Annotated in this window: 66 protein-coding genes and 3 pseudogenes (2 of these 69 cut by a window edge); 13 read left to right on the top strand and 56 right to left on the bottom strand. The window is 49.1% G+C overall.

Annotated features, from left to right (window positions below):
* Nucleotides 1–1,342 carry the 5' portion of a beta-galactosidase gene (locus RB620_RS00725; protein WP_308091582.1) on the bottom strand. Its footprint begins 1,769 nt before the window's first position, so the window shows 1,342 of its 3,111 coding nt (coding positions 1–1,342); its start codon is at nt 1,340–1,342; its stop codon lies off the left edge, out of view.
* 150 nt (nt 1,343–1,492) lie between these two features.
* Between RB620_RS00725 and RB620_RS00720 the strand changes: the two genes are divergently transcribed.
* Nucleotides 1,493–2,533, top strand: coding sequence for a LacI family DNA-binding transcriptional regulator (locus RB620_RS00720; protein ID WP_308091581.1), 1,041 nt, complete (start codon nt 1,493–1,495; stop codon nt 2,531–2,533).
* Between the two features lie 78 nt (nt 2,534–2,611).
* On the opposite strand, the gene RB620_RS00715 is transcribed toward RB620_RS00720, so the two are convergent.
* The 8 genes from RB620_RS00715 to RB620_RS00680 form a co-directional block, all read right to left on the bottom strand.
* Nucleotides 2,612–5,500 carry a family 78 glycoside hydrolase catalytic domain gene (locus RB620_RS00715; RefSeq protein WP_308091580.1) on the bottom strand — a complete coding sequence of 963 codons (2,889 nt, stop codon included), beginning with the start codon at nt 5,498–5,500 and terminating at the stop codon, nt 2,612–2,614.
* A gap of 43 nt (nt 5,501–5,543) precedes the next feature.
* Nucleotides 5,544–6,371: a carbohydrate ABC transporter permease gene (locus RB620_RS00710; protein WP_308091579.1), complete on the bottom strand. Its 828-nt coding sequence runs from the start codon at nt 6,369–6,371 to the stop codon at nt 5,544–5,546.
* The gene (locus RB620_RS00705) at nt 6,368–7,234 is read right to left on the bottom strand and encodes a carbohydrate ABC transporter permease (RefSeq protein ID WP_308091578.1); all 867 of its coding nucleotides are present in this window, start codon (nt 7,232–7,234) and stop codon (nt 6,368–6,370) included. Before RB620_RS00705 ends, RB620_RS00710 begins: the two co-directional genes overlap by 4 nt.
* Before the next feature lie 91 nt (nt 7,235–7,325).
* Entirely contained in the window at nt 7,326–8,666 is a 1,341-nt protein-coding gene (locus RB620_RS00700) for an ABC transporter substrate-binding protein (protein WP_308091577.1), read from the bottom strand.
* 93 nt (nt 8,667–8,759) lie between these two features.
* Nucleotides 8,760–10,514: a sensor histidine kinase gene (locus RB620_RS00695; protein WP_308091576.1), complete on the bottom strand. Its 1,755-nt coding sequence runs from the start codon at nt 10,512–10,514 to the stop codon at nt 8,760–8,762.
* Nucleotides 10,515–10,530: 16 nt separating this feature from the next.
* Nucleotides 10,531–12,015 carry a response regulator gene (locus RB620_RS00690; protein ID WP_308091575.1) on the bottom strand — a complete coding sequence of 495 codons (1,485 nt, stop codon included), beginning with the start codon at nt 12,013–12,015 and terminating at the stop codon, nt 10,531–10,533.
* A gap of 244 nt (nt 12,016–12,259) precedes the next feature.
* The gene (locus RB620_RS00685; RefSeq protein WP_308091574.1) at nt 12,260–12,949 is read right to left on the bottom strand and encodes an LrgB family protein; all 690 of its coding nucleotides are present in this window, start codon (nt 12,947–12,949) and stop codon (nt 12,260–12,262) included.
* Nucleotides 12,942–13,295 carry a CidA/LrgA family protein gene (locus tag RB620_RS00680; protein WP_308091573.1) on the bottom strand — a complete coding sequence of 118 codons (354 nt, stop codon included), beginning with the start codon at nt 13,293–13,295 and terminating at the stop codon, nt 12,942–12,944. The genes RB620_RS00685 and RB620_RS00680 overlap by 8 nt, the downstream gene beginning before the upstream one ends.
* Nucleotides 13,296–13,465: 170 nt before the next feature.
* Between RB620_RS00680 and RB620_RS00675 the strand changes: the two genes are divergently transcribed.
* Together RB620_RS00675 and RB620_RS00670 are read left to right on the top strand one after the other, a co-directional pair.
* A complete protein-coding gene (locus RB620_RS00675; RefSeq protein WP_308091572.1) occupies nt 13,466–14,350 on the top strand; it encodes an AraC family transcriptional regulator in 885 nt (294 codons plus the stop codon).
* 108 nt (nt 14,351–14,458) lie between these two features.
* Nucleotides 14,459–15,745: a glycoside hydrolase family 27 protein gene (locus tag RB620_RS00670; protein WP_308091571.1), complete on the top strand. Its 1,287-nt coding sequence runs from the start codon at nt 14,459–14,461 to the stop codon at nt 15,743–15,745.
* Nucleotides 15,746–15,892: 147 nt separating this feature from the next.
* Here the strand turns inward: RB620_RS00670 and RB620_RS00665 are convergent, their stop codons facing one another.
* The 10 genes and pseudogenes from RB620_RS00665 to RB620_RS00625 form a co-directional block, all read right to left on the bottom strand.
* Nucleotides 15,893–17,347, bottom strand: a complete 1,455-nt coding sequence (locus RB620_RS00665) for a family 43 glycosylhydrolase (RefSeq protein ID WP_308091570.1) — start codon at nt 17,345–17,347, stop codon at nt 15,893–15,895.
* A 118-nt stretch (nt 17,348–17,465) separates the two neighbouring features.
* Nucleotides 17,466–19,235: an extracellular solute-binding protein gene (locus tag RB620_RS00660; protein WP_308091569.1), complete on the bottom strand. Its 1,770-nt coding sequence runs from the start codon at nt 19,233–19,235 to the stop codon at nt 17,466–17,468.
* 127 nt (nt 19,236–19,362) lie between these two features.
* Nucleotides 19,363–20,247, bottom strand: a complete 885-nt coding sequence (locus RB620_RS00655; RefSeq protein ID WP_308091568.1) for a carbohydrate ABC transporter permease — start codon at nt 20,245–20,247, stop codon at nt 19,363–19,365.
* Nucleotides 20,248–20,294: 47 nt separating this feature from the next.
* The gene (locus tag RB620_RS00650) at nt 20,295–21,200 is read right to left on the bottom strand and encodes an ABC transporter permease (RefSeq protein ID WP_308091567.1); all 906 of its coding nucleotides are present in this window, start codon (nt 21,198–21,200) and stop codon (nt 20,295–20,297) included.
* A gap of 75 nt (nt 21,201–21,275) precedes the next feature.
* Nucleotides 21,276–22,952: an extracellular solute-binding protein gene (locus RB620_RS00645; protein ID WP_308091566.1), complete on the bottom strand. Its 1,677-nt coding sequence runs from the start codon at nt 22,950–22,952 to the stop codon at nt 21,276–21,278.
* Nucleotides 22,953–23,092: 140 nt separating this feature from the next.
* Complete coding sequence (locus tag RB620_RS00640) at nt 23,093–23,806, bottom strand: helix-turn-helix transcriptional regulator (RefSeq protein WP_483874745.1); 714 nt, start codon at nt 23,804–23,806, stop codon at nt 23,093–23,095.
* Nucleotides 23,780–24,157, bottom strand: a pseudogene (locus tag RB620_RS30510) (response regulator); the annotation flags it as partial. The pseudogene RB620_RS30510 and the gene RB620_RS00640, both read right to left, overlap by 27 nt.
* The gene (locus RB620_RS00635) at nt 24,132–25,898 is read right to left on the bottom strand and encodes a sensor histidine kinase (protein ID WP_308091564.1); all 1,767 of its coding nucleotides are present in this window, start codon (nt 25,896–25,898) and stop codon (nt 24,132–24,134) included. The gene RB620_RS00635 and the pseudogene RB620_RS30510, both read right to left, overlap by 26 nt.
* A gap of 73 nt (nt 25,899–25,971) precedes the next feature.
* On the bottom strand, nt 25,972–27,519 hold the full coding sequence (locus RB620_RS00630; protein ID WP_308091563.1) for a response regulator: 1,548 nt from the start codon (nt 27,517–27,519) through the stop codon (nt 25,972–25,974).
* Between the two features lie 31 nt (nt 27,520–27,550).
* The gene (locus RB620_RS00625) at nt 27,551–28,879 is read right to left on the bottom strand and encodes an ABC transporter substrate-binding protein (protein WP_308091562.1); all 1,329 of its coding nucleotides are present in this window, start codon (nt 28,877–28,879) and stop codon (nt 27,551–27,553) included.
* Nucleotides 28,880–29,110: 231 nt separating this feature from the next.
* Here RB620_RS00625 and RB620_RS00620 point away from each other — a divergent pair, with 231 nt between their 5' ends.
* Nucleotides 29,111–30,919: a cache domain-containing sensor histidine kinase gene (locus RB620_RS00620; protein ID WP_308091561.1), complete on the top strand. Its 1,809-nt coding sequence runs from the start codon at nt 29,111–29,113 to the stop codon at nt 30,917–30,919.
* 9 nt (nt 30,920–30,928) lie between these two features.
* Nucleotides 30,929–31,723: a response regulator transcription factor gene (locus RB620_RS00615; RefSeq protein WP_308091560.1), complete on the top strand. Its 795-nt coding sequence runs from the start codon at nt 30,929–30,931 to the stop codon at nt 31,721–31,723.
* A 48-nt stretch (nt 31,724–31,771) separates the two neighbouring features.
* Here RB620_RS00615 and RB620_RS00610 read toward each other — a convergent pair whose 3' ends face one another.
* Nucleotides 31,772–33,427 carry a carboxylesterase/lipase family protein gene (locus RB620_RS00610; RefSeq protein WP_308091559.1) on the bottom strand — a complete coding sequence of 552 codons (1,656 nt, stop codon included), beginning with the start codon at nt 33,425–33,427 and terminating at the stop codon, nt 31,772–31,774.
* A gap of 152 nt (nt 33,428–33,579) precedes the next feature.
* Nucleotides 33,580–35,010, bottom strand: a complete 1,431-nt coding sequence (locus RB620_RS00605) for a hypothetical protein (protein WP_308091558.1) — start codon at nt 35,008–35,010, stop codon at nt 33,580–33,582.
* A 381-nt stretch (nt 35,011–35,391) separates the two neighbouring features.
* Here RB620_RS00605 and RB620_RS00600 point away from each other — a divergent pair, with 381 nt between their 5' ends.
* Nucleotides 35,392–37,161, top strand: coding sequence for a stalk domain-containing protein (locus RB620_RS00600; protein WP_308091557.1), 1,770 nt, complete (start codon nt 35,392–35,394; stop codon nt 37,159–37,161).
* A 54-nt stretch (nt 37,162–37,215) separates the two neighbouring features.
* On the opposite strand, the pseudogene RB620_RS00595 reads toward RB620_RS00600, so the two are convergent.
* Together RB620_RS00595 and RB620_RS00590 are read right to left on the bottom strand one after the other, a co-directional pair.
* Nucleotides 37,216–37,476: pseudogene (locus RB620_RS00595) on the bottom strand (sigma factor-like helix-turn-helix DNA-binding protein); the annotation flags it as partial.
* The gene (locus tag RB620_RS00590) at nt 37,424–38,164 is read right to left on the bottom strand and encodes an S-layer homology domain-containing protein (RefSeq protein WP_308091556.1); all 741 of its coding nucleotides are present in this window, start codon (nt 38,162–38,164) and stop codon (nt 37,424–37,426) included. The gene RB620_RS00590 and the pseudogene RB620_RS00595, both read right to left, overlap by 53 nt.
* Before the next feature lie 280 nt (nt 38,165–38,444).
* On the opposite strand from RB620_RS00590, the gene glgP reads away from it, so the two are divergent.
* Entirely contained in the window at nt 38,445–40,637 is a 2,193-nt protein-coding gene (gene glgP / locus RB620_RS00585) for an alpha-glucan family phosphorylase (protein ID WP_308091555.1), read from the top strand.
* 208 nt (nt 40,638–40,845) lie between these two features.
* On the opposite strand, the gene RB620_RS00580 is transcribed toward glgP, so the two are convergent.
* The 5 genes from RB620_RS00580 to RB620_RS00560 all read right to left on the bottom strand — a co-directional run bounded on the left by RB620_RS00580 (nt 40,846) and on the right by RB620_RS00560 (nt 51,697).
* Nucleotides 40,846–41,451 (bottom strand): ATPase, encoded by a 606-nt coding sequence (locus tag RB620_RS00580; RefSeq protein ID WP_308091554.1) that lies wholly within the window; start codon nt 41,449–41,451, stop codon nt 40,846–40,848.
* A 434-nt stretch (nt 41,452–41,885) separates the two neighbouring features.
* Nucleotides 41,886–48,404: an S-layer homology domain-containing protein gene (locus RB620_RS00575; RefSeq protein WP_308091553.1), complete on the bottom strand. Its 6,519-nt coding sequence runs from the start codon at nt 48,402–48,404 to the stop codon at nt 41,886–41,888.
* A gap of 36 nt (nt 48,405–48,440) precedes the next feature.
* Nucleotides 48,441–49,310, bottom strand: coding sequence for a carbohydrate ABC transporter permease (locus RB620_RS00570; RefSeq protein WP_308091552.1), 870 nt, complete (start codon nt 49,308–49,310; stop codon nt 48,441–48,443).
* Entirely contained in the window at nt 49,307–50,230 is a 924-nt protein-coding gene (locus RB620_RS00565) for a carbohydrate ABC transporter permease (protein ID WP_308091551.1), read from the bottom strand. The genes RB620_RS00570 and RB620_RS00565 overlap by 4 nt, the downstream gene beginning before the upstream one ends.
* A 72-nt stretch (nt 50,231–50,302) precedes the next feature.
* Nucleotides 50,303–51,697, bottom strand: a complete 1,395-nt coding sequence (locus RB620_RS00560; protein ID WP_308091550.1) for an ABC transporter substrate-binding protein — start codon at nt 51,695–51,697, stop codon at nt 50,303–50,305.
* A gap of 534 nt (nt 51,698–52,231) precedes the next feature.
* Here RB620_RS00560 and RB620_RS00555 point away from each other — a divergent pair.
* Nucleotides 52,232–53,110: an AraC family transcriptional regulator gene (locus RB620_RS00555; protein WP_308091549.1), complete on the top strand. Its 879-nt coding sequence runs from the start codon at nt 52,232–52,234 to the stop codon at nt 53,108–53,110.
* A 4-nt stretch (nt 53,111–53,114) separates the two neighbouring features.
* On the opposite strand, the gene arfA is transcribed toward RB620_RS00555, so the two are convergent.
* The 15 genes from arfA to RB620_RS00480 all read right to left on the bottom strand — a co-directional run bounded on the left by arfA (nt 53,115) and on the right by RB620_RS00480 (nt 81,259).
* Nucleotides 53,115–54,626 (bottom strand): arabinosylfuranosidase ArfA, encoded by a 1,512-nt coding sequence (gene arfA / locus RB620_RS00550; protein ID WP_308091645.1) that lies wholly within the window; start codon nt 54,624–54,626, stop codon nt 53,115–53,117.
* Nucleotides 54,627–54,799: 173 nt separating this feature from the next.
* Entirely contained in the window at nt 54,800–56,881 is a 2,082-nt protein-coding gene (locus RB620_RS00545) for an RICIN domain-containing protein (RefSeq protein ID WP_308091548.1), read from the bottom strand.
* Nucleotides 56,882–57,005: 124 nt separating this feature from the next.
* Nucleotides 57,006–64,382: a LamG-like jellyroll fold domain-containing protein gene (locus tag RB620_RS00540; RefSeq protein WP_308091547.1), complete on the bottom strand. Its 7,377-nt coding sequence runs from the start codon at nt 64,380–64,382 to the stop codon at nt 57,006–57,008.
* A gap of 18 nt (nt 64,383–64,400) precedes the next feature.
* Nucleotides 64,401–65,399, bottom strand: coding sequence for an S-layer homology domain-containing protein (locus RB620_RS00535; protein WP_308091546.1), 999 nt, complete (start codon nt 65,397–65,399; stop codon nt 64,401–64,403).
* A gap of 380 nt (nt 65,400–65,779) precedes the next feature.
* Nucleotides 65,780–68,170 (bottom strand): alpha-L-arabinofuranosidase C-terminal domain-containing protein, encoded by a 2,391-nt coding sequence (locus tag RB620_RS00530; protein ID WP_308091545.1) that lies wholly within the window; start codon nt 68,168–68,170, stop codon nt 65,780–65,782.
* A 25-nt stretch (nt 68,171–68,195) separates the two neighbouring features.
* Nucleotides 68,196–69,629 (bottom strand): glycosyl hydrolase family 28 protein, encoded by a 1,434-nt coding sequence (locus RB620_RS00525; RefSeq protein ID WP_308091544.1) that lies wholly within the window; start codon nt 69,627–69,629, stop codon nt 68,196–68,198.
* A gap of 239 nt (nt 69,630–69,868) precedes the next feature.
* Nucleotides 69,869–71,293 (bottom strand): response regulator transcription factor, encoded by a 1,425-nt coding sequence (locus tag RB620_RS00520; RefSeq protein ID WP_308091543.1) that lies wholly within the window; start codon nt 71,291–71,293, stop codon nt 69,869–69,871.
* Nucleotides 71,271–73,061, bottom strand: a complete 1,791-nt coding sequence (locus RB620_RS00515; protein ID WP_308091542.1) for a sensor histidine kinase — start codon at nt 73,059–73,061, stop codon at nt 71,271–71,273. The genes RB620_RS00520 and RB620_RS00515 overlap by 23 nt, the downstream gene beginning before the upstream one ends.
* A 167-nt stretch (nt 73,062–73,228) precedes the next feature.
* Complete coding sequence (locus tag RB620_RS00510) at nt 73,229–74,179, bottom strand: glycoside hydrolase family 43 protein (RefSeq protein WP_308091541.1); 951 nt, start codon at nt 74,177–74,179, stop codon at nt 73,229–73,231.
* Between the two features lie 17 nt (nt 74,180–74,196).
* Nucleotides 74,197–75,117: a glycoside hydrolase family protein gene (locus tag RB620_RS00505; protein WP_308091540.1), complete on the bottom strand. Its 921-nt coding sequence runs from the start codon at nt 75,115–75,117 to the stop codon at nt 74,197–74,199.
* Nucleotides 75,117–76,553, bottom strand: a complete 1,437-nt coding sequence (locus RB620_RS00500) for a family 43 glycosylhydrolase (protein ID WP_308091539.1) — start codon at nt 76,551–76,553, stop codon at nt 75,117–75,119. The genes RB620_RS00505 and RB620_RS00500 overlap by 1 nt, the downstream gene beginning before the upstream one ends.
* A gap of 114 nt (nt 76,554–76,667) precedes the next feature.
* Nucleotides 76,668–78,242: an extracellular solute-binding protein gene (locus tag RB620_RS00495; protein WP_308091538.1), complete on the bottom strand. Its 1,575-nt coding sequence runs from the start codon at nt 78,240–78,242 to the stop codon at nt 76,668–76,670.
* A gap of 80 nt (nt 78,243–78,322) precedes the next feature.
* Nucleotides 78,323–79,192, bottom strand: a complete 870-nt coding sequence (locus RB620_RS00490; RefSeq protein ID WP_308091537.1) for a carbohydrate ABC transporter permease — start codon at nt 79,190–79,192, stop codon at nt 78,323–78,325.
* A gap of 30 nt (nt 79,193–79,222) precedes the next feature.
* Entirely contained in the window at nt 79,223–80,206 is a 984-nt protein-coding gene (locus RB620_RS00485; RefSeq protein WP_308091536.1) for an ABC transporter permease, read from the bottom strand.
* A 147-nt stretch (nt 80,207–80,353) separates the two neighbouring features.
* Nucleotides 80,354–81,259 (bottom strand): AraC family transcriptional regulator, encoded by a 906-nt coding sequence (locus RB620_RS00480; protein ID WP_308091535.1) that lies wholly within the window; start codon nt 81,257–81,259, stop codon nt 80,354–80,356.
* A 369-nt stretch (nt 81,260–81,628) separates the two neighbouring features.
* Here RB620_RS00480 and RB620_RS00475 point away from each other — a divergent pair, with 369 nt between their 5' ends.
* Together RB620_RS00475 and RB620_RS00470 are read left to right on the top strand one after the other, a co-directional pair.
* The gene (locus RB620_RS00475; RefSeq protein WP_308091534.1) at nt 81,629–81,847 is read left to right on the top strand and encodes a hypothetical protein; all 219 of its coding nucleotides are present in this window, start codon (nt 81,629–81,631) and stop codon (nt 81,845–81,847) included.
* Nucleotides 81,829–82,482, top strand: a complete 654-nt coding sequence (locus RB620_RS00470; RefSeq protein WP_308091533.1) for a hypothetical protein — start codon at nt 81,829–81,831, stop codon at nt 82,480–82,482. Before RB620_RS00475 ends, RB620_RS00470 begins: the two co-directional genes overlap by 19 nt.
* Before the next feature lie 37 nt (nt 82,483–82,519).
* On the opposite strand, the pseudogene sigK reads toward RB620_RS00470, so the two are convergent.
* From sigK to RB620_RS00440, 6 genes and pseudogenes are all read right to left on the bottom strand, one after another.
* Nucleotides 82,520–83,087 (bottom strand): annotated as a pseudogene (sigK, locus tag RB620_RS00465) (RNA polymerase sporulation sigma factor SigK).
* Between the two features lie 257 nt (nt 83,088–83,344).
* The gene (locus tag RB620_RS00460; protein ID WP_308091532.1) at nt 83,345–89,251 is read right to left on the bottom strand and encodes a family 43 glycosylhydrolase; all 5,907 of its coding nucleotides are present in this window, start codon (nt 89,249–89,251) and stop codon (nt 83,345–83,347) included.
* Between the two features lie 203 nt (nt 89,252–89,454).
* On the bottom strand, nt 89,455–90,969 hold the full coding sequence (locus tag RB620_RS00455; protein ID WP_308091531.1) for a glycoside hydrolase family 43 protein: 1,515 nt from the start codon (nt 90,967–90,969) through the stop codon (nt 89,455–89,457).
* Nucleotides 90,970–91,003: 34 nt separating this feature from the next.
* Nucleotides 91,004–92,020: an endo-1,4-beta-xylanase gene (locus tag RB620_RS00450; RefSeq protein WP_308091530.1), complete on the bottom strand. Its 1,017-nt coding sequence runs from the start codon at nt 92,018–92,020 to the stop codon at nt 91,004–91,006.
* Nucleotides 92,021–92,211: 191 nt separating this feature from the next.
* Nucleotides 92,212–93,240, bottom strand: coding sequence for a Gfo/Idh/MocA family protein (locus tag RB620_RS00445; RefSeq protein ID WP_308091529.1), 1,029 nt, complete (start codon nt 93,238–93,240; stop codon nt 92,212–92,214).
* A 27-nt stretch (nt 93,241–93,267) separates the two neighbouring features.
* Complete coding sequence (locus RB620_RS00440) at nt 93,268–94,164, bottom strand: sugar phosphate isomerase/epimerase family protein (protein ID WP_308091528.1); 897 nt, start codon at nt 94,162–94,164, stop codon at nt 93,268–93,270.
* 152 nt (nt 94,165–94,316) lie between these two features.
* Between RB620_RS00440 and RB620_RS00435 the strand changes: the two genes are divergently transcribed.
* On the top strand, nt 94,317–95,201 hold the full coding sequence (locus tag RB620_RS00435; protein WP_308091527.1) for a helix-turn-helix transcriptional regulator: 885 nt from the start codon (nt 94,317–94,319) through the stop codon (nt 95,199–95,201).
* Between the two features lie 95 nt (nt 95,202–95,296).
* Here the strand turns inward: RB620_RS00435 and RB620_RS00430 are convergent, their stop codons facing one another.
* The 5 genes from RB620_RS00430 to RB620_RS00410 form a co-directional block, all read right to left on the bottom strand.
* The gene (locus RB620_RS00430) at nt 95,297–102,502 is read right to left on the bottom strand and encodes a LamG-like jellyroll fold domain-containing protein (RefSeq protein WP_308091526.1); all 7,206 of its coding nucleotides are present in this window, start codon (nt 102,500–102,502) and stop codon (nt 95,297–95,299) included.
* 287 nt (nt 102,503–102,789) lie between these two features.
* Nucleotides 102,790–104,544, bottom strand: a complete 1,755-nt coding sequence (locus RB620_RS00425; RefSeq protein ID WP_308091525.1) for a family 43 glycosylhydrolase — start codon at nt 104,542–104,544, stop codon at nt 102,790–102,792.
* A gap of 116 nt (nt 104,545–104,660) precedes the next feature.
* A complete protein-coding gene (locus RB620_RS00420; protein WP_308091524.1) occupies nt 104,661–108,137 on the bottom strand; it encodes a LamG-like jellyroll fold domain-containing protein in 3,477 nt (1,158 codons plus the stop codon).
* A 231-nt stretch (nt 108,138–108,368) separates the two neighbouring features.
* Complete coding sequence (locus RB620_RS00415) at nt 108,369–111,584, bottom strand: family 43 glycosylhydrolase (RefSeq protein WP_308091523.1); 3,216 nt, start codon at nt 111,582–111,584, stop codon at nt 108,369–108,371.
* Between the two features lie 241 nt (nt 111,585–111,825).
* On the bottom strand, nt 111,826–112,182 hold the full coding sequence (locus RB620_RS00410; RefSeq protein ID WP_308091522.1) for a hypothetical protein: 357 nt from the start codon (nt 112,180–112,182) through the stop codon (nt 111,826–111,828).
* Between the two features lie 84 nt (nt 112,183–112,266).
* On the opposite strand from RB620_RS00410, the gene RB620_RS00405 reads away from it, so the two are divergent.
* Both RB620_RS00405 and RB620_RS00400 read left to right on the top strand, forming a co-directional pair.
* Nucleotides 112,267–112,710 (top strand): gluconate 2-dehydrogenase subunit 3 family protein, encoded by a 444-nt coding sequence (locus RB620_RS00405; protein WP_308091521.1) that lies wholly within the window; start codon nt 112,267–112,269, stop codon nt 112,708–112,710.
* Nucleotides 112,694–114,373 (top strand): GMC family oxidoreductase, encoded by a 1,680-nt coding sequence (locus RB620_RS00400; RefSeq protein ID WP_308091520.1) that lies wholly within the window; start codon nt 112,694–112,696, stop codon nt 114,371–114,373. The genes RB620_RS00405 and RB620_RS00400 overlap by 17 nt, the downstream gene beginning before the upstream one ends.
* Before the next feature lie 7 nt (nt 114,374–114,380).
* On the opposite strand, the gene RB620_RS00395 is transcribed toward RB620_RS00400, so the two are convergent.
* Entirely contained in the window at nt 114,381–114,680 is a 300-nt protein-coding gene (locus RB620_RS00395; protein ID WP_308091519.1) for a family 43 glycosylhydrolase, read from the bottom strand.
* Nucleotides 114,681–114,778: 98 nt separating this feature from the next.
* On the bottom strand, nt 114,779–115,343 hold the end of the coding sequence (locus RB620_RS00390) for an RICIN domain-containing protein (protein ID WP_308091518.1). The gene runs 1,145 nt beyond the window's last position; the window shows 565 of its 1,710 coding nt (coding positions 1,146–1,710); its start codon lies off the right edge, out of view — the gene reads right to left on this strand; its stop codon occupies nt 114,779–114,781.

Below are 115,343 nucleotides of genomic sequence, written 5' to 3'. Positions count from 1 at the left end.
TCACTTCGAGCTCATGACGCTTCGCGGTCAGAATGAAGGCATCGATTGCACGCATCACATCTTCGACGACATGTCCATCCGTGAACATGATCGTCCGGTATCCCGTCCAGATGCCGGTACGGATCAGATTGATGCCGGCGCGCTTCATCTCCGCCATATCCCGCTCCCAGCGTTCTACGTTCGGCAGATGGAGAAATTTGCGCGATACGTCGGAAGTCATATACGTCATGCCTACGATTGGGACAGGACGGCCGCCGCGAACGAAATAATCGCGTCCGCATTCCAGCACTTCCCCGCTTTGCAGCAGCTCCCGGTCCATTCCCCAGAACGCCTGCGTCATCAGCCGGACGTCTCCGGCATCCGAACGAACCTCGCAGCGGACGCGGTACAGCCCTTTGTCCACGGCAATCGGAACCGCAATGCGGATTGGTTGCAGCTCTCTCTTATCCGGTCCCGTCTTAGCCTGAACGACGCCACTCCATACCGGCTCTTGGCCGTCTTGTCCGACTGTCAGCGCGAATGTCCACTGCTGCTCGGGAACGGCAATCCGCGACAACGACTGCAGCTGCACCGTCAGCCCAGGCTGCTCGCCCGGCTCGAACACCGCATAATTCGGCTTCACCCACAGCTCAGTTACGCCGCGTCCCGCATATTGCGCCAGCTCTTGCAGCAGCTCAATACCCGCGCCGTTCCAGAACGACGACTGCAGCGACTGATTGATGAGCACCCATCTGCCGCCGGCGTAATCCCCGTTCGTATTTTCGATGAGCACAACCGGAGCCGATCTCTCCCTGCCATCACGATCAACGCCCATAAGCAGCGGATAAATACGCGCGTCCATCGGGCCGCAAGAGCCCATCTCGCTAGGGAAATCGCTGGATTTGGTCGGATGAAGCGTCAAACCGCAGGTCGGTTCGATTGCAAATAGATTTTCACTCCCTTGCAGCAGCGGAAACTCGGAGGCTGCGGCCAGTCGCTCAACTTTGCTAACATCTATAGGCAGGGCATCGTGAATATTCATCAGCTGATGGTAAGCAATTTGCTCCCGTTCTACTCTCCATCCATCACCATCTTGAACGACCGGTTTGCGGAACGGAACGCCGCCCGCGAATACGAGCCCGCCTCCGCTTGCAAGGAATGCTCGGATTTCATTCCATGCGGATTTCGGGAAATACGCGCCATGCAAATATACGATCGTTGCAAAGCCGCCTTCCGAGAGCCGATCTGCCAACGTATCCGCGTTCGCGATCTCCGCCCATGCCGATGCCCCGTTGATGGCTTCTTCGGAAGGACGCTGGCCTTCATAAGGGAACGATGTATCATAAAAAAGCAATGTTTTCATAATAACCTCCAAAATGTTTGTTTGTTATTTTTGTTATGTTATTTTATAATGGTGTTATGTACTTTCAGTCTAATTTGTTTGATAATATACGTCAATAACAACATTTTGTTAAGTTAGGTTCGTTATCTACCTGAAGCAAGGAGAATGGTTATGCCTCAGAAAGTATCTATCCAGACGATAGCCGATCAGCTCGGCTTATCCAAATACGCCGTCTCCCGCGCGCTCAGCGGCAAATCAGGCGTCAGTGAAGCGACGCGCGAACGCGTGCTGGAGCTTGCCAAGACGCTGGGATACGGCTTGCCGAAGCAAAAAACCGCCGCGCCCGTATCCAGCGCCGCGTCATCATTTGTATTGATCTGCATCAACCCATCGATCCGGGGAGATTCCGCTTATTGGCAGCGAGTCTTGGAGGGTCTTATTGTGAGCAGCGGCGAGAAGGGATGGCATCATGTCATTGTTTCCCAGCCATTATCATTCCCGTCCAGATCCAATCTTACGCCGCAGCAAGCCATCGCGCCGCATTTGAACTGGGACAGCTGTCTGGGGCTCATCGTGATGGGCACGCCCCCTTACTCTTCGCTTCAGTTGATGGCTCGGACCGGGAAACCGCTGGTGCTGCTGGACCATAGCGAGCCGCTCCTTGATTGCGATGAAGTCAATCATGCCAACATCGACGCTGGCATTAAGATCGCGCATCATCTTCTTGTATCCAGACAATGCCGGAATATCGTATTCCTCAGCGATATCGCCTTTTCGACCAGCTTTGCCGAACGTCGAATAGGCGCCCGCCTCGCCGTAGAGCGTTACGGTGGAAGCGACGCGAAGCTGCGGGAGTGGGAGCTCACTTATGGGGATGGCAATTGGATCGATACCGCCGCCAGTCGCTTCCTGCGGCTGGCGCCGGAAGATAGGCCGGACGGTTGGATCGGCGCGAATGACGACATCGCGCTCAAGTGGATGCAGAGATTGCAGCAGCTTGGCGTCTCCATTCCGAACGACGCATACGTAGCGGGGATCGACAACGTTGAAGAAGCCGCTTTATCTTCGCCGCGATTGACGACAGTTAACCTAAGCAAAGAGGAACTGGGTAATCGAGCGATCGAAATGCTCGAGCGCCGGATCGCGCGCCCGGGAACCTCCATCGAAAAAATCCAGCTTAACGCTGCGCTCATTCCGAGAGATTCCGCTTAGATCGGTTTGACCTCTGACAGACAGTTTCCATCCATGAAGTCACGGATTTGATTCACTGTCTGACAAGAGGGATGCCTATTAGAGTACGGCTAGTTCTTCTACAATTCGCTCTAGCTTCTGACTTGAGACTCTCATCATCGTATTATTGCTTATTTGCTCAAGAGACAACGGCTTGGCTAAATTAACCAACGTACCTTCAAGAAGATTGGGAGCATGTTCCCGAATGACGGCAGTCGCCTTCTCGTCCATCAGAATTTCAACTAATTTCGTGTTCACGTCATAAACTTCCCGGAAGAGTTCTGCCGCCGAATACTGAAAGCGGTACTCACCTGAACCGACCATAATCAATACATGATCATCATTTTCAGTAATGGATAGAATACCTTTTGTTTGATCTAGTGTGATTCCATTCTCGACAATATCGCCAGCCTTGGCTCCCATTAGAACAATTTCGGCGCTTGTATTTGCAGGTATGATCGCTTCCAGTTCAATGCGATCACCGATAATACGCCAACTGGATTCGACTTGCCCATACATCGAAAGATAGCTTGCTTTAGCGAAGGTTAACTTAGTCGAACCAAAAAGTGGAGCGATACGAGTTCTTTTGAATCCTGGAACAGTCGTTGAAAAATCAAGACCTGCCACTTTCTTATACATCCAATCACCAACTGCACCATAGGAATAGTGATTAAACGAATTCATATCGTCACTCCAGAACGAACCGTCGGGCTTAATGCTATCCCAATGTTCCCATATTGTCGTAGCGCCTTTTGATACCGAATAAAGCCAACCAGGATAACTTTCTTGCATTAACAGGCGCACGGCAGTTGTATGATATCCATGATTAGACAATGCGAAGCAGAGATACGGCGTCCCGACGAAGCCGGTCGAGAGGTGATAGTCGTTTTCCACGATCATATCGTTAAGATCGGCTGCTACCCGCTTTTTCACATGCTCGTCCACCAAATCAAATACAAGTGCTAACACATGTGCGGTTTGGGTCGGTGATGCCACTCTACCCGTCTTCGTTACGAATTCATCCTGGAATGATTGTCGAACATTCTGGTAGAGTCCTTCGTACCGATCCGCCTCTTCGCTTCGTCCTAATACCAGTGCTGCATCTCGGACAATGCGCGTGGAATACGCAAAATAAGCGGTAGCTATGAGAGATGTCGGCGTCGATCCGATATAACTGTTCTCTTTGGCGTCTAACGCCAGCCAGTCTCCAAAGTGAAATCCCGTATTCCACATATACTCGTTTTTGCCTTGTGCCCGGATGTATTCCACCCATTTTTTCATGCTCTCGAATTGTTCCTCGAGCAACCGCAAGTCCCCATAGTACTGATAAACGGTCCAAGGGCAAATAACTGCCGCATCCCCCCAAGCTGCGGAGCTTGCGCCTCCGACGATATCCGGGATCACGTAGGGTACGCCTCCGTCCTCATGCTGTTCAGCCTTCAGGTCGCGCAACCATTTCATAAAGAAAGGGGCCCCTTGGTAATTGAAGAGCGCAGTACTAATGAACACCTGAGCATCGCCTGTCCAACCCAACCGTTCATCTCGTTGCGGGCAATCTGTAGGCAAATCCAAAAAATTGCCGCGTTGCCCCCATTTGATGTTCCGTTGCAGTTGGTTCAATCGTTCATCCGAACACTCGAAATAGCCTGTCTCCATCATATCTGAATGAATGACTTCACCATCGAAGGCTTCGATTGGCAATTGGTTATCCTGAAGCGGATAGCCAGTTACCTTGACATAACGAAAGCCCATGAACGTAAAATGAGGTGCGTACTCTTCCATTCCGCCATGAGTAACATAAGTTACGGCCTGCTTAGCGGAACGCAAATTTCCAAAGTAAATGTTCCCGTCACAATCCAATACTTCAGAATGTTGTAAGGTTATAACGGTTCCCGCAGGGGCATTTACACGAAACCTCACCCTGCCAACCATATTTTGTCCGAAGTCCAAGACATGATCGCCAGCCGGCGTAACAATGGTTTCAACAGGGGAAATGACCTCCGTTACCACGTTCGACCAATTCTCTTGAGCGACCAATTGATTAAAGCCCAAATCGACGGTTTGTACGGCTGCCCACGACGAATCATCGAAGAGGGGATCAGACCAACCTGTACGTTCTAAGCGGGCGTCGTAAACTTCTCCATGATAAATATTCGAATATAACACAGGCCCAGTAGCAGCCTTCCAGGTCGTATCTGAAGTAATGACATTTTCCGTTCCATCCGAATACCGGACATGAAGCTGCACCAGTGCCGCACGCCGATCCCCATAATGATAATTCCGGCCACTGAATCCCAATCCGCCGCGGTACCAGCCATCGGCAAGCATAACTCCAATTCCATTGTCCCCGTTACGAAGATACGAAGTGACATCGTAGGTTTGGAACTGCATGCGATGATGGTAGCTGGTCCAACCTGGTTCGAATAAGTCTTCCGAAACCTTATTCCCGTTCAAATAAAGCTCATAGATGCCTGCCGCCGTTACGTATACCCGACCTGAAACGATATCCGATCGAAGATTGAACCCTTTACGGAGCAGGAAGGCAGCTTCAGCATCCGCTGGTATAGCTGCATCATTTGGGGTAATCCATTCGGATTTCCAATCCGAAAGTTGTAACCCCAGCTCAAATTCGCCTTCTTCGCTCCAAGGGGTTTCGTTGCCTTCATTGTCCCAAGCCTTTACCCGGAATCGATACATTTGACGAGGTACGAGAACAGGTCCTCCATACTCGCAATGGATCGATTGGTCGGATTCGACACGGCCAGTATCCCATATTGGAGCTGAATAATTGCCTTCTTGAGTGGTCAATTGCATTCGATAGGCAACTTGCGTTACAGCTCGGCGGTTACCGGTTTCGAGTATCCAACTAAATCTAGGAGCCGCGACATCGCTGCCTATTAACCGGGTATGATACTCGCAAGTCAAAGATTGTATTTTTAAAATAGACATCTTCTCAACGTCTCCTTTAGGACCTTAATTGCCGTATACGAAGCTAGCCTTTGACCGAACCTGCTGTCATGCCGGCAACGATTCGTTTATTAAAGATTAAGAACAAAATAAGCGGAGGAATCGTAATCAGCAGAATATTCATGAACAGTAAATTATATTGCGTAGTGAATTGGCTTTGGAAGTTGTATAGCGTGAGCTGAACGGTTACGTTCTCTGACCCCGGCAAGAAATACAACGGGTTGGTAAAGTCATTAAAAATGTTTACGGCGGAAACAACGACAACGGTAGCCGTTACAGGCTGCAATAGAGGGAGAATAATCGAGAAAAACAATCGCGCGCCGCTGCTTCCGTCTATGACTGCCGCCTCGTCCACCTCACGCGGAATCGTGGCCATAAACCCTTTATAGAGAAGAACTGCAAACGGAAAGCCCAAGGCGACCTCGATTAGAATGAGCCCAGTCATCGTTTTAAATAGACCGATACCATCCATTACCCAAATTGTTGGCACAATCGCAGGAGGAATGATTAAACCTGCCAAAATAAAAAAGTTCAAAATAGGAGTAGCACGATCCTTACGTCGTTGCATTACATAAGCAGCCATGGCGGCTAACACAATGAGCAGCACGATTGAGACTAGCGTTAACACGGCACTATTGAAAAAGGCACGAATCAACATATAGTCCCGCGCTTCTATAACGGCCTTCATGTTCTCCCAATAGTAAGTTGCGGATGGCCAAGACAGATTCAATAGCGAAGCTTCACTCGCATCCTTACCGCTGTTCACGATAATGAAGTAGAACGGAACCCAGAAAGCAACAACCGTAAATAATACACCGAGGAATTCGAAGCCAATCTTGCGAACCTTTTTCACAGGTCTACCTCCTTTCGGTTCAGGTAGGTGTAGAGTGGAAAGACAAGAGCAGTTACCACAAGGAATAGGATAACGTTGCCCGCTGTTGCAAGACCGTAAAATCCTCCTTGATATTGCTTATAGATAATGGACGCAATCAAGTCCGTCGTGAAGCCCGGACCTCCCTTTGTCATGGCCCAAACAAGATCGAAAGAACGCAGACCGCCAATAAAAGCAAGGATGATAACGGAATTTGTTGCAGGTCGGCTAAGAGGGACGATAATATTCCAAAACTTATGCCACGCGCTCCCGCCGTCGATCTGGAGCGCTTCATAATACTCATTAGGAATGGAGAGGATGCCCGCTATATAGATAACTGTCGCGAAACCAACGCCTTTCCATACATCGACCATAGCAACGGAGAGCAAAGCGATGCTTGTGTCGCCAAGCCAATCAGGACCTTGAATTCCGAAGAAGGCTAATGCCGCATTAATGACTCCTTGACTTGGATGCATCATGACGCTGAATACAATGCCGACTGCTATCGTACTGACCAAAGTGGGAAAGAAGATAACTGATCTTAAATAATGTTTGATCGATAATTTGGATGTTAAAAGAACGCCAAGCAATAAACCTAGAACGACCTTGAGACTGCAAGTGACGATCGCATAAATTAAGGTGTTTTTGAAGCCTATGCTAAGAGACTGCTCATTGAAAAAAGTGATGAAATTTTCAAACCCAATAAATTCCCAATCCGTTAGGTTCCATCTGGTAAAACTAAAGAAAAAGGACATGATCGTCGGTAAAATGAAAATGATGAAATATATAATAGCGGCCGGCAATAAAAAATAATAGGAGTACGTCCGCCTGAATATTTTGTTCACGAGTATCTCTCCCTTGCACTTGAAGTGAATCGGCCCTGCGTTATTCACAGGGCCGAACTTCGTATCCTAGATTCATGTCGCTATGACCGGATTACCAGCCTTCCAAGCCCAGTTGTTTGGCCTGTTTCTCTACATCTTTGTCATAAGCGGCAGCGCCTTCTTGTGCGCTCTTAATGCCAGAGCCTACTTCAACCGTAAGCTGCTCGAGGCTTGGTCCTTTAATCGGAGATACAAACTCGAGAGCAGGCGCCGTTTTACCCGAATCAAAGTAAGGAAGCATTTCTTTCACTAAAGTTGCTACATCATCAGGAATTACCGCATCTTTAATTAGATAAGGTCCAACTGGTTTAGAGACTTCTGAAATCGCTTGGCTTCCTTCTACAGAAGCGACATAAGCTAGAAATTGTTTAGCTTCCTCAGCGTGCTCGGTCTCCTTGTAAATGTATGCAGATGTTGGCATCCATACGGTGAGACCGTTCAGCGAGGCATCATCGTTTGGCTGTGCAAAGTAACCAAGGTTTTCAATGAGATCAGGGAAGTTTTGCGCGATCGTCGGCGTAGCGAGCGAAAGCATAGGATAATGGGCTCCCTTTCCTTCCGCCAACATCTTCATGCCGGCATCGTAGGTTGTTGCCAGTTTGTCTTTGTTCAAATACCCCTTATCGTTCAGCTCCTGCAATTTCTCGAAACTGCGCAACGCGGCTGGCGTGCTCACATTAGTTGCCTTATGAGCCGTATAGTCATCCGCAAAAGTCGGCGCTTGCGCTTGTACATTATAGAAGTCGGCAAGCACTACAATTTGAGAAGTCCATGTATCCTTAAAGGAACCAATTACTGGAGTGATTCCTGCTGCCAGAATCTTCTCGTTGTTTTCCATCAGTTCCGCCCAGGTCGTTGGTACTTCAAGCCCCAAATCCGCATAAACCTTTTTATTGTAGAACCAGCCGCCTGCTACCGTGGATCCGGCAGGAACTCCAAAGACTATGTCATTGACCGAAACGGTTGGTTTGTACGAGTCGATTACATTAGCCATAAATGGCTCGTTCGTCAAATCAAGCATATTCTCTTCCGGATTCAGCGCTTTCATCAACGATCCGGAGTTATAGAAGAATATATCTGCCATATCCCCTGTAGCCAGACGGGTTTTTACGAGATTGTCTAACTCCGTGCCTCCAGGGCCAGTCTCCAATTCAATCGTAATGTGAGGGTTTAGCTTTTTAAAACCGTCAACCAAAGCATTCGCCGTATTGACCGTATCCGGTGCATTTCCGGTCATTAAAGTAATTGTTACTTCCTTTTCAGCGTTCTCGTTCTGTCCTGCATCGGAACCAGCATTCTCGTTCGAATTTCCGTTTCCGCATGCGGATACGGTTGCTACAACCAGAACTGCACTTAGCAAACTAGCCCATCTTTTGTTACCGCGAATATGCATCTCTATTCCCCCTAGTCGTTTGCTGGAAAGCCTGTAGCCTTCTGCTGTTCTTATTGTAATTCGCTTCAAGAAATGCTGTAAGCGCTTCATTGTTCAGGTATTCGTTCCGGTTTCTTTAGGTGGCAGGGGATTAAATTTTAATGTGACTTTGGTTCCCACGCCTTTGGCACTCCACATATTCATCGAGCTATCTGGCCCATAATAGAGCTGAAGACGCTCCCTCACATTTTTTAAGCCATATCCATGTTCCGTTTGGTTCACGTCTTCCATACCGACGCCATCATCTTCAACCGTAAACACAAGGTAGTGACCCACTTTACGTCCTGTCAGTCGAATCGTGCCTTTACCGATTTTCCTCTCCAGCCCATGATAGATCGAATTTTCTACAAGCGGCTGCAATAATAACTTCAACATTTCCATTCCCAAGATGGCATCATCAACGTCTTCCATGTAGCTGAATCGATCATTAAATCGAATGTTCTGTATTTTCATGTAATGTTGAATGTGCTTCAATTCGTTGTAGACAGGCATGGTTTCTTTTCCTTTGTTAAGACTAAGCTTAAAGCTTTCCGAAAGGGAGACAGCCATTTCCGCTACCCTATAGTTTTTTTCGAGATAGGCCATCCAGTACATCGAATCTAACGTATTGTACAAGAAATGGGGCTTAATCTGCGATTGCAATGCTCGAAGCTCCGCTTCCTTTTCTTTCAGTTCGGAATGAACTAATTTTTCGTTCAATTCGTCATACTCAACCGCTATGCGTCTAAATGTATTTCCGATTACGCCCACTTCATCTTGCGCAAAAACCTCCGGAAACTCTTTGACGCCCTTCGTCCAATCCAACATCATCTTTTTCACTTGCAAAAGCGATCGCGTAATCGTTCCCGAAATGATATAAGATACGGCTATAGCAAACAATGCGAATGCAGCTGCAATCAACGTTGTTACCCATCTTAAATTTTTCGCCTCTCCAAGCAATTCTTTCTTCTGCACTAAGTGGACTAGCGTCCATTTGGAGGTCTGATTATAAAAAGAATTAATGAAGTAGCCCTGCTTCTCGAGCTGTCCTAACACTTCGTTCATTCCTCCTTTCCCAAGCGGAACATCGAATGAACTATTATAGACGGCCGTTGGAGATCCATCCAAATGGTCAAGCGCCATATAGGCCCCATATTCAGAGCCGCTGGAGTTAAATACTTTGTTAAAAATGGACTTTGATACATTGATAACCATAATACCTATGGGTACCCCGTTATGATCTGCATCACGAAACAGCTTTACGGTTGAGAATGCCTCGTCTGATTCACCAAACAAGTCTGCGGGCAAATACTCAATTTTCCCTTTATTCTTATAAGCATTCATGTACCACTGAGATTCTTTGATACGCGTGATTTTGTCCTCTCCTTCGAAGACGCCTGCATCATCGGATCGCCCTGAACAATAGGTTCTAAACTGTAAATCAAAAATACAGATAGACTTTACGTATCGTGTATCGGCGTGACTGCTGCTTACCATCCGTTGTAATCGCGTTGAGGTTCTAAGCGTTTGAATATCGGGGCGTATATCTGGATTCTGGCCATTGCTCCTTAATTCATCACGTATTTCATTATTATTTACAAGCGACCAATGCAGATTATTGATATTGCCAAAAAGCAAATCAGCCACTTCGCTGGATGTCTTTAGTTGATCCTTGTTAGATTTTTCGTTGACATCAATTAAGGCGTCGTTCGTAATATTGATCGAAATGAGACCCAGTAAAACAATAAGCGGTAACGATAAAAGGATCATGGCTGCAAGGAATCTGCTGCGAACTCGCTTGAATCTCATTCGGTTCAACACGTTCATCATTTCATCATCAACATCCTTAGCGCGAGGAGTGGTTTTCCTTGTATTGTCCCGGTGTCATGCCGACCTGTTTCTTGAAAATCTCGTTGAAATGTCTGTGATTTAAATAGCCGACTTTTCCGCTTACTTCATTGACACGCAGGCCTTCCTTTAACATCATTTTGGCATGCTCAATGCGTAAATTCGTGAGGTATTTGATATACGTGATTCCCATTTGCTCGCGAAAAAGGAGACTAAAATAAGTCGGATTTAAACCAACATGCTCTGCTAATTCCTGCAAATAAACATCATTGCCGTAATTTGCTTCTAAATACGCAAGCGCCTTTTCAACTGCGATATTTTTGTTGGAGGTCCGATTCGCCTTTAGCCAATCCATTAACAGAACTAGTCTGGTATTCAGCCACACCATCATTTCTTCTCTCGTTTGCATGCTGCTTAGTTCTTGATGCGGGATGATCCCGGGCAATTGAATATCACGATCCACATCCTTCACGACTTCAAGTCCGCGATACACCAACTTCAATATTTCGTGCTCAGCCTTTTCTGGGTCCAACTTTTGTGTTTCCATCCAGACTTGAAAAGACTCTAACGCCTTGTCCAATGATTCTTTATCCAAAGTCCTGAGAGACAGTATGACTCCCTCTTCATGTTTACTTAGATCGATTGGAAAATCAGAGCTTCCTTCGATATCCTGTATACGAATCCAGCCGGTTTCTTTCATAAACCTGCCATAACGTAGTGCGCGTAACGCCTCTCTATAACTCTTTGGTGCATCAGCCATGGAAGAATACGTCCGTCCAGAACCAAATAATACAGCGGTCTCATTAGACCACTCCATCGATGTTTCCAATAACGGCTCCTGCGGGAGTTCGTGATGAACCATAACGGCGAGACGTTCAGGACCGTTACCTACATGAATAAAATCGCTCATCAAGTTATTCGGCAGCTCAACCTTCTCCTCATTGAAAGCAAGGACTGTTACGCCATTGATCCAATCCGATTCGCCATATAAGCGAGTCCACTTATCGAGCGCTTGTTCTCCGGTCAACAACAATTCGAGCGTTGCTTTTTCAAGCAAATCCAATTGATTTTTTTCCAACTTGGTTTTCATTGCGCTAATCTCATACTGATGGACGATTCGTTTAATTGTTTTTTCAATCGCATTTTTGATTTTGTCCACGGTTATCGGTTTCTCCAAGTAATCGACAACACCAAGACCAATTGCTCGACGAACATATTCGAATTCGTTAAAGCCGCTAAACACAACAAACATCGTGTCCTGCGCTTCCATAGAAATCGTTTCGATTAAATCAAGACCATCCATGCCAGGCATTCGAATATCGGTAAGCACGATATCCGGACGCAGATCTCTAAACATCTGAAGAGCCTCGATTCCATTATCAGCCGTTCCCACCAACTCAATGCCGTAGCTTCCCCAGTCAATTACCGCTCGTAAACCCATCAACACAATATTCTCATCATCAAAAACAACAGCCTTTAACATGCCATTATTTCCTCCTGATTGTTTTAATTTCGGATTGCCACACCTTGTATCAATCATCGTAACTTACTTATTTGGTTTCTCATACGGCTCATTATTCTGGTTTTTATTCTGATTTTTTTAGGTTCAGCAACTAATTGGAAAGTATGCATAAGCACAACATTGAAAACAAAGGGTGGCTATGTCTTCAACCCTGACATAGCCACCCGATGGGATAACTCACTATATATTGTTTAAATTCATGATTTTATTGCAGCCACCAAATAAACGGCATACAAAACAATGGCGTTAGCATACTCGACAGGCCCATCGCAAAAGCGCTGATACTGCCTTTCGTCTCGGAATCGCGTAAAATGCGTGCCGTTCCAATTCCATGCGCCGCCGTTCCCATCGCCGCTCCGATTGCCACATCGCTCTGGATTCTGCACAGCTTTAGAAATGATGGCCCGATAATACTGCCGATTAATCCTGTCAAGACGGCAAACACGCCAGCCAATTCAGGGATACCGCCTATTGATTTGGCAATTTCGATTGCTACTGGAGTGGTGACCGATTTAGGCAACAGGGTAAGCATGATTTGTTCAGAAGCTCCCAGAAGAATGGATATTCCTAATACTGCAGCCATTCCGCAGACCAACCCCGCACTTACTCCGGCAGCAATCGGAAGCAGCTGTCCTTTCAGCTTGCTCGCATATTTATAAAATGGAACTGCGAGCGCTACAGTCGCTGGACCGAGAAAGAATGTAATGATATCTCCCCCTGCGCTATAGTCCTCATAAGGAATATCAAACACCAGCAGAAGTACGATTATCCCTCCAGAAGCAACTAACAGAGGATTAAGCCAACGGAAACGCTGATTAAGCCTTTGTGCGGCTACATAGAATGCCACGGTCACCGTAATGCCAAACAACGGCTGCTGAGTCCATACCTCATTCATTCGAACGTTCCTTCTTTCTAGTCGCCAGTCGTGCAGTGATCCCGCTTGTGACGATCAGTACGATTAGAGTTGCTCCTGCCAGAGCTACTGTTACTAGCAGCCACTCTGCTCCTATCGTTCCGAAAAACACTATTGTCCCAACGATCACTGGAGCAAAAAAAATCATCATATGCTTCAATAAAAATTGGGCAGTGTCCTCGATCCACGCCAGCTTGACCCAGCCTGCAAACAAACTAACAACAAGCAGCATCAACCCGATTACGTTTCCGGAGAGCGGTAATGACAACAACTTTTGAATGGCATTTCCTAGTATTGTAAATCCGAGCAAGATGGCTAAACCTCTCATGATCAATTCCTCATGTTCCTATTAATAATGAATGAACTTCGATTCATTATAACGGGATACGGCATTCATTTCCATGATGACCTGTTAGTCGGCAGGAATTCCAATTATAATGTTAGGATCAGTTCAACCATTCTGATGACAATTTTCGTTATGTAAGGAAGGGTTACCGCATGTTCAAATCTATACAGCACGGCGTATACGGCTATCGATTTTCCGAGGCGGATATGGACTCCGTCTTCCAGCTTTATTGCGCGGGGTACTACAGGGTCACCAACCGGGATTACAGCTGGCATGGTCAGCAGCGGCAGGACGGTCCCCTCTACTTGTTCCAATATACGATCTCCGGGTTCGGCGCTATTGTCATTGACGGGGTGTCGCATGCCGTCTCGCCAAACCAAGCATTTATGGTGGAGATCCCGGGCGACCATCATTACTACTTGCCTCCGCAGAGCGATCATTGGGAATTTATTTTTATCCTGATCCGCCCCTACCATCTGACGGCAATCTGGGAAGATATCGTCCATCGGATCGGTCATGTACCCATCATTCCGCTGGACAGCTCTCCGATTCATTCCATCTATAATCTATATCGCGAAGCTAGTACGGATCGAATTGATGATATCACCCGTGCATCCGCGCTAGTGTATCATTTTATCATGGAGCTGTACCGATTCAGCAGGCTCCCCTCTTCGTCTCAAGAAGAGTGGCCGCAGTCTCTTCGCGACTCGATCCGGTATATGAACAGTCACTACCATCTCCCCATTGGCCTGGAGCAGATCGCAGACCATGCCGGGCTATCCAAATATCATTTCAACCGCCTCTTTACTCGAACGACGGGTCAGACGCCGATCCAGCATCTAACCCAGATTCGGCTCGAGAAGGCCGTGGAATTAATAAAGAGCACGTCATGGTCCTTGGAGGAGATCGCCAAACAAGTCGGATATACGAGCGGCAGTTACTTTACGAAAGTGTTCAAGCAGCATGTCGGCTGCAGTCCCAGCGATTATCGCCATGGCAATGCCATCCTCCCCGTAAGCAGAATGAACCTTAGGTAGTCGAGCAATATAGTACAAGAATGAGCAAGAACTTGGCGTAGATGCCCCTATTTATTTGCACTATACTTTAAACATGTAGAGCAAAATAATAGCAGGGAGTGAACATCCATGAAACATCATCAATGGTCTTCAACGCCTCCATTGGGCTGGAATAGCTGGGATTGTTATGGAGCTGCGGTGCGCGAGGAAGAAATAAGAGGAAATGCTGAATACATGGCGGAGCATCTGCTGAAGTTCGGCTGGGATTATGTGGTCGTCGATATTCAATGGTCCGAACCGGGAGCGGTATCTTCGCATTACAGACCGTTCGTGCCGCTGGAGATGGATGAATATTCAAGATTGATTCCCGCCGCGAATCGCTTCCCTTCCTCGTCCGGCGTTCAAGGATTCCGTCCCTTATCCGATTATGTCCATAGTCTAGGACTCAAGTTCGGCATCCATATCATGCGCGGCATTCCGCGTCAAGCGGTCCATGCGGGCACGGCGATCAAAGGAACGAAAGCAACGGCGAGGGACATTGCGCATACGAATTCGATCTGCCCATGGAACACCGATATGTATGGCATCGATCCCCGCAAGGAAGGCGCGCAAGCGTATTACGACTCCTTATTCGAGCTTTACGCGGAATGGGGCGTCGATTTCGTCAAGGTAGACGACATCGCGGCATCGCGGCTTTACGGCATCCATGCGGAAGAAATTCAAATGATCCGGCGCGCGATCGATAAATGCGGACGCGAAATGGTGCTTAGTCTATCCCCCGGCCCCGCTCCGCTCGAACATGCCGATCTTCTGCGGGATAACGCCAATATGTGGCGGATGACGGACGACTTCTGGGATATTTGGAAGCTGCTCTACGAGATGTTCGAGCGGGCGGAGAAATGGGCTCCGCATGTGGGTCCCGGCCACTGGCCGGATTGCGATATGCTTCCGCTCGGCCATCTGGGCATCCGGTCCGTCGACGGCGGCGGAGCGGATCGCTGGACCCGCTTCACGAAGGACGAGCAGGTGACCATGATGACGCTGTGGAGCATCTTCCGTTCGCCGCTCATGTTCGGCGGAGAGCTTCGGGACAATGACGAGTGGACGCTGTCCCTTCTAACCAATGAAGAGATTCTGGACGCTCACCGGCTTGGCCGCAATCCGCGAATGCTGTATCGCGAGGATGATCGTACGGCATGGACCTCCGAAACCGAGGACGGACAAATCTATGTCGCGCTGTTTAACCTGCGTGAAGAGGAGACCGAAGTAAACGTCACGTTAAGCCAGTTGGGTCTGACAGGCACATTCGCTATTCGCGATCTATGGGCGCGGCGGGAGATGGGATCTGCCGCTGATCAAGTAGCGGCTGTGCTGCCGCCTCATGCTTCGGCATTCTATGCATTGACGAGAACTTAACCCTTATTAAAGAAAAGGCTGTCCCAGAAGTAAACACTTCAAGGGGCAGCTTTTCTTCGTCTAAATGGGGCGCAACGGGTCGATTTTATACGAAAAACCGTACTCACAACGCACATCCGAGGCGCAACGGCCTGAATGTATTTGGTTTTAGCTATTCAATGCACGATATTCAAAGTTTTTGAACGTAACCTTACCTTGCCCTTGAGCCCATAGCGCCAGCCGCAGCGCTAGAAAGCCGCCGAGCGCGTTGTGATGCCAGCCCGAAGTCTCGAAGGAATGCTCGAATTTGGTCCATTCCGTTCCGTCGAGGCTGAAATCGAAAATCACTTCATGCCAGCTATATCGAAGACGCACGACGAGATGCCGTGAAGGCCATGGCTTCGCAGGCGTCCGCCAGCCGCGAATCACCCCATGAAGACCTTCGCCGGAAAGCTCGAGCCCGCTGTATGTCTTGTCACTATAAAATAAGACAAATCGTCCCGAGGTTTCCTCCCCCGAAAGGTCGATCTCAACCTGCGCTTCGTAATGATGGTCTCCCGGCATGAAGACAAGCGGGGCGCTTGATGAACCGGAGCTGATCGTAATCGCTCTACGGTCGATCTCATACTCGATTGGACTTATCGATTTATACCAGCTCCAAGCGTATCCCAAATCGCCGGATTCGGTCTGAAACTCCGGGAAGCACTCGGAACGATTCAAGCCTCGTCCACTAGGCTTCCGAATCGGTTGATCGGCGCTAACGCCTTCCAGTATGCGGAACCAGCCGTCTTCCGTCCATTCCAACGGCTCCAGAAGCGTCTGCCTCCCTAGCGTATAATAGCCATTCTCAAAGGCATGGTATACCATCCACCAATCTCCGTCCGGCGTATCGACGATCGAACCATGACCCTTCGAAAGCCATCTTTCGCTCCGGCTTTGCGTTCGAACGATCGGATTGTAAGGAGAGTCCTCGTAAGGTCCTAAGGGATGCTTGGATCTGGCGGAAGCCACCATGTGGCTTGTCGCGGGTCCGGAAGATCCTCCTTGGGCCACGGTCAAATAGAAATACCCGCCCAGGTAAGTCAATTTCGGCGACTCCAGGAACCGGCCCTCCACCACCCATTCTTCCGGGAAACGCCAGCCGTCGTAAACCTTGCGCGGAGCGCCTTTCACCGAGAGCCCGTCCGGCGTTAGTTCCGCCACGTAACCCGATCCATAAAACAAATACCGGTTGCCATCATCATCGGCGACATGACCGGGATCGATTCCGCGTATACCCACTTTGACCGGCGGACCCCACGGTCCCGTCGGCTGTGCAGCTGTCAACACCATAATCTCTTCATCAATCGGAGCGTAAATATAAAATTGCCCCTTATAATAAACCAAATCCGGCGCCCATACGTTTCCGGCATATTCCGTCAACGCTTTCGCAATAGGCTCCCAGTTGACCAGATCGGTGGAATGCCAAATCAGAAAGCCGGGCGCAAACTCGAAGCAAGAATGCGTCATATAATAATCGTTGCCGACCCTTACAACCGTAGGATCGGCATAGTCTCCCGCAAGAATCGGATTGATATAAGTCCCGTTTCCTTGATCGCCTTTGGCTGGAACGGCTGTTTGCATGTCTCCAACTTCCTTTCGCTCGATACGTGTCTATCACATTCTATATCTCCCAATCGCCACGTACAAATTCCCGTATCAGCCTCGGCTGACACGGGAATCGATTCATGAGAGGATGATCTTATCGATGAGGGAATACGGTTTTCTCCGCAAGCTCCACTTCATATTTGACAACTTCGTCATAGCCAAGGCCTTTCGATTTCGAGATCATCTCTTCCTTCAGTTGATTGTACTCGGCCTCGTTTTTCGCATAAATCATTTTCCATGAATACTCTTTGATCATTTTGCCGATTCCGGTTGTCATTTGCTGCATTTGGGCAGACGGGGTTGCCGGGGTTTCGGTCGTGAAGAAGGGCTTAGACACTTCGATCATCTCGTTTTTCACGAAATATTCCTTCGCCGTCATCACTCCCGTTGCTTCCCGCCAGCTCTTCGTTACAGGATCCGGATTGTGATTCAGCGTAGACGCCCAAATATTATAATCGTACGGTTCGCCTGTTTCCGGGTGAATATTCGTCAGCTTTAATGTCGTATTATTGATCTGATTCGTCCCGTCTTTGAACGTGCCGCCGCCGTATTCCGCAGGCACCGGCTCCGCATTGGCAGGCAATGCCTTCCAGCCGAACTCCGTTACGTATGGCTTTCCGTTCTCGTCGATATCCCATGCCAACCCTTTTGGACCGTAATTCGACTCCATAACGCCTTCCGGAGAATACAACCAGCTCAGGAACTCCATAATTCGGGCAGGATCCTTTGCTTTCGCGCCGATCGCCCATACCCGATTTCCACCGTAAGGACTCTGGCCGTAGGACGTGATCTTCTCTTCGGAGAAAGGCACCAATGCAAGACCTTTGCCCTGTGCCGTGCGTTCAGGTGTATTGTACACGTTGTCTACCCACGGGAAGTGGGAGAACAAGATTTGTCCATCCTGAAACTTGCTCGATACGTCGGAAAACTTCTGTGTCAGAGAGTCCGGGTCGAGCAGTCCCATCTGGTTGGCATCGTAATAAAATTTCAAGCCTTCCAAATAATGCCCGCCTTCGTCAAGCACGCCTTGCCATTCATCTTTATTCTGATGCGTCAGGATCAAGCCGGCCGGATTAAGGCCGTCGCCTTCGTTATAGCCGTAGAACTGCGCGACGACTTTGGCAAGCGTCATGTAATTGCCGTCCCAGTCCGACCACAAGGAAATTCCGTAGGTTGGACGGCCGGATTCGCTTTTCGGCTCCAGCTCCTGCATTTGCTTCAATACCGGCAGGTAGTCATTCAACGTTTTGATTTCCGGGCTTCCGAGCTTCTGGTACAAGTCCCAGCGAAGATTCGGTCCGTAGGTCATCGTCGCGCCTTCGGAAGGACCTTCGCCGGTTCCCACGTCGAACCCGATTCCGTATACCGCCGTGCCGCCGCCGAATTGTTTTTTGTTCGCTTCGATCGCCTCGGGAGCATTCTCCAGCATCCCTTGTCCATATTTGGTAAGCAGGTCGTCTTTCGTCCAATCCAGGAGCAGTCCGGCTTTGATCGCATCCTGATAGTCCTTGCCGTTGCTGCCGAACACGACCAGGTCGCCCATGTCGCCCGAAGCCATCATGGTCGCGATTTTTTGCTGCCCGCCGGCCAAGTTCGAAGCGATGATGTTCAGCTTGATGTTGAATTTATCCTTCGCCAATTTGGCGAACCATCCCGGCTGCTCGCCGGCATAGTTAGCAAGCATGGAGAACACGTCAATCGTGATCTCTTCCCTATTCCCGCTTGCGCTGTTATCGCCGGATTCGGCCCCCGTATTTGAGCCGTTCGTATTACCGCCATTGTTGCTGTTGCTGCATGCAGATGTAAAAATCATGATGGCGCAAACTAAAACGAGAAGCGTGGAACTGCCTAATCTCTTTTTCATGTGGATCATTTCCTCCCCTTGTCATTCGTAGCGACAACTCACTTTGCCTAAACAATTTCCTTTATGGAAGACCGCGCAATGCGTTTGAGCCTCACCTCCTTCATAAGAAAGGCGCTGCCGGGAATCATTACCCCTTAACGGCACCGATCATAATGCCTTTCACGAAAAATCGTTGGAAAAATGGATAGACCAGCAGAATGGGTAGCACAACAACCATGGAAACGGTCGTCTGGATCGATGTTGGCGTAGCCATGTTGCTGAGGTCCATCATCGCGCCGGAAGACTGCTTCATTAACTGGGCAATCGAAGTTGCTTCGTTCATGTACCGGTACAGGATAAATTGCAAGGTAAACAAATTCTGATCCGTGATCAAAAACAGCGTATCCGTAAAGCTATTCCACTGCGTAACCGCGGAGAAGATCGCAATGGTGGCCAGAATCGGCGTTATCAATGGGAGAATAATGCGCGTGAATATCGTGAAATACCCGGCGCCATCGATTTGCGCGGACTCCTGAAGAGCCAGCGGCGTCGATTCGACGAAGGTTTTGACCAGAATAATAAAGAACGGCTGGACGATGGCAGGCAAGATATACGCCCAAAAGTTATTAGTCAATCCCAGTTGAAGCATGGTCAAATACCACGGGATCAGACCGGCGTTGAAATACATCGTGACGATCAGAAAGCGATACCAGAAGCTGCGTCCCCACATTTGTTTGGTGAACAGATACCCTAGAAACGCGGAAGCCGCAACCGTCAGAATCGTGCCAAGCACCGTACGTCCTACCGATACGAGCGCCGCCTGCCCCAAGCCGGGAATCCGGAACACATCCGCGTAATTCGTCCAATGGATGTCCTTCGGATAAAACATGACGAGTCCTCTGCTGCTCAGATCATTGTTGCTGATCGTGTTGATAAATAAATAATAAAAGGGAAATACGCAGATGAGCGTAATGATCGCAAACACGGCATAGTTAACGAAGTGGAATAACGTAAATTTCTCTTTGATCGGCATCGTACTGTATGTCTCCTTTGTTGACGTTCTTAAAGTGCGTGAACAACCTAGAATATGCTTTCGCCGCGGATGACCTTCGACATGCTGTTGGCAATGAATAGCAGGAACAGGCTGACCAGCGACTTGAGCAGGCTTACGGCCGTAGCGAAGCCGAAGTTGGAGTTCGTCATCCCGATGTTGTACACATACAAGTCCAGAACCTCGATATTATGCATGTTCATCGCGTTCTGGAATACATAGAACTGCTCCATTCCGTTGTTGATGAAGTTGCCGATGGAGAGCAGCAGCAACACGAAAAACGTCGGCATAATGCCCGGGATCGTCACGTGCCACATGAGACGGAACCGGCCGGCGCCGTCGACCCTCGCTGCTTCGTAGATCTCCTGATCAATGCTCATAATGGCGGCAATATACATAATGGCTCCCCATCCGAGTCCTTTCCACACGCTCCATAAAGTCATGGATAACCAGGTATGATCGTCGGAAGCGAGAATGTTCAGCGGCTCGGAAATCCATCCCAGATCCATCAGGAAATTGTTGATGAAGCCGTTGTTGACGGAGAACAACATGAACGCGAACGAATAGACGAGCACCCAGCTTATGAAGTTCGGAAGCGTAGTGAGCGTTTGCACCAGCTTCTTGAATTTGGCGCTTCGCAGCTCGGCCAGGAAGACGGCAAATATAACGGGTAGGATGGAAGTCAGAATATTCAGAGTACTTATGGCGAACGTATTCCGTAATACCCTCATAACCTCCTGACGTTGAACTTCATTGGACAGCATGGAGGTGAACCAATCAAAGCCCATAAATTCCGACTTGGACAACGGGATGCCGGGCCGGTAATCATAAAAGGCGTAGATCCATCCGTATAGCGGCAGATAGGAGAATAGAAAAGCCAGAGCTAGAAATGGCAGCGCCATCAGAAATAACGAATATTTATCTTTTACCTTCATGTTGCTCCCCCTCAATCGATTGCGTATAGGTATTTTAGGCATATTTAAAGAAGCTGCTAGGCAACTACATTTTTTTTATGGATTCAATTCGGATACTTCTTGAATAATTTGCTCTCCGCCTTGTCTCTTCCAGTCCCGGGCAAACTCGTCGAAGGTATCGAGAGGAGCAACGCCTAAAATAATTTTGAGAAACGTTTCCTCTTCCAGCTTTTGAAGCTTCTCCCACTTTCTCTCCATCGTTTTCGTCTGCGAGTACGTAACGCTGTACACGCCGTTCATTTCATTGTCTACTAGCGGAGATCCCCCCACCATCAAGGCATAAGCGCGAATCCACATCGCTCTGTCCTTGCCGGGATCCCAATATTGAATGTCGTATTGCTCATGGGGCTCCAGCTTCACGGGGCCTATCTTCTCCGCATCGGAACGCAGCATTTTATACTCGGGCCTATCCTGAAAGTCCTGGGCTGTTTTGGTCCCCGCCAGCACTTGCCTTAGCGCCTTCACTTCATACTCCGTCTCGTCGGATGGCGCGTACGTTACTTTTAACGGGTATTCCGTCGGACCTCTTTCGGTCGTAAACGTTCCTTGGCTTTCGCCAAGCACCAGATTGTTTAATAATTTCATAACGGCTTCCGGATGCTCGTATCCCTTGCGCACGACAACGAATTGATTGGTCGACGTGCTCATGTGAGGCCGAAATTCGCCATTTTGGTCAAGAGGCAGCGCATAAGCTTGCCAATTGGCTTCCGAGTTATTTTTGTTGGCAGCATCTATCGGTCCATATGGCGCCCACCACGGTCCGAAGAACATCCCCGCTCTTCCGTTCATGATCGTTTCGCCGGGCTCTAGTCGAACGCCTATTTCCTGATCGATTAAACCCAACAAATAGAGCTCCCTCAATTTCCCTAAAGCTTCCTTCGTTTCAGGCTCCGTAGAACCGTATACAACCTTGCCGTCTTGCTCTAGCCAATAGCCCGGATAAGCATGATACGCGGCGAATATGCCGTCAAATCCGTACAAATTGTTCGTCGATTGAAGGAAGTTCGCATAGAGCTTCCCCATCGAACCCGGTCCGGCGAGCCCTATGGTGTCCGGCTTCTTGTTCCCATCCGGGTCTTGTTCGACGAACGCTCGCGCAACGGCTTCCAGCTCGTCGATCGTTTTCGGCGGTTCCATGTTCAGCTTGTCCAGCCAGTCCTTGCGAATCCATAATAAATGAACGCCATCCGCCTTCAGCTGCACATTGGGGAGCGCCATCATTTTTCCGTTGAAGGTGACGCTTTGGATCGCTTCTCCGTCCGTGCTTTCCACGATCCTTTTGATGACAGGCGAGGCATATTGGTTATATACATCCGTCATATCCGCGAGCTGATCGGCCTCCACCATTTGCTTCAATTCGACGGGTCCTACAATCATCGCGTCCGGCAGATCGTTGCTCGCAATAGCCATGCTCACCTTTTGGTTATAATTGGTCGGCGAAGCTTTCAAGGAATATTCCACGTTTATGTTTAAGTTTGTTTTGATGTTGCGAGTATATTGATTGTCGAGAAGCGTTTCCCCTTCCAGCAGCGACTTGGTCGGCTCCACGATCATGGCGACCCGAATGGCAACCGGCTCCTCGTATTTGCCGAACGGATCGGGTGGTCCAGCAGCTTCAGGCCCGTTCCCATCCTTCGATTCATTCGGGGCGCTGCACGCGCTCGCAATCAGCATCAGGATGAACAATCCAATCATCCACTGACTTCTTATCATTGTTCGCTCCCTGCTTTCGCTTGTATGGCCTCGTGGATTTAAGTATAACATGACAGAAACCGCCTTCGTGAGAGAACGCGGTTGCCAGATAGGGTAGAGATATGAGGGTAGTTCGCCTGCGAGTTTAGACAATTGCCCCCCTATATATCGGACACTTGTACCCCTGATTGGGTCCATTGCCGATATTCGCTGGGGAGCATGCCTGTTTTTTCATGAAAGACGCGGCTGAAATATTTCTGATCGGTATAACCCGTATTTTCCGTAATCCACTGAATCGTTTTTTGCGTGTATTGCAAATATTCCTTTGCTTTCTCCATGCGAATATGGCGCAAATACTCGTTAAAGGTCATGCCGACAAGATCTTTGAAGCATTGGCTGAAATAGCTGCGGCTCATATTGACCCTCTTGGCCATCTCCGACGCATGGACCGAACCGGTCAATTCATCGTGCATCGCCTGCACCGCTCTGGCGATACAATCTTTCACCTCCTCTGAATATTGGGCCTTTCCGATGGCGTCGACTAACCGCTCTCTTACTCCGTTCAGCCAATCCTTCGCATCCATCCAAGAATGGAAGGCGTCTGGCAGCTCGATGTGCTTCTCGGTAACGGAAGCATATATTCGATCCCACACGATCCATTGCGCGTGCAGGAAGGACGTTAGCTTGGCGGGAGACAGCTGCAGGTTTTGCAAATCTTCCAACAACCGTTCAAAATCGGACGTTCTATGAACCCAACCTAATGCATGTCCGCGCTTTTTCAAATCGGAAAGCAGCCTTTTTTCATCGTCCGATTCCGATTCAATGGAAGAACCGTTTCTCGATTGCTCCTCCAGAATTCTAGCCTTCACTCTCATCATCACTTCGCCAAAGTTTTCCTGTTCCATTTCCACTTTGACAATATAGTCGATTGCGCCAAGCCTGAGGCACTCTTGAATGTATTCAAAGTCTTGATGAAGCGTCAGCACGACAATAAAGATGTGAGGGTACTGCTTTCGCGCGATGCGCATGAGCTCCATCCCCGACATGACGGGCATGGCCAAATCCGTAAGCATGAGGTCCACTTTGTTCGAAGCCAAAAACTCAAGCGCTTTTTCGCCATTTTTAGCCTCGCCTACAACCTCCATGCTGTATTGCTCCCAAGGAAGGATCGATATAAGTCCTTTTCTCACCAAATTATCGTCATCCACGATCAATACTTTGATCAAGCTTTAACACCTCCGTATTCGGCAGTTTCAAATAAACGGTCGTTCCTTTGCCTACTTCGCTTTTGATTTCCAGACTTGCTTGATCTCCATACTGATTATCCACCATTCGTTTGACGTAATTTAATCCAATGCCCATACCGGCCCGTTGCTGCTCGACTTGCTGTTGATTCAGCAATTTCTCGATTTCCTCTTCGGAAATGCCCGCTCCGTTATCGTGAACGGAAATAACAATCCGACCGTCATCGTTCGCCACATCCACCTGAATGTATCCTTCGTCGTCCAGACCGTGATAGAGAGCGTTCTCCAAGATCGGCTGCAAAATAAAACGCGGAATCGCGATATCTAGTATATCGTCGTCTACCCGAATTCTGACGTCGAAAGCGAAATCATAGCGGATTTTTTGCAAAGTCAGATACTGTTTGATCGAATCGATCTCTTCGCGGATGGTCGATGCCTGCCCTCTTTTGCCCAAATTATAATACAGGAGTTTATTCAGGGATAAAATCAATTTGTCCAGTTCCTTATTCCCGTTCATAGCCGCCAGCCAATGTGCCGTGTCGAGCGTGTTCATCAAAAAATGGGGGTTGATCTGGTACAGCAGCTTCTCGACCTCCAGATCCGCTCTTCGTTTTTCTTTGAGCTCCACTTCGTTAATCAGGTCGGAAATTTGGTTTTTCATGTTTTGCAATTGTTTGATCAGAAATTCAAATTCCGGAATCTTCGTCGGAAGCGTATCCGGAGGCGGCGTATTTTTCTGCGTGATCGATTTGATCTCCAGATTAAATTGATGCAGCGGAACATAGACCATTTTCCACAACAGCCACGCAATGAACAGCGTAACCGCAAGGAACAACACGGACAAATAAATCATCTGGGTCACCCAGCGGTTTTTTTCCTTGTTGTATTCGTCCTTGGGAATGAGCGATACGATGCTCCAGCCTTGATTGCTTGTACTCTTGAACCAATAATAGCCGTTTTGCAAACCCGAATCTCCGCCGCCGCCGGAATCATCGAAGTAATGGTTCATCGGAAATGCCGAAGCCGCGTCGCTATAGGCGATCCTCTTGTCGTTATCCAATATCAGATAGGAGGAGAAGCTGCCTAGATTATTTTCGAATATATTTTGAGACGTGTTAAAGCCGGACTCCACGTAGACGTATACGTCGTCATGCTCCCCCGAAAAATCCATCTTCCGGAGCGCGGAGATGACATATTCATCATTATAACGCTCGTTGCTGATATGCGGACCAAAATAAGAGATTCGAAAGTATTCGGCAAGCAGCGGCAAATCGTTGATTTCATAAACTTCTTTGACGATCGTATTATTAAACATAAAAGAGCCGTCGTCTTTCGAATAGTACATGACCAGACCTATCGTAGGGTTCGTGAAGGAGATCAGATTGAGCTCCGTATGAATTTCTTCGAGCAGAACCGTTCTTTCGAAAGGATCTTCGGAGAATAGAAGCGAATCCACTTTTTTGCCGATGCTCCCCTGAAAGGCAAGCTGCTGAGTCACATGATTCAAATTACTGATTGTGCCTTCGAACGATAATTCCACCTGCTTCAAATTACTGCGAACGCTGTTCTCCAAGTTGCTGGATAAGATATTCGACATCGTATGATAAGACAGCAACACGACGCAAATAAATGGGACCAGCGTAGCCGTTGCGAAAATAAACATGATTCTCTTCTTCATGGTGGCTTGCTGAAGATAATTCACAAAAAGCTTAATGATCCCCATTAACTAGTACTCCTTTTGTTTAGCTAGTCCAATTGTACAGTTCCCCCTTCCATTCGACAAATCGCTTTTTCATTCAGTCTCTGTTCCCTTGCAACAGTACTTTCCTATACTGCTTCGGAGACAGCTCGCACATTCTTTTGAACACCTTGCTGAAATAATTCGGATCATGATACCCCACCTCGAATGTAATTTCCTTAAAACTTTTCTCGGGATCGGCTATCAACTTCTTCGCCTTCTCGATGCGGCACTCCGTTAAGAAATCGATGTAGTTGATGCCGAGCTGCTCTTTAAACAGCTTGCTTACATAAGAAGGGCTTAATCCCACTTGAATGCAAATCGTTTCCAATGAAATATTCTCATGGGAGTGACCTTCTATATATTGTTTGATTTGATGGATCGTATCCGGCTCGAGTCGGTTGTAATAATTCATATACGCTTGCTTCATCCGATCCAGAATACGCCCGGTCTCTGCCCGCAGCTGTCGGTAATCCTGCGCTTGGAATGTATAGATCGGCGCCTCCCCTTCAACCCCCATATCGTTCAGCATCCGCGACGCGACCCATAGAAACTCCAGCATGCGCTGCTGCGTCAGCACCAAATTAACGTCATCTTGCTCATACATTCCAATAATCTCCACCAAATTCGCATGAACAGAGTCCCATTGCCCTAGCCGGATATGTTCGAGAAGCTGCTTCTCCCGTTGTTTTCCGCTTTGCAGGGTGAACTCGCTTGAATAGCCCTTTGGAACATCTTCGTAAAATCGGTTTCTAACGGCCAGCGACGTATCCATCGAAGCGACAAGCGACTCTTGGTAGGATTGCCGGATTTGCTGAAAGGAACTGCATACGTTGCCGATTCCGAGAAACCAACCTGCCCCGCGATCGGATTTTCCCACGGAGATCATTTCCCTTGCCAATGACAGCGCTTGCGTACGAAATGATCGATTTGCATCTCGGAATACAATAATCGGAATTTGTCGCCCGTTCATTGCTCCCACCCAACAACTTCCCCCCTGTCGTGCCTTCTCCTTTACTGCGGTATACAATGATTCGGACTCCGTTGGCAGAATGACGTTCATCGCGAACATCTCGTTGGCCGCTCGGATGTCCAGGAGACCCACCAGATCGTCCAGATGCACTTCGTGAACATGGTTGTACAGCAGCTGGGTAACGACGTCTGTCTCGACAAGCGGCATCGTCTTCTTTAGAGCTTTCTGCTGAAGTAAATGAATTTCAATCGATTTTTGATCTACCTCGATTTGCTCTAGCACTCTGCCAACCGTCTCTACAATTTCTCTTGCTTTGCTTGGTTTCAGCAAATAATCCTTAACTCCGAGTTTCAAGGCTTGTCTTGCATATTCGAATGTATCCAGTGCCGTAACCATGATATAACGGCAGTCCGGATGCTCCGCACTGATTCGCTCCACTGTTTCAAAACCGTTCATCCCGGGCATTTTTATATCCATTAAAATCAAATCCGGGCGAAACGACGAGGCCAGCTCCACCGCGATACTCCCGTTAGGGGCCTCTTCGATCACAAGATCCGGCAAACCATTCTTGAGCATCGCGCGTAATCCTTTCCGCTCGATCCGTTCATCATCCACGATAAGTATCTTGAACATCTGTTAAATCCCCCTCAACCGTGGCGAATTTTTATTCGGACATTTTTTCAAGATATTTTTCTAGTTCAGCATTTAGATAATCGCCAAACTGTTTAGGCGAGTAATCTTCACTAAGCAAATATTTCGAAAGCTCCGCAGCCAATATATCATTGGTAAAAGTACCTGCATCATAGTCCGGTCGTTTCTCATACTTCATCACATATATCATCAAAACAGCTATAGATTTCAAGTCTTCATCCTCGTACTTGATTCCTTTCACAACAGCCGCAGCAGAAGTTTCCTCCGACCACAATTTTTGAACCTCAGGGGAGGTCAATGTTTTTAGCACATCGACCGCCTCATCAGGATGTTTGGATCTGGCGCTTACGAAAAATCCGTCAAAACCGCCAGAAATATACACGTCTTTCGAAGCTACCGGTTTAGGAAAAGCAAAGAAACCAAGCTCGAAATCGCTTTTTGCAGACATCTCTTTCATAGCGGCTAACTCATTATTATTCATCATCTGCATAGCCGATTTTTTCGCGAAGAAGGCAGCCCGTGATTCTTCTCTAGACAAAGCAAATGGATTGGCACTTATAAAGCCTGAATTATACCAGTCGCGGATTTGGGCGCCTGCCGCTTCATATGGCATGTCGGTTACGCGACGATTGAGCACATCTGTGTCTAGAGCGCGTCCTTGTTGGATTAATTCGTTAACGGTAAAGTGCTCGAACAAGCTCTTAATCAAACCCCCGTTTGGTTTGCCGAATAGAGTCAGCGGCACTATGCCGCTTGCTTCAATTTCAGACATGAGACTTTCCATTTCTTCTAGTGATGCCGGTACCTTCCAGCCGTTAGCTTCAAATAAGGTTTTGTTGTATGCAACAATGCTGCTCGTACTTCCTTTGAACGGAATGCCATACACATGGCCATCCCTCTTCGCAGCTTCATAGACGCTTTGACTTATAAAGCTGTCTTTCCATGCTGGATCTGCTTCGAAATAAGGATCAAGATTCAAGGTTTCGCCTACCGCAACCATCTTATAAATCTGATGTGGCCACATAAAGGAAACATCATATACATCACCGGATGCCATTGATAGCTGCAAGGTAGGCGTCGCTTGATCATAAGATATTGTTGTTACTTCGATGTTCACATGAGGATACTTCTCTTTGTGTATGGCAAGGGTTTTATCCAGCGTTGCATGGTGTTCCGGCCAAATATTCAGTAATTTCAAGGTAATCTGCTTGGGAACATTGTCGTTCCTTTCAGACGAACCGGTAATGTTTCCAGAGCTTGAGGAGCAGCCAGTGATCGACAAAGCAAAAAGTAATATCAATCCCAACAACATCGCAATGAATATTTTCGCGTGCTTTTGCATTTGTTAACCTCCTTTTTCTGTAATCTATTTACACAGCCCGCTGTTATTAGTTTATTTTAACGGTGAAAACGCTTTAATTCTATGTGCTATATTTTGTGAGTTATGTGCATTATTTTTAGGTTGCATGAAATCCCCTTGTATTGACACTAACTTTTCTGCAATGATAAATTGAAAGCAAAATTAAGTGCTGCTTAGAGAATTCACGACATGAATCGAGAGTGAGGACTGAAAATGTTCAAGAAAGCGTTCCAAACGTTACAGTACGACAAGCTTATTTTTGGAGCTATATTGATCATTGTAATCCCGCTCTTATTGACGCAATTTCTCATTCAGAATCGCATCAATGAAAATTACCGGGCAGACCTGGTGAAAATGAATAATCAATTTGCTCATGAATTTCAAACGGAACTGGATAATATATTAACTGAAATGGTAGGATATTCCCTTAATTTGTATACGAATAAGCTATTCATTGAGGTACTGGAGAGCGTCCCGGATTACAACGATTATCTGTACATCAAGAATGAGTTGGATCTAAACAATAGTCTGCGTCAATTGCTACCTACAATCCCAACGCGAGGCATCTATCTATACTCAAACTATGGACTGGTCTATAGCTACAATTACAACACTGGCGCTCTAAATGCAGATGAAGTTCTTCCTGATGGTCCTTGGCTCAAATCCGTATGGCCTGATGGAATAGAATATCAATTTCTTGGATTACATGCGCCAAAGCAATTAATGGACGGTGTTCCCGTTATTTCCCTTGTGCGCAAAGTCACAAATCCAACTAGCCGCGAATCCATTGGATTGCTTATTGTCGACATTGAACCGTCCATGATCACAAACAGCTTCTTTAAAAATCGCGTAGAAACGAACAATACGATTCTTGTATTGGATGGGAATAAAAAGCCCGTACTTTCGACGAATCCTAATCTGACGACTGGACTGCTAAACAACATAGCTTTACAATCAGGAGGAGCAAAAGATAGTTATACTGTTGATTTTCATGAACAAACTTACCTTATCTCCTCATCCATCTCCAATGTAACTGGCTGGCAGGTCTTGTCCATTGCACCGCATAATTCTGTTGTCAAAAACGCCGATTGGGCAAGAAATTTATTCATTATAGTTACTCTTACTTCATTGGTCTGCGCTATACTTTTGTCTTATATTTTCTCCAAAATGATTATCCGTCCAATACTTACCTTAAACGTGTTAATGAAAAGAGTTGGAATGGGCGATTTTAGCGTTTCGATAGATAATAGAGGCATGACAAGAGAGATCAATTCACTTATTTTTGGATTTAATGCCATGCTGCAAAAAATTCGAGACTTGCTAAAAAACGAAATTCAAATCAACATCATAAAAAAGGAAGCCGAATTCAAAGCTTTACAGGCTCAGATAAATCCACATTTCCTTTACAACACTCTTGAAAACATTATAGCTATGGCCGAAATTGCTAAGGCTCCCCAAGAGATCGCCCAGACTTGCCGATCTTTATCGAACATGTTTCGCTATAATGTAGATGTTTCCAATTATTCCGTTCACTTGGAATATGAAATTGAGCATGTAAGAGACTATCTGTCCATCCAAAACTTAAGGTTGGATCAACCTATTGAGCTTCAGCTGAACATAGAAGAAGAGATCAAAAGCTGTATTATGCCTAAATTTATGCTCCAACCAATAGTAGAAAACTGCGTTCATCATGCTTTTTATGGCGCTGAAATTTCCACAAAACCAATCATCCGAATCGAAATTATACGAACGGGTGAAGATATTCGTATTTCCATCGCGGATAATGGATGTGGATTGCATAAAGATCGGGTCTATCAGCTTATCGCTAATATTGCGAATACGAATAGCACCTTTATCACGGGAACAAATCAAGAGAAAATCGAAAAATCCAGCATTGGACTAAGTAATATCCATTCGCGCTGTGTTCTGTTATATGGAGATGAGTACGGCATTAAAACGATCGAGAGTGAAGTAAATAACGGAACAAACATTAGCTTATCTCTTCCAATAAAATTCATTTGAGGTGTGCCTATGTATAGTGTGCTGATCGCGGATGACGAACCTCTAATCAGAAAAGCGCTGCGAGAAAAAATAAACTGGTCGGAGCATGGTTTTAACATCTCTTATGAAGCGAAGAACGGTCTGGAAGCTCTCGAATTGTTGAAAGTTTATAACCCGGATGTCTTACTTACCGATATGAAAATGCCATATATGGACGGCGTTAAACTACTGGATTCAATAAATTCGGCTGAAATTAAAACAAAGGTCATCGTGATCAGCGCCTATTCTTCTTTTAGTTACACGCATGCCGCTATCAAAAACAGCGCTTTTGATTACCTTTTAAAGCCGATTGCTCCTCAAAAATTAAGCGAAGTTATGTATCGCTTAAAAACTCATTTGGACGCTGAGCATTCTACTGTTCAAGAGATGCCGCAATACATCTCGCAAATGTTCTCGGAGATAAAGTTCAGTTCCGACATACAAGAGAGCAGCAAACAACAAACGCGCTCAAACATGAACGACATCATAATGTATGTGCAAACCCACTATTTCGAGGACATAACTTTACAAGAACTATCCAAAAAATTTTTTATGAATATGAGTTATTTAAGCCATTCCTTCAAGAAATATACGGGGGAATCCTTTGTTGAATATTTAACACGCATTCGTATGACCAAGGCGACAGAACTGCTCGAAACCACTAACCATAAAATTTCGGATATCGCTGTCATCATAGGATATAAAGAACTGCGTTACTTCTCCAAAGTTTTCAAGAAGCACATGGGAATGATTCCGGATCAGTATCGTAAATCAAAAAAAAAATAATAACTAAATTGAAGGGCGTGCTCCAAAAGAAGCACGCCCTTCATTATGTTATTTCAAAGCGTTCAGCAGCTCGCGATCGTGGTAATAGCCTACGTAGCTTTTAGCATCAAATATCATCGTTGCGCCGTTCTTCCGGGTCATAGCGGGCCAGTTTGGCATATCGCTGTGATTTGGATTTCCTTTGTAAGCAAAATTAACCCATGCTTTGCTCATCATTTTTTGCAGCTTATAGGCAGCCGGATCACCTCCGGACAGCGGTTCAACAAGAGAAAGATTGTTAAAGACTAACGGAATCTCGGCACAATGCCATGCAGTTAAGCCGCCTAACACGGGAAACTCATAATTTAACATGTAGTTGTATACCGGTGCGCCTTTCTGATCGGCTTTATTTAATGGGATTTCGGGCATTCTGGAACGTCCGGTATTCATAAAATAAAGGTCGGCAAGTTTCTTGTTCGGATACGTTTTCTTGAACGCATCTACAAGAGCTTGTGTCTTAGTGCCGAATTTTTGCGTAAGCTTTTGCATCGTATATTCCGTGGTCCACTCATTTTTATTAAACTCGAGGCCATTGGCTGCCGCAAATCCGTTACTTTCTTGTTCGCCAAAAACCGAGCCGATCATGAGCGGTATATTTTTAGACTGCTCTGGGAATTTTCCGTCCAGAGGCCAAGCCGGGAAGTAGTCGCCATCCACGACGGGTCCCCAGTTATAGTTAACGCCGCGTGCCTTGTTCACTTGTTGAATAGCTTTGTTTGCTGCCGTAAGTAACTGTTCATAATTGATCGTCTTCAATTGATCTAGCTGATTGGCTGTTAATCCAAGGTTTTGCAGCGTTACTGCAGCAACTTCACGGCTGACATCCGGAGGAGCAGCAACCCCGGAGCTTTGAATAATCGCTTTATGGAAAAGACCTTTTGCCGCAGGAACAGACATAAGTGTAGCCACTTTCGTTCCCCCGCCGGATTGACCGAAGATTGTAACATTATTCGGATCGCCGCCAAACTTCGCTATATTTTGTTTAACCCATTGTAGGGAGGCGACTAAGTCAGCTGTACCCAGGTTACCTGAATATTTATACTCATCACCATAGGCAGCAAGGTTCAAGTAGCCGAGCACATTTAAACGGTGGTTCAAACTGACAACAACTACGTCACCGCTCTCGCTTAGGTTTGCGCCATCATAAGAGACCTGTTCAATGGAGGAACCGTTGGAGTGACCTCCGCCATGAATCCAAACCATTACCGGTTTCTTGGCGTCACTTTTTGTACTTTGCGTCCATATGTTAATAAATTGACAAGTTTCGCTCTCGGGAAGATAACGGTGAGGGTTAATGAAATCGTCTCCTGGAACAGCGGTCATCGGGGCAATCGGACAACTCTCTCTATACCTATTGGCGTAATAATTGCCATTCCAAGGGTTAACCGGTTCAGGCAGCTCAAAACGCTTGGCTTGTGCATATGGAATGCCGAGGAAGGTATACGTACCGTCTTTCACGTAACCAACTAGTTTACCGGAGTTCACTTCCACCATTGGCTCCTTGTTTGTAGAGAACATCCCGTTTTTGATCTCCGCTTTGTCGCTTGATCCTTGACCGTTGCCTGTCTGGGCAGCCTGGACAATGTTGCCGAATGAACCGATCACGCCGCCAAAAGACAGTAGTAAAGCTAGGCCGATTAGTAAAAAAACGTTCTGCTTTTTCATTTCGATAACCTCCATTCAATTTTGTAAGCCCTTACAATTATTAATCATATACATTAAGGCACGCGCTAAAATTTCAATTGATAGGAATTTATTATTTAATTCTGTACTTTTTGGTTTAACATGACATCAACTTTCAAGTATCGACATCAATGCTATTTATTTGTTTTGTCAATTAGTTTGTTCGTTAAAATAGAGAGAGATGGCGAGACATAGCCCGGTTTAAAGCCCGCTGCCAATGCACGGAAGCCACCATGTTCGAGTGAATAATCATCTGGGATATATCGGTAGTCAACCCCATCGGATTGTGCGACCTTATTGACGACAATCATGTCTTTGATTGTAGAGTTCTCCTTGATATACAATCCATGTGCATTGAACAACTCTCCAGGGAAACCGGCATACGCGATGTCGCCTATTCGCAGCACTTGAATACCTAACTTAAAGCTTTTACCTTCGCTATAACTGTATTTGTCAAGCTTGCCGATGCTGTCTCCGTCTGTTGTTTCTACAGTAACAGAACGTCCTGGAACGGTTGTTGTTCCATATGCATATTTGATTGAAACATTAGAAGTAACATCCGTAATCGCATTAACGGCATTCATAACATCCCTGTAATGGATGCTTCCGAGATACGTAAGAAGATCCGCCCACCCTGTGTTCTTCAGCTCGAATCCGCCAGTTTCTGCGTTAGGATAATACATCTCTGTCATAAGGATTGGATTCTGATCGCCTGCTGCTCCGCTGGTCCACACCGCAACTGCACCGTCAAATTTCTTCTCGAGATTAGTAGATACAAAACCTGGCAAATCAGCGCTAATCGCGATGTTCCCATCGGCAATGGTATTGTTATGCATAACGACCGCATGCACAGGGTAGTTAATAATAAACGCGATAGGTTCTCCTTTCAGACTATCGAACCGTACTGCAGAAACGGTTTTTTCGGATATTCCCGAGCCGTTGTAACCAAGATAGTTATGTTTGATGATGTCGCCATCCTTGGTGACTTCTTCATAAGGGTTATTGCGGTTTACATTGACATAGCTTTCGGAATAACCAATGCCAACGGTAGCGGGCTGCATATTGGCCAGCGCTTCGTCAGCGGCCGCGAGCATTTGTCCCATTATTTTATCTGAAAAACGCTTCATTCTTTTACCATAGTCGGTGGATGTGTCGATTTCGGCGGGGACATTAACGGTTGCGTGCGCATGCGAAGCAGTGAAGAAAATTGCTTCCTTCGGCAACCCTGCATGCTTGGCCAGCGCAGGAAGAAACACTGTGGCGCCGGGAACGTTGCTTAAATCAAAGCTTACGAAAAGCGACTTGTTCGTTCCATCGGATAAAGCTATCACGCGGACATGAAGCGGATCCAGGTTACCGCCTAGAGTCGATGTCACATTACCTGCACTGGTACGCGTTAGAGGGAGGATTCCATTTTCCACAGTTGGAGTAATATCACGCAGACCTGCGCCAACAAGCAGCACTTTTTTAGGGGGATCATCTTTTGCATAAGCCCCCATCGTGTTTGATAGTAACAAGCACATCATCATTAGAGTGACTACAACCTTGAATCTTTTCAACTTCATTGTTCGATCGCTCCTTTTATTAATTTGGCTTGCAAATTCTCCTTCAAGCACGAGATGTCGACTTGGGCTTCGATAATATGATGGCTTGTGTACACCTCCCAACATTTGAAAGCCCTTACACAAAACTATTGCATACTTTCCTGACTCGATTCTATTTCCCATTTATGGTTTTTTTTAAAATTGCATGTAAATTTCCGCTTCCTCTTAACTAGAAGATTGCTTTATGGTTGGGCGGAATGTATAGTGACGATTCCACGTGAATAACAACAAATAAATACATCACATGAGAAAATAATTCATAAACCCATAATTGTGAGTTATCGGATAACATGAAATAATGAAAGCGTTCTCAATATTGGACACATTAAGGAGATGAAAAAAATGATTTTCCGTGGAGTTCTACGCTTGTATACGGCTTTGATTCTAACGGTTACAGTTGTTATGTCTCCGTTTGGAACGGTCGCGCAAGCAGCAACCGGCATTCCTGTTAACAGCGTTTCAGTGGAGGGCGAAGGACTTTCCCCGATCGTCACGCATACGGGGAAAGCGCCTACCGGCTATACAGTTACGTTCCGTTACTGGAACCCTGATGCTGAGCGGGTACAAATTAAAGGGGAATGGTTTTTCGCAAGACCGGGGGCCCTCACCCAGATCGCCGGGACCCCCGAGGCGCCTGTTGTCGAGACACAAGGCCTGCTGCCCGATGATTGGAAGCCTGGAGATATTCCCATCGCTTATCCGAACGCAACGGCAGCAAACTGGCCGGTCACCGACATGACGCAAGACAATGAAGGGGTATGGACCTACACTACGCCGCTGCCTTCGGGTACATTCACGTACAGCTTCTTTGTCGACTGTGCCACAGCGGACCAATCGGGCTGCACTCCGATTTCCGATCCGAGGAAAGCTCCTTGGAGTGATCAAAACGGTTCCCCGCTCGGCTCTATTCAAACGAGCAGTCAAGTCTTCGTCCCGTCAGACCCGAACTTTAATACGGTTGATTATTGGTGGCAGGGCCCCGCGGAACAACAAGGCACTCTCTCCCATCACACCTATAGCTCTCCAGGGCATGAAGCACCAGCCAACAAAAATTATTTCGTGCCTTATACGCCGCCAAATTATGATCCTGTCCGTCCAGAGCCATACCCCACTCTTTATTTAAGTCACGGTGGCGGGGGCAATGAGACCGATTGGACAACCCAAGGCGCTCTTGGCAACATTATGGATAACCTCATTGCCATCGGTGAGATCGAACCCATGCTCGTTGTGATGCCAAATGCTAGCGGATATCCTAGCTCGACGTTCTATGAGGCCTATGACCGAGATCTCATCGACAATATCATTCCATTCATCGAAGAGAACTACAATGTCTCAACGAAGCCCAAAGACCGAGCCTTTTCGGGTCTATCGATGGGGGGCATCATCACCAACTCGTTGATGCTCAAATACCCGGAGGAATTTGGGTATTTTGGAATGATGAGCGGCGGCCTGCCTCCGGAGTACGAGGTTCTAAGCAAGGAGCATACTGCCAGCCTGGCGGGTAAAGGCATTTTTGTCGGATCGGGTTGGCAAGATCCCATTCATGCCGTCGGCTTCCGAACTAACCATTTCGGACCGGCTAGACAAGTTAGCAGTCTAATCAATGCAGGTATTCCTGTAACACCTGTCTTCATTAACGGCGGCCATGAGTGGTACGTCTGGCGTATCCTGCTGAAGGACTTCCTGACTCGCGTCGCATTTCAGCCTCAACCTTATTCCTTAAACGACTTACGGGGGCAACATAATGTGGATCAATCAGCTGCTGCAATTACCGTGAAATTGAATGGAGAAGAACAACATTTTTCCCAACCTCCGGTTACTGTCGATGGATCTGTTCTGGTTCCTCTAAGAGACATCTTTGAAAGCGTAGATGCCGATGTTACATGGGAAGGATCTACGAAAACGGTCTTTGTCAACAAAGGTGAGAAAAACATTGAACTGCGCCTTAACCAACCTGTTGCATATGTAAATGGCAATGCTGTTGAATTGTCGCAGCCCGGCATGTTGATCAACGGAAAGACAATGGTTCCTTTGGACTTCATAGAAATAGCTCTTGATATTGAGATTAGTTGGAACAAGTCAGCCAAAACGATTGCCATTTCCACCAAATAAACGAATACAAAAAGAAGGACACAAACACCTTTCAATAGGTGCTTGTGTCCTTCTTTACTTCTTCACCTTATAAAACTCATGATACAGACTCATCAGCGCACGCTTCTCAATCCGGCTCACATAACTCCGTGAGATCCCCAATTCCTTCGCGATCTCCCACTGCGTCCGCTCATCCCCGCTATGCACCAGCCCGAAGCGGCCAATGACAACTTCCTTCTCGCGGTCATCTAATATGTCCAAATTCTTGTAAATCTTAAAAATCCTATTTTGTTCCTGGAATTTGCGGGCTTGTCGACCCAGGCGATCTTTTTGCGTTTGTTTCTGATTCCAGCTCTGGCTCAGGCGATGGCGCCGGATGCGCTTTAACGTATTCTAGCACATTGTAGATTTGTTCCGCTGCCTCAGCACGAGAGATTTCAGCCTTAGGATGGAAGTTCCCTTGTTCATCCAGTTTCACTACGTTATAAGCAAGCGCCCGTTGGATAGCTCCGAAGTATTCAACGGTTAGATCCGCGCTGTCGTTAATTTCGACGGGAACAACTTTAATCATAGGCAGACTGCTGTGCTTTTCAATCGTTCGAATAAGCTGTTGGGTAAACTCTTCGCGTGTCCATTTCTTGTTAGGATCCAGATCGGCAGGCAGTTCAACTCCATTAACGCTTGCTGTAATTAAGGCATTCGCATACCACGCATCATTGTTTGCATTTTTGAAATAATCCGTCGCCTTAGGTTCTACAAGGAATCTGACTAGATCTAGATTCAAATTCGCGGCATTCACGATAAGCTGGACACCTTGGGCGGATGTGATGGTGGCGTTCGGGGCAAATAAGCCGTCCGAAATACCATGGACAATGCCTTGTTCTTGCAAGGCAATAATTTTATCCTTTGCCGCGATATTCGCTAAATCCGAGAAAGGGTTGGCAGCAGCAAAACTTTGACCTGCAAAACATAATGAGAATGCGGTAACCGTGGAAAGAGTAATCATTTTGAATGTTGTTTTCATTTTTTTCACCTCATGAAGTTTTTGGTTTATGATTCTAGCCTTCTAATGTCGCCTTACCTTAGGAATACAATTGAAGAGCCTATTATTTTTCACACTGAAAAAAAATCTTTGATATTAATCCTCGCCCGTGATCTCGGTTGATGCCGCCTGCCGGGGTTGCCCATACCCATGGCTCCTGCTTGCCATAGGCACGTGTGCTGCAACCCGGCATATAGTATAGAGGCATCAAGTCAGGCGCTTACATGGCAAGCGCAATTTTTTGCGAAAATGAGGTGGGATAATGCCAAACGGTGGTGTAGCTTATTTCTCGGCAGAGTTCGGACTTGACGAATCCTTGCCGATTTACTCGGGCGGCCTTGGCGTATTAGCAGGCGATCATATCAAGGCGGCTGCAGACATGAATATTCCGCTTACGGGCGTAGGCCTATTTTATAGTAGAGGTTATTTTCAACAAAGCATCAACGAAGGCGGCTCGCAGCAGCATCTGTATCCCTATATCGACACGGAGGCGAGCATCTACCCTGTTCAGCTTGTGAGGGATGCCGAAGAACGGCCTCTCATCATTGAAGTGACGGTTGGCGGCAGGCAAGTGTATGCGAAAGCGTTGTCCGTGCAGGTGGGCTCGGTCACGCTGTACCTGCTCAATACCGACGTTGAATCGAATAGCGACGAGGACCGCCGTTTGACCGACACACTCTATCCGAGTGAACAAGATGTTCGTATAAGCCAGGAGATGATCCTCGGCATCGGCGGTGCAAGACTGCTTGCTTCGCTCGGCATCCAGCCGGAAGTCTGGCATATGAATGAAGGCCACTCAGCATTCCTGGCGCTCGAGCGTATCCGCATGCTGTCCGCCGAAGGCGTGCCATTCGAGACGGCACTCGAAACAGTTAAGGCGAGCACCGTCTTTACAACGCACACGCCGGTTCCGGCCGGGCACGACGTCTTCTCCATCGACATGATGGATCGATATTTCTGCGACTATTACTGGCAGCTCGGGACGGACAGGGAGCGGGTACTGTCGCTCGGCCGCTTGGACGGCATGTTCAACATGACGCGGCTTGCGGTCAGCACGTCGTCGAAGGTGAATGGGGTAAGCAAGCTGCACGGCGAGGTGACCCGCGACCTGTTCCACCGCTGGATGCCGCATATACCGAGACAGGATATTCCAGTGGATTCGGTCACGAACGGCGTCCATATCGACACGTGGCTGGCTGACGGTTTGAAGAATCTGTTCGACCGGCATCTCCCGTCCGACTGGGCCGTCCGCACGGAAGAACCGGACGTATGGGCTGCTGTTCGGGATATCCCAACCACCCAGCTGTGGGAGGAGCATCAACGGGCGAAATCCGAGATGGTCCGAGAGCTCAGCCTGCCGCTTGACTTGTCCGGTGAAGGGCCGTTGATCGTCGGTTTCGCCAGGCGGTTTGCGACTTATAAGCGGGCGTTGCTCATCTTCCGCGACCCAGAGAGGCTCGCGCATATACTGGGCGATCCACAGCGCCAGGTCTGCCTCGTTTTCGCCGGAAAGGCGCATCCCGCGGACGGACCGGGAAAGGAACTGATCCGAAGGATTGTGGAGATATCCCGGGAGGAAAGGTTCAAAGGCCGCGTTTACATCGTGGAGAACTATGCGATGGATAAGGCGAAAAAGCTGGTCCAAGGCGTTGACGTTTGGCTCAACACACCCGTGAAGCCAATGGAAGCGAGCGGTACAAGCGGGCAAAAGGCGGCCATGAACGGAGTGCTCAACTGCAGCGTACTAGACGGATGGTGGGTAGAAGGTTACAACGGGCGGAACGGCTGGGCCATCGAAGGCGCGACAGAAATCGAGCCCGATCAGCAAGAGCAGCAGGACAGCGAAACGCTTTACCGGCTGCTCGAAGAAGAGATTATTCCGTTGTTCTACAAGCGGGGGGAGCGCGCGGTCCCGACGGAATGGATCAACATGATGAAGGAATCGATCCACTCGCTTGCGCCCGTCTTTAACACCCGCAGAATGGTAAGCGATTACTGGCACAAAGTGTATGTCCCTGCTATCGTAAGGGGGAGGCGGTTCTTAGCGGACAATTTCGAGGTCGCATCAAGGGTGGCCGCCTACAAGCGATTCATCCGCGACCACTGGTCAGCCGTCCACGTCAGGAAAGTGGATATTCTGGCCGACCATAGCAGCAGGATCGGACTGAACAAGATCGCCTTCCGCGCCGAAATTGAGCTCGGCGCTATCTGGCACAAGGACGTTCGCGTGGAGGCGGTCGGCTCCGACGGCCGTCGCGGCATCTGGAAGGCGAAGCTGGATCCTGTACAGCAGCAGGCCAAGGGACTTTACGTATATGAGGGCGTTTCCCCCAACGTCTCGATCGACATCTGGAAGGCTAATGTGAACGTACGGGTCACGCCGATCAGCTCGGATTTCGCCAACGATTTCGAGATGGAGCTGGCCTCCTGGGGGGCAGTCCCTTGCATGTCTTAATCCTTTAATCTATATGACGCAAAAGAAACAGCCAGGGATTCGCCTAGCTGTTTCTTTCTTGTTATAACTCAGAGGTTCACTTCGGATCGTGCAAGGATACATCCATGCGGGTCTTCTTCAAGCTGCGAGATGCATAAGTATTTCGCTTTCGATACAACCATCCCGATGTAATAAAAATAAACCGATAGCAGTCAAAGACCTAATCGGTTTATTCCCGTTTATTATTTCTCAAACCAAGTTCCTGCGTGATGAGTTGCACCCACTCCGGTAATACATCTGCATAATGTTTTATTTGCGTCCAATCAGCCTCCACAACAATTTCTCCACCAGCACCACTGTTATCGATGACAATTAGATGATTAATAAGTTCCAAATGATCGAGCAAATTATTTATAGATGTTTGGTGTCGTCTTAGGATATCTTCAGTTTCAATATGATGACCCCCATTTCGAACCCGTGCAGCCACACGCTCAATGTTAAGACGAACATCCCCAAGACCTACATAGAACATAATAATCTCGAATCCATTTGCTTTAGCCTCACGCATTTGACGAATTACATTTCCACCAGCAAGCGTTGTTTCGACCGAAAAGTCTCGCTTATGATGAATGCATTCCCTTATAAGTTTAATGGCTTCTTTTCCAGCTGACACCTTACGTCGCTCGGGGTTTTCACGATCAATCCCGCGTGCTAAAGCATCTGGATCGATATTCACACTTACTCCGAGCCTATCCACAATAAGATTACGAATGGTACTTTTACCACTGCCGTTATTACCTGCAAAAACAAACATTGTAGCCAATGATTCAATCATGATGAAGATCCTGTTCGTTCATTCGAACGACTTCTCCGTTACTGTATTCTTTTAGAAATGCACCATCCCTCGTTTTATAAACGATGTACGTATCATTTGCTTTTGCGTCTAATTTTGCTCGGTCGCCTGTTAGTTTAATAAATTTGCCTAAGTCTTGTATACGATTCATTTCACTCGCAGCCCCCAATGCTAAGCATATACTCGAAGTATAACATAGACACAAGAATACATGCAGATCGAAAAAGCCGGCATCGCCGGCTTTTGCATTTAAGCTATTGATTACTTTTTCTCCTTATAAAACTCATGATAATGCTTCATCAATTGCCGCTTCTCGACAGCCCGCTCGCGTCGGGCAGTATCCAATCGAGGATGAGCAAGGCACAATACAGAAGCATGCGCCTCTGTATTGTGCCTGTTAAGCTTAAACCTGTAAATTAGCCCAGATCAAGTACGCGCAAGATGATTACGAGTGCTTCCGCTCGTGTTGCTGCGTCATTTGGAGCAAAGTTGTTGTTACTGCGACCTGTAACAAGACCTAGCTCACGCAACGCTTCGGCTGCTGCTTTGCCCCATGCCGGAATCGCAGAATCATCGGTGAAGCCTGTTTGCTCGACTGACGAGCTAGTCAGCTCTAACACCCTCGCCAATATGACGATCATTTCCGTACGGGTAATTTCTTGATCCGGACGGAAGCTGCCATCGGCATAGCCGGTAATCACGCCGCGCTTAACGGCTAGCGCAATTGCATCCTTCGCCCATGCACCGATTTCGTCATTGTCCGTGAATGCCAGTTCACCTTGCTCATCTTGTTCATCTTGTTCATCTTGCCACTTGAAGGCATTTGCCAACATCATCATAAATTGCGCGCGGGTTGTTGGCTCAGCAGGCTTGAATGTGCTATCCGAGAATCCTTGTACGATGCCTAGCGCTGCGGCACGCTTAATCGCGGATGCTGCCCAGTGCGTTTCTGGAACATCGATAAACTCGACTTGCGGCTGTTCCGGCTCCACTGGTTGCTCTGGCTCGCTTGGCTCTTCAGGATCTACAGGTTTCACAGGCTGCTCTGGCTCCGGTCGCGGTTCCACTGGCGGAACATACGACGATCTTGTTGTTACTGTAACAGTCGGACCATTATCGCTCCAATTGTCAGCTGCGTCACCTGCTTCCAGCTTAAAGGTGTAGGTCGTGCTTGGCTGCAAACCGTTTATCACGGTGCTCGTCGCATTTCCACCAACGACATTGTGAGTTTTTACTACTGTTCCTTCTATCCATGTCACCTTGTATGCTTTAACACCTACATGATCCGTAACCTCATTCGCACTCCATGTTAAAGTGACGCTTGTCGTACCCGCATGTGCAGTCACTGTGCTGCCTGCAACCCATGTTGGCGCTTCTGTGTCCTCAGATGGATCTGGCACGACAACCTCGATAGCGGAGCTTGGATTCTCGGTGTCTGTCTCTGCGTACCTTATTTCATAGCTGCCTGCTTCAAGGTTTTCGATACTCGTGCCGCTGACCGGAGTATAGGCGCCGCCATCCACCTTCCGGTATTCCATGTCGGCAGTCACATTTTCGATCTTCCCATCGTTTCCGCCTCTCGTGGTAGGCGGCGTGACGACCAGATTATCCGCATTTGGCGCTTCTCTGTTTGCCTTGGCTTCATTGCGAATCTCCACGGTAACCGGCTGACTTGCATTCAACTCGTCTGTCGCCGCGTACCGAATTTGATAGCTGCCAGGCTCCAGATTCTCAATACTTGCGCCGATGACAGGCGTATAGTTCTCATCGCCCAGCTTTCGGGATTCCATAGCGCCGTTAACGCCTTCGATCTTGCCCATGGTACCGGTATCCGTATTGGCGTGAGTGATCGTCCATCCGCTTGTATCCGGTGCCGCCTGTTCCTGTTTGGCAACCGGCTGAGTCGCTTCCCATTCCCATAAGCCAACGCCAACCCCGCTTCCCGCCGACTGCTTTGTCATGGTAACGCGCAGCGCTTTCACTCTCAGCGTCGTGCCGAATTCGAATAGATTGGATGAGTCTACGGGAGTGTGATTCACCAACGTGATGCCTTCGGTGATGGTTCCCGCCGTCACCCATTCATTGGTAGCGCTATCCATAGGAATGTAAGAATACTCGTACTTTGTAGGTGCTAATATGCCGCCTGCATCCGACCACAGCACCAAATTGGAGCTTTCGATCGTGGCGCCCTGCGGCCATTCGTATTGCACCCATTCCGCCGGTCCTGCATTGCCCCAAGTACCCCAATGCGGGATATTGCTTTCTGTTTTTCTGCCGTCATTAACGGCGGCTAGACGCTCCCATGGAGAAGTGTAACTGGCGGAGACGCGGGCTGAGAACGCCATATTGTTATCGCGCGGACTAAGCAGCTTCAGATCGGTTAGCAGCTTTTCAAGCGCCTGGGCTACTTCTTCTTCCGTAGCATCCCTATTTTGAATGACGGCGGACGCGTTTGCCTTTGCTGCGGCAATTGGCGCAAGACCTTCACCGATAAAGTTCGAAGCATTCAATGCATTGACGTAATTATAAATGCCAACGAGCTCCGACTTGTCTACCGTCCCGGAATATCCGTATACCTTCCATTCCAGAATACCGGTTCCGTTAGCGGTTGGTCTCATGTCGATACGGACGCCTGTAATATACGCAGGCTCAAAGGTGGTTCTGTTGTACCTGTCCAGTTCATTCCCAAGCCCGTTTAGCGCTCTTGGCGTATACCAGGTTCCATTCTCGTCGCGAAGCCCCAGCTGCATATCCTTGGGACGGAAGTTCCCTCCGCCGTCTTGGAAGACATAGACGTCCATCGAAGAGGCAAGGAACGGCTGATCCCATTCATACGTCACCCATGACGGATCTCCTTCTCTTCCCCAGTTGTGCCATGCGCTGTTCGGAGCCGTGCGGGAAGGCGAGAAATCTCTTGAGCTTCTCGGTTCAACGCCGTTATTCATCGCTTCGGGATAGCCGTCGCCGCCGGAGAAGCTGGCAGAAGGTTTTGCCGTCAGCGCAACGTTCTGAAGCTGCACATTCACGACGTATACCGTGGCGCGCACTTCCAAATCGCTGTCTTTGACTTTACCGCGCGCTTCGAAGCTGCCGATTGTCGCATAGCTGCCGGGATCGATCTCTTCCCACTCAATCTCGCTCTCCCTAAATCCGTCAGGGAACAGTATGTTCATCTGTCCTTGAAGTGTCGGAGCCGTATCCTTTTGCGTTACGACGCTGATCCCTCGGTAGGCATCATCGGCATCTGCTTCAATCACGATCGTTACATCCTGGCTAGCCGCCTTGCCTTCGTCGGCGGCAGTGAACGTAAACACGTAGGTACCCGCCTTGCTTACGCGCGCATAGGCGGTTGCTTTGTCGCCATCGACAAAAGCGATATCGCCTGCACCATCCGGCTTTTGCTTGACGGTCCATTCGTACGTCATGGCGGGCTCGAACTCCGCGCTGTGTACAGGGTCTGGGATCGCCGTACCGGATAAGATCACGATGCTTTCATTCGTAACGTCTTGAACGGCAGTCGCTTCGCTAATCTGCGGAGCTTGTTTTTCCGGCGGAGCGGAGAGCTGGAAGGTCAGTTCGTCAGAAGCGCTCTCTTGTCCGTCATCGGCGGTGAGCCTGACCGTATAGGAGCCTTCTCTTGTACCGACAGCCCGCGTGATGCTTGCCTGAGGATTGACAAAGCTCAGCTTGCCGCCTTCCGGAGTGCTAACGACTTCCCACTCGTAAGTCAGAGTGCCGTCCGGTGCGCCGTCGTCGCTCACAATACCGTTCAGCATAAACGGAATGAGCGCCTGCGGGTCTGGCGTCGCCGTCTCTGCCGTAATCTGCGGAGCTTGATTTTCACCTACGTTCAACTTTTCAATGGTCAATTGGGCCGTCGCCTCGCTGCTCATTTGGAACATAGCAACGCCTCTATTATTCCGTACATAGAACTGACCGGCAGCTTCATTATTCAGCTTGATGGTATAATAGCCATTTTCCAATCCTGCTCCGTCAATCGTAATTTTTGAAGCATGCTCTTTTTTATCCAGATTCGAGAGCGTCAATTGAAACAGCTTGCCGTCTTTTTGAATCTCGGCGTTTTCTATTTTTTCGTTTTGCGAGACCAGGTAGATTTGCTCATCGATCAGGTTGATACGCTTGCCAAAACCGTCCTTCGGAGTAATCTCGTAACTGCTGCCTTGGTCCGTAACCAACGCTCCATACCCGAATAGCCCAAACACCGGATCGGTCACAATATCGGAGCTGATACTCAGCAGGGAACCGTAGATACCCTCGTCCGCTTCGCCGGAAAAATCATTCCAGCCGTTGTTCATGACGCGAGTACCGCCATCGAACACGTTTTTGGTACCGGTTCCTCCCTTATACATGGAATATCTCCAGGAGGTGCTGCCTACAGACTGTGCTGAAATCTGTCCCATGTTGATGGCGTTAAAATTCGAAATCTTCGCCGCATAGTTGCGCTGCTGCGCGACGGCGGTCTGAGCGGCGGTTCTGCCGTCATCCTGATAGCGGAGCCAGTCATCCATAATATATCCCGCCAAGGAGGCTGTATATTGGAAGTTCCACCAGCCCTCGCCGCCGCGAAATACCGGTACGGAATAATGGTACCAGGTAGGCTGGATGCCGCGCATGGCTCGAGTTTTCCAGTCGGCCATTTCCATGCTTTTCTCGGCTGCGGCTGTCTGCGCGTTCTCAGGATAGTAGGCGCGCAGCGCCTTGGCTGCCGCATAGGCTCCTTCTTCGCCGGTATTGTCATATTCAAATTCCGAGCCGTAAGGATAAGCGGCGAATGTCATGTTCCGCCCTTTGTCCAGGGCGAACTTTCTCTTCAGATTTTCATACTCCGTCTGCATGCCCTCTTCTTTCAGCGCCTCGATCATATCCGGGATCTGCTGTTCGCCATAGAAGCCGATTGCTCCGCTGGAGATACGGTTATAGTAGATGCCATAAGCCTTCTCCAGATAGTACTGCGGCGATTCGCGATACTCGATCAGATGGGGATACGCCTTTTGGATCCGATACATGTTGAAGAACCCGGTAGCTGCCATGATTTCGGAAAACGCTCGCGTATAGGGCTTATCTTTGTCCGTGAACGCCCCCGAATCTCTGAGCCAGTTCGCAACCGTAAAGCTGTCCTGCGTATGCTTCATAAATCGTTCCCACATAAAATCGATCAGGTACCGTTCAATGGATTGAATCTCATCGGGGTTTGGATCCAAATAGTTTTTCATCGTGATGGAGTTGATATTATCATGACCCCAGTCATCTCCCCAGTGGCTTATATCTCGGTCGAGACCGCCTGTAAGATACCAGTCAAAGTAGTTGCCGTAGGTTGGACTTAGCGGGTCCTTATCCTGAGTTTCCTCTACCATAAATTCGGTGTGGGTTCTCATCGTCTCGTCAAGCTCGGCCATTACGTTGAATTCATACTGAGTAAATTTATTCACCCATTCATTTCCGACCTTCAGCTCATAGTCCACGCGAACGCTGTTATTGCCCAGATTGCCAAACTGGAGCGAATAGATGTGGTGTTGTTCACCGTCTACAAGCTTGGTCTCCAGGAACTGATAGGATTCGGTATATCCCGGATTCCCGTCAGGAAGTCCGCGTCCGGTACGAGAGTTGTTAACCATCTGACTTCGCTGACTGCCGGGCTTGATGTTCGGGATATGCGCTTCATCGAAAGGGTCATTCTCGTCAACGGACCTAATATCGATCGACGTTACTCTAATTTTGCTGTCATCATAGTGTAGAGCCAGCTTGGCCGGCATATTGATCGCAGTCTGGAAGCCGGGGAGCGCTACAGCGTCGATCATGCCGGATCGGTACAGGATGGAGCGAAGGTTTTTCTCTCGCTCCTCCATAGAATTGGAGGCATTATTAGGACTTTGGGCATTATCCTGCGGATCGTTGTCGCCAGCGCGTACCGCCGAAAATTTAAACTGATAGGTTTTTTCCTCATCCGGTCCAAGAACAAGGCTGGAAGCATCGGTAAAATATCCGCGTCCGGTTTTTTGGATATCCTTGGAGTGGATATAGAGCACATTCAGTCCCGGGAACCAGCCACCGCTGTCGCCGGTCCAGTTCGTGAAGGTCCCCCCGGCACGCTGCTCGCCCGCTTCTTGCATCCAGTAATCCACGTATTCGATGCGCGCGCCGCTTTCCGGCACTGAGGTAAACAACATGAAATTCCCTTCTCCGCTGGTACGGATGGCATAGGAATACCCGCTGTCGGCGCCGGCAAAGTTATGCACGGTAAGACGGTTGTCATACGTATCCGATACGGAACGGTATTTATTATTCCAAGGCATCGGCAAGCCGATATCGCCGAATTCAATGTATTTGCCGCTTTTGTTTTTCAAGGTGATTTCCCATAACATGGAACCGTCTTCGGTATCCATATCGAACACGGACTTCACGTCAAACCCTTTCATCGCCCGCTGTACCGAGGAGTCCAGGTTCTGGCCGATAAAGTTAACCTCCACTTTCTTGCCGTCCGCTGCAGCCGTTTTCTCGAAATAGGGGTTGGCAGGATTGATATTGGAATAGGTAGTTGAACCGCCTGCCGCAAGCGTTTTGTTCGTATCGACTTCTACAAAGCCGTCCCTGTTGTCAGGGAATTGTTCATTGTCGCCGGTACGGTAAGAAAAGATCATCTCGCCCATCCATTGATGCTGGACATTGTTCTGCGGCGATGTATCGTTAGGCAAAACAAAATTGATAGGATCGCCATTTCTGTTTGCAGGGTTATTATTGATATACAGCTCTTCAATCTGTCCCAAATCGCCAACCTTGGCGGAAAGACTGGCATTGGAAATATCATTCGCTGCCGCAGATAACGAGGATATCGCGCCTATCTTAAGCGGCAGAATCTGAAATATCAACAGCAACGCGATCGTGAGCGACATCAGTCTTATTGTAATCGTTTTCATAATAACCTCCCGTTTGCATAGGTATCGTTGACCGAACTAATTTTTTAATCCGGTAAGTGTAATGCCCTCTACAAAATACCTTTGTCCGATTAAGTAGAATATGACGCCTGGGGCAAAGGATAAGCATGTGGCGGCCATCGTCAGCGACCAATCGCTTTTTAATTGGCCTCTAAAATTGGTTAGTCCGAGTGCTATCGTATATTTATCGCTAGAGTTAATGTAAATCATCTGCTGGAGCAGATCGTTCCATAACCCGATGAAAATAAACAACGCGACTACGATCATAGCAGGTCGGATGGCCGGCATAATGACACTGAACAAGATGCGGAAGTATCCGGCACCATCGATTGTTGCCGCTTGGTCGAGTTCTCTCGGTATGGACATAATAAACTGCCGGATTAAGAAGATATTAAAAGCGCCTCCGCCGCAAAAATAAGGCAGAATCAATGGCCAATAGCTGTCATTCAGCCCCAAGCCTCGAGTCCATCCGATATACAATGGAATGAGCGTAACCATGGCAGGCAGAAGCATGGAGCCGACGCAAAGGGCCCAGATCAAATTTTTCCCTCGAAATCCCAGCCTTGCAAAAGCATATCCGCACAAAGTAGCCGTATAGGTTCCCGCGAGACAGGAAGGAACAATAATGACCATCGTGTTCCACAGGTACTTCCAAAATTTGAATACCTCTAGCGTTTTTTCATAATTGGAAAACAACCAATTGTCCGGGAATAGAGCTGGCGGAAATCTGTAGATCTCTGCATTCGTCATGAGAGACGTGCGAAAAATCCACCAAATCGGGAAGAATGCCAAAATGGCAAAAAAAACGACGGCGACAATCGTAATGATGTTCAACGTTCTGTTTCTGCGTTTCTTGCTTCTTAGTCTGCCGTATGCCGCTACGCTCATTTGTCATCCCCTCCCTCGTTGTAAATCCACCGGTTGGACGTCTTGAACAACACAACGGTAAAGACGGCAAGTATAGCAAAAATAATCAAGGTAGTGGCGCAAGCATAACCCAGCTTGTAATTAACGAATGCTTGATCATACATCAGATAAGTCAAGAATCGGGAAGAATTTCCCGGGCCGCCATTGGTTAATGCAAGCGCCGGCGTAACGATTTGAAGGTTGGCGATCAAGCTCATCAACAAGTTGTAGAAAATAATCGGCGTCATGCACGGCAAGGTGATATGCCGAAAGCGTTGCCAGCCGCTCGCTCCATCCATTTCGGCAGCTTCGTGGTATACGTTCGGAACATTCTGAAGCCCGGCCAAGAAGATAACGATCAAGTTGCCCGCAAGCCAAACCGATATCAACGAAAGAGAAGGAACGACATAGCTGGAATCGGCGATAAAGAGAATTTTATTCAACCCGATCTCGGAGAGCAGATAGTTAAAAAATCCGAAATTTCCCTCGTAGAGCCAAGACCACCCTACGTAGATCGCTACAGCCGGCAATACATACGGGATATAAAAAACCGCTCTGAAAAAACTTCTTGCCGGAATTTTACGGTTCAGCAACATCGCGATAAATAGCGAATAGATCATGCTTCCGATTACGGATAATACCGCAAAATAGATCGTCGCGATCATGGAGTCCTTGATATAAGGATCGGAAGTAAATAGTTTGATATAATTGTCGAATCCGATGAACTCCGGGGTTTTTAACCCCGTCCAATTCGTGAAACTGATGCCCAGCACCCCGAAAAGAGGTAAATACGTCAGAAAGATTAATCCCAAAAAAGCGGGTATCAAACAGATATAAGCAACGCGCGCCTCGCTTGAATGAAAACGGGAACGGCGCTTCTGCAATTCGTTAATGGTTTCCATATCTCGCTCCCCACCTTGCGTATAAAGGATGACCGCCACCGTTGCAGCGCTAGCGGTCATCCCTTCTATCTATTATTTGTTGCCTGCATGAGCTGCTTTCAAGGCATCGAGATTTTTGGAGATCGCTTCCTTGGCGGTCGTCTTGCCGGTCCAGACATCGCCCAAAATCGATCCGAGCAACGTGTTAAAGTCTGTCGTATAGTTCGTATAGAACCACGCGGCCGGTCGTGCAGCATCGGATTGTGCATAGTCGACTACTGCTGACTTGTATTCTTCGTATGGCGGGAAGTTTGGATTTTCCACCCATTTGCGAGTGAGCGTTTCATCCTTGTACCATTTGTCCAGCGTCGGCATCCAAATGCCCGATGAGATGAGCGCCCAGTTGTTTTCTTCGGAGTTGTACCACTTCAGCCATTCCATCGCTTCTTCCGGATGTTTGGTCTGGGAGAATACGACATTGGCGCCGCCTGTATTGAGGGTGACCTTGTCCTTCATGAAAGGCAATACGGCTACGCCATAGTTCAGCCCTTCTTCTTTGGCCGTATTCAAGCTCGTTCCAACGTTCCATTGACCATTCGTTGCCATGGCGACAGTCCCGGCAATGATTGTACGCTGAATGCCGTCATCGGTCTGTCCTACAGACAACGGGGCGACATGATCTTTTAAGTACAGATCGGCAACTTTCTGAATCGCTTCGATGCTGGCCTCTTCTCCGACTTTAACCTCCGTACCGTCCTCGGAATAGAAACCTCCGCCATTGCTGAGGGCCCAGGTTTCGAGCTGCCACGAAAGATTTTCGACGGAAGCGCCATACTGAACGATGCTCTGTGAATCAAAGCCATCCTCGCCAGGATGTTTGCCGTTCTTATCGATCGTCAGCTTCTTGGCCGTCGCTACGAATTCATCCCATGTCCATGCTTGGTCCAGTGCGGATGGAGGGTATGGCACGTTTGCTTTATCGAACATCTCTTTGTTGTAATAGAGAAGGAGAATTTCATTGGCAGCAGCATAAGCTACGGTATTGCCTTGATATTTGTAGACTAGGCTATCCAGCGGTTTGCTGTCGCTTCCCTCATACATAGCGCTTACATCATTCAGCATGCCTTCGGAGGACCATTGGATGACGCCGCCTTCCTGCAGCATCCCTGTATCCGGCAGTTGGCCTGCCGTTGCAAGCGTATTCAATTTTGTCATGTAGTTCTCCCAAGGAATCGCTTGCACTTCCACTTCGATTCGATCCTGGGAAGCGTTAAATTTGTCCGCCACCGCCTGAGTCGTGCTTCCTTCTGCCGCGCTCCCCCACATCGAGTAAACAATCTTGACCTTTTCCGTCTTGGAATCCGCTGGTGTTTTCGTCGCATCCGATTCCGGTGACGCCTGGTCGCCTCCATTGTTTGCGCATCCAACGGCACTCGTTGCCAATGCAGCCAAGATAAGGCCTACCCCAAGTTTCTTTAATGTTTTCATTGCCCCCGCTCTCCCTTCAAAATTTGATTTCGTTAATATGTCTAACCGTTCAACTCCATCACTCAAAAATCCAAGATCATTAGTTAAACGTTTAGCAACAATTTTAACAATGCTTTGCCTTTAGCAATCTTCAAACGAACCGGACTTTTTCAACTAGTTACAAGCGTTCCTCCCTAGTAGGGCATTATTCGCGAAAGTTAATCGTTTAGCAAAATGCCCAAGTAAATTGGATGATGAGAACTCTGCTTAAACTTAAGGAAACCGCTTACTTCATTGTAGCACTCATAATTTACATTGAAAAACGAATATTTCAACCTATATTTACGAAATTTCAACCCTTTTCTTTTTGTTTGAAAATTAGTAAGAAATGTGTTATTTTGATACAAAAGTTTCTGTTTTGCTCTACTATCCCACGCTTTCACAAATAATAGATTCCGTTAAGAAAAACGTTTAGATTCTATTTCTCTCTTATGTTATTTCACCTTTAACCAAAATGAAAGTGAATGATGACAGCGTAAAGTGAGGGATCTAATCATGTCTGATTTAATCATGCACTTTGTAACCCCGCCTATTCCTTATTTTATTGACAGCGGGAAACATACCTTCTTGCCCGGGGAACGTCATGTAAGCCGTAATTCGATTAATGTATTCGATATTATTATCGTCACCAGGGGAAAGTTGTACATAAGAGAAAATGATTATGAGTGGATCATCCACAATGATGAAGCCATTATTTTAAGACCCGATGCGAATCATTATGGTACTACCCCATGTGAAGAAGAAACGGAAATTACGTGGATTCATTTTCAAACCTTTGGCGCCTGGGATGAAATGCAGAATATGAACGAGTGCTATGAAAACCAATTTTCTTTGTTTGAAAAACATAAACAGAAAGCTTACCTCAACCATTGCGAGGTAAGCTCGATCTTTATACCCAAGAAATTAAAGCTGTCTAGTAAATCAATGAACGATCTACTTACATTTTATTCTTTCGATAATGATACCCGCTCGCTTCGTAATTGGAGGAAACAAACGGCCTTCCAAACTTTCATGCAAAATATAACCCATGATTCAGCGATTTCAATCAATTCCTCCGCCATACATCTTGCCGAAAAAATTGAATTGTTTATTCGTCAAAACTACACCTCAAAAATTACGAATTCCATGTTAAAGGACGAATTTAATTACCATCCTAACTACTTAGCCAAATGCATGCTAAAAGTCTATGGCGTAACCCCAATTGATTACTTAATGCAATATCGGATAGAGCAAGCAAAAAAACTGCTTATTCAAACGGACTGGTCGATTGCTCGAATAGCTGATGAATTAGGATTTAGCACTCCTGCATACTTCTCCTCCGTATTCACCAATAAACAAGGAATTTCTCCAGCAACCTTTCGAAAAAAGAATTAAACGTTTAAATTATTTTCAAGCGAATGACATTCCAAGAAGCCGACGATAAGCTTGCTGCAACACAGCGATCCTCGACACGCGCATCGCCTCCAGCATGCGGCGTTACAGCTTGCGTCTTGGCAGTATTAACTACCTTTAAGTTTTCATGCTCCAGCACTAGATGTTCGATAAGAGCTGCCGTTCCGAAGCTGCGTAAATCCAATTGCAGCGATAATCTGTCCGTTAAACTGCGATTTACCGCAAAAATAGTTACCTCATTATTCGTTTCATTATGAACGGCAATGGCCTCCAAGAAAGGAACATCGGTAATTTCCTTCGTATCGTATTTGGGCGAATGAATAAGCGGAATCAGTGCATTTCCTCTTCCATACAAGGAGGCATGCATAAACGGATAGTAGATCGTTTGAACCCATGCCGCTCCGCCTGTTTCGGTCATGATCGGCGCTATGACGTTGACAAGCTGCGCCAAACAAGCCATGCCCACACGGTCTGAATGCTTAAGCAAGCTAATGATCATGCAACCAACAACAAGCGCATCCTCCATTGTATAAATGTCCTCTAGCTGCGCCGGTGCGATTTGCCACGGCTGTATATGCTTATCCGAATCCAAGGTGTGAAACCATACATTCCATTCGTCAAATGAAAGCTTCATCGTTTTTTTGCTTCGTTTTTTCGCTTTCACATAATCGCAAATTGCAGTAACACTGTCAATAAACTGATCCATTTGCAAGGAGCGCGCAAGGAAGGTAGCGGTATCCTGCTCTGCATTGCCATAGTATTGATGAAGCGATAAGTAATCAACATGCTCATAGGTATGCTCTAACACGGATGCTTCCCATTCGGCAAATGTAGGCATGCCAAGGAAGGAGCTGCCGCAAGCAACTAATTCAATATCAGGATCTACCCAACGCATTGCCTTGGCAGCTTCAGCAGCAGCCCTGCCATATTCATCGGCCGTTTTTTGTCCGATTTGCCACGGTCCATCCATTTCATTACCCAAACACCATGTTTTAATTCGATGAGGCTTCTCAAAACCATGTTTAATACGAAGATCGCTCCAATAGCTGCCACCCGGGTGATTAGCATATTCGATAATTTGTCTGGCGTCCTCTACGCCTTGCGTTCCAAGGTTAATCGCCCACATTACTTCTGAGCCTGCCGCTTTCGCCCACATCGCAAACTCATTCATGCCCATTAGATTCGGCTCAACCGTGCGCCAAGCCAAATCCAGCCTTCGAGGACGCTCGTTTACTGGTCCGATTCCATCTTTCCAGTCATAGCCCGATACAAAGTTGCCGCCAGGATATCTAATAATAGGCACATTCAGCCCTCTGATCAGTTCCATAACATCCTGTCGAAATCCATTGGCATCGGCTGTCGGATGACCAGGTTCGAATATTCCGCCATACACCGCTCGCCCTAGATGCTCAATAAAAGAACCATAAATACGATCATCAATTTTGCTAATTACAAAATCTTTATTAGTGTTCTTGGATCTACAATGTAGTGAAAGCAGAAAATTTAAACGTTTAGATTTTAGTTTAACTATTTTATATCATAGAATCACTTTTTCGTGCAAGCGCTTTTTTGTTAGCCCGAAGCGCCAATGAACGACTTCCTTCTCACGGTCATTCAATAAGAGAAAGCGAGCTCCGAGACGGCGCTCGAAGCTCGCTTGAATTCTAACCGTTACGGAGCAACTTCCTTAAAAGTCGCATCGGCGTTAAACGTCGCGCCGGAGCCGGCTTGGGCGTAAAGCAAATAGTTGGAGTGCCTCAAGTAACGCGAGGCATCGCTCCACATCTGATAAGAAGACTTCTGCGGATCCGCTAGTCCCGCTACGCGGCGGAACGTCGCGTCGTTCTTGAATGCGGCCGTGCCGTCATTCGGATCGAGCCATACCTCGCCGTTCGAACGGACGCGCAGGAAGCGGCCGGGGAAGTTGACTGATTCGAACGAAACGCCGTTCGCATCGGTTAATCCGGGGACAAGCTTAAACTGTGCATCCCCGACGGGCGAAACGGCGGCGTCGATGCGCGCCCGGTAGTTGGCATGCCGGATGTAACGGTCGGTGAAGTTATGAGATTGCAGGCGAACGTTCACCGACACCGGCTCCAGCCTCCATTGCTGATGGCTGCCGAGTATATAGCGCCACTGCTGGATCGGCACGCCTTCCGCCGTGGAGACGCCCGTCACGTCGGCCGGTTTGTTCGAATGCGCCGGCGTCATTCGGAAGTAGCCTTCTCCCGTAGGAATAAAAGCAAACCGCTGATTGTCCCCGCCGTTGCCACTCCACAATTGGAACCCGGCGCCGTGAGCCAGGGAACCGCTCGCCACGTCCAGGTACAGGCAGCTCTGCACGTTCCGGATGCTGTACTGGCCTCCGCCGAGATGGGTAACCATCCATTGCTGATTGGCGCCGCCTGTATAAGTCGACTTCCGCACGTCGGCTCCGTTCGATGTGCCGGCCGCTTCCATCGCCTTGCCGTCAAGCCGCACGGCGAACCGGTAGATGCCGTCCGGAATGTTGCCCCCGTGCAGCGCCGCCGTGCTGCCGCTTCCAGCAGGCCGCGTGTAGAGTAGCGTTCCGAAGCCGAGCTGATCGAAGGACGAAGCATACGCCGGATTCGGTCCGCCCTCGGGTCTTCCTAAGCCGGCGCGGGCCGCGATATTCGGGACCGCTAATCCTTTCCGATTGGCGTAGTGGTTGTAGATCATCTCCCAGATCGGGCGCATTTCGTTGCGGCTGGCGTTCGAGATGACCGTTTGCGTCTGAACGGCCCCGTTCGTACCGTTGCCCCATTCATAAGCAGCGAAGGGTACATTGTCGTCTCCGTTGTTGTATTTGGCGACGTATTCGGCCGCGCGCATGAACCGGTTGTTCGCCCAGCCGTACAGGTCGTCACCTTGATTCCAAGCCATCTCGCCGATAACGGCCATTAATCCGACCCCAAGCTGCGTATGCGCCTGATCGCGGCCCGATTCCTGCCACTGGGCGAGTCCGCCGGGATGCAGGAACGGAATCGCGTTGTAGATCGATCCATTCCCCGCGCCATGCTTGAAGTATTCGATACCGATGTCGTAAATGTCGCGGCGGTCGCAGAAGATGCCGATCGCCACCGTTGCCGCCATATTGGCGAGATCCCAATTCGCCCAGTAATTCTGAATATACGCGCCATTATGATCGCCGCCGAACTCGTTGCCGATGAGGAACCGCTCGCTGAGCGGCTTGTAGAAGACGTTCAGCAGCATATCCTGCATCTGGGCCACGTTGAAACCGGGATAATCCCGCATGATTTCCGCCGCGTTGGCCATTTGGTAACCGTATAACCCGGAGGCCAAATAACGGTCGGCATTGCCCGTAATCGTAGTCAGCGTGGACGACCAGGCATTCAAAATATCGCGCGCCGTGTCGCCGTGCGCCGTGCTGCCGCTAATTTTCCAGCGCAGCGCGTTCTGATAAGCGCGGGCGATGTCGATGTACAACAAGGCGAAGTTTTGACCCGTTCCGCCTCGGATAATCGTCTCGGTGGCGCGAGGCGTCCAGCCGGATTGCGAAAGCGGGCTGTTCACCAATTGGTTCCAGCCGTCCAAATACGGCTGTGTGCCCGCGTTTACCATCTGCGTCATCCGGTCGAAATCGGCTTGCGTATGCAGCAGACCCGGATGAGCAAACGCGGGGGCTGCAGCCGCTTTTTGTTCGCCGACGCCTCCCAGCAGGCTGACCCAAAGGCTTAACACGATCGTGATCGTCCATACTCTCTTTTTCATCTTCATATCCCTCCCAATCGATGATTAATATGACTGAGTATGCCGTCCCTCCATTTCTCGTCCGAACAGTCTAAGCAGGAGGAAAGCCAAACGGCTCTCCTCTGCTCCAGACCAGTAAATCTATTTAGTTCCCTTCCAGCCAATCTTCCAAAATCATTCGCGCGATGGCCGCCAACGTTCGGATATCGATTTCTTCCGTACCCAGAACATCGGCTTTCTCGATTTCGTTCCAACCGGCTTCGCCGAGCTTCGTTCCCATATACCTGGCAACGATGGACAGATCGCGAATCGTAACACCGGACTGTCCCGGCACGAGCGTAACGATCTTCTGCCGGTACTGCGCCAGCTGCAAGCGCAACGTCTCGGCTGCCTGATCGATCGCGGATTGGCTGGCTGCGGTATTCCCGGATTGAACAGCCGCATCGACGGCGGTCCGCAGAGCCGCCCGGTCGGCTTCCGGATACTGGCCGACCTTGTTCCCGCCTTTCGTGCTTGCGTAGACCGACTCCGCTTCGGCGATCGCCGCGTTTAATTCCGCTTTGTCGAGCGGATCGGTCGTCGTCGGAATAGCAGACTGCAGGAACGCGGTAATTGCGGCTTGCAGCGACTGAGCCGCGGCGGATACCATCTCTGCCGTTGCCCCGTTTTCGACGAGGACGGCTTCGGCTGCAGCAATTGCTTCGTTAAGCCTTGCGATCGCCGGCTGCGGATATTGCCCCGGAGCGGAGCCCGGCACGGCGCTGCTTGCCAGTTGTTCCGCTTGCTCGATCCGTTCGCGCAGCGCGGTCTTATCGGCCAGGTGTACTTGCAGCGTCATCGATGCGGCGCTTGTATCCACTTCGAATGCCTCTCCGTCATGCGCCACGCTGAAGTCGCTTAAGGAAACAACGGTTGCGCCGGACGGCGCGTCCCCCTTCACCATGCCGCGAAGCAGGAACAAATCGCCGGAATCGGTTATATTTTCGGTCGCGAAGCCGGTAATGCGAATCCGTCCTTGCTCCGGCTTGATCGCGCCGATCGGCTGGAAGCTCTCCCTCAGCGTCTCGAGCGCTTCTTCGGCCAGGAACTGCTGCCCTTCCTCGCCAAGCCGAGTCGGAAATGCCAGACGATCCGGATCGTATTGGATGATGAGATCCAGCACCGTGAACGGCGTGATGTCTCCGTCGCTTAGGCCAATCGTCAGTTCTACAGGCCCGTTCGCCGACGCTATATCCGTACCTTCAATTACTGCTGCCATCGGCTCGTTCGTGCCGATCGGCTGCAGACCATCAAGCGCGGCCAATAAAGCCTCCGCCGCTTCGTCGATTTGCGTCTGCGACGTCTGCCCTTCGCCCGGCAGCTGCTGCGCAGCCGCAACCGCTTGCTGAAGCGCGGCATAACTTTCCGCCGTATATAGCTCCTGATTAACGTCCGACGCTTCAATCAGCGCGTAGTCCAGCAAGCTCGTATCCAACCAGGACGGCTCGCCGGCGTATATGTCCCTTATTTCCTCCGCGCCTAACGCGGTGTTGTAAAGAAGGAATTCATCCACCTGCCCGTTGAACAACGGATCGTTGAACATGGACTTGCCGATATACAAGACGGACGGCCTGAAATCGCTTGGTTTCAGCGTAATGGCAGCCGATGCCTTCTCCTCGCCGTTGACGTACAGCTTGGCCTTGCCGGCTCCGAGCGTCACCGCCACATGCACCCACTCGTTAGCGGCGAGCTGAGAGGTTTGCACAAGCTGCTCGGCTCCGCCGTTTTTGATCGCGAAGCGCAGCGTATTATTGCCCGATCTCGGCGACAGGAATAAATATTGATTCGTGTTGTTTCCGAAATCGAAGAGCCGCTGCCATTGATTGCCGCCTCTCCAGTTGACCCAAGCCGCAACCGTCATCTCGTCGTAGCCGGACAAAGCGTGGCCTGCCGGCAAGGTGACGTGCTGGTTGCTGCCGTTCAAGTCGATCGCCTGCCCCGTCTTGCCCTCCGCGTATACCGGGATGCCGGTAACAGCGCCGTGCGTAGAGCCGTAAGCATTGTCGGCGTTATTCTCGAACGAATACAGCGAGAGCGGCTTGCGAACCAGTCCCCCCTCCGCCGCCTCCAATTCGGCGACCAGCTTGTCGAAGTCGGCCTCCGGCTTCGCGATTTCCTCTACAATCCGATCCACTTCCCGCGCGTACAAATAGTAGCTGCCCTTCGTATAGTCGGCCGCTTGCCGCACGGATAGCGTGACATTAAAATCGATGGTCCGGCTCACCGAGAATCGGCCGTTGCTGACCGTAAACACGATCGGGTTGCTGCCGTAATCGTCATAATCCGGCGTCCACCGGAGCTGACCGCTTCCGGCGATAAACGCCGCGCCTTCCGGCAACTCGCCGGCGCTATACGTCAGCGGCTCTCCCGTAGGATCGGAAGCAGCCAGATCATACACAAGCTCCTTCTTCGCCTCTGCCGTCACCGTACCGACGGGCGGGAACGAAGGCTCTCCTTTGACCGTGATCGCGACCGTTCTCGATGTCGAAGCATTGCCCGCCGTCACCGTGAACACGATCGTATGAACGCCGCCTTGCGAGAGTGCCGGCGTCCAGGTGAATACGCCTGTCTCGGCATCGAAGGCTGCTTCTTCCGGCAATCCGGCGACGCCGATGACCGCACCGGGCTGCTCCGTTTCCTCCCGTACCGTAAAGCCCAGCTCATTCCCCGCGATCGCCGTTTTGTCGCCGATCGGCGCCAATACCGGGATGCCGTCCGCGTATTCAAGCCCTTGAACCGCTTCCCGCAGCGCCTCTGCCGCCTCGTCGATTTCGTATTGCGTAGCGTCCTCCCTCTCATGAACCGTCTCCGCGCTTGCAACCGTCTGCTCCAGCAGCTGCAGGCTTTCTTCTGTATAATGCTCGGAGACCACGTTTTCGGCTTCATTCAGCCAATAAAGAAGCAGGGTTCTGTCCTCGGGCATCTCGTAGAACTCGATTTCCTCGAAATTAACGAAGCCGTTATGTCCGTCATAGATTCGGATGTACCGGTATGGCGCCCCATTCGCGCTGGAAGCCGAGTACCATTGATACACCGAAGTTGAAGGGATCGTATAAAGCTCCGTCCAATTCTGCTTGTCGTTCGAGCCTTGGAAGACGGTGCCGTTCACGCGGTTCACATGTGTTCTCCGCGGCAGGTAGCGGATCGTATCGATCGCCTTCCCGTTCCCCTCGCCATAATCGACATCGACCCAGCTCACGGCCGATCTCGTATGCGCGATGGTGTTCGGGTTTTCGTCGAACAGGTACCAGGCATTCTGCTCTTCCCCAATGTTGTCGTTGCCCCAATATTTTTCGGATGCCTTTGCCATGGATGGCTCCATCTCGATTTTTGCCAGGAGCGTCCGGACGGATACGAGCATTTCGTCGGCGTCGTAGATCTGCTCAATCAAAGCCTCAAGATCCGCTCCCGCTTCATCCTTAGCGTCTCGGATCCGCGCCAGCTCCTGTCGGTACAGGTAGTAACTGGCTTTCGTATAATCGGCGGACGGCAAGTTCTCCGCGGTTTCCAGCACCGCATCGATCGAATCCGCCGCTATCGACGCGCCATAGAACGGCTGAGGCGTTCCGTCTCCGTGAACCGGCAATATTTTGTAGAACACGCTGCCGTACCTTAGACCCCGCTCCTCGTAAGAGGTGGCTCGCGCGCTTGTTAGAACGAGCTCCCATGGCGAACCGTCCACCGGCTCCGCGGAGCCCGGCGTAAGTTCCGGATCGGCGAATCCCGCCGCTTCATCGGTGGTTCGGTATACGTGGAACCAGGACGCCTGCTTCGGTTTGTTCCAATAGAGCGTTGCCTGGTCCTGTTCCTTCGCCACGAACGGCGTTAAGCTGCCCTGACGCGTCTCCGTTATGGAAACCTCGTTGAACACGGCCGAATCCGACGAAGCAACGCCGGCATAATACCCGTACGGGAGCAAAGTCGACATCTTCGCGACATAACGCCAATCGGTTCCATCCTTAGACGCGAATGCGTACACCGTCTGCGAATCATGGTCGCGCATCAGCTTGACGTACGGGTATTCCGCGGCGGTAAGGCGTTCGATCTCCGTCTTCTTCGGACTCGCGACCTTGTTCGACCATTGGATGATCGATACGCGCGTCCGGTTCTGCAGCACCAGATCGCCGTTCTCGTCCGCGCCGAAATAGATGTAGCGCGCTTTGTCCGGAGTGAGCCGATCCCGCAGCATGACGCCGCTCGCTTCGCCGGAAGCGGTATCGATTCTCGCGCTGATCATGCTGCTGCCGGCCGCAGTCTTGCTGACGAAATGCAGCGAATCGTTAATGTCTCGCTGATAGAGGTTATAATCGTCGCCGCTGCCGAATCCCGTGCCGTTCGCGGACTGGATCGCTACGGACGATCCGCCCGCCGTCGCGCTGCCCGTCGACGTTCCGATCCGGTCGTCGCGCCATTCCGTATTCGCAAGGCCGGATGCCGGCGCAGACAAATCCGCGATCGCGCGGTACGAATCCCAGCCCGAACCGTTAGCATTCACAGCGGAAACCTTGAAGTAATACGCCCTGCCGTTCCTTGCTTCCGTGTCCTTGTAGAAGTTGCCCGTGACGCCTTCCACAATCGTCTCGTACGGACCTTCTTCCGACTCGGAACGTTTGATCGTGTAGGACTCGCCGCCGGAGGTCGTTTTCCAGGACAACCCGACGTAATCGTTGCCCGCCAGCGCATGGACGAAGTCGACGTGAAACGGCTTCGGCGCTAGCTCGATGTCAGTGGCCAGCTTCAGCACCATCGCGGATTTCGGAGCGACCGTCACCTTTCCGTGTACGACCGGTACGGATGCGCCCGTAATCAAGTCCAGCACGGTGCTACCCGAATAATCGGCCGGCAGCTCCACGTCGAACGTCATTTCGTTGCCGTATTCGGCGCGGGTCGTATTGAAGACGATATAATACGAACCGTATCGCGACGTTTGCAGCTCCGGATAGCCGGCGTACGGATGATCCGTTTCGAAATTGTCGCGGGTTACCGTTCCGACGCCCGGCTGATAGGAAGACGGCAGCGCCTCTCCCGCCAGCGCCTGCGGCGCCCCGCTCCAGACGTCCTCGCGGTCGGATTGGAAATCCCAATTAATCGTGCCTTCCCGCAAATAATAATCTTCATAACGAAACCGGTTGTTCGTCGCGATCTGCACGATATGGTCGTATTCGTCCGTGATCACGTGCAGCCGCCCGTTTGCGGCCATGCCGCGATTGCGGTAGAAGAGCGAACCGAGCATTCGTAGATCGCCGTCCTTCACCGACACGTACATGTTGTCGATATCCGCCCATGCGAACTGCTCGTATTCGCTGGGATCGACTCCGAGAGCCGACAGCTCTTCCGGCTTATAGTAGTCGAAGTCCGTCTGCGGCAGGACGACGCCCGCCATCGCGCTGCCTCCGAAGCGGTCGTAATCGGCCCGCTCTTCCGTCACGTACCGGTAAGTCTCCGCCAACCGGTAATCCGGGGTGCTCATCGTGCCTTTGGTGCCGAAGTCGTTCAGTTGCAGCAGCTGACGATCGGCGAGCTGCTGCTGGACGAAGCCGACGGCTTCCCTGGCGTACTGCCAATATTCCGCCCATTCTTCGCCGCCGTACCGCTGTTCGTTCTGCGCCATTTCCATCTCCAGCGACGCGAACTGCAGCCCCATGCCAGAGCCGATCCGCGCGCCGTAAGCGGCGAAGCCGATCAGCGCCGGATTTCTTTCGTCCGTCACCTGCTCCGCTCGCATCACTCTTCGGCCGCTCTCGTCCAGCGACGAAGTCCGGACGAAGCCGCGGGCATGGATCGACTTCAGCGCCGCTTTCAAGATGTCGTCGTTCATTTCCTCGTCGCCGGGGTGATCCAGCGTTTTGTAGAAGTAGCTCAGCAGGTAGTTGGCCGCTTCGCCGTAGTTGGCGACATAGCCGTTCTCCCTCGTCAGCCCCGCCTCCGTCAGGCCGGTATAATGCTCGCCGTATGGAAGCCGTCTAACCAGCCGGCCTTCCGGATCCAGCTTGCTCTTCGCCAGCCCCTTGCCGACGATTTGGGCAAAGTCGTCCGTAAACACCGCGCTTCCGTCGTGATAGAACAGCGAGTGGTACAGATCCAGCTCCTCGCCGTTCGGACCGACCAGCACCTCTTCGCCCAGGAATGGCTCAATGCCGAGCGCTTCGAGCAAGATGCGCTGGCTTCGCTCCTTGCCTTCATAGAAGCCGGAACCGATCAAACGCAGTCCTTCGTGCGCTTCCCACGCGCCTTCGTAGGTGTAGTACACTTGGTTGTAAATGTAGGACAGGCGCGCCCGGGCGAAGTCGAAGTTCGCCTTCAGCGCCCGCTCCCACGCTTCCCTCCTCGTCAGCTCGCCGCCCGTCCAGTCCACGCCGGCCAAGGCATTCTCACTTTCGACCGTCCCGGTGACGAACGGCTGATCGAGAAAAGCGTTAAACGCCGATTCCCCATAGATTGACTCGTCCTTGATCAGGTTCTCGACGATGTACAAGGCTTCGCCTAGCGCGCCGTAGTAGCCGCCCCAGTCGCCTTGATGGCCGCCGCGCAGCACCAGTCTCGTGTTGCCGTAATAATCTTTGACATGATTGTCGATCGTTTTGAATATGCGCTGAAGCGCCGCTTTCTTCTGCTCCGCCGTTTGCGCCGGAGACCAGTCGTATTTCAGCGCCGACGCGTAAAACTTCAGATCGTCCTGATACCGGATGATCGACAGCTTGTTGCCCGCGCCGACATCCACGCTGCTCGACAGCGAATTGAACCGTTTGACCAGCTCCTGCATGTAGCCGTCAACCCGCGCCTGCTTCTCCTCCGCAGACAGATCGGGCGCCAGCATCGTATCCGCGTTCTGTTGGGGCTTGAATTTATTGCCCTGCCGCTCCCCTTCCACGTCAATATAAGCCTGCGTGTGCGTATAAGCGTTGTAATAACCTCTGGTGCTGGCCGTCATGTTCCCGTATGGGTTAATCGAACGGATCGTAATTTCGACCGTTTCTTTCCCGGCCGTCGATTCCAGCGGCAGCATGATCGTATGGTAGAAGAAACGGTTCGGCAGCGTCCATCCCTTGCCGATGGATTCGTAATCGCCGTAGCTGATATAGCCGATCTGCTCGCCGCCAATATTGACCATGCTGACGGTGGACGTCTCTTCTCCCGAGAATTTCACTGTAAAATAGTTGCGAAGGTACGGATCGACCTCCATCGTGAAGGTCAAGTCTCCTCCGGCGCCGGATGCCGGGACGCGCGGATTGGATATTCTGGCCGGCTCGCCTAACAGTCCGGCGATCGTGCTCGTGAATTCGCCTCTAAAGTTATGGCCGCTTTCCGATGTTGCGCTGCCAAACACGATTTGATCCATAATTCCGGTCTCTTCTTGTTCCTCCGCCGCATAAACCGCCTCGCCGGACGAAGGTCCGAACGCCGGCAGCAGCATCGCGGCGATCAAGAGCAGGATGCAGCTCTTTCTTAGCGTTCCGAATTTTTTTGTCCATTCAGATTGCATTTGGCTTTGTCCTCCCTATCAATTTGGAATGGATACCTTTTCGAATAATCGCCTAATGACCGTAACGGCCTGGGCCCGGGTCGAATCGCTCCCAGGCTGGAACGTTCCGTCGTCCTTGCCCGCGACGATGCCTTGCTTGACCGCCGCCGCGACAAAACCTCTCGCCCAATCGCTTATCGTCTCGTCATCCGAAAAATCAGTTCCGGCTTCGGTTATTGCCGGAAGCTCAGCTGCCCTCATCGCGACGACCGTCATTTCTTCGCGGCTCATAAGGCGATTCGGCTGGAACGTCCCATCGGCGTAGCCGCTGATCCAGCCTTCATCCGCCGCCGCAGCAATGTAGCCTCTCGCCCATTCGGGCAGACCAGCGTCGTCGGCGAACGCCGTCCGCTGCCCTGGCGCAAGATCAAGCGCCTTCGCCAGCATGACGGTAAACTCGGCTCTAGTCACCTTGCGTTCCGGCTGGAACGTCCCGTCCGAATAGCCGCTGACGAAGCCCGAAGCCGCAGCCTTATATACCGTAAACTCCGACCAATGTCCGGTCAGATCGGCAAAATGGATGAGCAGCTGCGATAGAACTGGCTTCAACGTTCGTTTGTCCAGCTTGGAATCCACAAGCTCCGCCGAATCCAGGACGAGATGCGACATGCCGGGCGACACGATTTCGAAGGTTAGCTCGGCGAGTTCCGTGCTTCCGTTCAGGCCGTTTACCGGACCTACCTTCGTAAAGGCGAATTCGGTTTTTCCTTTCGCCGTTTTCGGCGTTACGCTGAAGCCGGAAATACCGGTTTTGGCTTGCTTCAGCTGTACTTTGCCGGGATCATGCGACAAAAAGAGATGGTAGGCGTACAAATCGTCCAGGTGACGGCCATAGATGACGACCTTCGCCTGACCGTTCGAATAGCTGCTCCGAAGCTCCAATGTCGGTGCCGAAGCCGCTGCTTGAACCACAACCGGCATAATCAACGAGAAAGTCAGCAGCAGTAATAACGCCGTTATTCCCTTTCCCCTCTTCACAGCCTGTTTCCCTCCCCTATCAAAGCATGAGCTTAACTACATTAAAGCGCTTTCATTTCATGGATTTCATTACACCTCCCATCGGCCCATCCTACTTCCCCCATGATGTCATCTGCGGAATACCCTGCCCGGTAGCCCCTTTATACTAAAGCCAATACCTCAATAAAAGTGGTAAAACCTTGCTCGAAAATGTTTGACTTTTGTTGTTTCGCATGAGAAAAACTCCTATCGGAGTACTTCGAGGATGTGCGACCTGCGCCGCCCTGAGGCCGAAGCGCAATGCCGCCAACAAATGAAAACAAAAAGACGGCCAAGCGGCCGTCTTGGAGCGTATCCTGCCCCCTTGCAATGGAGGCGGCGAAGAATTCATTGAAAGAAGATTATTTTCCTCTGAAGCGGAACACCGTCACCGAATGCTTCGGGAATACATGGCTGACCTGATTGCCGGTCGCCAGCATGCTCTCGTGCTTCGGCACAATCTTCTCCGGCTCCTCGAAGCTGTTCATGGCATCCAGAGCATGCCCCGCCATCTCGTACACGTCGAACAGCAGCCTTTCCGAACGCATATCGGCTAGTTGAATCCGGGCCTCAACCTCGACGTCCTGCACGTTAACGGCTTTGACGATGATATCGCCTGTCCCCTCCTCGATGCTGGAGGAGCAATACAGCGATTCAATTATAGTCGGGATATGCACCGTCTCGTTAATCAGCTCGCCGTCGATATAAGCCTGGATCGTACGACCTTCAACCCGCAGTTCCAGATCGTATTCAACGCCGTTTTCTATCGTGAACAAGCTTTGCGTCAAGCAAGAGCGAAGCCCGTCCTTGGCGGCGATCAGCATCGTATCCTGATTGGCCCAGCTGCCGGCATCCCACAGCAAGTAATCGGCTTCGTTCCGATGGCCGAAGTAGAGGTTAAAGCCTCTTGTTCCGCTAGTCCTCTTCGCCTTCAAGCGGAGAGAGTAGCTGCTCCAATCCGTCTTGCCTACTTCAACTTGGGGTCCCTGATCCGAAACCTTACGGGGATCTCCTTGCTTCTCGCTAAGCTCGATTTGGTCCGCCAGCTCCTTCTCTTCCCCGGTTTCATGGTTGACCAATCGAACATCGCGGTAAACAACTTCGTTCAGATTCGCTCCCAGGAGAAGCTTTCCTCCGATGATCTCAGGATTGTCCGGCGGCTGGACCGGCTCCTCGAACCCCTCAGTCGCGAGGTGCAGCAGACGGTCGCCCTGATGATTCATGAACAGCTTTTGGATGTAATAGTTGGCCATGCCGAACGCTTGGTGATTGTTGTACCAAATCATATCCGGCTTCCAGTTCACGTAATCGACGTTGCAAAGAAGCGGTGCGTAGCAGGCCAGGCCTACGGCGTGGGCATTGTTCTCGAGCCCGGTCATAAACGCTGCCTCTACTAGCGCGTTGTAGTATTTATTCCCCCAGGAAGCATATTCGCCCAGGAACACCTTCGGATCATCGGCTTTGAACGAAGCATATCGGCGATAATGGGCCAGGAACCAATCCGGAGACTGGTAATAATGCTCGTCTACGAAATCCGAGCCGTTCTCCCGCGCGGAACGCCAGCCCCGCTCGTATTCGCCGCCGGCCGCGAACGGTCCGCTCGAATTGATAATTTGGATATCGGGATATTTCGATTTGATCGCTTGATGGAAATACGTATACCGCTCGAAGAAAGGCTCCCCGACCTCTTCGTTGCCAATGCCGATGTACTCCAGGTTGAAAGGCTCCGGATGCCCGAGCCGGGCGCGCACGCCGCCCCACTCCGTCGACACGTCGCCATTCGCGAACTCGATCAGATCAAGCGCGTCGTCGATCCAAGGTCCCAGCTCGTCGATCGGAACGATGCGCTGATGGTGAGGATCATAGCCGGCCGGCAGAATCGGAATCGGCTTGGCGCTGATATCTTCGCACAATTGGAAGTATTCCAAGTAGCCGAGTCCCAGCGTCTGATGATAGCGCCAGTTGTTCCGGCGGGGCGGCCTCTGCTCGACCGGTCCGATCGTGTTTTTCCATCGATACATGGAATTCCGGTCGTCGGCGTTCAAGGAACCGTCGTGAATAAGGCAGCCGCCCGGGAAACGCATAAACTTCGGCTTCAGCTCGGCGAGCAATTCCGCGATATCCTCCCGGAGCCCGTTCGACCGGCCGCGAAACGTCTTGGCCGGGAATAAAGAGATCATGTCCAAATATAACGTGCCGGTTCCTGTCGTCACGACGCTCAGCCTGCCGCTGAAGTCTGTAGCCGATGAAGCCAGCTCCACCTCGTACTTCTCCCACTCCGACGTGACGAATACCTTCGCTTCGCCGTATAGCGTTCCGTCGATTCCTTCCAGCCTGACGGCTACCGCCTCGTCGAAGCTGGCGCTCCGGCGGGCGTACATCGAGAACCGGTACGTTTCTCCTTGACGATATGGAAGCCCCGAGTTAAAGCCCAGGTTTTTGATGCCGACGCCTTCGCCGGGTGCAATGATTTCAATCGCGACGTAGTTCGGGTTGCGCGGATGAATCGGGTTCGCCTGCTCGACGATGATGCTGCCTTTCCCGCCGCCAAGCTCGACTGGCTCCCAGGACAATAAGCTGTCGTAATCGTCCCGGTCGATCGGATCGAACTCGAATGACCGGTTTCGGACCATTTCGGCGTATAACCCTCCGTCGGCCGCATGATTAATATCCTCGAAAAAAATGCCGAACAGATCGCCTAAAGCGGGTCCTTGCTCTTTCGTGTATACGGTAATCTTACCCGGTTTGCTCATTGTCGCTCTTCTCCTCATTCCATAGTCACTGTTTATGGTTAACAAAGCGGATACCCCGGACATATTCATTTACATCCAGCGACGGATGCTCGCTTCCTTCAACGCGCTCGTCCCCGATCCGCAGGTTGTCGATGATGACTCCGTCTACGACGCGTTCCCCGTCGAAGCCGTATATGCGGGACGGATGCGGCGTTCCGCCAGCATACCAAACGTCCCGGAATACGATATTTTCGATTCGGTTGCCGGGAACGGGATTATAGTCCGCGTTATGGACGACTCGGATATCGAATAGCTGCCCCAGCTCGATCGCCTCGACCCGGATGTTCTCGAAGACGACGTTCCGAACCGTATTCCGGTCGCCCGCGTTGATCGACATCGCCCCCCAATAATTCGGCTGAGGCTCATGATGCTCCAGAATATCGATGTTTTCGAAGCGCAGCTCCTCGATGACGTCTCCATTGCGCCCATGATCCCCGTGTACGCCAATCATGATCGGATGTGCGACGTCCGCCCATAGAATGGCATTGCGCACCGAAACCTCTCTCGTGTCCCCGTAGAAATCCCAGCGCGAGCCGTACACGGCAATGCAGTCATCCGAATTGCGCATGAAAATATCTTCGATGTCGATCCGCTCGCTGGACATAATATCGATGCCGTCGGACCAGCCGCGCGTGCTGAACGACTTGAAATTCCGGATCGAGATGCCGCGCGACTTGCCGATAAATACGCTGTAATGCGGCGGGTCGATAACCGTAATCCCTTCGACCGAGATATTCTCGGAGAAGATGATCCGAACGCCGCGGAAGGCGGAGAAACGGTGGAAATCGGCCAGATAAATAAACCCTCGCCCCCGTATGTCGACGTCCCGGGCATGATCACATACGAGCGAGCCGACCAGGATGGCGCCGCCGGCGATATAGACGGTTTGGCCCGAAGGAACGGGGAGCACCGTCTCCTCGATGTAGTGCATGCCCGGCGCAAAATACCAAACGGATTCGCCGTCCCGCGAAGGTTCATCCCGTATTAGATCCGGCACACGATGGATCCCCGGACGAATGACGCGGACATTCGGATCGCCGGGGTTAGGCGCGTCCGTTTCGACCGGATTCGCAAAGAGATGAAGATTGCCGAACCGGTCGCCGTTGCACTCGACGACCAGCTTCCTTGGCCCGTCCAGCGTCAGACGGATCGTGTCGGCTTCGACTTCGTATGCGGTTGATTGCGACAGCGGGCGAATCGCGACATCCTGCAGCGCCCCGCGCCGAAACGTAATTTCCGCCTCGACCGTTCCCTCCATATCGAAGGCGGCCATGGACGCCTCCCGTACATCGTGCATATCCACCTTGACTTTATAAACAGGCACGTGCTGCCATTCTCCCTCAGGCACTCGAACCTTTACCTCGTAATGATCGAGCAAATCCGCTCCCTTCGGAGCGGCGTAGGCCACGACCTTGTTCATTGTCCATTCCCCTCCCTTTTTTCTTTCATTCTAGCAACATCCGGTTTGCGATAATGGCGAAACCGTGCGCAGAAATGTTTGAAAATTGCTCGGTTTCAAGGTGAAACGGCTGTCGCGTCCTTCGGCGGCGCAGCGCGTTTCATTCCGAGAAATATAGAGAAAGTATGGCGAAATGATATGCTTTCCTATATTTAGGAGAAAACAAAAAATCCCGTCCGTGACGGGATTTTTTGTTTCATTTATTGCCGATACCGATAGCCGCTTGGCGTCGTTCCCTTGGCGCGTTTGAATATGCGGGTGAAATAAAAATAGTCGCTGTAGCCCGACTTCTCCGCGATCTCGTTAATGGGCAGATCCGTTTCCGTAAGGAGACGGCATGCATGTGCCACTCGAAGCTCCGTTACATATTGCGTAAAGGTCGTTCCCGTTTCCTTCCGGAATAATTGGCTAATATAATTGGCGTTGACGTTGAACTGCTCCGATAACGCCGAAATCGAAAGCTCGTCGCGATAATGCCGTTCCACATAGTCCAGAATCGCTTTGAACGACCGGTTCCGAACCTGAGCCGTTCCGGTTGCTTTGGCAGGCCTGCCGCTCTCCGCCAGCATGTCCTTCAAATAATGAAGCATATCCTGCACGGATCCATAAGTATCCGTCAGCTGGTCGAACGAATACACGTATTCCTCCCACAGCTCATCCTGCTCGCGATTCAGGAACCGAAGCGTTTGATTGAATAACGTTAACGCATCCTGTATATCCATTCGGCCGGCGGCGAACAACAAGCTTGCGGCATCCAGGCAGTCGCCGAGCTCGCCCGCGTCCCGCTTCATGATGGCCTCGTCCACCGCCTTCAGCAATTGAGCTCTGCCGGGCAAAACCTCCGTCCGCAAGGATGAGACGGCATCCGATCCGGCCGTGAAGGTTCGATACGCCCTCCGTTCGCCTTCCTGAATGGCTTGACGGATATCCGCCAAGCGCCGAATCGGCCCGCTGACGCCGACTCCCTTCATCTCGCTCCCGGCCGTCGCGTAAGCTTCAAGCTCATGGCGTAAAGATGCATTCTCCCGTATCAGGTATGCATGCTTTCTCATGCCCAGCCGGATCGAAATGGTCCGCTTCAAGCTTTCGTGCTGCAGCCGGGTCTTGCCAATGGCTACGACCGCCATTAAGCCTTGCTCGTCATCCGGATCCATTCCCGCGCCTGACAGGATCGCCTTCAGCTTCCGCTCGTTCTCCTCGGAATCCGTGTCCAAACATTCCAGAATATCCGCATCTTCGGACCGATTCCGATCCTTCAGGAGATTTGCCGCTTTTTTGAGAAATCCCGCAATTTCGATCTCGTCGAACGGCTTCAGGCAATAGCCGAATGCACCGTAATTGATCGCTTTCTGGGCAAGCGCGAATTCGGCGTATCCGCTAAGCACGACGATCAAAGAGGGGGAAGAAACATCCTTAAGCGCTTTGATCAGCTCCAAGCCGCTCATTCCCGGCATGCGGATATCGGTAAAAACAAGATGGGGCTCCTCTCTCCGTATGGCCTCGAACGCCTCCGATCCGCTCAAAGCGTAGCCGGCCACTTGGAATCCGAACGCCTGCCAATCGACGCTTGCGATCAAACTTTTAATAACCAGCTCCTCATCGTCAACCAGAAATACGTTGTACATCGTCATCACCTCCAATAGGCAGGGTAATGGTTACCTTCGTGCCCGCGTCGGCATGGCTTTCGATCGAGATGCCATAAGAATCCCCGTAATACAGCTTCAAACGGTTATTCACGTTGACGAGACCGATATTCGTCCTCTGATCGTCCGTCATATCCCGAATAGCCGCCAACCTTGCCTCCAGCGTTCGAAGCTGCCCCTCATCCATGCCTGCTCCATTATCCCAAACCGTTAACCATAGCGTGCCCTCGCGTTCCTCGGCCGCGATTTCCAGCAGCCCGTCGTGGGTACGAGGTTCGATGCCGTGGAAGATGGCGTTCTCGACGAGCGGCTGCAGGATCATCTTCGGCACTTGGCAGGCCAGCAGGCTTTCGGGAATGCCGTAATGGACGCGAAACCGGTTGCCGAACCGGATTTGCTGAATATGCACATGGCTTTTAACGAGCGTTAATTCTTCCTGCAGGGTTACGAAATCCGCGCCTTTGATGCTGTAACGGAACACGAAGGCCAGAGACTTGACCATATGAAATATTTTGTCAGAACCTTCATCGACCGCCATGCCTTTGATCGATTCCAGCGTGTTATATAGGAAGTGGGGATTAATCTGGCTTTGCAGGAAAGCCAGCTCCGATTGCTTCTTGACGAGCTCCGCTCGGTAAAGCTTGGTGTTGCTGTTGAGCAGCTGCTTCGTGAGCGCGTCGATCTCGTCCAGCATCCGGTTGAAATCGCTTGCCATGCTGGTGATCTCGGCGTAACCCTGCAGGCTGATCCGGTTGTTCAGGTTGCGAAGATGGCCTAATTTGAAGTCGTTCATGAAGCGCATCAATTTCTTAAGCGGCCGCAAGATGTTGCCCACGATCAGCAGGAACGGAACCGTGAGCAGCAGCAGCGCGGCAAATAGGATCGTCAGCGATAACCGGCGGATCTCCTCCACCCCGCTCAGCAGCTCGCTTCTCGGCAGCTTGAACACGAGCTCGCCTTTAATGTCCGGTATCGCTCCCTTCTGAATGAAGAAGCTGGCATCCGACTCTTCGGAAGCGATCTCCGCATAAGACGTGCCGGACTGCACCTCGGGATCGCTCGCATAAAATACGCTGCCGTTGCGGTCGAGCGCGTAAAGCTTGCTGCCGCCCAGCCGATCCTGGTTCGGCGGCGAGCCCAATAACATCCCGGCATCCAGCACGAGCATGATGAGGCCGGATTTTTTGTCGTTATCGTAATCCATCATCGTTAAGATGGGACTGCCCACGATAAAGACGTCCCGGTTTTGGTAGTAACGCATCTTCTGTACGCCGGAGAAATAAAACGAACCGCTTCTAGGAATTTCCTCCATGATCGGCAGCAGATTGTTAATATCGCCGCTCAGACTGAAAGTTGTACCGTCGGTGCTGATGAGCGCGATATCGAGGATGCCGTCCTTCATGTTTTTCATGTCCGTCAAGTAGCTGACCAAATTGGTATACTGGATATATTTTTCGACGGGATCGGTTTCAACCAGGTATCGCTGCACGATTTTGGGATTGTAGGCGATGCTGAGCAGAACCCGCTTGATCGCGTCGGTGTTGGAAGCGATCGTCCGATTGATCTGGGCGATCATTTCGGTATGGTATTCGCTGTTTTTCTTCTCCACGACCTCGGCCGCTTTCGAATAGTTGGCATACAGAATGACCAGTACAACGACGATAATAACGGCTACCAGAAAAGATAGCTGATAGCCGATCGGCAGGCTTTTCAAGGCTTTTCTGCTCTTCCTGTATGCCAAGCTGAACATCGCACCACAACCTCTTGTTGATTTCTCGTCTATCTATTCGTTATGATCGCATGTCCCCGCGTCAATTGCAAAAGAAAATGCGCGGCGCTTACAAATGCGAGAAACAGGAATAGGCAGCAGCGCTGCCCGTCCTGTCGGGAAAACCTGTTCCGCTTGAAAGCCTGCTCCTAGTACTCCGAGGGCATCTTCTTGTACGCTTTTAGTCTGTCGTACTCCTCCATCGTTATGGAGAGAATCGTGCCGTGCTTGAAGCCGTAAGGGAAGGTGAAGGACTGATCCGAACGGGTGAATTGCCCGCTTGCCAAGCTCTCCGTAATAAACGGCACGTAGCCCTGCTCCTCCGCCGAGCATCCGTAGAAATCCAGGAACAGGCACCATCTGCCGTCCTCGAGCTTCACCGCCGTCGGCGCCTCGTATAATCCCGCCTCCACGGCTTCCATGCTTTTGTCGAACGCCTCGACCCGCGTGAACGGACCGGTTATATGCTCAGATTTCATCAGAATGATTTTGCCCGGGTTCTGCTCGCTCTTCAGGAATGTGTAATAGCTCCCTTCCTCCTCGTACATCGCGGAGTCAATGACGCCGCTATCTTCTTTCCTGTACAGCAGCCGGGCGGGAGTGAATTCCGCGAAATCCTTCGTCCGGGAATAATAGATGCCTTTGAACCCGTAATCGTTGCTCCCGTGCGAGGAAGACCAATGGACGACATAATCGTCGCTGCTCTTGTCGTGAACGATATCCGGCGCCCATAAACAGCCGAAGTCCTCGTCGCCAAGCTTAACCATCCTCTGCTCCGACCAATGGATCAGATCGTCGGACTCCCACAGCGCCAGACATTTGCTTCCTTTCGTCGCGGCATTATGCCAGGAATGGTTGTACTGGTTCAGCATGCCGTAAGACAAGCTTAGATCCGTTGCCATGATGACGAACTTCCCTTGTTTGGTCCTTGTGATCGTGAAATCCCGAACGCCTTTATCGCCGTAGTAGCTCCACAGCACCGGGTTCCCGTCATTCACCTGCTCCCACTGAAAGCCGTCCTTGCTGACGCCGAAATAAACCTGCTCGCCATCCGGCGTACGTTTCTCCTTGAAATGCACGAATAAATAAGCTTGACTCATCATGAACCCTCCGCGAATTAAATTTCCGGCAGCAAGAAAAGCTCGAACGGCTTATCCCGGTCGCAGATCAGAATGCCATTCGCTACTTCCAGCTCGGCCGCCTGTATGGATGACCGCCTCGTCCCGTAGGTCGACTCGTCGTTGCCGTCCGTCCTTTCGGGATGCGTGAAATAGAAGATAAACGCCCGATCGCCTTGCACGACGACATCGGCATGAAGTCCGATCGTACCGTCATCCTCCCTCGAACCCGGCTGATCGAGAATGAGCCCGTTGCGCTCCCAACGAACAAGATCGTCGGAGCGGTAAACGCCCTGCCCCCTCCACTCGTCCACGATCATCCAGTAGTACCCCTTGAACTCGAATACGTTCGGCCCTTCATGCCAACGCTCCTCGATAACGGGGCCGATCCGTTTCCATTCATACAAGTCCTTGCTCTCGGCGGCATACGTGTGGTTGCTTTCCTTGAACCACATTCTGAACATGCCGTCCGGCATTCGGAATATGCAAGCGTCGATAATATTTTTATCGCTAATATTCAATTCCGACTGAAACGACCATTTGATCAGATCCCTGCTTGTGTAGTGAAGCATCCTGGCCGGAAATCCCCAGCGCTCGGGCACGCCTCGGATATAGGAGACATACATATGATAAGTGCCCTCATGCCAATACACCTCCGGAGCCCAGAACGTATTCCTTCCCCACTCGGTGTCGAGTCCCTCCAGCACGCCCCGGTACAGCCATTCCTTACCGTCGACGGACGATGCGACGCCGATATCCGTCCCGTGAACCCAAGCGAACCCGCGTCCTTCCGCCGTTGCCCTGCGGTTCGTGTACAACATCCACCACTCCCGGGCTTCCCTGCTCCAGATCACGACGGGATCCGCCGCCCCGTCATAAACGGGATCCCTGAACAAAGGAGCCTTCGTTACGTTGTCCATCAGACTTCCCCCTCCTCCGTCTGCCCGCTCCCGGCAATACCGTTATATATGAATCGGCTGAACGAAGCTTTGCCGTCGCCGACGGCATCCAAAGCAATTCGTAAGCTTAAAAACTTCCCTAAGACGTTGTTGTGAAACCCGGACATCTCGAAGCCGTGATCGAGCTTTCGCCAGTCCGAGCCGCCAATGCGGTAATACAAATCCACATCGTGGCAGTCGTTGACGATGCGCAGCGTGACGGCATCGGCGGCAGCCTCGGTATATTCGGACCGGTATTGATCGCGGAAGGAGAACACATGCGTGCCGTTAAAGCCGATTCCGCATTGGAATCCCGGCTTATAGAACAGGCTTAGATGCCCTTCCGTTCCCTCCTCCGCTTGTACGGTTACGCTGGCCTCGTAGGTATGATGATACGGAATGCAAAGCAGCGGTTCGATGGCTTCTTTGGACTGGCCTTGAAGCATTAGCCTTCCATCGCCGACCCCATAGCCGGTCAAGCCGGAGCGGTCGTAGAAATGCCACTGCGGCGACAGCCGCTCCGACTCGAAGTCGTCGGATAATGCGATGCTTCCAGCTGGCGGCAACTGTGGGAGCTCCGGTTGATCCGCCGTCCGGAACCAGCCGTCGTCTTCCCACCTAATGGGCTCCAACAACGTCTGTCTTCCGAGCGTCGCATAGTTTTTCTCGTAGGCGTGATAGACGACGTACCAGTCTCCTTCGGGCGTATCCACGAGCGTCCCGTGCCCTTTGGACCACCAGCGCTCCGCGCGGCTTTCGGTTCGGACGATCGGATTGTAAGGCGAATTTTCCCAAGGACCGTCGATCGACTTCGCTCTGGCCGATATGATCATGTGGCTGGTCGCCGGTCCCGCCGTTCCGCCTTGCGCGCATGTCATATAATAATAGCCGTTCCGATAGGTCAGTTTAGGAGATTCCAGATAAAAACCTTCGGTCCGCCATTCCGCCGGGTAGCGCCAGCCCTCGTATACCTTCCGGAGCTCCCCGGTCGTGGAGAGACCGTCCTCCGCCAGCCGAATTCTGTAGCCTTCGGACAAGAAGAGATAGCGGTTCCCCGCTTCGTCGACGGCGTGACCCGGGTCGATATAACCGACATGCAGATTGACAGGCTCGCTCCACGGTCCCTCCGGCGATTCGGCGGTGACGACCCAGTTCGACTGCGCAGCCGGGAAATAAATGTAGAATCGGCCTTCGTGCCAGATCATATCCGGCGCCATAATGCAGCCGACATCCGTATGGACGGCATGGCCGATCGGTTCCCATTCCGTTAGATTACGAGAGTGCCAGACGAGAAGACCCGGCATGTAGTCGAAGGAAGAATGCGTCATATAATAGTCATCCCCTACGCGGACAACGGACGGATCGGGGTAGTCGCCGGGGAGAATCGCTATGGGATAAGCTTTTTTGGGTTGCGTCACTTGAATACTCCTTTGCCTGCTTCATGGGGATTTCTTGCGACTGCGAAAGAAGAAGGACTGCCCGGATGAATGACGATCCATAAGGAACGCCATCCTCTTAGCAGTCCGATTAGACTAAGATTTCGCGGCTTGACGCTCTTGGTACACTTTGGTCGCTTCGTCGATCATTTCTTGACCGCCGGACTTCAGCCATTGCGCTTTGAAGGCTTCGAACGCCTGATCCACGTCGTCTTTCCCGATAATCGCCTTCACGTAGAACTCATCCTGCTGCGTATTCAGGTTCGCGATGTATTTGGCTTTGCTCTCGAGAGCCGTCGGTCCGAGAACGTCGCTTACGATATTGAGCCCCTCGTTCACTTTATCGCGGAAATCCAGTCTTTCTTGCGTGAAGTGGAACTTCCACATTTCCGTATCGCGCTCGACGAGCGGGTTGTAATAGCCGCCGATGCCCATCTCGCGGGCTTTGTCCGGAGTGGCCGTAAACTCTTCCTTCATGACTACGAAACCGTCGACCAGATCATACGACTCGCCTTCCACGCCGAAAATGGTGCGGAGGTAAGGCTCTTCGTTGCTCACCATGTCTTCCAGCATGGTCAGAATGCGAACGCGCTTGGCATCGTCTTCCGCCACCTGCTTGCCGAACAATAACGGAACTTGGCTCATGCCGTTCGACATCACCAGATTAGTGCCGCCCGGACCGGTCAGACCTTTGCCGTATGCTTGCGTAATGCCGCTTTCCTTGGCGGCTGCTTCGCCCGCGAAGTTATGATGATACATTTTGTGATCGAAGTAACCGAGCTTCTGGCTCAGGAACTTCTGATCGACCAGCGCGCCGTCATCCGTCATGAACTCCGGATCGATGAGGCCGCCTTCATACCATTTGCGGAGCAGCTTCAGCGTTTCCTTGGCTTCGTCGGTAATGCCGCCCCAAGTGATCGTGCCGTCTTCGGCCAGCTTGAAGTGATAAGGGTTGATGCCGTGAGCCGCGAAGATCGAGTTGAACAATTGGACGCGCACGTCCTTGCTTCGTCCGCTCATGCCGTACGTGTCCTTCGCGCCGTTGCCGTCCGGATCGTTACTGCGGAATTTCGTCAATACGTCCTCCAGCTCCTCAATGGTTTGAGGTGGCTCGTTGTACCCGATTGCCTTCAGCCACTCACCGTTGAATGTCGGAATGAAGCCATAAGAGCCGTTCAGCCAGTTGCGGGGCACGCCGTAGTTTTTGCCGTCGATCATTCCGACGTCCCAAGGATTGGGGTTGATGGATTCCACGTGTTTCACGTAATTCGGCATATACTGCTTGATTTCATCGATCGAAATTTCTGCGATGACGCCTTGGCGAGCCCAATTCGACATGTCCGCTTCCGATGCGTTGTGAACGAAAATATCGGGAATTTCGCCGGAAGCGACCTTCACTTTGAAGTTCTCGTCGGTGCCTCTCATATTGACGAACTTGACGTTATAACGTTCTTCCAAGTACTTCTGCGTCGGATTGTCGTCGTTCGTCGGAATATCCCAAGTCGAAGCGTTGGTCGAGATGACGATCGGCGCTTCATTTTCGTTCGCGGCATTCGACGGAGCGTTCGCGCTCTCGGTCGGACTCTCGTTGCCGCCATTGTTCGAGCAGCCTGCGGCAACCAGCGAAGCGGTCAGCGCAAGCGTCAGGCTTAGCTTGCTTAGTTTTTTCATTTCTTGTGAACCTCCCCTTATTTGCTTGCTTAGTTCTTGCTATATAAACGGGAAGCTTGTTTGCTCCCCGATTATACCAATTAACCTTTGAGGGAACCAATCATCGTACCTTTCACGAAGTACTTCTGGAGGAACGGGTAAACGATCAGGATCGGCAAGGCGGCGAAGATGATCGTGGCCGCTTTGATGGCCGGGCCGTATTTGAAATTGCCGACCACCGTCCGGCCGAACGTCTCGGCGTCCGTATTCGTAATGACGATTTCCCTCAGGAAAAATTGCAGCACTTGCTTGTCGGCATCCGAAATGTACAGAACGGCGTCGAACCATGAATTCCAATGCCCTACCGCCGACCATAGCGCCAGCGTCGCCAGCACCGGCTTCGACAGCGGCAGGATAATGCCGAACAAGATTCGGATATCGTTCGCGCCGTCGATCTTCGCGGACTCCTCCAGCTCGGCAGGTATCGCCATAAAGAAGTTGCGCAGCACCAGCATCGAGAAAGTCGGTACGAGTCCCGGCACGATGTAGACCCACACGCTGTTCATGAGATCCAGCTCTTTGATCAGCAGGAAGGTCGGAATCGTTCCTCCGCCGAAAAACATCGTGAACAGGATGATCATGGTGTAGAAGCTGCGATGCGGCAAATATTTGCGCGATAACGGATACGCGCATAGCGACATCGCGACCAGGGTTAGAAACGTACCGACAACCGTCCGGAACACCGAGTTGCCGAAGCCGATCCAAATTTTCGTCTGGCTCAGCACCTGCTTCCAGGCAAAAAAGTCGATGTCCTTCGGGTACAGATGAAAGCCGAAACGGCCGGCTTCGCTCGGACTGCTAAGCGACACCGAAGCGACGTGGATAAACGGATAAATGGTGGAAATGCACAACAACGAAATGATCATGATCAGAACGGTTTGAAATAGATGCTCGCCGAATTTAAGTTTCATAACGCATGTATTCTCCTTCCAAGGGGGTTCTTATAAAACCCCTTCTTGCCCCAATCGCTTCACGATAAAATTAGTGCCGAGCACCAAAACGATGCCGATGACGTTTTTGAACAATCCGACCGCCGTCGTTAGCCCGAACTGCGACTGCTGGATACCCGCCCGATATACAAAGGTATCGAGCACGTCGGCCACCTCGTAGACGACCGGCGAATATAAATTGAAGATTTGGTCGAATCCCGCACTCAGGATGCCGCCAAGCGACAGAATGAACATGATCGACACAACCGGCAAAATCGACGGGAGCGTAATATGCCACATCTTCTTCCAGCGCCCCGCGCCGTCGATGACGGCCGCTTCGAAGAGCGTCGGATCGATGCCCGATAACGCGGCCAGATAAATAATCGTCCCCCAGCCGATTTCCTTCCAGATGTTCGTCACGACAAGCGTCGGACGGAAGTATTCGGGATCGGCCAGGAAGTAGACCGGCTCCACGCCGAACAGATGGAGAATATAATTCACCGGTCCTTCGCTCGGCGATAACATGACGATGATGATGCCCGAGAGAATGACCCAAGAGAAGAAATGCGGCACGTACGAAATGGACTGCGCAAATCTTTTGAACAAGCTTGAACGGACTTCGTTCAGCATCAGCGCCAATATAATCGGAGCCGGAAAGCCGAATATGATGTTGTACAAGCTGATTAGCACCGTATTGCGGAAGATGCGGGCGAAGTCGGGCGATTGGTAGAACAAATATTTGAAATGCTCGAGCCCCACCCAATCGCTGCCCCAAATGCCCTTGACCGGGCTGAAATCCTTAAACGCCAGCATGATCCCGTAAAGCGGGCCATAGTGGAAAATGCCGTACCAGGCTAGGATCGGAACCAGCATCAGAAACAAAAACTTGTTTTTCCTGTATTCCTTCCAAGTCGTCTTCCAGTTCCGAAACCGGTTCACGGCCATTTTGCTATCGCTTTCATTTATTTGGATATTGCCGGTATTCAAACCACTCACTTCCTACACGTCCTTCCTGCCATCCCATTTGCTCTCGCCTCGTTTGTTAACAATGCCATTGTACCTTCAATCCGACCGCCATAATGACAAATCCATGTCCGAAAATGTTGGTTTATTGGCGTTTGTAATCGGATTCAATTTTCACCGTCATTTGATCTTTTTCATTTCTCCCGGCGCCGACCGCACGCCAGCTCCCGTCCGGTACTTGAGCGGCGTCGTTCCGACTTCCTGCTTGAACACTTGAACGAAATACGAAGTGTTGGGTATGCCGACCTCGCTTCCGATCCATTCGATCGCCTTGGACGTCGTTTCCAGAAGTCGGCAGGCATGCCGGATCCGTACGGCCGTCATATAAGCCTTGAGCGTGCTTCCCGTCTCCTCGTGGAACAGCTTGGACAAATAAAATTTGGACAAATGAAGCTCGGCTGCAAGATCGTCCAGATGGATGCTGTCTTGATAATGTTCGTCGATCCATGTCATGGCTTGCTGGGCATAACCTGCAGTCTTGCATTCCTCCGCGCGCAGAGCCTGAAACGCCGGCGCTGTCGCGCTGCGGAGCACGCATTCCAAATTGCGCAGAATCATCATCGCGATTTCTTCGGCATCCTCGCCCATGCCCCGGCTTCTCAGCCATTGGTACTGATCGTAGTTGCGCTCGATTTCGTCCCCGATCGCGGATAAATCGAAGGCCATCGTCCTCTGATTCCCGCGCCACAATGCTCGGAACAAGGAATACCGCTTCGCGAACGGCCGAAGCAGATCGTCCACGACATGAGGATCGAAGAATAAAATGGTTCGCGTATACGGCTCACGCAAGCTCACGTCCGCCATGACCTGATGCAGCTGGTACGGGCGGAAGAAGAACAGCATGCCCGGGCGGATCGGAAACGTTTCGCCGTCCACTACAACGCGCCCCGTTCCTTCGTGCACATATAACATTTCGCAGCACTGATGCCAATGGTAGAACCCCCGGTATTGCTCGGTATTGCGCAGCCGGTAATCCCAGTGAAGCTTCGAGTTGCCAAACGCGACGGGCTCGAACATTCGTTTCATCTTCTACCTCCCCCAAAAGAAAGCGCTTTATAAAACTATCATAATGAAAATCGCTTCCCGCGAGTATCAAGCTCAGTTAGGGAAATATGGACGATTTCACGACTTCGCCCGCCAGGCTTTATTTGCTGATTACGATTTGTCCATATTCGCCTAATGATTGTCCATGGGTGCTTCTTGCTCAAAAAATAAAAGCCGGCAATCGCCGGCGTTTCGAGATAAAAAAGGGTCCAGTGCCTTTGCCCGTTTGGAAGCTTTCGATCGCCAACCTAATTTCCGAATTCCAATAATTGATGTACAATAGAACTAATGAATAAAAACAAGGTTTTCGTTTAAGCTTGATATAAAACAGGCTAAGGAGGGAAATCAGAGTTGAAACGAAAGCTCAATTCCATTCTCGACAGCATCAAGGTTCCAGTGACTTACTTCACGCATGTCGTACCTGAAATGCCAGAGACAAGACAGCGGGATATTGAACAGCGTAATCGAGTGATCGCGGTCGAGATGCGAATGATCGAGCAGCGTCTTGATCTAAGTAAGTTTTCGAAACCTACACAAGAGATGGTGACGGCATGGAAGAAATATATGTAGCTCCCGAACTATTGGAATTGTTCGAATCTGTCAAACATATATCAGATACTTGGCGCCAAGATCTCGCAGTCGCCAGCATCATCTCCAAAATTTTCGAAGATAATCAAGTAACGGTTCCAATCGTCGTCGGCGGTCTTGTTGTGGCAACCTACACACAAGGTCTGTACAAAACTCGGGATATTGATTTAATAGCCGTTAATACGGATTTTCCATACCGAGTAATGGAACAATTAGGTTATGTGAGAGTGGATTCAAAAGATTGTTTCAATCCAGACATGAATTCAATTGTTGAATTTCCCTCCGGTAAATACTCAGGATCGTACGAGCGTGTTCTTGAATACGAGGTTGAGGAAACTGGTTTTGTCATTCATGTTCAAGGAATGGAAGACATTATTTTAGATAGGATAGAATCATACTCGGCTACCTTTGATCAACGTTCATTGGAATGGGCGACAAAAATGATGGGTGCCATGTATGATCACCTGGATTGGTCCTACTGTCATTCGCAAGCAAGTCAGCGAAATATCATAAAAGAATTCGATGATGTTCAGCACTCCGTCAAACGATACAAAGATAACTACGAGAAAATGATGGACAAAGTTAATGAGCAATTAAAGGCACGAAGGAAAAAATGAAAGAACCTTGCCTACACAAGGTTCTTTTTTTCACCTATTACTTCTTCACCTTATAAAACTCATGATAAAGCTTCATGAGTGCCCTCTTCTCAATCCGCGACACATAACTCCTCGAGATCCCCAGCTCCTTCGCAATCTCCCGCTGCGTCCGCTCATCCCCGCCATGCACCAGCCCGAAGCGCCCAATGACAACTTCCTTCTCGCGGTCATCCAATATGTCCAAATTCTTGTAAATCTTGCTCTTCTCGATCTTGAGCTGCACTTACAAAGTTTTCGCAGAAAACTTACTTCGGAAGCATATACTTAGCCACATCGTCGGACTCCGTACCGAGGATGTCGATCAAGGTGATCTCGTTCCCCTCTTTATCCGTGCCGATCGGATCGTGCAAGGATACGTCCTTGCGCGTCTTCTTCAAGCTGCGAAGATGCATAAGTATTTCGTTTTCGATACAACGAGCGGCGAAGGTAGCGAGCTTCGTGCCTTTTCCCGTTTGGAAGCTTTCGATCGCTTTGATCAGGCCGATGGTGCCGATCGAGATTAGATCCTCTAAATCCTCGCCGGTATTATCGAATTTTTTGACGTTGTGAACACAACCCGATGTCATTTTAAAAAAATCATCGCTACCAACGATTGAACGGCTGTCCGTTTCGATCAATGAAATTGTCTGAAGTTTTCACTTCAATATTAGGATCTAATCGGGGCGTATGATGATTGGGGACGAAGTTCGCCTGACGAAAACCACGGTGGACCCTGCAAGCGCTAATAAAGAAGAAATTAAGCTTATAAAAAGGATACCCTATCCCAGCGTAGCACGCGAGATAGGGTATTAAAATGCCGTTAATTTCTAACTGTCATGCTTTCTTAAATCAAATCCGACTGTACCAACAGTTGCTGGACAATCTTAGCCACTTCGGCCCTCGTAATCGTTGACTTCGGCGCCAGAACCTCTTCGCCTCTGCCGGATATAATACCCGATTGAATATTATCGGCGATTGCTTCCTTCGCCCAAGATGCGGCTTCACCTGCATCACTGAACTTGCTCAGAATTTCATCCGCAGATAGGTCCTCAAGGGTTGCGTTTAACCCAGTAAGCGTCATCGCCTTAGCCAGAATAACCATAGCTTGCTCTCTGGTAATGCTGCCAGATGGACGGAACGTGCCATCTTCAAAGCCGCTTATCAGTCCGTAGGAGTAAGCTGTAGTTACAGCTTCGTTAAACCAATCTTCTTCGCGAACATCCGAGAATGGCGCTGCTGCTTGGATTGGCTTTAAGCCCAAGCCTCGGACAATAATAGCGGCAAATTCGGCACGTGTAATGGACGATTCAGGCTTGAACAGACCGTCTCCTTTACCGCTCAAAACCATTCTTGAAGCCAGGTCGTTGATATATACCTTGGCCCAGTGCTTCTCCACATCCTTAAAGGTCGCCTGATTGTATACGACTGCATAAACGCTGTTTGTTAAGCTGTTTACACTGGCGTACGGCATACCATCAACAATAACGATCTTAGTTGGTACATGTCGAAGCGTTCCGTCCGGATTTACAACTACTGCCGTCGTTATCCGATCTATATCCACTCCATCTGGAATGGCTATCAATCGCTCAATAAAGCTATTAAACTTAGCGATCTCAACGGAATTCTCTCCTTGCATGACTCGAATCGTGAAGTCTACTGGCGGTATCACAAGTGTCAGCCCCGCCTGCTCTGCCGATTTCTCAACGACATTCACCATTGTATCTGCTGGAACGGAAATTTCAATTTGCAGCGCTATAGCTTCCAGGTCTACATTCGCGCTAAGCTGCTCGATTAACGCCGCTGCAGGAATCGAATACTTGCCTCTCTCCGTCATCAACTCAATAATGGCGTTTTTACTTGCTAGTGCTTGAACGGCAGGCCCCTGAAGCTGTCCGATGACGACGTCGGAATCAGCGTTCACCGGTATTGTAACAACCGTTCCATCCTTTTCTTCAGTTAACCATTGCTTCAGTTTCTCGGAATCCAACGTAACCGTTGTGACAGACTGGTCTTCTCTAGTGGAAGTAACGGCTTTGCCAGCTCCGATAGATTTACCATTAATAAGAACTTCCACATCGCTATTACCGCTTGCCGGAGGCGTTGACGGATAATATCCTCCACCACCCGGTTCTTCTCCTGGATCTTCTCCACCCTCTTTGGCGGTAAATGCCCAATAGTCGAGATTGAACAGATTCTCTTCGCTTGTTCCTTTGAACATCAAGAAAATATTATGAACGCCTTTCACGTTGGCAACTTCCGTCTTCAGCGACTGCCAGCTTGGCTCACCGCTCGATTTGCCGACTTCGAGCTTGCCGATCACTTCTCCGATAGGGCTATCGATCCTAATCTCAATCTCACCGCCAGCACCTGCCGCTACACTTGCTTCAAACGACGCGGCGCCTTTGTCGCCAAAGTCTGCTCCGGCTATAGAAATCCAGTCTCCGTTATGAACATCCGTAACTTGAAGATTCAAACTTTCTAACTGACCGCCAGGTGCATTAGTTAAATCGGTAAGAATGCCCGCGTTCCAAGCAATCGTCTCCGCTTCCGTTCTCTTGTACGGGTCAATTGCTCGAAGTTGAGAAATGCCTTCTCTATCGCCTTTAATCGGCTTGATCATGCCATTTTCATAGAATTCAACTTTATTAATATGCGGGGAGCGATAACCCATACCATCGCCCAGAAGCTCCTTGCTCACTGTCTGCGCATGGTATACGACATACCATTCTTCCTCGAATTCGAAGATCGCATGGTGATTGTTGCCACCCACTCCGAAAAACTCATATGGGTTTTTCAAAATCGGCGAGACGTATTCGAATGGTCCCATCGGACTGTCGCTTACCATGTAGGCGATCTCTCCCGGAGGAGGCGACCCCGGCGGGTGCGTTCCGGAGAAATTGGAACAGTACGAGTAATAATATTTGCCGTTATATTTGTGTATACCCGAATCCTCGAACAAGAATGGTGCATCTATGACAGCAGCCGATCCGACTGTTGAAATCATGTCATCGCCAAGCTCCATGACTCTGCCCGTCTTTGGATTTGCAATCTGTTCCTGTGTCGGATTCTCTCCGCCAGGGATACCGCCACCGAAGTATAGATAGCCTTTGCCATCGTCATCTACCAGTACAGCCGGGTCAAAAAGCCATACCACTCCCGGAACGCCAGGCGTATCTCCCGAAATGAGCGCTTTGCCAAGCGGATCTGACCAAGGCCCGATCGGGCTATCAGCTGTAAGTACTCCGATGCCTCCCGCGCCGTTAGCGAAGTACAGGAAAAACTTGTCCTGACCGTTGATTTTTTTATGCGCAGCTGCTGGTGCCCAAGAGAAATATGCCCATTTCGCTATGCCGCTGCCATTCGGACCTGCAACCGGAATAGCGCCGTGATCCGTCCAGTTGACCATGTCTGCGGAGGAGATCAAATGCACCTTATTCAAGTTAGCAAACGAATTGCCTTTGATATTACCGTTCTCGTCATATTCGTATGAATCGCTCGACATGTAGATGTATACTCTTCCATCGTATACAAGCGCATATGGATCGGCACCAAGCTTATGATCCATTAGCGGATTGGCATAGCCCGGAATTTTGGCAATCGCTTCCGTATCGAATAACTTCAGCCCCACATCGGCAATTGCGTTGTGAACGTCATACGATACGTTTCCGCCCTCGACTTGAATATAATCCGTCCGAATCTGAACGGTCTGGTCAGAGGGTACGAAGCCTTCAACCTTTAGTTCAATTGTTGCAAATAGATTAGAGGAATCGTTCGAGAAATGGACATGATCTCCTGCAACCTGCAATTGCAAACGTCCTTCGGCAAATGTATAGGTCGCTTCACCGCGAATATTCTCGGTATTAAACGTCACACCGCTTACCTTCAAATTTTTCGGAATATTGAAGGAAGCTTTTATAGAGTTGTAGTTGCCTTCCGGCAATGCATTCATTCGTACTGGAACTTCCAGTTCCATATTTTGTACGCCAATAACATCGGCAACGTCACCTAATTCTGCTTGCAGAACCGATGCTGAGGAACCTTCACCTGTTAACTGGCCTCCGATTCGGAAATAGTCAAAGTCTACCTGACCACCGGTAGAAATCGTGGCATAGTTAAACAATGCGAAACGGTACCCCATAAAATGCGGAAGCGTATAACGCAATTGCAATATATCTCCGATTGCCGTCCAGTCCGCTCCATCTAAACTGTAGTAAAAATAAGCTTTATCCGTTCCGTTTTTATAATCAAATTCAGTTTTGAAATAAACCCGATCTTGCGTTAATGGTACGCTTGCAGCCTCAACTGCCGATCCAGTGCTCCCGTTGACCATAACGATGGATTTAGCGTTCCCGGACATCTTGACGCCGACAAAGCCATATTCTTTCTGCAGTGCGCCGAGCCCCGCATAATCGCCATTCTTCATTTTACTGACATCCATAGCGACAATGCCGGAGCTCTCCGGCCCGAAAGTGCGTTGAGTCAACGTATTACGGGCATCGAGCAGTCCAGTGCTCTTCCGTCCCGTTGTCAGCCTTAAATAGCCAGGCCGTTCGGTTAAGGACCAATTTCGATTGTCGGGATTATGGTTCCACTGCCAGACGAGCTTCAAATTGGAACCATTGTAATCATATTCGCCGACTTGCGTACGGTCAGTGCCACCCGCAGGCGTTATATTCTCGAGTACGACATCGTCAACGTAGAAGTCCATGCGATCCGTTACCGGATTCTGCTCCGGCGTCCATCCTGTCTCGATAAAAATTAGCGGTTCGTTCAGCGCGAGCGAATCAGGAATGGTATACGTTCCTTCGATTGTTCCCCATTCACCTTTCGTTATCGTGCCGGATCCCATAATTTTTATCGTCTGCCAATCTCCATCCTGGAACGCAAGGTTAAACTGTTTGGTAGCTGGGACCGACGCATCTCCGTTGTATTTCACTTTAGCGGAAATTTTGTATACGCCTCCCGCAGTCACCTTGCCGGCAATCGACTGCTGCGGTCCGGACCCCGTTGTCGCCCTTGCGCTCACGAACAAACTGTTCGTTCCGCTATAGGATTCATCCTCCGTAACCTCTAACGTCGCGTTTTCATGCACCGTCCAAGGATCTCGTCCAGATTCAAATCCGCCGTTTACAAGCAAGTTCAAACTAGGGGTCACGTCCTCGAACGAAACTTCATCCACATAGAAATCCATTCTGTCGTTCACTGGGTGCTGTTCCGCCGTCCAGCCGGTTTCAATGAAAATAATAGGCTGATTCAGCACCGCATCCTGTGGAATCGTATAAGTACCTTCAATCGTCCCCCATTCACCTTTGGTAATGGTGCCGGAACCCATAACTTTAATCGTCTGCCAATCCCCATCTTGGAATGCTATGTTGAAAGTTTTTGTCCCAGGGAACGTTTCATCGCCGTTGTATTTGACCTTAGCAGAAAACTTGTAGATCCCTCCAGCTTTTACTTTTCCAGCTATAGATTGCTGCGGACCGGAACCGGTGGCTTGCCGATTGCTGACCAGTAAACTATTCGTACCACTAAATGCCTCATTCGTTGTTAGAGTTACATTCGCATTTTCATGTCCGCTCCAAGGTCCTAGCTCAGCCTCTTCAAAACCGCCGTTTGCGAGTAACTCGGGCCCTTCTGTCAGCGGTTGCTGGGCAGGAGGCGTAATTACATCTGGACCAGTGGCCAATTCGAATTGCGAATGGAATGCCTTTACCTGCTTGGTAGATTGATAGAATTCGTCCGAATCTACCCAATTGCTTTGGGAAGATGTACCTTTAACCGGAATGTCCATTGTTACCGGCACCTTGCCATCAACGCCGAATACTGGCCAGTTGTCTTCCCAAGTCACTGGAACTAGGTAGGGTATTCGTCCCACCGAACCGCGATCACCGAATAACAGACCGTACCACTTTCCGTCTACAGTATCGATAATGCCGCCCTGCGCGACACCTGCATCTCTCAAAGCAACTTTGCCTGTATATTCACCATCGATCGTGCTAGACCGATGAACAAGCTGAGTACGCATATCATTCTGCGGCCAAGTGATCGTGAAAATATAGTAATAGCCATTAATCTTATGAATGTGTGCGCCTTCGGCTGGAAGTCCGACGTTTGGACCTGCGACCAAACTCGCATCCGGAATGATGACTTTGTCCGTATTCGGAATGATAGCGGTTGCATCTGCATTCAACTCAACAATGCGGATATTTCCACCGCCATACACCATATATACGCGGCCATCGTCATCAAATAATAACGACATGTCATGATATACGCCATCTAATGTGGAGGAAGTCCAAGGACCGTTTTCAATATCTGCCGTTTGGTAGATATAGGTCTTCCCCGTATCATAGGATGCGAACGCTACATAAAACTTCCCGTTATGGTAGCGTAGGCTGCTCGCCCAAGAACCTTGCCCATAATTGCTTTTTCCGTTTCTAAGCGTCTGCTCGTCGTTATCCGCCAATATATCATATACATAATTGACGATTTCCCAATTGACGAGATCGTAAGACTTCATGATTGGAACCCCAGGGTTCATGTGCATGGTCGTGCTCGACATGTAATAGGCATCTCCCACCCTAATAATATCGGGATCGGGAACATCTGCCCAGATTAGAGGGTTTTCGAATGTACCGTCCGACTGGGCGATCGCTTGTTCCGCTGCTTTCACAGTAGTACCTGGGGGAGGTACAAAACTTAGAAGCAATGTAAGCGCTAATAAAAATGAAAACGACTTTCTTAACATCATGCTAATTCTCCTCCTCTGTATGTTTGAAATGTTTGACAGGGTAAATTGTAACCGAACATATTAAGCAACACGATGGAGTTTCATATTCGAAAAGTTATAATCTATATTCATTTTTATGTTGATATCCTCACCACTGAATGAAAGCGCCTACATTTTAATTTGAAAAACATCAGTGCCTCGTCGAGCGGGCACTGATGCTATTATTACTCAGTCATCTTGGTATAACGGAAATAATCAAAATCAGCATGTCCTCCGATGTACTTAGTCGAATAGTTGTACAATCCTATTCGATATCCCATGAAGTGGTCAAGCGTATACTTCATCTCCAACGGTTGACCAATCGCAATCCATTGTTCTCCGTCAATCGAGTATGAGAATTGTGCGAGATCAATGCTGTTCCTAAAGTCAAATTCGATTTGTAGAAAAAGCTCAACTCCATTGAATGGAACTATCTCAACCTTTTCCTCCACGCCATCTCCACCATTCATAGTCATGGCAACAAATCGCTTTCCGTCTTCCGTCACTTGTATGCCGACTGTACCAAATCCGCTTTGCAAGGCAACAAGGCCGGCACGGTCGCCAGGGTTCAAATGGGAGATGTCCAGTTTGGTGGTTGCCGAGCATGCTGGGCCTTCCGTTCTCTGCGTTAACGTATTTCGCGCGTGAACGACGCTGTTCGTCAGTCCCCCCGTCGTCAGACGAAGATATCCGGGGCGATCCGTAAGGGACCATAGACGGTCATCCGGATTGTGGTTCCACTGCCAGTTGAGTAATAGCCGATTGTCGGGATAATCAAACTCATCGCTGATTACCAAAGCTTTAGCCTCGGTGCTAGGCAGATCGATTTCGAACTGCTCTGGCGCCTTGCCTTCTATACCGATCATCGGCCAGTCGTCCTCCCAAGAAACGGGCAAAACATATGGAATTCGACCGACTGCATCATGATCCTGGAACAACATGGCATACCACTCGCCTGCTGGAGTATCAAAAATACCTCCCTGTGCAATTCCCTTGTTCTGGTATCCCATATCGTCGTCGAAGATGATCTTTCGTTCATATGGACCTAATAACTCCTTGGAACGGTAACAGATTTCTCTACGGCGACCATGTCCCGTTCGAGGCCATTCGATGAACATCAAATAGTAGTAGCCATTCAGTTTGTATGCATGGCACCCCTCGCATCGAAGGCCTATACCATCACGCTCCGTCTCGAACAGGAGACGGTTGATACCGTCCGGTTTCACCGCCGTGGCATCGGCTGTCAGCTCGGTAATATAGATGTCGCCGCAACCGGAGAAGACGAAAACGCGGCCTTCATCGAACAATAAGCCCGGGTCATGGCGGAGTCCTGGAATAACGGAGCGTTCCCAACTTCCTTTTTCGATATCGTCGGTCTTATACACATAGAAGTTGCCCGTGTCGTTGCTTGAAAAACAGACATAAAATCTACCTTCGTAATAACGTAGGCTCGCGGCCCACGATCCTTTTCCATAAATGTGTTTTTCGCCCTGCAGATTATGGGCATCGTTATCCTCAAGCCTGTCATACACGTAGCTAACGATCTCCCAGTGCATTAAATCAGTCGATTTCATAATCGGGCAGCCAGGCATGGAATGCATGCTCGTACTTACCATATAATAGGTCGTCCCCACACGAATGGGGTCTACGTCAGGAACGTCCGCCCACATAATTGGATTCGTTATTACCGTTTTGCTCAATCCGAACTCCTCCTCAAATCTCTTCTAAAAACTTTTAAGAACGTGCTACCTCAAGCAACTTCCAATACGATTGTTTGGGTTGATGCTCAAGGTCAAAAACAAACGGCCAATTTTTCCGGTTTCTAACCGGGAAGTGGTCCAACCACGTGTAATCGTCCGCAGCGCCCCAGAAAGTTACGGACGTTATACAATCCCTGTACTCCCTGAATAACTGAAAAAACTGCTCGTATCTCTTTGATTGGATTTCCAGCATCTCCTCGGTTGGCAATGTCAGATCCGTACGTTTATCTTCGAATTTAAATACGGATACATCAAGCTCTGTAATATGCAGCTTTAAGCCAAGACTGGCATACATTTCGATTGCCTGGCGAATATCGGATAAGCTTGGATGCTCCAAATTCCAATGCGCCTGAAGTCCGATTCCGTGAATCGGAACCCCCGACTCCTTTAACCACTTGACCAATGCATAAATCTTGTCTCGTTTTTCAGGCACCGATTCGTTGTAATCATTATAGAAAAGCAGTGCCTTCGGATCTGCGGCATGCGCGTATTCGAATGCTTTCGCAATAAATTCTTTACCTACGATTTCGAGCCACTTGGAGGGTCTCAGCAGCTCTCCGCCGCTGTCGGCCACCGCTTCGTTAACTACGTCCCAAGCATAAATCTCGCCTTTATAACGGGATACAACCGTATCGATATGAGCTTTCATCCGCCCTAGCAATGTGTTTCGGTCGACCAATTCACCGGAACGGTTCTCAAACACCCAGTCAGGCGTTTGGTTATGCCAGACCAAAGTATGACCGCGGACCGCCATGCCATTTTCTTTGGCGAACGCCATCAGGTTATCCGCATGCTCAAACGTATACCGATTCTCTTCGGGATGCAGCCGTTCGAATTTCATCTCGTTCTCTGCCGTGATACTGTTAAAGTGGCGCGCCAATAATTCCCGTTGCGAATTCATTGTGGTCGGATTAACAGCCGCTCCGATTAGAAACTTGTGCTTATAAGCTTCTCGAAGCGCATGCAACTCGCTATTCCTTGTTGGTACCATTCCTTCATTCGCCTCCTATCTATTCAACCATTCCTTACGCAAAGTGTAGACCTTCCCTTGACAACCTACAACCTGTTGAAGCTTTGATGATTTACCTGTTAAAACGTAGATTTATTTACTCTCACCATAAATAAAGAAGCTGCTAGTCACTTGGACTGACAGCTTCTTGTTTCTAATCATTATTTGAGCGCTTAATAATAGTCTCGGAGATCAATTTTTTTACTTTTTCGGGCACTATCGATCGCACCGTACACCATAGCCATGCTTTTAATATTATCTCTGCAGTCCGTTTCAGCTAATCGGCCTTCCTCAATTGCGTCAAACATCTCATCGAAGCAACCTTCATGTCCCCAACGTTCAAGGTAGTCCGATGATATGGTTAACTTCTCATATTCTCGTATGAACTTACCGGTCTGATCGATAGGTGAGACGATTTCGGCATAGGGTTCGCTCGCACCATCCCAAATAATCGTTCCCATCTCCCCATTAATACGCCAAGCAGAATCCCACGAAGTCGGCATACCTTCCGAGCACCAAGAGCCATTATAAGTGAACACCGAACCATCCGACATTTCAAATATACAAACTGCAGACGCATTTCCCGCATACCAGGATCCCGGAGGGTTATACTCGTGGCAATACACTGATACGGGATCCGATCCTGTCAAATAACGCGCCTGGTCGAACGTATGAATGGCCATATCAAGAATGAGCGGGCTGTCCATGACGTCGCGAAAACCTCCAAAGTGAGGACCGATGAAAAAGTTTGCTCCTATATAACCTACTTTGCCAATCTTACCTTCTTGAATAGCTTTATGAATCGAGCGCATTGGCGAATTAAAGCGACGGTTCTGCATTATCGAATAGGATCGCCCCGTCTCCTCAGCGATAGCTATCAGCTCTCGTGCCTCCTCCATCGATTCCGACATGGGCTTCTCCCCGAATACATTAGCCCCGTGCTTCATCGCCGTTGAACTAATCTGAAAGTGGCTGGCAGGGATAGTGACATCAAAAACAAGATTGGCATTCGTAGTTGATAACGCTTCCGAAATATCCGTAAAAAGTTCGCAGTTTAATCCATGTCTTTCAGACATCGATTTAGCCGATTCAAGATTGATGTCGACCAGACCCACAATTTCGGTATCTTTTCTTGTCAACGCATCCTTCACCCAAACATTGGCCATCCCACCGCAGCCAGCAACGATTATTTTATGTTTCATTTCATGACCTCCTCATAAAATCTTGTATTACTTCGGATTGGGAATATAATGTCCGCCTCTGCAGCTTTTCAAATAGTTTAATCCGTGTACTTGCCCCGTCATTTCCAACTCGCCGTTATATACCGGATCATGCCAGCCTTCAATATCGATTGTCCCTTGATAACCGGACTGACGAAGAATCGTAATGACGTCTGACCAATTCGTATCTCCAAAGCCTGGCGTCCGATGCCATACGAAAGGTTTAGGACCATGAATTCCGTATTCGCGAACGACATCCCAAGCAATGCTAGCGTCTTTCCCATGAACATGAAACACCTTGTTTACCCACTTCCGAAGTTGAGGAATCGGATCGATAAGACTAACCATCTGATGACAAGGCTCCCATTCAAGCCCGATACTCTCAGAAGGAACGGCGTTAAACATTTTTTCCCAAGCTGTAGGGTTGTGCGCTATATTCCAATCTCCAGACTGCCAAGTCCCTCCCATATCGCAATTCTCGAAAGCCAGCCTTACGCCGCGATCTTCCGCCCTACGGGCAAGCTCTCCGAATACTTCGGCGAATCGGGGAATTGATTCGTCAATTGACTGATTGGTCAGCCTTCCCGTAAATCCCGAAACAAGGCTGGCTCCGAATAAATGCGCATGATCGATGAGCCTCTCCCAGCTCGCTACCGTATCCGCATTATCTCCATGCCCTGTAAGTGGATTTCCGAAGACGCTGAGCGCAGAAACGACGATATCACGATCACCAATAACCTCGCGTACTTGTTTGGCCGTCTCTTCCAAATTTAAAGCTCCTGTCGTTTGCCAAAAGGATAAATTAAACGATTCGAAGCCATGCTCCGCGATTTGCGGAATAACTCTCACGGCATCACCGCCGCCTACCATTGTCCCGATCCGAATTCCAATATGATTACCAACCATTGAATACCACTCCTTTTTTAAGTTAGAATAAGCTTATACATCGAGTATAATCGCAATTTTACGTATATTCTCTATACAATCTTGCGGTATATTCGTTCATTCTTAAGTTTTCGAATATCCAAGAGAACCTTTTCGAAAGGGCTGGAACAAGCATGACATACCCTCAAGAGTTAAGAGAAAATACAAACTTAAGCGACAGCCTCTACCCCGTTAACCTATTTCGAAATGTTTGCCAGACGGGCGAGATTGGCCGCACCGCTCTATATCTGCATTGGCATGAACATTTTGAAATCATTTATGTAGCTGAAGGGTCGGCCTTCTTTCATATAGATAGGCAGCAATACGAAGCCACCCCCGGCACTATTCTGATTGTGCCAAGCAGTGGCTTACATGTTGGATATGCGGCGACGGAGGAACAAATAACATACTGGTCACTCGTCTTCAATCGATCGCTGCTTGACAGCCCATTCCACGACCCTATACACGAACGCTATTTATCTCCTTATCTTGAGGGCACGCTTCGATTTCCTGCTAAACTGGATGGTGGTGAAGAGCTCCGTCCGATCCTTGATATTATTCTAAGCGTAATTCAAGAATACGAACAAAAAGAACGGGCATACGAACTGGTTGTAAAGGCTAAGATTCATTTGCTCTTCACCTATTTGTCGCGCCATTTCCATCCTTCTCGAGGAAATGAGATTTCAAATTCGTTAGATAAACGCATGGAGCGGTTTAAAACGCTTATTCTATATATTCAAAAGAACTACAACGAGAAATTATCGCTTGTTGAAGCAGCACGAATGGTTAATCTTACCCCCTTTCACTTTTGCGCCGTATTCAAAGCCGCGACGGGACGCACTTATGTAGACTACGTTAACCGTATGCGTATGGATATTGCTGAACGATTTCTTCGGAACGGCGAAACCGTAACCGAAACGGCGAGTAAAGTCGGTATTGGGAACTTGAATTACTTCACTAAGCTGTTCAAACAAATTAAAGGTTTGACTCCGTCGCAAGTAAAAAAATTAAATCCTTAGTCGATGTTAGTGAAAAAATAGAGGCTGTAGCTCAGGTGCGAGTCTACAGCCTTTTGTTATAAACTGCCGGTCCCTGTGACCGGCAGCCTATACTTCTATACTAACTCCAAAATATTGAATACAATGACAGCAGCTTGAGCTCTCGTGGCCGTTGCCTTCGGAGCGAAGTTTCCGTTACTCATGCCGTTAACAATTCCTGCCCCTTGCAAAAGCGTAACGCTCTCTCGAGCATAAGGCGAGATATCATTATCATCTGCAAACGACAGTGGCACTTCTCTGGCAGTTAACTTCAGAAACGCGGACTCCATAGCCCGATACGCCATTACCGCCATATCTTCCCGAGAGATTTGCTCATGAGGCGCAAACGTGCCATCGCTTTTTCCTTTTATAATGCCTAATTGCTCGGCAGCCGCAATCGTATCATAATACCATGCACCTTCTTTTATATCGGTAAACGACACGACATTGCCTGATTCAGCTAGCCCGAATAAGTTCATTAACATCTCGACAAACTCAGCTCTTGTAATGTTGCCATTCGGATCGAAACGATTATCGCCTTTGCCTTGCACAATTCCTCTAGCGGCAAGTGCCTCTATAGGCGTCCTAGCCCATTGCTGGAGTACGTCGGCAAATTGGACATCGATATAAATTGCCGCATATTTACTGAAATGACTTGGTTTGAATACAACTTTTCCGGCTGCTGCATCATACTTCCCGTTCGTCACGACGTCCAATTCTCCGTTATCATTGATGAAATAGATAATGATGTTGTCCGGGTCCTCACTGTTTGACAGGTCATAAGGAATCGCGACTTGAACATCGGTCCTTCCATCGAAATGATCGACGCTTATTCCATTAATGAGCAATTCAAACGCAAGAACCTTGGCATTCTCTAATTGTTTCTGCGTTTCGACCGGCAAGATACTTAGATCCGCTCTCTCAATTGAGAGTTGGATGTTGGCTTGCGATTTGTTGACATGCTTGCCGATCAACTCGGTAGATATCGTTACCGAAGCAAGTCCAGCCTCCACCTCGAGAGCTTCGATATCATTGCCATTATCACCACCAAGAAGCTCAATCGCCGGTAATTCCAGTTTCAGTTTATTCAGTTCTCCGGATGACTCAACTTTCACTTGCAATTTCCCGCCTACCGATTGTTTAATCGCCTCCCGGATAGTCTCTGCTCCCAGACTTACTTGAGCCATACCATTAGCGTCTATAATCGGTTTGGCAATGACAACGCCTTTATCTAAATCAGTTGCGGGAGTTATAGGAGGTTGTTGGATGATGCCGCCTCCAGTGTCCGGCTTCCCGCCGCCATCTCCTAATTGAGCAACTTGCTCTTCGGTAAGAGCACGATTATAGACTCGTACATTATCGATATACCCCTTAAAGTACTGCTGAACTACCCATCCCGGGACATCTGCGCCTTCATGGACGGGCTTGCCGATAAAAGCATTCAGCACCCCGCCCATCGTTGACAGGTTGGCGGTTAACAATATGTTCTCTGCTGCGAGTATGCCATCCTGATAGATCTTTAACGTACTGTGCACCCCGTCTTCATTCCTGCTTAGCACGATTCCGACATTAGTCCATTGATCATGAAGACCAGGTGTCGCAACATATTCCGCCATTTGCTCAAATCCATCCGATTTCACCGTAATAGCAGAATACGTACCGCCGCCGCTTGCACGAATACCTAGGTATTTCTGCCGGTCTTTTGCAATTGAGAATGTGTAAAACCGATCCCATCCGTTCATTTGCGTCTTAACGTCCATGAACACGGAAATATTGTCTTTGCCGACGAAATAGTTTTCCGGGAGTCGCATATACGGGCTATTCGTCTCCGAGTCTCCACCGCTCAAATACAATACTTGTCCTTTCTCCGCATCTGCGACATACGTTGCTCCGTTATGAATCGTTGCGTTACCCGCGGCACCGGATTTCCCGGAGTTCGTAACCGTCGTTCCTGACAATGCCAGATCAAATGTGTACTCCAGATCAGGCAACACCTGGCCTGTACCCGGGGTTACAGGCTGTACGAGGGAACCGCCCCATTCGGCCATTACCCGGTCATACTCCTCTTGCGTTATCGGCAGCATAGAACCATGTTTGGCGCCTGTTGGCATTCGGAATTCCGTTTTGTCGAGAGCTCGAAAATTCCCTTGATCCAAATCTTCTGGCGATTCGGCAATCGTCGGGAAGAAGCCGTCGTTTCTTGCGCCGTATCCGTCCATATACAATAAGAACTTATCTTGGCCGTTCAGCTTGAAGATACCGGGGCCTTCAACGCTTCCTTGATCCGCGACCTTCTCCTTGACCAGAGTAAATTCGCCAAGCGGTTTATCGCTTTTTTCCAACATGATCGTGACATCTTTTTCATTTTTCGTAAATCGGTAATAGTTCCCGGCGAACGCTAGCATGCTGGTGTCGATGATGCTATACTCCGGTGTTCTATGCTTATATGTTTTCGCTTCGCTGAAGGTCCAGAAGTCTCGTGTTTTTACGTACAAAATCCGATGATGACCCGGATCATTTGGCCCAGCAGGTAAATTGGAAGCGAAGTAAACAATATACTCACCCGTATTGGGGTCATAAATCGTTTCAGGCGCCCACATATTCCCGGCATTATCAGGTGCAATCGGAATGAGTCTTGGTTCAGACCAATTAATAAGATCATCCGATTGCCATACATATATCGACTTGCTTCCGTTTCCGGAATATGCACCCCAATTCCCTAAGTTGGCATCCAAATCCGTACCGATCAAATAGAATCGATCTCCCTCTGGGGCACGAATGATATACGAGTCGCGTACGCCTTTCGTACCTAGAGTAGCATGGAGAATCGGCTCGTTATTATTCATGTCATCCCAGAACAAGCCGTCCTTACTAGTCGCGAGATGTATATTTTGACTTTCTCCATCGCCGTATAGATTCGAACGGAAGTAAGTGTAATAATACCCTGCTAGCTCATTGTCTTCGATTGGTTCTGTCGCAGCTTTGACGGTCACCGTCATGACTTTCGTCTTGCTTTGACCTTCATAAGACAAAGTAGCGGATAATTTAACATGCGTGTCGGAATTCTGGCGCTTAACCACCCCTGCCGGAGTAATATCATAATCGTCGTTTGGCGTTATTACGGTACTAATAACGTCTTCCCGATCCGATGCCCAGGTAATCGTTGCTCCAGCTGCCGTTTTCTCCGGCAATGTGATATTACCTCGAATATTTTCTGCGTTAGGAAGGGACATCTCGGCAGCTTCTAGTTCTAGGAAGTTCAATGCTGCCGTTACGCGATCCGGAATGGTAATCGTGAACGATTTGGTTGAAGTCTCGCTTCCTTTCGTGATACTTGCTGTAAGTACTGCAGTTTGTTCCGAGTCATGCAAAGTGATAATTCCTTTATTCGTAATGACTGCTTCATCGCTACTGCTCCAAGCGATGAAAGAACCGGCTTCTCCCAACATCGGCAACTCCATGTTCCTTGACACCGCACTCGTATCGCCAAGTGTCAATGCAGCAGTATCTTGAGCAACCACAACGGCATTTCGATCACTCGACATCGACGCGATTTGTTCCTGGTTAAGCGTCTGATCATAAATGCGGAAGTCATCCATATATCCTTTGAATAACGGATCCGGCCATAATGACTTGGCGATGTAATTATGCAGGAACTCTCCATTGTAATCGGAAGGCTGATTAGACGCGGTATTCGTCGCTACGGCTACCCCGTCTTTGTAAACGGTGATCGACTTCCCATTATACCCAATAGCCAAATGGATCCAGCTATCCATCGGAAGCGGCGACGCATCCGAAATGACATTTCCTGCCGCCCAAGCAGGTTCCATTGCGGCTGCCAGCTTCTGCGTTTGTGCCGATCGTTGATTAAGCCACATGGATTTGGATTTGTCATCGGTATTGCCGAAGTTGTAGAGCATGGAGATCGTCGAATTGTCCAAAGTCTTAACCCACATGCTTATCGTCAATTCGTTGCCAAAGCTCAGTTCCTTCGGAATCGTGACAAACTGCGTGACGCCGTCGAACAAAAGAGCATTTCCATTAACACCTTCGACTGCTGTAATAGCTTCGGACGAAGTGGCATTATACTCCGCACCCAGAGTCCCGGAATTCACAACCGTCATTCCGGAATTTTCATTGAAGCTATATTTAATCAAAGGATTCGGGCCTTCTTCTGTTGGTTCTTCACCCATTCCATCCGCGCTGACAAGGTGGAACGTCGCGTCCTGCTTGTCCTCCTGACTGGAGTTTCCACTATAAACTCCTGCCTTGATGGTGTATCCGTCTGTTTCAGATTGTCTAAGATACACGTTAGGATCAATAATGGATTGGAACGATACCCCGCTTTCATCCGCCAATCCAGGAACCTTTCTGAAGGTTGTTCTATTCTTGTAATCCGTCGTATTGTCGTTTTTCGTCAATGTCACGTTGTTGCCTTCGATTCCCAAGTAGTAACCAGGTTTGTTCACCGCTTGAATGGATACCATATCCACCGTGACTTGGTCGGCTAACCCTAATGCGATGTCCCACTTAAAAGTCAGTTCATTCTCTTGGAACTCCGCCAGATAGTTACTGCCGCTTTTAAATCGAATATATTTGTCGGGGTGACGATCCGACCGGATCAGCATCTCGTCCCCGGTTAGACCGGTCGAGGACATATAAGATTTTTGAATGGATCCATCTGGGTTATACCGCAGTTCCTCGACACTAACGGAGCGACGATGATGATCGCCAGACGGGAGTGCTGAATTATGATAGATAATATAAGTCTTTCCTTTAAACTCAATAACTGCCGGATGATTCGTTCCGGAAACATCCTCGCCATTCGGTCCCCAGTTACCATCCATAATAACACCTTGATACTGCCAAGGTCCTCTCGGACTATCGGACGTCGCATAGACGATTTTTTGCGGCAACTCCTGGGGAAAGGTTAAATAATATTTTCCGTTAGCTTTATGAACCCACGCTCCCTCGCCAAATCCACCAGGCAAATTATGAATAGGAGCGCCTGTGAATATATCTTGCCCTTCGGTAATTTTGCCGTCGCCGTTCAAATCTTTTATAGAAATCATATCGTCGTTTAACAGTGCATAATGGAATATGCTATTACCCCAATAGAGATAAGCCTGCCCGTCATCATCGACAAAGACTGCAGGGTCAATGTCTTCCATAGAGGCGAGTGGTGCTCCTGTTGTAATCGCATTATCGAATAAAGGGCCACCGATCGCATCTTCGAATGGTCCGGTAGGGCTCGAAGAGACCGCAACACCAATTGCGTTTCCGTTTCCTCCTCCGCGATCAACTGTCGTGTAAAAATAATATTTGCCATTTCTTTTTGTCATATGGGCAGCCCATGAGGAAGCATCCGTCGCCCACGAAAAGTCCGCACTCTTCAGAATGCTGCCTTCATTTTTCCAATTGACCATATCTGTAGATGAGAAGGCCAGCCACTCCTTCATGTAGAACCATGTTCCAGGAGCTGCCTCATCCCTTCCAACGTATAAGTAAACGGTATCTCCATCAACCATAGCAGCCGGATCGGCTGTAAACAGAATGTCCCCGTTAGCATCCGTTTTGATGATAGGGTTGTAACTGCCTGCATTAATGGAAAATCCAACGGGAAGTACATTGATAGTGAAAATCTTCGTGTCAGTTGCATTCGCTTTCTGAATGGTCGCCGTTAACGTAATTTCCGCAACAGACTGACCCTCAGCCGGCCTAGTAACGGAGCCGTCATGATTAAAATAAGCCGTATTGCTAGACGTCCATGTTATGGTTGTCCCATAGAAGCTGCTCGGCAAAAATACATCATCGTTCACAATAGTGCTTCCGATGCTCAACTTCTCTTTTGCCAAGGCAACGGCTTGTTCAGCAGCTATGCCTCCAACATATAACTCTTGTACCTCATTTTCAGTCAGAGGGATTGAGTAGATGCGGAAATCATCCACTTCTCCGCCGAAATACGGGTCAGGATAGAAGGACTTTCCAATGTAACCTGAATAGTCTTTGCTTACATCGTAAAGATCCGAGGGCTTGACGGTTACGCTTTCATTTTTAGCTGCCTGCTCTCCATTAATGTAAACGGTACTTATTTGTGCAGCGGAATCAAGTGAGTAAGCAACATGCTTCCACTCACCGGTTGGGAAAGCAGTTTGAAGATTGGATCCGCGTTCTCCGCCGCCTCCATTTGACGTGATCGCCGAGTAGGGATACCCATTCCAAATTTTCGGCGTGAAGAATAAATATTTGCTTGTATCGACGCCAAGGGCGTAAAGCCATTGATAGGCAGCTTCGCTGTCCCATTTCACCCAAGCAGATACGGTTATATCGTTTAACCCTTCTAACACGCCGTTTGGAATCTTGACGTACGAAGCCGTCGAAGAATCGCTTGCTCCGCCGGTCATCTTGAAGGAGTTACCGCTTACGCCAGTCCCCCATGCAGGCGTATTAACATAAGCTCCATCGAATCCATGGCCTGAAGAATCCGATACCGTCGTTCCATTCATCTCTTCGAACTGATACCAAAGCTTAAGGTTCGGATCCGAAAGGCTGTTACTACCTGCAAGACCTGCTACTTCTTCTCCTGACAATCCAATATTGTAGATTCGAAAATCGCTAATTTTACCTTTAAGGTAAGGATCCTGCCAATTTGATTTGCCGATATAGTTCTTTACAAACTGACTTTCCGTATAGTCCGAAGGTTTAACGGCAATATTTGCTTGTTGGAGGATCGCTCCATTTTTATAAATCGTATAAGTGGTTCCTGTTTTGCTCAACGTAACGTGAGACCACTCGCCAACATTTATGGGATCACCGCCATTGAGCGTGTTTTCTCCCCACGGAAGTCCATCCATGCTCAGAAATAACGTTTCTGTGAAATACATTTTTCCAGCATCCGTATCTCCAAAATCGAAAAACCGGGTGAACTGACCTTGTTTCTCATCCAAATAGGCCCAGAAAGCTATCGTAAAATCATTTAATGAGTTCAAAACGCCTGAAGGCGCTTTCACAAATTGACTTATACCATCGAGACTAATGGCTTCTCTACCTTCCGTCATCATAACTGAAGGTGTTGTATCTCCTCCTATAATGCCGTCATAGCCATTGCCGGACGCATCTACCACGCTCGTTCCTTGAATCGAGCTGGCATCGAACTTATAATGCAGCAATAGATCATTGGTAGGATCCCATGCTGCCTGCGCGGAGGAATAACCTCCGAACATTGTCGTTATCATTGCAATAACCATCGTTAGAGATACCCATCTGTTCAACATTTTCTTCATGACAAACTCCTTCCTCGAATCAAATGATAGCGATTACATTAAAAGATGAAAAACATTAAGTTTGCATCCTCATATCCTTTCGCTCCTTCCTTTCTTATAAGATATGAGCCTATCATAAATGACTTCTTATGGTTAATCGATGGACTATCATATTCGAAAAGTAAAGGATTTTAGTCATTTGGCGGATAAGAGATTACGAAGATGGGATAGCCCGCCGATATAGGAGGTTCACTCCTTATGGGCGGGCTATATATCGATCGTCACTAATTTGAATTGTAATTCTACGCTTATTCGTTGTGAACAGTCACAAGAATTGTCACATTGGCAAGCTCTGGATTAAGATCCTTTTCTTCGGTCAGATCCAATACCGGATAGCCGTCAATATCAAAGTGAATACGCCGCAGGCCAGAGCATCTTGGCGCGTCGATGCCAGGTCGCGCATGATACGTATTCCATATGGTACCTTCATCATCTACTACATATGAATTATGACCGGGACCGTATTCGCCTGGAACGCTCCGGGAGGTAAGCAGCGGATAATTCCCTTTCGTCCAACTGTTGGCATCCAGGAGATCCGAAGTAAGCTCCGCAACGAGTAATCCTACTACATAAGTAGCGTCCACCGCCGCGCTGGCAAACGTAACAAAAAGTTTATTATCGCGGATCAACGCGAACGGTCCTTCATCGACAAAAGTATGATTATTCGCCCAACCGTAATCCGGCTTCGTTAATAATACGGGATCGTTTATCAGCTTCCACGGCTCATGAGGATCAAGCTTTGCGATATAAACCCACGCTCCGAGATCGACTGGCACAAACTGCCTTTCTGACCAAGCTGCATAACATTCGCCGTTAACTTGAATAACGGTCATGTCCAGGGAAATAACCTTTCCTGCCTCGCACAGCTCCGTTCCGTCTTTCTTCAATACGCGTCTTGGCATGCTCCAATCTGCAGCTTGGGTTGGGTCTCCGCCTTCGCGCAGCTGCATGACGTGGCACTCTTCATACAAAAATTCACCTGTCGTTGCCGCATGGAAAATGTAAAGCTGATCTTCAATAATATGAATCTCAGGCGCCCACAACAGTCCCTTAATGTGATCATACGTTTTGGTGTCTAGAATTAAGTGTTCTTCAGCGTGAATCAGGCCCGGTATGCTGTCCGCTTCCCTAATGAACAATGTCTGATTGCCGTCGGCATCATTGGTCGCAATAAAATAGTACTTTCCATTCCACCGGGCAATGCAAGGGTCCGCACGATTAACCGCCATGGGAAACTCGTATTTCTGCTGTTGGATCGTCCCCTCCACAACATAAGTTCCTTGTTTAGACCAATCTACGGCATCCGTCATCCATTCCACGCTCTTCAGCGCAGTCGTTCCGTCACTGTATACGGCAGTGGCCTTAACTGCCTTCAGCTCTTCTGGTGATGCTGCAACCATACTTTCCTGAAGCTCTATGGCCACATTCGTCGGGACCGTTAATTTACATACAAGCCGATGAGCGATCTCCCGCGGAACAGGAATGACGTTTCGGGGGACGATTCCTTCAATATTGTAAATCTGTTCTGATTGAATAGGTGCTTCTGCAGACTCCGGATTCGATGCTCCTTCCAGGTCAAAGAGATCGGTAATCGTGTTTTGAAAACCATTGCCGCTTTCGTCGCACCAATGAATAATATAAGCCTTCACCGCCTCCACGTATTTACAGGTAACATCATCAACATAAGCTTCAGTTTTCAGATTAAGGAGTCCCACTTCCCGGTATTGAAGCAGGTCAGAAGTTACGAAGAATAGAATCCTCCCTGCGCTCTGCGGATCCCGCTGCCCATTCGCCTCAGTACGAACCGCTACGACTCCGAACTGGCCATTGTCCAGACGGAAGAGAAATGGATTTTTTAAACTCTTTGCATTCATCGTTCCGTTCTCGTTATCCGTCGCTTTAGCGAACAACACGCCGGAATTATGATTAAGCGATCGATAACTCGCGCCGTCTTCGCTGTAAGCCAAATGCATGCTGTAGGCAAGTCTTTCCGCGTAAATCATGTCCTCTTGAGGCTCCCTTGTATAACAAAGGACGAAATTATTTTCACTCCAGACATCATTAACCATCGTATTCGTTCACACCTTTTTTGAGTTAATAGTAATACTTGACGCACTCTTTACCATTTTGTTCGGAATCGCACCAACGTTAGAGAATAAGGATCCAAAGATATGGAATTCTCATTTCCTAAACCATCAATCGTAGTTGTAAGCGGTACAATTTGAGTCGGATGTTCGAGCGTATTGGTATCATCTGGCCCATTACCTTTTAGTACGGTCTTCACCCCTTCAGGACAGACGACGCCTGCATCGTTCAATACCACATCGATCGTTTGTTTCACATCGTGCGGATTCACAAGCTTCACGACGATATCTCCTGACGACTCGTCTTTGCCGGCCGTTGCATATACCGGTCCCGTTTTCGGTCTGTCGACGATTTCGAAGACCAGATCACCTCGTACATAGCATTGGACTCGGTTGCTCCGCACAGTCAATCGGATATCGTACCATTCGCCGGTTTCAATGGTCGGGTATTGGACAGTATCGAAATAAGGTGTCATTAAGCTTGTTTTGCCGTTAACGATTTTTTCGAAGGCGCTTTTGGAGTTGCCCCATCCGCCTAACGTCAGGCGAATATAATTTTCACTGTCACGCTGTCCGAGATGAATGACGAATCCTTCTTCGCCTGCCGTTTTTCTCGCTCTGACCGTTAAAGTGTAATTATTGGCTTGAAAATTTCCTGTGTAGATCAACGCGTTTGATGCCAATGGATTGGTCTGCGCGCATACACCATTAGAAAATCCCCATATCCCGGTCGAAACCGACCATTGCAAACGATCGTTCGAGGTATCGTCACTTAACAAAATAGCTCCACTATCATCATTGATTACAGTCAAGTTGGTGAACTCAACGGAGGTACGATTGGAGCCTAACCCGATTGCTCCTTGAATCTTATGGGCTGCCTTACCGTTTCGAATCAACTCCCACAATAGAGTATAGTTCGCGACATTGCGCATGAATAACTTCTGGACATAATAATTCGGCGTACCGTAGCAGGTTTCGTTCGTGAAGAAGATCGCATCGGGCGCCCATTGCATATAGTTGTGCTTCGCCAATAGAGGGGCATAAGCGGCTAACTCCACGACATCGCCATTCTCCTCCAAGTGGGTCATGTAGGCGGCTTCTGCAAGCGCATTCTCCATTCGGTTTCCTCTAGATGCGTATTCGCCGACAAACACGGTGCCAAGATTGCGATCGTAGTTGTCGTATAGATTCATGCTGTTGTAAAAGTCATTGGGATCCAAATAATAATGGTCGTCGACAATATCAGCGTCGATATCTCCCCTCTGCATTCTAGACCAGGTTTCTAAGTTAATCGCATCGTTTTTTGTAAATCCTCCGCCAACAATCAACTTAATTTCTGGATGCGAAGCTCGAAGAGCCTCAGAGAAAAGCTTATATCGCTCGTAATATTCGGGACCTCCGTTTTCATTTCCGATCTCCAAGTATTTTAGATGGAACGGCTCCGGATGCCCCATGTCTGACCTTAACTTAGCCCATTGGTTGGTCATATCCGTGCCGTTAGCGAAGTCGATAAGGTCGAGAGCGTCTTGCACCACTTCCCCCATTCGCTCCATTGGCACCATTGTAACTCGTCCCGCTGCGTCATGGTGAGAGATGCCGGCATTCAAACACGGAATCGGTTCAGCACCTAAGTCCTCCGCCAATTGGAAATATTCATAAAAGCCAAATCCAAAAGACTGATTATAGTGCGGATATTCGGGCCTAAACGACCATTGATTGAACGTTTGTTTGCGTGTTTCAAGCAGACCGACCGTTTCCTTCCACTTATACCGGTTTTCGATCACTCTTCCTTCAACCAGACATCCTCCTGGAAAGCGAAAAAACTTAGCTCCCATATCATTCAACATTTCGCCTAGATCATTACGTACACCGTTCTCCCTATTTTTCCATGTACGCTCAGGGAATAAGGACACCATGTCCAAATGCAGAATACCAGCGCTTGTCATCACAAGCTGAAGCCTAGCCGTCGAAGACGAACCCGTCGGCTCCAGAACGCAGCTAAACTTCTTCCAGTCGCCAAAAACTCCTTCTATTGTAGAAGCCGCATAATCGACAACACCGTCGGCGCTGGTGATGCCAATCTCGATTGATCCGCTATAATCTACGCCCCTTGCAAAAAACGAGCATAAATACCGCTCTCCCTGCACGATTCGCATGCCTGGTGTCGAATTGCCCGGCTCATCCGGGAACCCGATATTATAAATGCCAGTTCCGGATTCATGGGAGATGATCTCCAGATAATTCGGATTGTTTTCGTGTAAACCGTTTGTATCTGCTGTTGTAATGGAAACGGAACTTCCTGCACGTTCCAGCTTATGCCAAGCATGGAGACCGTCATAAGTTTGAACAAGAGCATTCTCAGAAGATCGCAAGAATTCGAATGAACCGTTCTGTACCAACTCGGGGTATAATCCACCATCAAGCGAATAGTTAATGTCCTCGAAGAATAATCCGAACAAATTCGGATGAATATCGACTTCCTTTCTACCAGCATTAACGACTAGTCTAAATGGCGCTTCATTCTCCGGGAGTACTCTAACTGTGAACCTTTTCTTATCAACTTCAGTTCCTTTGGATATCGTTGCTTCAAGGGAGATCACCGCTGCCTGTTGTCCCGCTATTGGCCTTGATACAATACCTTCAAGAGTAAGATACTCCGATTTATCCGAACACCAGTCAATGGTGGCTCCGTATAGGCGATTAGGCAGCACTAGATGATTCGTTACAATGTCTAGATCATTGAATTGCAGATCCTGCTTAACGGCTAGAACGACATCGGCATCTTCAAGTCCCTCTTCTTGAATTTCAGCAATTCTCTCACTTGATAATGCGATATCATAAATCCGAAAATCATCTATCTCCCCCTCAAAATAGGGATCGTCGAAAAACGACTTTCCGATATACCCCGCCCAATCCTGATTGGTGTCGCACAACTCAGCAATATTCTTCGTCATTTGGCTATTTCTCGCTACTTCTTTCCCCTCAAGGTATAGCACACAGGTTTTAGCTGCGGGATCCATGGTCAAAGCCACGTGAATCCATGCCCCTTCAACAAGCTGTGAGCTGGAAGCGACGCCTTGCTCTCCTAACGTTGTCGATGCTAAGTCGGCGTCGTTTCGAATGGCGGCGTAACAGGTGCCCGGATTCCCTTTCGGAGTCGCAAAGAGATAACGTTCTGTATGGCTTCCGATCGCGAAGATCCACTGATTGGCAGTCCCGTTTCCCGTCCATTTGATTCTTGAAGCGATCGTGACTTGTTCCATATTCTTTAAAACGCCATTTGGAATCGCGACATATGGCGCATTCGATGAAGCAGTGCCGCCCGTGAACTTCATAGAATCGCCGCTTAAACCGGTGCCCCAAGTCGGCGAATTAAAACATACGCCATCAAATCCGTTCCCCGAGAAATCCTTTACGATGGAGTCGTCATTCCGATCAAATCTGTACCAAAGCTTTAGATTCTTCATGTTCGGCTCATTCGATTGCAGCATAGGCTGGTGACCAGTATTCATGATTTACACCTGCGCTTTCTAGAAACTGATTTTTTCATGCAGAATGCAAGCATGATATCGTTAAGAGTAGCGCAGTCCATCTATAGAAACTACCTGCCAAACTCCGTGAAAATACCTGTGAAAGGCTAGCTGTCAGAATGGTCGGATGACGTAAAAACAGCATGGTTCCCCAAAAAAATGAAGGCCGTTACAGGAAATAAACCTGAACAGCCTTCATATCTTATATTTGAATTATTGGAATGCGTTTAAGATCCGATATATAATGACTGCTGCTTCAGCTCTTATAGCGGTATCCAGAGGCCGAAGAAGACCTTCATCATCCCCAACAATAAAGCCGGATGTTACCATGATTCTAACAGCATTCTCTGCATAGTCGGCTATCTCGGTTGCATCTTCAAATACCGGCAAGCTTCCTTCAGTACTCTGCGGCAATAAGATGCTGGCGGCATTTAGCGCCCGCACAACGGTAACCATCATTTGTTGCCTAGAAATGAGTCCGTTCGGATCGAAAATATTATTGCCGCTACCTAGAACAATTCCGAGTTGCTTCGCGATTCTCAACGCATCATAATAGAATGTTCCTACTGCAACGTCATCAAAATTATCGGTTGCCTCAGCCTCGAGCCCAAGCGCTCTAATCAACATGGTAATAAATTCGGCTCTGGTTACAGTGCGCTCCGGTTCATACGTATTGGATGAAGTCCCTTTGATAACCCCGAGCTCCGTCAGATATGTGATCGCTTCTCTTGCCCAATCATAACCTTTCAAGTCCGTAAATGCAGGAACTGGAGGTTTCTCGGTTGGTATTGCCGTTTCGCTCGGTATCGGCGTTGCAGTTGGTGACGGAATTGACGTTGGTGCCTGAGTCGGTGCTGGGCTCGATGTTGTCGTTGGCGTTGGTGTTGGTGTTGGTGTTGGTGTTGGTGTTGGTGTTGGTGTTGGTGTCGGCGTTGGTGTTGGTGTTGGTGTTGGTGTTGGCGTTGGTGTTGGTGTTGGTGTTGATGTTGGTGAAACAGCGGTCGTATCTTGGAAGGATACGTCATCAACGTAAAAGTCCATTAAATCGTTGATAGGATCATTCGCCGCTGACCATGAAGTTTCAATAAAGATGGCTGGCCTGCTGAAGTTGGCGTCAGCGGGAACTGTAACCGTTCCTTCGATTGTCCCCCATTCGCCTTTCGTTATAATTCCGTGACCCATATCCTTAAAGACCCACCAACTTGGATCCGACTCACTCATGTTTACCCAATCTTCGTTACGAATTGTAAAGATAAATTGTCTTGTCGCCGGACCAGACTCGTATCTCACCTTCGCGGAGAAGACGTAAGTTACGCCACCTTTGATCTTTCCTTCAACAGACTGCTTCGGACCTGATCCCGTGGCAGTTCTGCCTGTAACATGCAACGCCTTCGAGCCGCTTAAGGCAGCATCCTCTGTCACAGCAATTGAAGCGGTATCGTTAACGATCCAAGGAGATATTCCTTCTTCAAAACCGCCATTCTCTATTAAATCAACTAGTTTAGATACGGTAATGGAAAAAGACTCAGTAACAGCTTCGCCTAATATTCCTTGGAAGCTTACGGATACATTCGTCGTGCCTTCCGACTTCGCGGTAATATGACCATTGACCACATCCGCAATTTCTGGATGCATGTTATGGAAAACTGCTTTGTCCGTTACGTCTTCAATGCGACCGTCCATATATTCAACAGTTACTGCTACGTTCTCTGCAGCGCCAATCCACAAAGATACTGCTTTTTTGTCGATCGTAATCTGTTTGGGCGTCAGCTCGCTCTTCAGATCTTTGACGACAACACGAAGCACATCTGTTCGCCCGCTATAATTTACATTAATTTCAGCTTTTCCGTATCCAATTCCTGTGACCACCCCGCCGTCAATCGAAACGAGTCCTTCCTGATCAGGCACAGCCACAGCTTGTTCGGTAACATCACTGCTTGTTCCGTCGGCATAAATAGCCGTTACCGTCATTTGAGCTTTATTGGTTCCCGATACGGTATCAAGCTTATAGTTGTCGATAGACGCGTTGATAGCGACTAGATCATGATCGCCCTTCTCGGTAAAATTCCAATCATCCATTTTGAACATATCGCCAGTGCTGTCTCCTTTGAAAACAAGAAACAAATCATGAACGCCGACAGCGCCGGAGACATTTGCCGTTTCCAATTTCCAATTGTTCTCTTCTGTAAATGATACCGGAAGCGAGCCAATGACAGTACCGTCCTGACTGTCTAGACGAAGTTCAATCAGCCCGCCTTTGGAGGCGCTGGATACGCTTGCCGTGAATGTTCCGGCACCTGTCGCTCCGAAATCAACGTCTTTGACCTTGATGTAATCGCCATAATCTATATCGCTGACGCTCATCCCGCCTTGAATACTCGGCTCCGTCTCAACGCCGATCGTCCATGCAATAGTCTCCGCTTCGTTCCGCTCATAAGGATTCAGATTTCCTACGCTCTCTGGCCCTTCTGTTGTCATGTTAAACATCGGAATCGTTCCATCTTCGTTGAACTCGAATTGCTCAACGGCAGCTGATCGGGTGAATCCCCCCCCTCCCGGGAGAGCGCCATTGTGATAGAAAAAGTAAGTATTCCCCTTAAAATCAATAATCCCAGGGTGATTTGTGAAGCTTCCCCCTTGTGAAGGCATAATAATTCCTCTAAATGTCCATGGACCAGTAGGGGATTCGCTTGTGGAATAAGCAATATTTTCTGGAATGCCGCTGGCGGCATAGATTAGATAATACAATTGATTGCGTTTATAAAGCCAAGGACCTTCTTCATACAACGTTGATCTATCCGGATTGCCGAGTCTTTCACCGAATCCTTCTTTCGTAAGCGGCACTTGAACAATGCCAACCTCTTCGTCATATGAAATCATGTTTTCGTTTAATTCCACGTACCAGAGATTCGGATTCCCCCAATACAAGTATGCTTGTCCATCGTCGTCAATGAATACCGTCGGATCGATATCCCCCCAATTGGCAGCTATTAACGGCTCTCCTAGTGCGTCCACGAAAGGCCCCGTTGGACTGTCTGAGACCGCGACGCCTATTGCTGCGCGATTAAGTGTTTTATGACTAACCGTCACATACCAATAAAACTTACCATTCCTTTCTACAACCTGACTTGCCCATGCATCACCCTTGGCCCAGCTAAACGTTTCATAAGTTAATGGAACACCGTGATCCGTCCAATTCACCATATCCTTGGAAGAATAGACTCTCCATTCGTTCATTGTATACCAAGTCGAATTATCCTCGTCCCGGCCGGTATACAGGTAGACAGTATCATTGTAGACCATCGGCGCTGGGTCAGCCGTATAAACCGTTTGCACCACGGGATTATCCGCATAAGATACAGAAGCTAACAAATTCGTAATCAATAAGATGGCCACAAGCAAACCTATTGCCTTTTTCTTCATCTTCATCAATTCTCCCCCTTCATCTTCCATTGATAGTAAGCTCTTCGCTCTTAATTTTAAGCTCGTTGTAAGCGCTTTTAAATGGAATCTGATATTCAAAAGTTAGCGTACTTTATTCTTTTTACTTTTGAAGAAATAGAAAATGACCGTTCAGCAAACGAACGGCCCGTCTCCATTATCGATGAATTGGAATTTTTCCCAAGGACCTATTAAATCCCTGTTTGCAACATGAGTTATGCACTTGGAGTCATAACATACAAGCGCTGTGATTGTCTCCGATATCAATCCCTGATAAATCTTCTGAAATGATTCGATATACCTGCCCTTTCGTCAGGGTGGTTAATACGTAGGCCACCCACTCGGAAATCATATCTGTTCCACCGATCAAAAACAAATTTGGGTCTTTTCGTCTTAAGATCTCGGCTTTTGTTGCATATGGAATATAACTTGTTTTCGTCACATATAAAACAGGATATCGTGGTAAAGTTGTTTTTATTTTGGTTAATTCCTCCAGTTTCTCAACTGGGAAAATTAACAGACTTCTTTCATTCGGCGCCCACCTTCTTGCGTACTCCGCAGCTTCCATGAAAATATTTTTCTGCACCCCTCTCACCTCCAAAATATTGTATGCAAAACGGTAAAAAAAAAGCATATACATAGTTTGAATCATAAGAAAGGGGGAATGAAATTGCTTTCAAAAGAGGAGATGGAGCTGATCAATATACTGACTGAAGCGATATTTCCAGGTGCAATTGAGGCCCAAACGTATAACTTTGTTTTAAGAGATATGGAAAGTAACCCTTTTTTAGTGGGAGTGTATCGTAATGGGTTACAGCAATTGGAGAGAGCAGCCCAACAACTTTTCCGGTTGAGCCTGCTTCATCTTGACAAAAATCAACTCAATCAGCTTCTTATTCAAAATGAGAATACCCCTTTTTTTGAGTTATTAAGAGATCATACTTTGGAGGGGGTATTCAGCGATCCTATTTATGGCGGCAACTTTGAAGGTTATGGTTGGCGTCTGTTAGGCTACGCAGGCCCCACCTTTTACCCGCCGGAGACGATCAATAAAACGAGACATCCGACCATTTATTATTCACTGGGAGGAATCGTTTATGAAGAAAAGACCTGATTATGACGTGATCATCATTGGAGCAGGTGCGTCAGGAGGAATTATTGGAAGAGAACTAAGTGATGCAGGATTGTCTGTTTGTGTGCTTGAACGGGGGCCCATGTTTGAGACAAAGGACGTATCGATGGATGAACTCAGGTTTCCTATCCGGCAGGATCTTATGTGGGCCACTCCGAAGGTTGGAGGGATGACGTGGAGACCCCACTCGCGGACTGCAACGCAAAAAGTGTTTCCTCGCATAACCCAAGGGCTTGATGGCTGGGGACCAGGAGGGAGTATGACTCATTGGGGAGGAGTCAGTTGGCGGTTTGAACCTTCCGTCTTTAAGGCTCTGGACGTTTGGGGGCAGATACCGGGCGGCGCGATCGCCAACTGGCCGATTTCTTATGAAGATCTGGAGCCTTACTACACAAAATTTGAGTACAGAATTGGTGTTTCTGGAGATGATAAAATGAAGTTCGGCCCCCCAAGATCTGCTCCTTATCCTTTGCCTCCATTCGAACAAGGCTTTGCGACGAACCACTTTGCACAGGCATGCAGGTCTTTGGGATATGAACCGTTTCCTATGCCGGCGGGTATCCTCTCCAGAGATTATCAAGGCCGGAAACGCACAGGCTCCTGTGGTTTCTGCCAAAGTTTTGAATGTACGGTGGAAGCTAAATCGAATACGAGAGTGACGGAACTCAGAGAAGCGCTAAAGAATCCGAACTTCACTTTGCTTGTTGACCGCTATGTGATTCGAATGACAATGAACCGGCGGGATCGGATAGAAGGTGTCGTATGTCTGGATTCTGCAGGAAACGAGCATGAAATTACGGCAAGTATTGTGATTCTGGCGGCAAATACATTTTATAATGTTTGGCTGCTGCTTCTGTCCGGAAATCCATATGCGCCCAGCGGCATCGGGAATCAGCATGCTCAGGTGGGAAAATACTTTCACCAGCATCCGAGATTCGGGATAAACGGATTGTTTGATGAACTGATGAATGTTCATATCGGGCCTTCAGAGCCTGTAATGGCGATTTCGGATTTTACGGAAGATCATTTTGATCATATGGGGCTCGGTTTTATCATGGGCGGTTATATCTACGGCGCAAAGGTTACCGGAAATGCAGGACAGCCCATAGAATTCGCGAAAACAGTTGAACTGCCTGACGGAGTTCCGCGCTTCGGACCTTTATACAAAGATTTCATGGCACGAACCTACAGTCATTATTATCAGGTTCATGCGATGCTAACAGACCCTCCAATGTTGACTTCCTTCATCGATCTCGATCCCCACGCCAAAAATCATTATGGCCTTCCTCTTCCGAGGTTAACCTTTGATTGGAGTCCGCAGTTGAACAATATGCAGCAATTTTTTTATCCGAAAATGGTAGAAATTCTGCAGGCAGGTGGAGCAAAAAAAATATGGGGAGGACAACACGTTCAACCTCCATGGGAGATGACGCATCCGAGCGGCGGAACCAGAATGGGGGAAAACCCGAAGGAATCGGTGACAGACCGCTACGGAAAAGTTCACGGGATTCGCAATTTGTTTATCAGCGGAAATTCTTTATTTCCCACGATGTCGGCTTTTAACGTAACGGAGACCATCGGAGCATTGGCTTATTGGCAGGCAGACTATATCAAACAAGAGGTCTTGAAGGGGGAATTAGTTTAGCCTTTTTTTATTTCCAAGAAAATGCATAGGAGACGATCTCCCAATTGACCAAATCCTCGGATTTCATAATTCCCGGCATCATGTGCATGCTGCTGCTCGACATATAGTAGGAGGACCCTACCTTGATGACACTCGGGTCGGAGTTGTCCATGTACAATATCGGATTTTGGAACTGTCCGTTGCCTTGATCTGAAGTGAAGGCATTAGTGGGGATAACAAGAAAAGTAAATGCCAAGCACAACAAGAGCGGCACAACTAAAAATTTCCGTACTAGCATACCCCTTTTCAAACCGCGTTCATCTTCCATATCACAGACTCCTTTACAGAACAAGGGTTCTTGTACTTTCCCGTAAGATAGCACAAGAACCTCCCGTTCCTCTGAGATTAATTGATCCAAGAATCCTGTTACTTGGCCTCCATAATAAACTTCTCTGTTGCTCCGATTACTGATGTTTTATTGGCAATTAACTTGAAATCCCCGCTTTGCTCAGCCGAAACAAACAAATGGTTTGCCAATGATTTTAATGAGATAGTGCCGTCGCCATTATCCACGACCTGGAATCGTTCCCATGTGCCGCCTACTTGTTCCCTATTGGCGATTAAGGCGTTAGCGCCTCCATTCTCGGCACAAACAAATTTCTGATTGGCATCCGCTCGCAGCGAAATAGTGCCGTCCCCGTTATCGACTTTTTCGAATGTCTCCCATACCGCCGCAACCGAACGATTGGCAATTAAATCGCCTGCTCCTGCTTTTTCAGCTGCTACGTACTGATTGTACGCTACAGACTTGAGCGCAATTAAGTTCACGCGGGCAAGCTGCCATTGTTGATTAAAGTTGCCGGTATACCCATCCTGAATGAGTAAGCCCCCATTGTCCATGGAATTACCAGAGACGGTTAACGCTTTATTGCTGTTGACATTAATAATGCTGTGATATCCGTTACCCAAAGCATAGATCGTAAAGCGCTGA

This window comes from Paenibacillus sp. LHD-117 (assembly GCF_030929555.1).
Lineage (GTDB): Bacteria > Bacillota > Bacilli > Paenibacillales > Paenibacillaceae > Pristimantibacillus.
Note: the sequence above shows the minus strand (reverse complement) of the source record. Positions and strands in the feature narration are given on the sequence as shown.

What these genes read in the sequence shown, in the direction of transcription:
- RB620_RS00640 (WP_483874745.1), bottom strand. Translation starts at nt 23,806, where the DNA reads ATGAGAGTGAAGGCTAGAATTCTGGAGGAGCAATCGAGAAACGGTTCT.
- RB620_RS00630 (WP_308091563.1), bottom strand. Translation starts at nt 27,519, where the DNA reads ATGTTCAAGATACTTATCGTGGATGATGAACGGATCGAGCGGAAAGGA.
- RB620_RS00610 (WP_308091559.1), bottom strand. Translation starts at nt 33,427, where the DNA reads ATGAAAAAGCAGAACGTTTTTTTACTAATCGGCCTAGCTTTACTACTG.
- RB620_RS00670 (WP_308091571.1), top strand. Translation starts at nt 14,459, where the DNA reads ATGAAACATCATCAATGGTCTTCAACGCCTCCATTGGGCTGGAATAGC.
- RB620_RS00565 (WP_308091551.1), bottom strand. Translation starts at nt 50,230, where the DNA reads ATGGAAACCATTAACGAATTGCAGAAGCGCCGTTCCCGTTTTCATTCA.
- RB620_RS00600 (WP_308091557.1), top strand. Translation starts at nt 35,392, where the DNA reads ATGATTTTCCGTGGAGTTCTACGCTTGTATACGGCTTTGATTCTAACG.
- RB620_RS00680 (WP_308091573.1), bottom strand. Translation starts at nt 13,295, where the DNA reads ATGAGAGGTTTAGCCATCTTGCTCGGATTTACAATACTAGGAAATGCC.
- RB620_RS00525 (WP_308091544.1), bottom strand. Translation starts at nt 69,629, where the DNA reads ATGAACAAGGTCGTGGCCTACGCCGCTCCGAAGGGAGCGGATTTGCTC.
- RB620_RS00445 (WP_308091529.1), bottom strand. Translation starts at nt 93,240, where the DNA reads ATGAAACATAAAATAATCGTTGCTGGCTGCGGTGGGATGGCCAATGTT.
- RB620_RS00715 (WP_308091580.1), bottom strand. Translation starts at nt 5,500, where the DNA reads ATGTCTATTTTAAAAATACAATCTTTGACTTGCGAGTATCATACCCGG.
- RB620_RS00400 (WP_308091520.1), top strand. Translation starts at nt 112,694, where the DNA reads ATGAAGAAAAGACCTGATTATGACGTGATCATCATTGGAGCAGGTGCG.
- RB620_RS00545 (WP_308091548.1), bottom strand. Translation starts at nt 56,881, where the DNA reads ATGAAAAAGAGAGTATGGACGATCACGATCGTGTTAAGCCTTTGGGTC.
- RB620_RS00490 (WP_308091537.1), bottom strand. Translation starts at nt 79,192, where the DNA reads ATGAAACTTAAATTCGGCGAGCATCTATTTCAAACCGTTCTGATCATG.
- RB620_RS00510 (WP_308091541.1), bottom strand. Translation starts at nt 74,179, where the DNA reads ATGAGTCAAGCTTATTTATTCGTGCATTTCAAGGAGAAACGTACGCCG.
- RB620_RS00665 (WP_308091570.1), bottom strand. Translation starts at nt 17,347, where the DNA reads ATGCAAACAGCCGTTCCAGCCAAAGGCGATCAAGGAAACGGGACTTAT.
- RB620_RS00425 (WP_308091525.1), bottom strand. Translation starts at nt 104,544, where the DNA reads ATGATTTACGCGGAAAGACTTGCCTACAGCATGCATTTGGCTTACAGC.
- RB620_RS00605 (WP_308091558.1), bottom strand. Translation starts at nt 35,010, where the DNA reads ATGAAGTTGAAAAGATTCAAGGTTGTAGTCACTCTAATGATGATGTGC.
- RB620_RS00695 (WP_308091576.1), bottom strand. Translation starts at nt 10,514, where the DNA reads ATGATGAACGTGTTGAACCGAATGAGATTCAAGCGAGTTCGCAGCAGA.
- RB620_RS00415 (WP_308091523.1), bottom strand. Translation starts at nt 111,584, where the DNA reads ATGAAGATGAAGAAAAAGGCAATAGGTTTGCTTGTGGCCATCTTATTG.
- RB620_RS00580 (WP_308091554.1), bottom strand. Translation starts at nt 41,451, where the DNA reads ATGATTGAATCATTGGCTACAATGTTTGTTTTTGCAGGTAATAACGGC.
- RB620_RS00615 (WP_308091560.1), top strand. Translation starts at nt 30,929, where the DNA reads ATGTATAGTGTGCTGATCGCGGATGACGAACCTCTAATCAGAAAAGCG.
- RB620_RS00700 (WP_308091577.1), bottom strand. Translation starts at nt 8,666, where the DNA reads ATGCATATTCGCGGTAACAAAAGATGGGCTAGTTTGCTAAGTGCAGTT.
- RB620_RS00460 (WP_308091532.1), bottom strand. Translation starts at nt 89,251, where the DNA reads ATGATGTTAAGAAAGTCGTTTTCATTTTTATTAGCGCTTACATTGCTT.
- RB620_RS00625 (WP_308091562.1), bottom strand. Translation starts at nt 28,879, where the DNA reads ATGCAAAAGCACGCGAAAATATTCATTGCGATGTTGTTGGGATTGATA.
- RB620_RS00495 (WP_308091538.1), bottom strand. Translation starts at nt 78,242, where the DNA reads ATGAAAAAACTAAGCAAGCTAAGCCTGACGCTTGCGCTGACCGCTTCG.
- RB620_RS00555 (WP_308091549.1), top strand. Translation starts at nt 52,232, where the DNA reads ATGTCTGATTTAATCATGCACTTTGTAACCCCGCCTATTCCTTATTTT.
- RB620_RS00505 (WP_308091540.1), bottom strand. Translation starts at nt 75,117, where the DNA reads ATGGACAACGTAACGAAGGCTCCTTTGTTCAGGGATCCCGTTTATGAC.
- RB620_RS00440 (WP_308091528.1), bottom strand. Translation starts at nt 94,164, where the DNA reads ATGGTTGGTAATCATATTGGAATTCGGATCGGGACAATGGTAGGCGGC.
- RB620_RS00635 (WP_308091564.1), bottom strand. Translation starts at nt 25,898, where the DNA reads ATGGGGATCATTAAGCTTTTTGTGAATTATCTTCAGCAAGCCACCATG.
- RB620_RS00690 (WP_308091575.1), bottom strand. Translation starts at nt 12,015, where the DNA reads ATGTTAAAGGCTGTTGTTTTTGATGATGAGAATATTGTGTTGATGGGT.
- RB620_RS00470 (WP_308091533.1), top strand. Translation starts at nt 81,829, where the DNA reads ATGGAAGAAATATATGTAGCTCCCGAACTATTGGAATTGTTCGAATCT.
- RB620_RS00395 (WP_308091519.1), bottom strand. Translation starts at nt 114,680, where the DNA reads ATGGAAGATGAACGCGGTTTGAAAAGGGGTATGCTAGTACGGAAATTT.
- RB620_RS00430 (WP_308091526.1), bottom strand. Translation starts at nt 102,502, where the DNA reads ATGAAGAAAATGTTGAACAGATGGGTATCTCTAACGATGGTTATTGCA.
- RB620_RS00420 (WP_308091524.1), bottom strand. Translation starts at nt 108,137, where the DNA reads ATGAATACTGGTCACCAGCCTATGCTGCAATCGAATGAGCCGAACATG.
- RB620_RS00570 (WP_308091552.1), bottom strand. Translation starts at nt 49,310, where the DNA reads ATGAGCGTAGCGGCATACGGCAGACTAAGAAGCAAGAAACGCAGAAAC.
- RB620_RS00645 (WP_308091566.1), bottom strand. Translation starts at nt 22,952, where the DNA reads ATGATAAGAAGTCAGTGGATGATTGGATTGTTCATCCTGATGCTGATT.
- RB620_RS00530 (WP_308091545.1), bottom strand. Translation starts at nt 68,170, where the DNA reads ATGAGCAAACCGGGTAAGATTACCGTATACACGAAAGAGCAAGGACCC.
- RB620_RS00560 (WP_308091550.1), bottom strand. Translation starts at nt 51,697, where the DNA reads ATGAAAACATTAAAGAAACTTGGGGTAGGCCTTATCTTGGCTGCATTG.
- RB620_RS00650 (WP_308091567.1), bottom strand. Translation starts at nt 21,200, where the DNA reads ATGAAGGTAAAAGATAAATATTCGTTATTTCTGATGGCGCTGCCATTT.
- RB620_RS00720 (WP_308091581.1), top strand. Translation starts at nt 1,493, where the DNA reads ATGCCTCAGAAAGTATCTATCCAGACGATAGCCGATCAGCTCGGCTTA.
- RB620_RS00590 (WP_308091556.1), bottom strand. Translation starts at nt 38,164, where the DNA reads ATGAAAACAACATTCAAAATGATTACTCTTTCCACGGTTACCGCATTC.
- glgP (WP_308091555.1), top strand. Translation starts at nt 38,445, where the DNA reads ATGCCAAACGGTGGTGTAGCTTATTTCTCGGCAGAGTTCGGACTTGAC.
- RB620_RS00655 (WP_308091568.1), bottom strand. Translation starts at nt 20,247, where the DNA reads ATGCCGATCAAAGAGAAATTTACGTTATTCCACTTCGTTAACTATGCC.
- RB620_RS00435 (WP_308091527.1), top strand. Translation starts at nt 94,317, where the DNA reads ATGACATACCCTCAAGAGTTAAGAGAAAATACAAACTTAAGCGACAGC.
- RB620_RS00515 (WP_308091542.1), bottom strand. Translation starts at nt 73,061, where the DNA reads ATGTTCAGCTTGGCATACAGGAAGAGCAGAAAAGCCTTGAAAAGCCTG.
- RB620_RS00660 (WP_308091569.1), bottom strand. Translation starts at nt 19,235, where the DNA reads ATGAAAAAGAGATTAGGCAGTTCCACGCTTCTCGTTTTAGTTTGCGCC.
- RB620_RS00520 (WP_308091543.1), bottom strand. Translation starts at nt 71,293, where the DNA reads ATGTACAACGTATTTCTGGTTGACGATGAGGAGCTGGTTATTAAAAGT.
- RB620_RS00480 (WP_308091535.1), bottom strand. Translation starts at nt 81,259, where the DNA reads ATGAAACGAATGTTCGAGCCCGTCGCGTTTGGCAACTCGAAGCTTCAC.
- RB620_RS00575 (WP_308091553.1), bottom strand. Translation starts at nt 48,404, where the DNA reads ATGAAAACGATTACAATAAGACTGATGTCGCTCACGATCGCGTTGCTG.
- RB620_RS00620 (WP_308091561.1), top strand. Translation starts at nt 29,111, where the DNA reads ATGTTCAAGAAAGCGTTCCAAACGTTACAGTACGACAAGCTTATTTTT.
- RB620_RS00540 (WP_308091547.1), bottom strand. Translation starts at nt 64,382, where the DNA reads ATGCAATCTGAATGGACAAAAAAATTCGGAACGCTAAGAAAGAGCTGC.
- RB620_RS00675 (WP_308091572.1), top strand. Translation starts at nt 13,466, where the DNA reads ATGTTCAAATCTATACAGCACGGCGTATACGGCTATCGATTTTCCGAG.
- RB620_RS00450 (WP_308091530.1), bottom strand. Translation starts at nt 92,020, where the DNA reads ATGGTACCAACAAGGAATAGCGAGTTGCATGCGCTTCGAGAAGCTTAT.
- RB620_RS00685 (WP_308091574.1), bottom strand. Translation starts at nt 12,949, where the DNA reads ATGAATGAGGTATGGACTCAGCAGCCGTTGTTTGGCATTACGGTGACC.